The 103522-nt window shown below is 44.0% G+C and carries 99 protein-coding genes and 2 tRNA genes (1 of these 101 running past the window's edge); 52 read left to right on the forward strand and 49 right to left on the reverse strand.

Annotated elements, in window-relative coordinates:
• On the reverse strand, nt 1–724 hold the beginning of the coding sequence (locus NWE95_01040) for a PQQ-binding-like beta-propeller repeat protein (protein MCW4002487.1). The gene continues 1829 nt to the left of window position 1, outside the view; the window shows 724 of its 2553 coding nt (coding positions 1–724); it begins with the start codon at nt 722–724; the stop codon falls past the left edge of the window.
• 392 nt (nt 725–1116) lie between these two features.
• Here NWE95_01040 and NWE95_01045 point away from each other — a divergent pair, with 392 nt between their 5' ends.
• Both NWE95_01045 and NWE95_01050 read left to right on the forward strand, forming a co-directional pair.
• Complete coding sequence (locus NWE95_01045; GenBank protein MCW4002488.1) at nt 1117–1650, forward strand: hypothetical protein; 534 nt, start codon at nt 1117–1119, stop codon at nt 1648–1650.
• Complete coding sequence (locus tag NWE95_01050; protein ID MCW4002489.1) at nt 1647–1922, forward strand: winged helix-turn-helix domain-containing protein; 276 nt, start codon at nt 1647–1649, stop codon at nt 1920–1922. The genes NWE95_01045 and NWE95_01050 overlap by 4 nt, the downstream gene beginning before the upstream one ends.
• Nucleotides 1923–1998: 76 nt before the next feature.
• Here NWE95_01050 and NWE95_01055 read toward each other — a convergent pair whose 3' ends face one another.
• From NWE95_01055 to NWE95_01070, 4 genes are all read right to left on the reverse strand, one after another.
• Nucleotides 1999–2391 carry a translation initiation factor IF-5A gene (locus NWE95_01055; protein MCW4002490.1) on the reverse strand — a complete coding sequence of 131 codons (393 nt, stop codon included), beginning with the start codon at nt 2389–2391 and terminating at the stop codon, nt 1999–2001.
• A 265-nt stretch (nt 2392–2656) separates the two neighbouring features.
• A complete protein-coding gene (locus NWE95_01060) occupies nt 2657–3226 on the reverse strand; it encodes an SDR family oxidoreductase (GenBank protein ID MCW4002491.1) in 570 nt (189 codons plus the stop codon).
• Between the two features lie 38 nt (nt 3227–3264).
• The gene (locus NWE95_01065; GenBank protein ID MCW4002492.1) at nt 3265–3399 is read right to left on the reverse strand and encodes an SDR family NAD(P)-dependent oxidoreductase; all 135 of its coding nucleotides are present in this window, start codon (nt 3397–3399) and stop codon (nt 3265–3267) included.
• 162 nt (nt 3400–3561) lie between these two features.
• Entirely contained in the window at nt 3562–4191 is a 630-nt protein-coding gene (locus NWE95_01070) for a DUF4082 domain-containing protein (GenBank protein ID MCW4002493.1), read from the reverse strand.
• A gap of 417 nt (nt 4192–4608) precedes the next feature.
• On the opposite strand from NWE95_01070, the gene NWE95_01075 reads away from it, so the two are divergent.
• On the forward strand, nt 4609–5448 hold the full coding sequence (locus NWE95_01075) for an NAD(+)/NADH kinase (protein ID MCW4002494.1): 840 nt from the start codon (nt 4609–4611) through the stop codon (nt 5446–5448).
• The gene (locus NWE95_01080; GenBank protein MCW4002495.1) at nt 5445–5990 is read left to right on the forward strand and encodes a hypothetical protein; all 546 of its coding nucleotides are present in this window, start codon (nt 5445–5447) and stop codon (nt 5988–5990) included. The genes NWE95_01075 and NWE95_01080 overlap by 4 nt, the downstream gene beginning before the upstream one ends.
• A gap of 15 nt (nt 5991–6005) precedes the next feature.
• Here the strand turns inward: NWE95_01080 and NWE95_01085 are convergent, their stop codons facing one another.
• Nucleotides 6006–7826, reverse strand: a complete 1821-nt coding sequence (locus NWE95_01085) for a DUF2070 family protein (protein MCW4002496.1) — start codon at nt 7824–7826, stop codon at nt 6006–6008.
• A 306-nt stretch (nt 7827–8132) separates the two neighbouring features.
• Between NWE95_01085 and NWE95_01090 the strand changes: the two genes are divergently transcribed.
• The gene (locus NWE95_01090; GenBank protein MCW4002497.1) at nt 8133–8393 is read left to right on the forward strand and encodes a hypothetical protein; all 261 of its coding nucleotides are present in this window, start codon (nt 8133–8135) and stop codon (nt 8391–8393) included.
• A gap of 11 nt (nt 8394–8404) precedes the next feature.
• Here NWE95_01090 and NWE95_01095 read toward each other — a convergent pair whose 3' ends face one another.
• On the reverse strand, nt 8405–8569 hold the full coding sequence (locus NWE95_01095; protein MCW4002498.1) for a preprotein translocase subunit Sec61beta: 165 nt from the start codon (nt 8567–8569) through the stop codon (nt 8405–8407).
• A gap of 163 nt (nt 8570–8732) precedes the next feature.
• Between NWE95_01095 and NWE95_01100 the strand changes: the two genes are divergently transcribed.
• Nucleotides 8733–9020 (forward strand): nucleotide pyrophosphohydrolase, encoded by a 288-nt coding sequence (locus NWE95_01100; protein ID MCW4002499.1) that lies wholly within the window; start codon nt 8733–8735, stop codon nt 9018–9020.
• On the opposite strand, the gene NWE95_01105 is transcribed toward NWE95_01100, so the two are convergent.
• The 4 genes from NWE95_01105 to NWE95_01120 form a co-directional block, all read right to left on the reverse strand.
• A complete protein-coding gene (locus NWE95_01105) occupies nt 9017–9247 on the reverse strand; it encodes a winged helix-turn-helix domain-containing protein (GenBank protein MCW4002500.1) in 231 nt (76 codons plus the stop codon). The two genes, NWE95_01100 and NWE95_01105, sit on opposite strands and share 4 nt — an antisense overlap.
• Before the next feature lie 79 nt (nt 9248–9326).
• Complete coding sequence (locus NWE95_01110; protein MCW4002501.1) at nt 9327–12737, reverse strand: DNA polymerase II large subunit; 3411 nt, start codon at nt 12735–12737, stop codon at nt 9327–9329.
• Nucleotides 12738–12815: 78 nt separating this feature from the next.
• Nucleotides 12816–13565, reverse strand: a complete 750-nt coding sequence (locus NWE95_01115; protein ID MCW4002502.1) for a geranylgeranylglyceryl/heptaprenylglyceryl phosphate synthase — start codon at nt 13563–13565, stop codon at nt 12816–12818.
• Nucleotides 13566–13589: 24 nt separating this feature from the next.
• Complete coding sequence (locus tag NWE95_01120) at nt 13590–13856, reverse strand: hypothetical protein (GenBank protein ID MCW4002503.1); 267 nt, start codon at nt 13854–13856, stop codon at nt 13590–13592.
• A gap of 95 nt (nt 13857–13951) precedes the next feature.
• Between NWE95_01120 and NWE95_01125 the strand changes: the two genes are divergently transcribed.
• The 4 genes from NWE95_01125 (at nt 13952) to NWE95_01140 (ending at nt 17684) form a co-directional block, all read left to right on the forward strand.
• On the forward strand, nt 13952–14794 hold the full coding sequence (locus NWE95_01125; GenBank protein ID MCW4002504.1) for an NAD+ synthase: 843 nt from the start codon (nt 13952–13954) through the stop codon (nt 14792–14794).
• A 14-nt stretch (nt 14795–14808) separates the two neighbouring features.
• Nucleotides 14809–15642, forward strand: coding sequence for a carbon-nitrogen hydrolase family protein (locus tag NWE95_01130; protein ID MCW4002505.1), 834 nt, complete (start codon nt 14809–14811; stop codon nt 15640–15642).
• Between the two features lie 520 nt (nt 15643–16162).
• Nucleotides 16163–16642, forward strand: a complete 480-nt coding sequence (locus tag NWE95_01135) for a hypothetical protein (GenBank protein ID MCW4002506.1) — start codon at nt 16163–16165, stop codon at nt 16640–16642.
• 289 nt (nt 16643–16931) lie between these two features.
• The gene (locus NWE95_01140) at nt 16932–17684 is read left to right on the forward strand and encodes a MarR family transcriptional regulator (protein ID MCW4002507.1); all 753 of its coding nucleotides are present in this window, start codon (nt 16932–16934) and stop codon (nt 17682–17684) included.
• On the opposite strand, the gene NWE95_01145 is transcribed toward NWE95_01140, so the two are convergent.
• From NWE95_01145 to NWE95_01155, 3 genes are all read right to left on the reverse strand, one after another.
• Nucleotides 17674–19209, reverse strand: coding sequence for an ATP-binding protein (locus NWE95_01145; GenBank protein ID MCW4002508.1), 1536 nt, complete (start codon nt 19207–19209; stop codon nt 17674–17676). The two genes, NWE95_01140 and NWE95_01145, sit on opposite strands and share 11 nt — an antisense overlap.
• The gene (locus NWE95_01150; protein MCW4002509.1) at nt 19193–20239 is read right to left on the reverse strand and encodes a hypothetical protein; all 1047 of its coding nucleotides are present in this window, start codon (nt 20237–20239) and stop codon (nt 19193–19195) included. The genes NWE95_01145 and NWE95_01150 overlap by 17 nt, the downstream gene beginning before the upstream one ends.
• Before the next feature lie 70 nt (nt 20240–20309).
• Nucleotides 20310–20741: a hypothetical protein gene (locus tag NWE95_01155; protein MCW4002510.1), complete on the reverse strand. Its 432-nt coding sequence runs from the start codon at nt 20739–20741 to the stop codon at nt 20310–20312.
• Nucleotides 20742–21549: 808 nt separating this feature from the next.
• Between NWE95_01155 and NWE95_01160 the strand changes: the two genes are divergently transcribed.
• A complete protein-coding gene (locus NWE95_01160) occupies nt 21550–22782 on the forward strand; it encodes an orc1/cdc6 family replication initiation protein (GenBank protein ID MCW4002511.1) in 1233 nt (410 codons plus the stop codon).
• Here NWE95_01160 and NWE95_01165 read toward each other — a convergent pair.
• Complete coding sequence (locus NWE95_01165) at nt 22768–24351, reverse strand: DNA-directed DNA polymerase II small subunit (protein ID MCW4002512.1); 1584 nt, start codon at nt 24349–24351, stop codon at nt 22768–22770. The genes NWE95_01160 and NWE95_01165 overlap by 15 nt on opposite strands.
• A gap of 289 nt (nt 24352–24640) precedes the next feature.
• On the opposite strand from NWE95_01165, the gene NWE95_01170 reads away from it, so the two are divergent.
• The 4 genes from NWE95_01170 (at nt 24641) to NWE95_01185 (ending at nt 27810) form a co-directional block, all read left to right on the forward strand.
• Nucleotides 24641–25615, forward strand: a complete 975-nt coding sequence (locus NWE95_01170; GenBank protein MCW4002513.1) for a phosphate uptake regulator PhoU — start codon at nt 24641–24643, stop codon at nt 25613–25615.
• 59 nt (nt 25616–25674) lie between these two features.
• Entirely contained in the window at nt 25675–25830 is a 156-nt protein-coding gene (locus tag NWE95_01175; protein MCW4002514.1) for a hypothetical protein, read from the forward strand.
• 118 nt (nt 25831–25948) lie between these two features.
• Nucleotides 25949–26572 (forward strand): orotate phosphoribosyltransferase, encoded by a 624-nt coding sequence (locus NWE95_01180; GenBank protein MCW4002515.1) that lies wholly within the window; start codon nt 25949–25951, stop codon nt 26570–26572.
• 230 nt (nt 26573–26802) lie between these two features.
• Nucleotides 26803–27810, forward strand: coding sequence for a phosphotransferase (locus tag NWE95_01185; protein MCW4002516.1), 1008 nt, complete (start codon nt 26803–26805; stop codon nt 27808–27810).
• 24 nt (nt 27811–27834) lie between these two features.
• Here the strand turns inward: NWE95_01185 and NWE95_01190 are convergent, their stop codons facing one another.
• Nucleotides 27835–28701 (reverse strand): PHP domain-containing protein, encoded by an 867-nt coding sequence (locus NWE95_01190; GenBank protein ID MCW4002517.1) that lies wholly within the window; start codon nt 28699–28701, stop codon nt 27835–27837.
• A 5-nt stretch (nt 28702–28706) separates the two neighbouring features.
• On the reverse strand, nt 28707–29312 hold the full coding sequence (locus NWE95_01195; GenBank protein ID MCW4002518.1) for an ATP-binding protein: 606 nt from the start codon (nt 29310–29312) through the stop codon (nt 28707–28709).
• A 150-nt stretch (nt 29313–29462) separates the two neighbouring features.
• Between NWE95_01195 and NWE95_01200 the strand changes: the two genes are divergently transcribed.
• Together NWE95_01200 and NWE95_01205 are read left to right on the forward strand one after the other, a co-directional pair.
• Nucleotides 29463–30719: an adenosylhomocysteinase gene (locus NWE95_01200; GenBank protein MCW4002519.1), complete on the forward strand. Its 1257-nt coding sequence runs from the start codon at nt 29463–29465 to the stop codon at nt 30717–30719.
• Between the two features lie 81 nt (nt 30720–30800).
• The gene (locus tag NWE95_01205; GenBank protein ID MCW4002520.1) at nt 30801–31160 is read left to right on the forward strand and encodes a hypothetical protein; all 360 of its coding nucleotides are present in this window, start codon (nt 30801–30803) and stop codon (nt 31158–31160) included.
• Nucleotides 31161–31660: 500 nt separating this feature from the next.
• On the opposite strand, the gene NWE95_01210 is transcribed toward NWE95_01205, so the two are convergent.
• The 3 genes from NWE95_01210 to NWE95_01220 all read right to left on the reverse strand — a co-directional run bounded on the left by NWE95_01210 (nt 31661) and on the right by NWE95_01220 (nt 36518).
• The gene (locus NWE95_01210) at nt 31661–32857 is read right to left on the reverse strand and encodes a potassium channel protein (protein ID MCW4002521.1); all 1197 of its coding nucleotides are present in this window, start codon (nt 32855–32857) and stop codon (nt 31661–31663) included.
• A gap of 69 nt (nt 32858–32926) precedes the next feature.
• Nucleotides 32927–34093 carry a magnesium transporter gene (locus NWE95_01215; GenBank protein ID MCW4002522.1) on the reverse strand — a complete coding sequence of 389 codons (1167 nt, stop codon included), beginning with the start codon at nt 34091–34093 and terminating at the stop codon, nt 32927–32929.
• 328 nt (nt 34094–34421) lie between these two features.
• Entirely contained in the window at nt 34422–36518 is a 2097-nt protein-coding gene (locus NWE95_01220; GenBank protein MCW4002523.1) for a radical SAM protein, read from the reverse strand.
• 138 nt (nt 36519–36656) lie between these two features.
• Between NWE95_01220 and NWE95_01225 the strand changes: the two genes are divergently transcribed.
• A complete protein-coding gene (locus tag NWE95_01225) occupies nt 36657–36944 on the forward strand; it encodes a hypothetical protein (protein ID MCW4002524.1) in 288 nt (95 codons plus the stop codon).
• A gap of 37 nt (nt 36945–36981) precedes the next feature.
• On the opposite strand, the gene NWE95_01230 is transcribed toward NWE95_01225, so the two are convergent.
• Nucleotides 36982–40305, reverse strand: a complete 3324-nt coding sequence (locus NWE95_01230) for a PAS domain S-box protein (protein MCW4002525.1) — start codon at nt 40303–40305, stop codon at nt 36982–36984.
• Nucleotides 40306–40606: 301 nt separating this feature from the next.
• On the opposite strand from NWE95_01230, the gene NWE95_01235 reads away from it, so the two are divergent.
• Genes NWE95_01235 through NWE95_01250 form a run of 4 tightly spaced genes read left to right on the forward strand, consistent with a single transcriptional unit; the run spans nt 40607 to nt 46940 of the window.
• On the forward strand, nt 40607–42538 hold the full coding sequence (locus tag NWE95_01235) for an aconitate hydratase (protein MCW4002526.1): 1932 nt from the start codon (nt 40607–40609) through the stop codon (nt 42536–42538).
• A gap of 17 nt (nt 42539–42555) precedes the next feature.
• Nucleotides 42556–43770 carry an NADP-dependent isocitrate dehydrogenase gene (locus NWE95_01240; GenBank protein MCW4002527.1) on the forward strand — a complete coding sequence of 405 codons (1215 nt, stop codon included), beginning with the start codon at nt 42556–42558 and terminating at the stop codon, nt 43768–43770.
• 13 nt (nt 43771–43783) lie between these two features.
• Nucleotides 43784–45097, forward strand: a complete 1314-nt coding sequence (locus NWE95_01245; GenBank protein MCW4002528.1) for an ATPase — start codon at nt 43784–43786, stop codon at nt 45095–45097.
• A 1-nt stretch (nt 45098) separates the two neighbouring features.
• Nucleotides 45099–46940: an ATP citrate synthase gene (locus NWE95_01250; GenBank protein MCW4002529.1), complete on the forward strand. Its 1842-nt coding sequence runs from the start codon at nt 45099–45101 to the stop codon at nt 46938–46940.
• An 83-nt stretch (nt 46941–47023) separates the two neighbouring features.
• Here the strand turns inward: NWE95_01250 and NWE95_01255 are convergent, their stop codons facing one another.
• The 6 genes from NWE95_01255 to NWE95_01280 all read right to left on the reverse strand — a co-directional run bounded on the left by NWE95_01255 (nt 47024) and on the right by NWE95_01280 (nt 51616).
• Nucleotides 47024–47212, reverse strand: coding sequence for a hypothetical protein (locus NWE95_01255; GenBank protein MCW4002530.1), 189 nt, complete (start codon nt 47210–47212; stop codon nt 47024–47026).
• A 110-nt stretch (nt 47213–47322) separates the two neighbouring features.
• The gene (locus NWE95_01260; GenBank protein ID MCW4002531.1) at nt 47323–47904 is read right to left on the reverse strand and encodes a hypothetical protein; all 582 of its coding nucleotides are present in this window, start codon (nt 47902–47904) and stop codon (nt 47323–47325) included.
• Nucleotides 47905–48019: 115 nt separating this feature from the next.
• Nucleotides 48020–48961, reverse strand: a complete 942-nt coding sequence (locus NWE95_01265) for a hypothetical protein (protein MCW4002532.1) — start codon at nt 48959–48961, stop codon at nt 48020–48022.
• Between the two features lie 66 nt (nt 48962–49027).
• Nucleotides 49028–50059 carry a hypothetical protein gene (locus NWE95_01270; protein ID MCW4002533.1) on the reverse strand — a complete coding sequence of 344 codons (1032 nt, stop codon included), beginning with the start codon at nt 50057–50059 and terminating at the stop codon, nt 49028–49030.
• A 92-nt stretch (nt 50060–50151) separates the two neighbouring features.
• Nucleotides 50152–50745, reverse strand: coding sequence for a nucleoside 2-deoxyribosyltransferase (locus NWE95_01275; protein ID MCW4002534.1), 594 nt, complete (start codon nt 50743–50745; stop codon nt 50152–50154).
• Nucleotides 50746–50827: 82 nt separating this feature from the next.
• Complete coding sequence (locus tag NWE95_01280) at nt 50828–51616, reverse strand: hypothetical protein (protein ID MCW4002535.1); 789 nt, start codon at nt 51614–51616, stop codon at nt 50828–50830.
• 176 nt (nt 51617–51792) lie between these two features.
• Between NWE95_01280 and NWE95_01285 the strand changes: the two genes are divergently transcribed.
• Nucleotides 51793–54336 (forward strand): PQQ-binding-like beta-propeller repeat protein, encoded by a 2544-nt coding sequence (locus tag NWE95_01285; GenBank protein ID MCW4002536.1) that lies wholly within the window; start codon nt 51793–51795, stop codon nt 54334–54336.
• A gap of 302 nt (nt 54337–54638) precedes the next feature.
• On the opposite strand, the gene NWE95_01290 is transcribed toward NWE95_01285, so the two are convergent.
• Both NWE95_01290 and NWE95_01295 read right to left on the reverse strand, forming a co-directional pair.
• Nucleotides 54639–54935: a winged helix-turn-helix domain-containing protein gene (locus NWE95_01290; GenBank protein ID MCW4002537.1), complete on the reverse strand. Its 297-nt coding sequence runs from the start codon at nt 54933–54935 to the stop codon at nt 54639–54641.
• A complete protein-coding gene (locus NWE95_01295; protein ID MCW4002538.1) occupies nt 54910–55590 on the reverse strand; it encodes a hypothetical protein in 681 nt (226 codons plus the stop codon). The genes NWE95_01290 and NWE95_01295 overlap by 26 nt, the downstream gene beginning before the upstream one ends.
• A 153-nt stretch (nt 55591–55743) precedes the next feature.
• On the opposite strand from NWE95_01295, the gene NWE95_01300 reads away from it, so the two are divergent.
• Complete coding sequence (locus NWE95_01300; GenBank protein MCW4002539.1) at nt 55744–58323, forward strand: PQQ-binding-like beta-propeller repeat protein; 2580 nt, start codon at nt 55744–55746, stop codon at nt 58321–58323.
• 364 nt (nt 58324–58687) lie between these two features.
• On the opposite strand, the gene NWE95_01305 is transcribed toward NWE95_01300, so the two are convergent.
• Together NWE95_01305 and NWE95_01310 are read right to left on the reverse strand one after the other, a co-directional pair.
• Nucleotides 58688–58885 (reverse strand): hypothetical protein, encoded by a 198-nt coding sequence (locus NWE95_01305; GenBank protein MCW4002540.1) that lies wholly within the window; start codon nt 58883–58885, stop codon nt 58688–58690.
• A gap of 536 nt (nt 58886–59421) precedes the next feature.
• Nucleotides 59422–60270: an endonuclease NucS gene (locus tag NWE95_01310; GenBank protein MCW4002541.1), complete on the reverse strand. Its 849-nt coding sequence runs from the start codon at nt 60268–60270 to the stop codon at nt 59422–59424.
• 417 nt (nt 60271–60687) lie between these two features.
• Between NWE95_01310 and NWE95_01315 the strand changes: the two genes are divergently transcribed.
• The gene (locus tag NWE95_01315) at nt 60688–60993 is read left to right on the forward strand and encodes a hypothetical protein (GenBank protein ID MCW4002542.1); all 306 of its coding nucleotides are present in this window, start codon (nt 60688–60690) and stop codon (nt 60991–60993) included.
• Nucleotides 60994–61196: 203 nt separating this feature from the next.
• Here NWE95_01315 and NWE95_01320 read toward each other — a convergent pair.
• The 3 genes from NWE95_01320 to NWE95_01330 form a co-directional block, all read right to left on the reverse strand.
• Nucleotides 61197–61323 (reverse strand) — tRNA-Ser (locus NWE95_01320).
• 229 nt (nt 61324–61552) lie between these two features.
• Nucleotides 61553–62053 carry a GNAT family N-acetyltransferase gene (locus NWE95_01325; GenBank protein MCW4002543.1) on the reverse strand — a complete coding sequence of 167 codons (501 nt, stop codon included), beginning with the start codon at nt 62051–62053 and terminating at the stop codon, nt 61553–61555.
• Between the two features lie 55 nt (nt 62054–62108).
• Complete coding sequence (locus NWE95_01330; protein MCW4002544.1) at nt 62109–62858, reverse strand: ZIP family metal transporter; 750 nt, start codon at nt 62856–62858, stop codon at nt 62109–62111.
• A 101-nt stretch (nt 62859–62959) separates the two neighbouring features.
• Between NWE95_01330 and NWE95_01335 the strand changes: the two genes are divergently transcribed.
• The 4 genes from NWE95_01335 to NWE95_01350 all read left to right on the forward strand — a co-directional run bounded on the left by NWE95_01335 (nt 62960) and on the right by NWE95_01350 (nt 65562).
• Nucleotides 62960–63346, forward strand: a complete 387-nt coding sequence (locus NWE95_01335; protein ID MCW4002545.1) for a ribbon-helix-helix protein, CopG family — start codon at nt 62960–62962, stop codon at nt 63344–63346.
• 85 nt (nt 63347–63431) lie between these two features.
• On the forward strand, nt 63432–63719 hold the full coding sequence (locus NWE95_01340) for a rubrerythrin (protein ID MCW4002546.1): 288 nt from the start codon (nt 63432–63434) through the stop codon (nt 63717–63719).
• 155 nt (nt 63720–63874) lie between these two features.
• The gene (locus tag NWE95_01345) at nt 63875–64738 is read left to right on the forward strand and encodes a Coenzyme F420 hydrogenase/dehydrogenase, beta subunit C-terminal domain (GenBank protein ID MCW4002547.1); all 864 of its coding nucleotides are present in this window, start codon (nt 63875–63877) and stop codon (nt 64736–64738) included.
• A gap of 98 nt (nt 64739–64836) precedes the next feature.
• Entirely contained in the window at nt 64837–65562 is a 726-nt protein-coding gene (locus tag NWE95_01350; GenBank protein ID MCW4002548.1) for a hypothetical protein, read from the forward strand.
• Nucleotides 65563–65565: 3 nt separating this feature from the next.
• On the opposite strand, the gene NWE95_01355 is transcribed toward NWE95_01350, so the two are convergent.
• The gene (locus NWE95_01355; protein MCW4002549.1) at nt 65566–68241 is read right to left on the reverse strand and encodes a bifunctional acetate--CoA ligase family protein/GNAT family N-acetyltransferase; all 2676 of its coding nucleotides are present in this window, start codon (nt 68239–68241) and stop codon (nt 65566–65568) included.
• Between the two features lie 167 nt (nt 68242–68408).
• On the opposite strand from NWE95_01355, the gene cofE reads away from it, so the two are divergent.
• The 5 genes from cofE to NWE95_01380 all read left to right on the forward strand — a co-directional run bounded on the left by cofE (nt 68409) and on the right by NWE95_01380 (nt 73540).
• The gene (gene cofE / locus NWE95_01360) at nt 68409–69167 is read left to right on the forward strand and encodes a coenzyme F420-0:L-glutamate ligase (protein MCW4002550.1); all 759 of its coding nucleotides are present in this window, start codon (nt 68409–68411) and stop codon (nt 69165–69167) included.
• Nucleotides 69168–69233: 66 nt separating this feature from the next.
• Nucleotides 69234–69563: an SCP2 sterol-binding domain-containing protein gene (locus tag NWE95_01365; protein ID MCW4002551.1), complete on the forward strand. Its 330-nt coding sequence runs from the start codon at nt 69234–69236 to the stop codon at nt 69561–69563.
• A gap of 343 nt (nt 69564–69906) precedes the next feature.
• A complete protein-coding gene (locus NWE95_01370; protein MCW4002552.1) occupies nt 69907–71040 on the forward strand; it encodes a pyridoxal-phosphate dependent enzyme in 1134 nt (377 codons plus the stop codon).
• 5 nt (nt 71041–71045) lie between these two features.
• Nucleotides 71046–72095, forward strand: coding sequence for a DUF1611 domain-containing protein (locus tag NWE95_01375; GenBank protein ID MCW4002553.1), 1050 nt, complete (start codon nt 71046–71048; stop codon nt 72093–72095).
• A 185-nt stretch (nt 72096–72280) separates the two neighbouring features.
• The gene (locus NWE95_01380) at nt 72281–73540 is read left to right on the forward strand and encodes a hypothetical protein (GenBank protein MCW4002554.1); all 1260 of its coding nucleotides are present in this window, start codon (nt 72281–72283) and stop codon (nt 73538–73540) included.
• Here NWE95_01380 and NWE95_01385 read toward each other — a convergent pair.
• Both NWE95_01385 and NWE95_01390 read right to left on the reverse strand, forming a co-directional pair.
• Nucleotides 73524–74039, reverse strand: coding sequence for a GNAT family N-acetyltransferase (locus tag NWE95_01385; protein MCW4002555.1), 516 nt, complete (start codon nt 74037–74039; stop codon nt 73524–73526). The genes NWE95_01380 and NWE95_01385 overlap by 17 nt on opposite strands.
• Before the next feature lie 40 nt (nt 74040–74079).
• On the reverse strand, nt 74080–74895 hold the full coding sequence (locus NWE95_01390) for a hypothetical protein (protein ID MCW4002556.1): 816 nt from the start codon (nt 74893–74895) through the stop codon (nt 74080–74082).
• A gap of 164 nt (nt 74896–75059) precedes the next feature.
• On the opposite strand from NWE95_01390, the gene NWE95_01395 reads away from it, so the two are divergent.
• Entirely contained in the window at nt 75060–76025 is a 966-nt protein-coding gene (locus NWE95_01395) for a deoxyhypusine synthase (GenBank protein ID MCW4002557.1), read from the forward strand.
• A 1-nt stretch (nt 76026) separates the two neighbouring features.
• Here NWE95_01395 and NWE95_01400 read toward each other — a convergent pair whose 3' ends face one another.
• The 8 genes from NWE95_01400 to NWE95_01435 all read right to left on the reverse strand — a co-directional run bounded on the left by NWE95_01400 (nt 76027) and on the right by NWE95_01435 (nt 81911).
• The gene (locus NWE95_01400; GenBank protein ID MCW4002558.1) at nt 76027–76476 is read right to left on the reverse strand and encodes a putative toxin-antitoxin system toxin component, PIN family; all 450 of its coding nucleotides are present in this window, start codon (nt 76474–76476) and stop codon (nt 76027–76029) included.
• Nucleotides 76448–76744 carry an AbrB/MazE/SpoVT family DNA-binding domain-containing protein gene (locus NWE95_01405; protein ID MCW4002559.1) on the reverse strand — a complete coding sequence of 99 codons (297 nt, stop codon included), beginning with the start codon at nt 76742–76744 and terminating at the stop codon, nt 76448–76450. Before NWE95_01405 ends, NWE95_01400 begins: the two co-directional genes overlap by 29 nt.
• Nucleotides 76745–76851: 107 nt before the next feature.
• A complete protein-coding gene (locus NWE95_01410; GenBank protein ID MCW4002560.1) occupies nt 76852–77922 on the reverse strand; it encodes a deoxyhypusine synthase in 1071 nt (356 codons plus the stop codon).
• A 90-nt stretch (nt 77923–78012) separates the two neighbouring features.
• Nucleotides 78013–78687: a hypothetical protein gene (locus NWE95_01415; protein MCW4002561.1), complete on the reverse strand. Its 675-nt coding sequence runs from the start codon at nt 78685–78687 to the stop codon at nt 78013–78015.
• A 142-nt stretch (nt 78688–78829) separates the two neighbouring features.
• A complete protein-coding gene (locus tag NWE95_01420; protein ID MCW4002562.1) occupies nt 78830–79879 on the reverse strand; it encodes a serine O-acetyltransferase in 1050 nt (349 codons plus the stop codon).
• A gap of 75 nt (nt 79880–79954) precedes the next feature.
• Complete coding sequence (gene cysK, locus NWE95_01425) at nt 79955–80896, reverse strand: cysteine synthase A (protein ID MCW4002563.1); 942 nt, start codon at nt 80894–80896, stop codon at nt 79955–79957.
• 93 nt (nt 80897–80989) lie between these two features.
• On the reverse strand, nt 80990–81304 hold the full coding sequence (locus NWE95_01430; protein MCW4002564.1) for a helix-turn-helix domain-containing protein: 315 nt from the start codon (nt 81302–81304) through the stop codon (nt 80990–80992).
• A gap of 52 nt (nt 81305–81356) precedes the next feature.
• Nucleotides 81357–81911 (reverse strand): CBS domain-containing protein, encoded by a 555-nt coding sequence (locus NWE95_01435; GenBank protein MCW4002565.1) that lies wholly within the window; start codon nt 81909–81911, stop codon nt 81357–81359.
• Nucleotides 81912–82027: 116 nt separating this feature from the next.
• Here NWE95_01435 and NWE95_01440 point away from each other — a divergent pair, with 116 nt between their 5' ends.
• From NWE95_01440 to NWE95_01455, 4 genes are all read left to right on the forward strand, one after another.
• A complete protein-coding gene (locus NWE95_01440) occupies nt 82028–83326 on the forward strand; it encodes an O-acetylhomoserine aminocarboxypropyltransferase/cysteine synthase (GenBank protein MCW4002566.1) in 1299 nt (432 codons plus the stop codon).
• Nucleotides 83327–83334: 8 nt separating this feature from the next.
• On the forward strand, nt 83335–84477 hold the full coding sequence (locus NWE95_01445; GenBank protein ID MCW4002567.1) for a homoserine O-acetyltransferase: 1143 nt from the start codon (nt 83335–83337) through the stop codon (nt 84475–84477).
• Nucleotides 84474–85061 carry a methionine biosynthesis protein MetW gene (gene metW, locus NWE95_01450; protein ID MCW4002568.1) on the forward strand — a complete coding sequence of 196 codons (588 nt, stop codon included), beginning with the start codon at nt 84474–84476 and terminating at the stop codon, nt 85059–85061. The genes NWE95_01445 and metW overlap by 4 nt, the downstream gene beginning before the upstream one ends.
• Nucleotides 85062–85146: 85 nt before the next feature.
• Nucleotides 85147–85234: transfer RNA gene (locus NWE95_01455), tRNA-Leu, on the forward strand.
• 196 nt (nt 85235–85430) lie between these two features.
• Here the strand turns inward: NWE95_01455 and NWE95_01460 are convergent.
• Together NWE95_01460 and NWE95_01465 are read right to left on the reverse strand one after the other, a co-directional pair.
• Nucleotides 85431–86417: an MBL fold metallo-hydrolase gene (locus NWE95_01460; GenBank protein ID MCW4002569.1), complete on the reverse strand. Its 987-nt coding sequence runs from the start codon at nt 86415–86417 to the stop codon at nt 85431–85433.
• A gap of 12 nt (nt 86418–86429) precedes the next feature.
• The gene (locus NWE95_01465) at nt 86430–86999 is read right to left on the reverse strand and encodes an Lrp/AsnC family transcriptional regulator (protein ID MCW4002570.1); all 570 of its coding nucleotides are present in this window, start codon (nt 86997–86999) and stop codon (nt 86430–86432) included.
• A gap of 91 nt (nt 87000–87090) precedes the next feature.
• On the opposite strand from NWE95_01465, the gene NWE95_01470 reads away from it, so the two are divergent.
• The 13 genes from NWE95_01470 to NWE95_01530 all read left to right on the forward strand — a co-directional run bounded on the left by NWE95_01470 (nt 87091) and on the right by NWE95_01530 (nt 102233).
• On the forward strand, nt 87091–87477 hold the full coding sequence (locus tag NWE95_01470; protein ID MCW4002571.1) for a NifB/NifX family molybdenum-iron cluster-binding protein: 387 nt from the start codon (nt 87091–87093) through the stop codon (nt 87475–87477).
• A 39-nt stretch (nt 87478–87516) separates the two neighbouring features.
• Entirely contained in the window at nt 87517–88053 is a 537-nt protein-coding gene (locus tag NWE95_01475; protein ID MCW4002572.1) for a flavodoxin domain-containing protein, read from the forward strand.
• A gap of 70 nt (nt 88054–88123) precedes the next feature.
• Entirely contained in the window at nt 88124–88888 is a 765-nt protein-coding gene (locus NWE95_01480) for an AAA family ATPase (GenBank protein MCW4002573.1), read from the forward strand.
• 135 nt (nt 88889–89023) lie between these two features.
• Entirely contained in the window at nt 89024–91372 is a 2349-nt protein-coding gene (cdhA, locus tag NWE95_01485; GenBank protein ID MCW4002574.1) for a CO dehydrogenase/acetyl-CoA synthase complex subunit alpha, read from the forward strand.
• A gap of 6 nt (nt 91373–91378) precedes the next feature.
• Nucleotides 91379–91921 (forward strand): CO dehydrogenase/acetyl-CoA synthase complex subunit epsilon, encoded by a 543-nt coding sequence (gene cdhB / locus NWE95_01490; GenBank protein MCW4002575.1) that lies wholly within the window; start codon nt 91379–91381, stop codon nt 91919–91921.
• 9 nt (nt 91922–91930) lie between these two features.
• Nucleotides 91931–93331 carry a CO dehydrogenase/CO-methylating acetyl-CoA synthase complex subunit beta gene (cdhC, locus tag NWE95_01495; GenBank protein MCW4002576.1) on the forward strand — a complete coding sequence of 467 codons (1401 nt, stop codon included), beginning with the start codon at nt 91931–91933 and terminating at the stop codon, nt 93329–93331.
• A gap of 5 nt (nt 93332–93336) precedes the next feature.
• The gene (gene cdhD / locus NWE95_01500; protein MCW4002577.1) at nt 93337–94563 is read left to right on the forward strand and encodes a CO dehydrogenase/acetyl-CoA synthase subunit delta; all 1227 of its coding nucleotides are present in this window, start codon (nt 93337–93339) and stop codon (nt 94561–94563) included.
• A 17-nt stretch (nt 94564–94580) separates the two neighbouring features.
• Nucleotides 94581–96005 (forward strand): acetyl-CoA decarbonylase/synthase complex subunit gamma, encoded by a 1425-nt coding sequence (acsC, locus tag NWE95_01505; GenBank protein ID MCW4002578.1) that lies wholly within the window; start codon nt 94581–94583, stop codon nt 96003–96005.
• A 523-nt stretch (nt 96006–96528) separates the two neighbouring features.
• A complete protein-coding gene (locus NWE95_01510) occupies nt 96529–97860 on the forward strand; it encodes an amidophosphoribosyltransferase (protein MCW4002579.1) in 1332 nt (443 codons plus the stop codon).
• A 54-nt stretch (nt 97861–97914) separates the two neighbouring features.
• Complete coding sequence (locus NWE95_01515) at nt 97915–99330, forward strand: hypothetical protein (GenBank protein ID MCW4002580.1); 1416 nt, start codon at nt 97915–97917, stop codon at nt 99328–99330.
• Nucleotides 99318–100409, forward strand: a complete 1092-nt coding sequence (locus tag NWE95_01520) for an HAD hydrolase family protein (protein ID MCW4002581.1) — start codon at nt 99318–99320, stop codon at nt 100407–100409. Before NWE95_01515 ends, NWE95_01520 begins: the two co-directional genes overlap by 13 nt.
• Nucleotide 100410: 1 nt before the next feature.
• On the forward strand, nt 100411–101313 hold the full coding sequence (locus NWE95_01525; protein MCW4002582.1) for a formylmethanofuran--tetrahydromethanopterin N-formyltransferase: 903 nt from the start codon (nt 100411–100413) through the stop codon (nt 101311–101313).
• The gene (locus tag NWE95_01530; GenBank protein ID MCW4002583.1) at nt 101313–102233 is read left to right on the forward strand and encodes a carbohydrate kinase family protein; all 921 of its coding nucleotides are present in this window, start codon (nt 101313–101315) and stop codon (nt 102231–102233) included. The genes NWE95_01525 and NWE95_01530 overlap by 1 nt, the downstream gene beginning before the upstream one ends.
• Nucleotides 102234–102614: 381 nt before the next feature.
• Here the strand turns inward: NWE95_01530 and NWE95_01535 are convergent, their stop codons facing one another.
• Both NWE95_01535 and NWE95_01540 read right to left on the reverse strand, forming a co-directional pair.
• Nucleotides 102615–103022: a type II toxin-antitoxin system VapC family toxin gene (locus NWE95_01535; protein ID MCW4002584.1), complete on the reverse strand. Its 408-nt coding sequence runs from the start codon at nt 103020–103022 to the stop codon at nt 102615–102617.
• A complete protein-coding gene (locus tag NWE95_01540) occupies nt 103019–103252 on the reverse strand; it encodes a hypothetical protein (protein ID MCW4002585.1) in 234 nt (77 codons plus the stop codon). Before NWE95_01540 ends, NWE95_01535 begins: the two co-directional genes overlap by 4 nt.
• Between the last annotated feature and the right edge of the window lie 270 nt (nt 103253–103522).

Consider the following 103522-nt stretch of genomic DNA (forward strand, 5'->3'; position numbering starts at 1 on the left):
TGTTGCCTTCAATGCCGACGTTGCTACCGCCCACAACTCCTCCGTTTTGGATTGGCTTGCTCCACATGACGTGGGAGGTGCTGGGTCCTACGCCGTCTTCTGCGGACCTGAATTTTCCGTCAACCAGTTGGGGTGAACCTGTCCCTAGCCAGTGTGATGAAACTATGTACCAGTTTGAGTTTTGTCCTTCTATGGGGCGTGTCCAGTACTCTGTTGGAAGTGCATATGGTGCAAGTTGAGAGATTGGCTCTTCTTGTACTGTCAGGGTTGTTGTTTTGCTGCTGGGCAGGTAGGTGTCGCCTTGGTAGGCTCCACTCCAAGTATATACTTGTCCTGGGAAGCTGAAGTTGAGAGTATATGTTCCTGTTTGGTCGGGCGTGTATAAGGTGTATGCAGATGAAGTCGTGTCCCATACGACGCTCCAGGTTACTGTTTCTGTGGCGCCATTTGGTTTTGTTATTGTGAGTTTGTAGTCATGGAACCTAATATCGTTGGCTTCGGATGCACCTGAAATGACGTCTCCAAGCCAAACAACGATTGTTGCTTGTTGGCTGACGCCTATAGGGTTTGGTGAGACGTGAATGAAGGCGTAAGTCGGGATTTCCCATGCAGGGGTGTGCGCACTAGCAGTTGGCAATGCCATCAGTGGGATAGCCATGGATATCATTAAAAGCAATGTGATTATGCAGCATATTTTCTTTGAATTTTGTTTTTCTATATTCATTTTTATTCCCCTTAAACTCAATCAAGTTAACGAAAATGGTTATAAGACTCACTCACCTATCGTGAGACTAAAAATGTTGAATCAGATACAACATTTGATTAATTCCAGCGAACTCTTGTGACATGGTCCTGGCAAGGCGCCCCAAGGTAATGCTTAAAAAACATACTCACCTATCGTGAGTGTAAAATATTAGTAATATAGGATACATGGTTAAGAAAAAAGCATAAAAGTAGTGAATTTAAACGATGGATCCATACGCTTTCCAAACCTTCCGAATTATCTATGAAATTACTTCAGCAATCTTATACTTCATTCTTCTAAGATTCATGATTAAACCATATCAACTCACTAGGGAAACCCGATATCTTGGGTTGCCGCTCGGCTTTGGATTTTTGGGGGCAACAAGCGCCCTAGCTGCCTTTGTATTTTACCAACCATATATTTTTGGCAAAGGAACAATATATCTTCAACTCGTTCTAAGAACGTTCGCGTTTATCTTTCTAATTACAACCTATTATTTTTCAAGAAAAAATACAAACAATAGAAGTTTGTGGAATGCTACTTTAGCCATATTAATAATCGCATTTCTAACGTTGTTTCTACTCGTTACAATTCCTGATATTGCTTTACCTAACTATCAAGTTACCAGTATTTGCACCAGAGTTATCAACCTAATATTAATTTTATATATTTTTGCCCATACACTTAGAACCCACATCAAAGCGCCTGACCCAGACACAATATGGACGCCGTTAGGGTTTTTCCTTCTCGCGGTTAGTCAATATTTGTTAATAGTTTGGGCTCTCGACGAGAGTTATGCTGCGTTTTTTGGAGCTTTGGCTATTCGCTGGGCTGGTTTGGCCATATTTCTAGCAGTCTCCATTCGATCCTTCTACTGTGCCAGAAAAAAGGAGGTTGATAAATGAAACAAATTGCGCGCAGAGACCGATTGAAAATTTATGGAGACCTTTTGTCAATATTCTACGCGCAAAAAGAAGAAAAGATTGTTTTAACACGAATACAAGTACAGATGAAAGTTCCTTTTGATAGGTTGAAAACTTACATCTCAGAGCTAATTTACTTAGGGTTGATTCAAGATGAAGTTTCGTTTAAGTTGACAGAAAAGGGTAAGCAGTACCTTGTTGAGTACGAAAGAGTTCTTGATTTTATGAAGCGTATGGGTATAGCTTACAAGTAGCATGATGAAAACAGAACGGGTAAATAGCAGATAATTGGGATTAAAAGGTATTGAAGAAAGCAAAAAGACAGTTTGTTTATTTTGCTCGTACAATTTTGACTTTGCCAAGTATCTTCCAATATTCGATTTCTGCGCCTGCAGTTAGTTTAGCTTTGAGGTCTTCTTCATCTGGGAACGGCGCGTCCAAGTACTCGTAGGTTTCTAAATCCATTATTTGCACGCCGTTCGGGTTCAAGGCAAAGATTTGTCCTGGTCGTTTGTCGATTATTGGAATTTCTGCGCTTGCGTCGACTGGTTTTACGAATTGCCTTTTTTGGTTGTCGAATATTCCGATGGCTACTATTCTTGCTTTGGCGGCTCCGTGTTTGCCTGGTTTAGATTTTGCAATATCCACGATGCGGCATGGTTCGCCGTCAATCATCATGTAGCCGCCAACGCGTAAACTTCCAACATCTACTGGTCTGCTCATTTTTCGCGCGCCACTGCTTGTTTTGTTTTCAATGCAATTTCTAAGCTTCATCCATATATAGCTTAAGGTAATTGTTGGCTTATGTTGTGTATGTTTTGTGGGTGTTTTTAGTTAATATTGTTGAGTGGAAGTTTCTTGCGTATTCTTGGTACAACATCACCTATGGTGTATGATTATTTTGGGCTTTGTGCTGGTTCTGGACGGTTCGCAAGCAGGTACATTTAGAGCAAGGTTTGATTTGGGTTTTTTTAGAAGCGGGCTTTGTTTATTGGAGCGTGTATCCGCCGTCTGAGATGAGGCATTGCCCCGTGATGAAGCTTGATTGGTCGCTGGCGAGAAAAACAACCAAGTTTGCGATGTCTAAAGGCGTGCCCATTCTCCCCATCGAGATGCCTTTGATGACTTGCTGGTATAACTCTGAGCCGACGGGTAAAGCGCCGACATCTATTGGTCCTGGTGCCACAGCGTTCACGTTGATGCCATATTGCGCCATTTCAAGCGCCAAAGACTTAGTGAAGCCAGCCACTGCGGCTTTACTTGCAGAATAATGCACCAAGTTCTGGAACCCTACAATTGCACCTGCGATTGAAACGATGTTTACTATTTTGCAATATTTCTGTTGCACCATTTTTGGCAGGACTGCTTTGGTGCAGTGGAAAACGCCGTTTAGATTAACTTGTATAACGTGGTTCCATTCTTCCCGCGTCATTTCTAAAAAGGGCTTCTGCGGGTAAATTCCAGCGTTATTAACAAGAATGTCGATGCGCTCATGTTTTCTGATTATCTGTTCTTCGATATTTTGCGCCTGCTCTGGATCAGTCACGCCACACTTAATGGAAAAGGACTTTGCTCCAAGAGAATCTATTGCCTTACCTACCTCAAAAATGTCGTCAGAACATCCGTCACAACCACTTCGGCACCGTTTCGTGCAAGAGCTAAAGCAATTTCTCTACCGATGCCTTTCCCAGCACCTGTAACTATAGCGATTTTTCCTTTTAGATTAGACAACAATATCACTCCAAAATTAGCACTTAACCTATGCCTTCTTTTCTATAAGAAGGTTGTTTGTACTTATATTGCAACCAACAATCAAAAAAATCGGCAAAAGAATGCTGGAAGGGATATTTCTGTTTTGAAAGGGTAATATAGATTAAGGCTTTACTGTCAGCATTATGTATCTATTTTGGGTCGTTTTCGGAAGTACTGTATGCTGATTGCCACTGCAATAGACGATAGTAAAATCATAACTCCGATGTTAAAGCCCTCTGGAATTGGTTCAGGTGGTGGTGTACTGGCATAAGTGACGCGCATGTGTTGTGTAAAAGGTCTTGTGCCGGTAGGGGTGCCGAATGGATTTGGAAATGAACCGTAAGTCTGCTCAATGTATACATGAGCCCCATTTGGATCGCGATAAGTGTCGACGTTGTCGTCGTCGTTATTGAAGCAAAGCCAATAGGTGGTTCCAGCGGTAACTGATACTGGAGTGTTAAGCGTGAGGTTGTTCCATCCTGCGACAGCGGCGGTTGAGTTGCTGTAAGCCAAGAGGGCTCCTGGGCTGCCAGATGAATCTGCGTAGATGGCACTCATTATGTTTCCTGCAGGCGTGGCAACATTCACACTAACTTTGGTGATTGTGCCCCAATAACCTGCTGTAATGTTAGAAGCCCTCGCATAATTACCCCTCACCCCGTTACCGAGAGAGTCCATGCCTGTAGTTGATGCGTTTCCAATTTCCTGAATTACTTCTGTTTGGGCAAAACCTGGCGAAATGCACATGAAACCTATTACCAGAGTTGCCAAAACAAAAGCAACCACCATTTTCATTTTCAGATTAACAGTCTCATTTCGACCGGGGGATTTTGTTAACAAATGTAAATTTACCCTCACTCTGAATATATATAAATTCATAGATAAGCAAAGATATATAAATTTTTTCGTTGTCTCTTAATTCTGTGTGTTTTAGTTGTGAATGGTAATTTTTAAGAGGTTTTTTGTCTTGATTGAACATCAAGCTAACAATTTTCTAACTCGTTAAAGCGTGGTCGAAGTCGAATCAATAACTCGCTTCTACTGCCTTTTGATGTCGCTTCTCAAAGAAAGCCTAACTTAGTTGGCGCCTTGAAGCGAAAAAAGGGGAAAGATACGGGAAATGGAGAAGTCGCCATTGAAAGGGTTAATATAGACTAAGGTAACGCTATTTAACTGAACGGTGAGCGCGTGTTTAAAAGTGTCGGCATAGTTGCCCGCTACGACAAAAAACAAGCATTAAAGCTCACAGAGGAGCTTGCGGATTACCTAAAAAGCAAAGGGTTAGAAGTTCACATAGAAGACACGCTGTCAGGCAAAATTAAAACTGAGTACGATTTTGTTCCGCTCTCAAAAATGAAAGCAGACTTTGTAGTATCTATGGGCGGAGACGGCACAATACTACGTACAAGCATCACTCTGCCTAAGCCTGAACCGCCGATTTTAGGAATCAACATGGGTGTTAGGGGTTTCTTAACAGAGGTAGAGCCGAAAAATGCCTGCGAAGCCGTGGAGCGAATCCTCAAAGGCGAGTACAAGATAGAAAAAAGCGCTAAACTCGCTGTTTCAGCAGGCGGCGAAGCTTTACCTGATGCCCTCAACGAGGTGGTGATTTCTGCGGGGGAACCTTCTAAAATTCTTTATTCGCAGATATGCAAGGATGGAAAGCCTATTCTAAAGTGCCAAGCAGACGGCTTAATCGTGGCGACCCAAACAGGCTCAACAGGCTACAATCTTTCGGCAGGAGGCCCAGTTTTAGACCGCAATGTGGATGCTTTTGTTTTAACGCCGATTTGCTCATTAACCGTGTTTCACTCACTTGTTTTTCCAGCGAACTCGAAAATAACCTTCAATGTAATCCGTCCGAAAAACATGTTGGTTTTGATTGATGGGAACTACCGCAAACTGCTAGACACAAAAGACCCCGTGCTAGAAGTCACAAGGTCCAAGAACGTGACATCCTTCATCCGTTTTGAAACCGATTTCTACGATAGGCTACGCAACAGGTTGCTCTTTAAGGGAACAGAATGAAAAGCCCAATAAACAACCAGCACAGAAAAATTGTTGTTTTAGATACTTCCGCTTTTTTAGCCGGGTTTGACCCTTTCTCTCTCGGCGAAGAGCAAGTAACCGTGCCAGAGGTTGAAGAGGAGATTAAAAGAAACACGCTGATAAAAACACGTTTCAAAACAGCCGTGGAAAGCGGCAGGCTAAGGGTTAAAGCGCCTTCTGAAGAGTTTGTAACCCAAGCTAAAGTTTATGCTTGTAATGTTGGCGACTCGTTTAAGCTGTCTCAAGCGGATATGCAGCTGTTAGCTTTAGCGTTAGAGCTGAAAAAGCAGGGGTATTCTCCACAGCTTGTTACTGACGATTATTCTATCCAGAACGTTGCCAAGCAGATGGGCATAGAATTTGTTGCTCTCGCTACCTTCGGCATCAAACGCCTTTTAGAGTGGATAAGATACTGCCCCGCTTGCCACCGCAAGTACCCAGTAGACTGTACATTTAAAGAATGCCAAATATGCGGTACCGAACTCAAAAGAAAACCAAGTAGACCGCAAAAACCAAGGTAAACAAGCCGTTTTCCCTTAGAAAAAGGCTAAAAGCAACACCAAAAGCAACCCTTCCACCCCAAAGACGGGAACTATAATTTGTTTTGCCTTTTGAATTGCTTTGTCAACCAGCAGGGACAATGATTGTAAGCGTTCTTCCCCGATAACTCTGACTTGGGGCACAACCAGTTGCAGAAAGCCAGCCTTGGAAGCTTCAAGGTTTGCCTGCGCTTTCTTCGCGGTTTCAGTAATGTGGCGAATCAAAATGTCGTGATCCATGACTTCGCCGACAGTGTGATAACCACGCCTTCCAGTAACTAAGGCGCTGACCGCATGAGTATCGGTGGTAAAAACTTCACTCTCATCAAACCCTTGGGAGGCTAAAGCGATAATAATTTTCTCACGCAAGTTGGGAACCACGTTGTTACCGTCAATTACTACGTAGGCGGTTTTCTGCTTTTCCACTTGAACAACTATTACTGTGATTCCGCCTGTTCCCATGCCCTGCTTTAGAGTAAATTCCTCAGGAAAAGTCGTGGCGGCACCAACCAAGAAGGGTTTCCGCTCCAAGGTTATCGCTTTTTGTAGGCATTTAGAAGCAGCAATCTGCAGTGCATCAACATGTTTTTGGGTGTCAATTTCATTGTCGTTGAGACTGTTATGGGAATTAATTATCAGGGCGTTTTTTAAGCCGTATTTTTTTGCTTCTTCGCTGACGACGTGGCCCAACTCTTGAGGCAAATCTTCAGTTGTTTTAGGAGCAAGGGTAAAAGAGAGGAGAGCAGTATCGCCAAAGATTTGGCAGGAAGCAGTAGCGACGCCCTCAGTAGCTTTTACAAAAGAGGTAGCTACGCCTTCTGAGGCCTCAAACTTTGCAGAAGCGATTATGTTTGAAATTATTTTGTGATTCTGCGCTTGAGAAGTTAAATCGAGTTCGTGCCCAAGAATACCTAACGGGGTGCAGGTTTCACAGCCAAATTCTTTTTCAAAGTCTTGTTTGAGAAGCGAAGGAAGGAGACTGCTTCCGATGTTTTTGAAAGGTCCTGGATGAACGGATGGAACTATAATTGCGGCTTTTGGTTTAGCAGAGTCAAACTTTAGAAGCGATACTTCGATGTCTACGTCTTGCCCCAGGCTTTCAAGAAAACCTTCCAGAGGCGCGTTGTCGCCAGTCAGCCAGTTTAGCAGGAAAGCTCGAAACATGGGCAACGTTGGCAGGGAATAAGTTTGTCTGCCTAAACGGTCTATGACAAAGAGGAAAGAGTATACCGCAGCAAAAGCGATAATTGGCGAAACAACCAGAAAAGGAAAGACTTGCAGCAGTAACGCGCTTGAGATGCCAGTCCAAAACGCAAGAAAAGCTATGACGCTGAGAACTGGCTGAAGTAAGGTTGATACTAACTGTCGCCAAAAAGAGGAAAAAGAGGTCGCTACCAGAACCATAAACCTTAGTGTCACAACTGTGGCATATCCTAAAAGGGATAGCTTGACCCACCATGTCCAATCAAACGCAAAGCCTAGAGCAACACCGATTAGTATAAAAAATACCCAAAAAATCCAGCAAAACATTGATAGTGCAATAGTGCGCCGCAACAAAAAAACAGGGTCTTTTCTTAGAACAATTCTGCTTACCACTAAATCAGCCGCAAAGGTCAAAACAAAGAGGGAAAAACCAAGTGCCAAACTACTGAGTAATCCGATTGCGGGGAAAAAGGCAAAAGTGGAAAGGCCAATTACACCAATGCAGATTACTGCGATTGCCAGAAGGGATTTTTTGGCTGATGGAAGAAAGAACATGGAAGAGTAGTGTTTTTTCGCACTATCCATTGAGGCATTAAGTGAATTTTCAGTCGCCATCGCTATGCTTCCATCCCAAGGTCGGTTCTTAAGGAAGTGGAAGGGCTTATTAATATTTAGCGAGTTTCCTATCTTAGGACCAGCCAAGAAAAACAGATTTTTCTATACCAAACCTTAACTACAGGAAAGTTTTAACATAAATCTGTTAAAAAAATGGAGGATAAAAGAGCAATCTGCCCCGAAAGAAACCCAATTCAACATTGTTCTCGAGGCGAATGGTTTTAACTTTAGAATACTAATCATAGTAGTTTACGGTAGTTTGCAAAGTATATGTCAGATCAAGGTTTGCCCCCTTCGATATTTCATATGCTCGAACGAAATGTGGGCAAAAAAATCAGAGTCATAATAGATCCCGCTTATGGTTTCGAAGGCACTCTTGCAGCGGTAACACACGAACCAGCAGGAATCTGGCTGTCCGATGCCGAAGCCATCGTTTTAAGATCAACTATTGCGCAACCTATTCCGCAGGTGGCAAGCCGCGAAGAAAGAAGCGAACTATATCTTCACTTGAATTCAGTTCAAAGAATAGAAGTCCTACACACTACTGCACCCTCAAGAAGAGGGTAAAATAAAAGCGTTTAGAAGAAGATTTTTGCTAAAACCGAAACAACAATCAACGATACTGCCAAAGCTACTAGCAGTTCAGGTCGAACCTTGATTCCTTCGGTTTCTTCCTCAAAAAACCTTAGCAAACCTGCACTTGCGGCCGGCATTGGACCAGTATCTTTTTTCTTTTTGCTCACTAACATCCCTACTGAATTGATGTGTTATCATGCCTAATATCTGCTTGGACTAATTAATCTTGCGCCGAAAGGTTGCTTCGGCTTTCCGTATACAAAAGCATCAACAAAACACAGTTTAACCTTTAATAGCCGCCAGAACACAACACCTTGAGAGTGAAACCATATGCACATTCATGAATTCCAAGAAATGATGAAACACCTCTATTTCAAACGTGACTCGGAACGCGGAGTAGAAGGCACCTTTAACTGGTTGGTTGACGAAGTCGCTGAACTCGGCCAAGAACTAAACGGGACCAACCGTGAAGCAACCGAGAAAGAATTCGCCGATGTCATCGCTTGGCTATCGTCACTTGCCAATGTCATGGGAATTGACCTTGAAAAAGCCGCCATCAACAAATACAACAACATGTGCCCGAAATGCCAGCACTCACCATGCCAATGCACGTTCTAACCAAGCCGTTTCTGCCCTAACCCCGTTGACAACCAAACATAGCGTCCACTGCCCCTGCGTTCAACGATGCCCTCATTCTTTAGAAGCTTAAGATGATACGTCACAACACCATACGAGAGCGCAGATTGTTTGGCAACCGTGGTTGCGCTAAAAGGCTGGTCGTCTAGCAAAGACAAGATTTTTGTTCTTGCCGCAAGTCCACCACGTACATTTCGGATGTTGCTCAAGTAAGCGTTGGGGTGCCAAGAGCCCTTTATTGCAATTCACCGATACAATAAAGCGCGGTCTTTATTGAAAAGCTTTAGTCTAATTAAAATCGAAAAGTGTTGCCTGTTTTGGCTTTTTGTTATCAAACATGGAAGCTAATTCTTCCTTGATGAGGTCCATGCGCTGAGTGTAGTACTTGGGCAATCCATACTTGTCAACAAGTTGCTGCGCCGCCACCAGGTACTTCTCGATGCCGCCACGGTAAACGGTAAGTGTCAACTGGCCGCCACAGAACGGACATTTACCGCGAAGAGGCAAGCGGCGGAATTTTTTGTTGCAAGACTTGCATCTGAAGCCTTGCGTGGAAAATGCGCGCAGGTTACCAGCGATATCGCGCATAAAATGAGTGTTGAGAACTTTTAGTGCAACCTGCCTTGCATCGACAGCGTCAATTTTCTCTCCCAGTGATAGTTGCATGTTGAGTTTATCAATCATGGACTTGAACTCTTTATATGAGCTGTTAGCGTTGCCAAGATTAATGTTGGAAACAGGGGTCGTGTACTGGAACCCCTCAAACTGTGCTTCAGTCCCAAGCCGATGACTAACCACATCCATAATGGCGCTGACGGGCCGCACTTCAGCCTTCTCGAGTGTTTTCTTATAAAACTCAAGCGGATAAGACGCGGCAACATCACAATCATGCGCCTGCCGCTGCACTTCTTGAGTGTTCACAAACGGAATCAGCAAAATAGGAGCATCCATAATTCCGCCAATCTGCGCTGGTAAGTAAACCCGCGAAAAATTAAGAAGAGTATCCAATGCCAACATGATGGCGTCCTCGTCGCCGTCACAATCTCGACGTTTAGCGGAGTGCCAAACAGGATGAGCATAGATAACATTGCGGTCAGTGAAACCAACCACGCGCCCCAAGATGCAAGCGCATGTGTGCGGAGCTAAACCAAAAATCAAGTGCCCCACAAGGTCTTCAGCCTTCTTAACATTATAGAACGCAGGTAACTTGTAGACTCTTCTCAGTAAATCATCAATGAAAGCGGCAATCTGCACAAAATAGTCACCTGCACGCCAAGGAATCACAACATCCTGCAGCTTAAGCTCACAAACCTGCTCAGGATCAGTCAAGGGGGCGCCATAAGTGTCGCAGTTGTAGCCTAGCTGCCGAATCTTCTCCACTGGCACTCCGACTTCAGCAGGTGTAAAATGCGTTAAAGGCGCGTTCGTAGCGTCAAACCGAATAGTACCATCCTTATAGACAGACAGCTCGTGCTTTGCCCGCAAAATCCCCTTCTCAATAATTTCAGGGGTTTTATCCTGATTGGTTAAGCCTTTGACGCCGCGGAGAAGTTTTGGCGCCGAGTAACCAAGAGAGCCGCACGCAGCATCAATCATTTCCCTGAAATTGATGGGCTGACGCTGATACTGAATCGCCTCCACCTTACAAGCGGGGCAAGCATTATCTTTAAGTGCCCTGCCGCAACGTGGGCAGCTGTTCTCTGGCACAGTTTCACACCCGCAACTGGCGCATTTCACTTTGAAAGTGTAAGTCTTACAGTTTGGGCACTTCCTTTTTGTCACTTCAACAAAAACTGGACCTTTCTTTGCCGCCTCCATGAGGTCTCTGTGAGTCCCGCCTGCGAGGCTGACTGGGAAAAGCACGTGAACAAGAGGCCTCATCTCCCGCCGTTTAGCCTTCTCTGGGCGTCCCATGCGTCCACCCACATAAGTAGGCGCTTTATCCTTAACTTGCACTCCAGAAAGCAAACTAACCGCCGCCAAAACCGAAGGCGCATCAGACAGTTCGGGCGGGGCGGTTTTGTCGTAACCGAGACTGAACGCTAAAGCCGCGGCGTCCTCACCTGCCACCACAGCCTTGCCGTCCACAATTTTGTGCGGAACCAGAATTTTACGCAAGAAGCCAACGACGGTTTCATCAGCTTTGCCCATTATTCTGCAAACAGTTCCTTCGTTCAAGGTGACTTCACAAGTATCCAACCATTTCTTGAGCAGGGCAACTTCTTGAGACGAGGATAAGCTCGTCCAGAAGAAAGTGGCGCTCGGATGCAAAGGCACACCCAAGTTCAAACTTAGCGCGATGGCTTCTTTAACGGTTGGTTTGGTTTTGAAAGGGTCAGAGAGGAAAGCCTTTATTTTTTCTGCAGGAATTTTGGATGCTTCTGCAGCTTTTTCATAATCTGAGCTGAATCCTTGAGCAAGGGCGTTTTGCAGGTCTTTAACCCACCATTCCTCCACGTAGCCTGAAGGCGGAAGCGCCTTGTTGGTGTAGAGGAAATCGCCAAAACTAATCAGCATGTCTCCTAAGAACAAGATTTTTTGAATCTTTCCCTTGACCTTCTCAAAGTTCTCAAGAGAAACACGAACCACGGAACCATCTTTGAGCAACACGACGGGGCATTCAATCGTGTCCACTGGAACCGTAACGCCACCCTTCCCAGGCAACTCCAGACGCATCTGAGTGCCAGCAGCAAGAAAGCCCTCAACCACAAGCATGGTCGCAGGATGAATCCCAACAGCAGAAAGCCCAGTGTTTCTTGACCTGCCATACCTTAATCTGAAGCCCCCGCGACGGGATGGGAAAGCGAAGATTGGTCTGCCAGCTATGACGTCATCCATGAAGCCGCCTGACTTCTTTTCAGACTTCTTCTTAAAATCTCGAAGCCAGTCCCAGCCTTGAAAGCCTATTTTTTCCACAATCACCAAAACTTTTTGGGCACGCCCAACAATACCGTCGTTGACCACGCGGAGCGCTCCGCCTCTGACGCGGTTGGTTTCAACTCTTTGCAGGTTCCTGTATGAAGAAACTTCAACGGGGTCAGATTCCGTGCCAGTAACCTCAACAGGAAGCAAACTCAACGCTTTCCTTAACTCCTCATCAGGAATGTGATATTGAAAACGCCCCACTGACCGCTCATAAAGGCGTAGTTCTTCCACGAATCGGGCGATTTCTTCCTCAGTTGGCTTATACTTATCCAAGCCGAGTTGCCGACGAACAAAATCGCCAACGATTAAGGTTAATGCTTGGTCTGTTCCGCCTGCTGAACGGATTGGCCCTGCAAAGTATATAGCCAGATACCGTGTTCTATCGGGGTTTGTTTTTATTTTTACTTGCGCTATTCCTTGTATGGGTGCTGCTGTCAAGCCCTCAGTAAAAATGGCAAGAGCTGTTCTGATAGCTTGCTCAGCCGCTTTTTCAGGCTCCATATGCCCGAATTTACCAAGGGAAATTTCTTCCGCGACTTTGAATGCTATTTCTTCTCTTTGAATCTTTGAATTGTATTCCCTTATGCTGAGGGCTACACCTTTTGGACCAACCAAGCCTTCCACTAAGTCAGCAATGTCCTGTGCGATGATGCATTCGGTTTTCAGGGCTGGGTCTAACCCTTTAGACCTGGCGCTGTCGCTAATTGCATATAGTTCTTTTAGTTGGCTTTCCATGATTTGTACGTAGTTTTGGTAGCTCTTGCTAATGTTCAAAGCGACAGCTCACCCGCAAGATATAGAGAGACAGGTTATTTTTGGCTTTTCTAAAACTACGGAAAAAGTTGACGAACATCAGACTTTGTTCTTAATCGCCTGAATAATTTCAGAAAGCCGTTGCTTTGCATCGCTCGACTCAGTAATGTTCCCCGTTACAATTATGTCTGCTCCAGCATTAGCCGCCATCAACGCCTGCTCCTTACTGCGTATCCCTCCACCTACAATCAAGGGAATATCAATTAAATGCTTCACAGCCGCTATCATTTCAGGAGGCACAGGGGTTGCTGCGCCAGAACCGCCCTCCAGATAAATGAAACGCATCCCTAGATACTGCCCAGCTAGAGCATGAGCCGCAGCCAATTCAGGCTTGTTATAAGGCACCGATATTGCTTTACCGACTATACCAGCGGTGCCCCCTTCCCCCACGATTATGTAACCCATAGAAATTGGTTCCAAACCATACTTTTTGACAAGCGGCGCACCCAAGATTTGGGCACCAATGAGAAAATACGGATCAACTGAATTTAGAAGAGACATAAACCAAATTGCGTCTGCATGACTACTGATGCCTGTGATATTGTTGGGAAAAAGAATCGTTGGGAGTTGTACATCACTTTTAATAGCTTTTACAACATTGTCAAGATGTTCTTGTGAAACAAAAGTTGAGCCACCAATCATTATGGCAGCAGTCCCGCTGTTTTTAGCGTTCTCAGCAATCTGCGAGGCATTGGAAGCTGTGACCTTTTCTGGGTCCAAGAGGGTCATGTGGATTGTCCCTTCAGCTTTGATTTTGTCAAGCAAGTACCTTTCAATAGGTCCTAGCATAGCAGCAATCCTTCACTTCTTTGACTATTCTTCCTTTACGTTAGGTGTAGCCCTTTTTTGAACACCGTAAACACGGTCGGTTAACATACAGTAAACATCAACTTCGCCTTGCGCGGCTTTGATTTGGAATTCTTCCTTAAGGCCGCAACTGCTGCATTGTGCAATTGAACGACCGCCCTCTTCCCTGAAGATTTCCACTCGAACGGTTTCTTTCCCGCATCTAGGGCAAGAGAAGAATTTAGGCAAACGCTTCTTAGGAATATGAACAACTTTCTTCCTTCTTCGCCCCAATATAACAACCTTCTGCATTGACTGATAATGTCCATAATATTTATGCTTGTCCTTAAATACTTGCCTACTAACCATCAATAAGAGGCAATATAGCAGTGAAATTAACGCCCTCCGTGTTAGAAATCAATTTTGATGAAGCACAAAAAAGAATCTGCCGATTCATCAAAGAATATGTTGAAAATGCAGATGCCAAAGGAATTGTGCTTGGGCTGTCGGGGGGAGTAGATAGCGCAACCGTTGCGGGTCTTTCAAGTCTTGCTATCGGCGGCGAAAAAGTCTTAGGGCTTATGCTTCCTGAGAAAGAGAATTTTAACCAAAAAGACATTGACGATGCTAAAGTTATCGCAGACCAATTTCATATAGAAACGCAGGTCTGTGATATGACAGAAGCTTTAGAGGTGGTCTATAAGGCTATTCCAGTGTTTGACCACTCAGACAGGCTCTGCAAGGGGAACATCAAAGCAAGGACACGGATGATTTACCTTTACTATTACGCTAACAAGCAAAACCGCATAGTCTGCGGTAGCTCCGATAAGTCAGAAACAATGATGGGCTACTTCACCAAGTGGGGAGATGCCGCAGCGGACATAACCCCAATTATGGACCTGTACAAAACTCAAGTGCGCAAGCTTGCAATCCATTTGGGAATCCCAAAAGAATTGGCGCTAAAACCATCCACGCCAGCGCTTTGGCCAAACCAGCTTGCAGAAACAGAACTTGGCATAAAATACGAAACCTTAGACCTAATCCTATACGGGCTTGAACGTTTCATGAGCGCTCAAGAGATTGCTGAACAGCTTAACATCAAGAAGGCTATCGTCGGCAAAGTAAAAAGTCGATGGCTTGCAAACGAACACAAAAGAAAAATGCCCATAGCCCCAAAAATCGGCTACCGAACGGTCGGAAACGATTTTAGGCTTCCAAGACATACCTACTAAAAGCGGGAAAGCCCATGAAAGACAAAATCAAAATTGCCCTCTGCCAGATAAGCAGCAAACGCGAAAGCAAAAAAGAAAACATATCCAAAATCGAAAACCTAACAAGGAAAGCAAAGCAGCAAGGGGCAGACATAGCTATCTTTCCAGAACTCTCACTAACAGGGTACGTCGTGCTGGACCAAATCTACGAGTTGGCTGAACCCATCCCTGGACCCTCAACCCAACGAATCCAAGCCTTAGCAAAGGAAACAGGGATTTGCATAATTTTTGGGATGCCTGAGCTAAGCGAGAAAACAAAAGCAACAGTCTACAACACCGCCGTCATGGTTGGGCCAAAAGGCTTGATCGGCACATACCGCAAAATGTACCTGCCAACGCACAGCGTCTTTGAAGAGAAGAGATATTTCCGTCCTGGTTATGAGCCCGCCACTTTCCAAACTGAACTGGGAAACATCGGGCTTACAATCTGTTATGATGTTTTCTTTCCAGAAGTGTTTAGGCTTACACGTCTGAGGGGAGCGCAACTTATCGTTTGTATATCGGCGTCTCCAGCCATCCGCAGAGGATACTTTGAAATCCTAACAGCGGCAAGAGCTCTAGAAAATACGGCATACCTTGCGTACGTTAATCTGGCGGGTGTTGAGGATGGCTTGCAATTCTGGGGCGGAAGCAGACTCGTAAGCCCAGCAGGAGACGTTTTAGCGGTGGCAAAATATGACGAAGAAGATTTTGTAGTTTGTGAAGTGGATTATTCGGATTTGAGAACTGCTGAAACGTTTATTCCTGCTCTTCGAGACCTGCGACCCGAACTTTTTGATAAATTAAAGGAACTTTCAGAGCAAATCTAGCAAGTCACATATAAGCCGAACTCTTGGAGCTAGAAATCACAAGCGTATCACAGGGCTGTGATATCAAGTGATTTATGGAGAAAACAGCGTGATTTGACCGTGATTTGGTTGTGGGGGGTGACGTCACGACGGCTTTTTTGCTGTATCACACGTGAGTTAGAGCGTAGGGCAGTTTTTACGTTTATTATGAATTGACCAGAAAAACTGTGTTTTATTTTAGATGTTGATGTTAAAAAGGGAAAGAGCAAGTGTTTGAGGCTTTTGCAAAACTGCAATTTTTATGTAAAGTTGAGGCATACACAGATAAAAAATAATCGAGCAAATAGACGTTTATATGTTAAAAATACATAATTCAGCTTAAATACAGCAAAAAGGCGCATAAAAAACTCATTTAACAAAATAAGGAACGTTTTAGCTGTTTTTTAGTGCCACTAATACGCCTTTACACCCTCAGAAACGTTAAAAACGGGAGGCAGTATACAAAACTGTATCCATTTCAACTATGGAGGAAAACGACGATTTGAAACTAAAAGACAGTGTAACTGCATGGCTAAACGGGGCATTAAACGACCCTATTGTTCAAACACTGGCTAAAAACAGCAATTTAACAAAAATACAGCTTGAAACATACCTTATTGACGTTTTAGCTGAAAATTTATCAGGTAAACAACTTAAATATGATGAAAAAGCCAGCTTAAGGCTGACAAAGGCTAAAATAAGTCGCGGTTCGTTTAATAGGACTTTAAAACAGTCTAAAGAAAACGTCATCAAGTCAATCTACACGGTGCTGCTTTTAGGGTATTTGGGAGTGTTTGATAGTACAACTCTCGACCCGTATCTCGAAATAGCCAACAAACTGCATGAATATGTGGAAGCCCACCAAGATATACCTAACAAGGAAGAAGAACTAAAAGACCATGTAAAAGTCATAGAAATCATCCGAGAGGAGCTCGAAACAAGCCTAAAACGGCTTTCTAGTCCATCAAAAGAGCCTTTGTGACATCACAAATCACAGAAAAAATGTGTTTCTTGCATGGAAACATGAAGGAAAAGCGAGGCCTGTTTAATCATCAATTTACGCCGTATTTATTAAAATAAGGCTAAATAGAAGAGATTTTTAGAGGGGGTTAGTCCCTAAAAGGCACACAAGAAGAGCGTGATGTGTGATATCATGGAAGCATGGGAGAACAGCACCGTAAACCTTAAAAAGTCCATGGGATAACTGTGATGTGTGATGCAACCGCTTGTATCACGCCTAAATCACGGTAAATCACAGGAGAGAGAAAAGCATGGTTGACTTAGCACCAGTAGTCTTAGGCATTCTATTGGCAACAACAGCGGTAGCGTCAATTGAGTATTATCGGCAGGTGCGCAAGGCACAAAAGGAATATGAGAAAGCCAGAAACTTTGTGGAGGACCTTGTGTTAAGTTTCAACAGGGAACTTAAACGGGAAGCAGACAAGGTAGAGTTAATTTCGTTTAAGGTTGAAGGAAGTCTCTCTAAGGCTGACGCGAGCTTAGACAAGATAGACACTATAGAGAAAAGAGTAATGCCTCTTGAAGAAAAAATAGGAACTATAAACCAAACAATATCAGAAACGTTCTCTCAGAACAGCAACAGCGTCCTATCGGGACTAACGGGGTTGGAAGCTAAAATAAAAGACATCGAAACCGCTCAAGAGGACTTGAGGATAAAAATATCAGGGATAGAAGAGCAGATCCAAAAAGGCACATTGACACCCCAAGAAATCACCAGTGCCCCTGTTATACCTATCAAGCGTGACAAAGCAATGGCCGCCCTCACTGACACAGAAATTGCAGTGCTGGAAATGTTGTCAAAGGAGGGCGCGAAAACGGCGCCTGAAATTAAGGAGAGGGTTCAGCTTAGCCGAGAGCACACAGCACGGTTGATGAAGAAACTCTATGAGGAAGGCTATCTGGAGCGGGAATCGGGTAAAATTCCGTTCAGGTATAGCATCAAAAAAGAAATGGAAAACTTGATGCAGAAGACCGAGCCCCAATCACCGTCTTCTACAGGATAACTTTTTCTTGACCGTTTAACCGTTTAAGTTGCTGGTCTATCTCTGAGAGTTTTTGTGAATCTGACAGACCATAGTCAACTGGCGGGTGCTTCGCTAGATATTCTGGGTAATGTGAAACTTTTATGGGGACAGCGAATTTTATTTTTGGCTCAGAAATAAGCAAGGCTTCGCCGACGTCAAGCATCTTGATTTCGGTTTCACTGTACTCCATGTAAGGCGTGTTCTCAGTGAGGTATATGCGGTCTTTCTTTAGTTCCGTCTTCATTATTACTTTGGTCCAAAGCTCTGCGAACACATCAAAGTTGATCCGTGAGGGTCGTGGTGTCACCGCGTTGAGGCCGACCCTGTATTTGCGGTAGGTTAACGCTATGTCAGAGAAGATTGTTCGCGGCTTGTTTGGGTCCAAAAACTCGTGTGCTTCCTCAAGCGTTATCAACAGAGTGGGGAGTTTGCGCCATTCTTCAAAGTTGTTCTCCCAAGTGCGCTTGTAATATTCAGCGATTGTGGATGCGGACAAGCAAACCATGCGGTTTTGGTCTTCGGAACGCAATCCAGAGATATCGACTAGGCAGGTTATGCCTTTGCAGATGTTTTGTAGGGCGCTGTCCACGAATGTGTAGTCTGATGAAGGAAACAGCTCGCCGGATAAGGAAGAGAGTTTTTGCATTAACGCTTCAACAACGACCTTCTGCGCTCTAATCCCTACGTTGCCTTCAGTGCGGTAGAGTTCTCGGGCACTTTCAATCCAGTCAGCTCCGAAGTGCCGGTACAATGCCCAAGCTAGCCGTTTTTGTGGCGGCTGAATGTCTGGAAAGAGAGTGTCAAGTTTGCTGGGGGTTATGGTTTTTAATCCTACAGCCATTTTGCCTTGTTGGGATGAATAATATTGGACTTTAGTGTGGAATAAGGGGTGGTCTTTTAGCCCCTTCTGTGATTTTATTTCTTTGCCTTCTAAGAGTTGCCCAGCAAAATCATAAATAAGTGCCGCTGTTTTGGGACTGTTGTCGATTAATTGTGCATTTAGGATTAGTTCTGTGTTTGTTTTTCCTGAGCCCGTCATGCCAAACATGCCCATCATTCGAGGTATCGCATCAATGTTTATGCCAACAGAACTTAGCAACTGGTTTTCTGAGCGTAATCGACCAAGTTCAAGCTCGCCAGATAGTCTAAGAACTGCGCAGTCTTCGTCGGTTGCAGCGTACACTTTGTCACGGTAGTTTGGGTTGAAAGTTGGGGAACGAAGAGTTTCCGCTCTCTTTTCCAAGAACAGGACAGCCTCTACGCTTCTATAGGCGGAGTATGGTCCAAAGGCTTCTTTTCCTTCTGCCTCTCGCAGTTGCTCTATAGTCTCAAGAGTGGAACTGCTCTCGGAGTTGACGACACGCGCATAGAATTTTCGTTCTCCAGCAGAATCAATGCGAACAATTTGTCCAAACGATAAAGCAACATCTTTGTTTACTAGGAAAGAGACAGAATCTCCTTTTGTTCCACAAACAAAGCCTATTGAGTCAATATTGGTTGCCATCCCACCATTCCCTCTCAAACGCATGTTTTACTCCATGAATTTCATCTGCAAAACTGCAGGAACGCTCTTCTCGCCGTAGAAGCTCAAGCAAGCCTGCCTCATTTAGTTTCTCTTCAACGTGATCGTGATACGATAGCAACATAGAATCTGAAGGCGCTGAGAACTCATGCGCCAAATAAAGGCTAATAGGGTAACCTAAACATCGGGGGTCCTCAGAAACGCTAGTTAAGGGGGAGAGAATTTCTTCTATGTTGTGCTGTGTTAGGTAATCCATTATATCGCAGCGAAAAACATAGGGACTTTCTGCACACAACTTAACAATTCCAATATCCCCATATAGACTTTTGTCCTTATCGGCTTTTTTTACTGGGTGATAGAACCAAATGTCTTGTGTTGTCAATCCTTGAGCGAGTGCCATAAAATCTCTGCCCCGTTCATCCCGCAAGGTTGGGGAATTTTTACTTATGGCAAGAAGCCGAATATTTTCTTTTTTACATTTCTCATAGAGAGAAACTCTAAAGCGTCTCTCGCCGCCGAAGTAGCCTGCGCCATCAAGCAACAGGTAGACACTACGACCATACTGATGGTCGTAGTAAATGCCATTGTTGGGTTGGTCGTAGTAAAGGTCTTGCTTGGTTTGGAGAATGTTTAGTGCCATTTGGCTTTCTAGTTCAATTCGTGAGTCCTTGAGGTAGTTACTACGACCATAGACGTCTCCGACTGCCGTGCATATCCTTTCTTGAAAGCCCCAATCAACCGCACGGTTTCTTACTATAGTGTAAGATGCCCGCATTAAGTAGATGCCCCAGTTGTTGGCTCGTTTAAGAGTTCTTGTGGAGCAGTCAATTGCTATGAAGCTTCCAGGGTGCGTTTTAATTTTTTTGAGGGGCTTAATCAAGGAAGCATCAGGTCGTAAAGCTGTCAGAACTTCTGGTTTTGTTTGGTTATCTATAGCAACTCTGCCATTGTCACAATAGCATTTTAGTTTATGTTGCATTTCGGCGAAGTCTAGTTCAAGACTCTTGTTCAACACCATTACCTTTGCATTAAGGAAGTAATTCTTAGTTTGCAGGCGTGGTTTTATGTTTTGTGTTAAAAATCTACTTTATGCGTTGTTTTATGGTTGCTTGGGGAATGTTGGTGGCAGTCTTGTATTTGAGGTTGTTTGGTCCACCAGTCCTCAAGAGCATGCCTTTACTTGCCATCCGTGACAGGTATGTAGAGATAGTGCTCAAGCTAACTGGTTCCTTAAGCTCCTGCTCATAGACTGATTGAATATCCTTTGAAGAAAACCAGATTAAGGGAAAATTTTTCTGAATTACAGCTTGAACCTTCTCAAAACGTGAAAGAACTCTATTTGGTAAAGCAGACCCTGCGCTTACAGTTGGGCTTTCACTTGGTGCACCGCCTAGCAATTCTACAAGGTCTAAGAGGCGTAGAGCTTTATCACGGGTTACTTGACCCTCAAAAGCAATAGTATATCGATTACCATCGCTGTCGAATAGCTCCACGCGCATTTTACGAGCGGGCACTTGATTGTACACCTTAAGGTTGTTCACAGTTTTACACTTCACAACTTATAGCTGTTATGGTGAACCAAGTATTTGTGAAAAACAATTTTTAGGCTTATTTTCTCCAAATTTCCTGTATTTGGAAAGATTTTGCTATTACCACTTTCACAGTAATAGGAAACAGGTGAAAGAATTTAGTTATTGCTTGATTTGGTTTTTCCAGTAGAAGTGTAGGGGTGGCTTATTCACTTGTAAAAGACAGAAAAAGGGTAATTTCTGGGAAAAAAAGCTTGTAAAAGCGACATCATTAATGCTATTTCACATGTATTCACAATTTTGTGAACGAAATCAACAGAGAAAACTGTTAGGAAATATCAGAAAAATTCTTGAACTACACCTTTGCAAATATCTTGTTGAAAAAGCAATTTATTGTTACTAAAGACATATTTATACATGGAAAAATTTGTGTTAGGGGCACCCCTATGTTTCCTCTCGAAGTTTTAGGTGGAAAAACGTTTGTTAGAGGTTAAAAAAATTTGTCCAGAAAATTAGTCTAAATTCTTGGATAGTAATTATTAATATGGTATTTTGCTTTTTACCTATCAGAGTATATCTATATATTATTTCCTTTAATGTTTTATTCTAATTTTTCCAAATTTTTCCAGTAGAAACTTTGGGGTGCGTCTTCATTGATAGACATGACTTGTTACCTACTGTTTTTCTCTATTTTTAGAATAGTTGTGTGGTAAAACCAGTTTTTTGTACTATATCCTTTATCTGTTCCACACGAAATAACGGTTGTGCCACTGAAAAAAGAGGAGATAGCTTGATGGGGAATGTATTAGATGATGTATTCGACAGTTTCGTTAATGGAGTACACCTTTTCAAAGACAGAGAAGTTTTAAGGCATGATTATTTGCCTGAAAAATTACCTCATCGAGAAGAACAAATTCGTTTGTTAGGTGGAACAATTGCACCGGTGTTACGGAATGCTAGGTGTTCTAACATTTTTATTTATGGAAAAACAGGAACTGGAAAAACCGCTGTTACTAAGTATGTTTTAGGACATTTGGAGTCAAAAGCAAAAGAATACGGGGCATCAGTGAAATTCTGCTACATTAATTGCCGCATGACAGGTTCAGAATATCGTGTTTTTGCAAACTTGAGTCAAAGCGTCGGCTTAACTATCCCTTTTACAGGGTTATCTGTTGGAGAGGTGTTTGACAGGTTCCGCTCGGGGTTAGATTCCTCAAAAATAATCTTCATCATTGTCTTAGATGAGGTTGATGCGTTGATTAAAGACCGCGGCGACGCTTTCATGTATGAATTAACAAGAATAAACGAAACCCTAAAGAAAAGTAAAGTCGCTATAATTGGTATATCCAACGACCTGCGCTTAAAAGAGTTCTTAGACCCGCGTGTATTCAGCTCTTTAAGCGAGGAAGAGCTAGTTTTTAGACCATACGACGCTAGTGAACTGAGAAATATTTTGCTTGAACGCTCAAAACTATCTTTCCACGATGGCGTTTTATCAGAGTCTGCATTGAGTATTTGTTCAGCTTTGGCTGCTGCAGAACATGGTGATGCAAGGCGCGCACTGGATTTGTTGCGTGTTGCAGGAGAAGTTGCTGAGCGACAAGGCGCAAAAATGATTACGGAGGAACATGTCCGCCAAGCGGAAAAGCATATTGAGCATAACCGTGTAATTGAAGCTCTCAAAAACTTAACGTTGCATTCTAAGCTTGTTTTATTGAGTGTTTATCACTTAAACAAGTCTAGCGCTACAACAGGTGAAATATATGACGTTTACAATGAACTGTGCGGCGAAATGGGTGCTGGTCTTTTAACTCAAAGGCGGTTGGGTACTTTAGTTAATGAATTAGATTCGATGGGGCTGGTGAACGCAAAAGTTGTGAGCATGGGGCGCTATGGTCGCACAAAAAAAATTCGGCTTGAAATTTCAAGGAGTCTCATAAAAGATGTTTTTGCTGATGATGGCAGGTTTGGTCGCTTAGTTAGTTACTCGCCTCAAGCTTCACATAAGCGTTCAATTGAAGTCTAGAACAGTTACCTCTAGCGTTTGCAGGTTCACCACTGGCACTTTACCAGGTGTTGGCACCAAGCCTAATTTTTCCATATACTCTGTTTGTTCTTGCCACCCGCCCGAGTTCACCACCAGTACGCCTCGGTAGTTACAGTAACCGATGACGTGTACGTGGCCAGCAAGAAAGATGTCTGGAACCTTGTCAATTACAAGGTAATCTCTGTTTTCTGGGGACAGCATGGTTTTCCCACCATAAACAGGTGCTAAATGGCGACTCTGCATGAGAAGGCGCATTGATTTCTCTGGGTGCTCGTGGTCCATACCGGGGATTACTGAGACTATGTCGTCTAGACTACGACCATGGTACATAAGGACTTCTACGCCGTGAATATTAAGTAAGCACGGGCTTCCTACCGAGTGAATGTTCTTTTTTCCTTGAATTGCAGTTAAGTAACCTTCTGGTATGGCTGGTTGGGGCAGGGATTTGCGTGTAGCGTCGTGATTCCCCGGCGAGATGAAGATTTCTATGTACTCTGGGATTTTTTCGAGATATTTGGCGGCGTAATTGTATTGTTTGTGTACGTCTCGTATGGTTAGTTCTTTTTGTTGGTCGGGGTATATTCCCACGCCGTCTACTATGTCGCCTGCGATTAAGACGTATTTTACGCGGCTTGCTATTTGCCGCATTTGTTCGTTGCCGTACTTGCCTTTTAGCCAGAGTATGAAACGTTTGAATGCTTCTTTTTGAAATTTTGTGCTGCCGATATGCGTGTCTGATGTTAGTACGGCGTAGACGGGTTCTTGTGCTCTTTGCGGGGGTTTTCTGCCTACTTCTGGGAAGATTATGTCTTCAGCTAGTAATAGGTTGCTTCTTGTTTTTATTACTGCTAGGCAGATGACTTGGTCTGGTAGCAGTGTGAGTGCTTTCCTTTTGACTTCTTCAGGTGCTTTCTGCGGCACAAGTACGGTTGCGCTTCCTTGTAGGTCTTCGACTGAGAGTATGGTGTGGTTTTTTGAGTCTCTTTTTTCGGTTAGCATGCATATGATTTTTAGTTTGGTTTTTGGCGGTGATTTGAGTGCTTCTAGAATCGGTGTTGCTGCTTTAACGTCAATTCTTTGCCTCAGTAAGCGTTCGATTCTTTTGAATCGGTCTTGAAAATACAGCAAATACTCCTCTAATGTTCCGTTTGAGCTTAGTTTGCCAGTGGCGTCTTCGAGGATGCTAAAGTTTGCTGGGCTGTCTTTGGCGTATGCATAGAAAGGGGTTTTTAGTGTGTCCTTCTGCTCTTCGATGCTTGGCGTTGATGATGGTGTAACTGGCAGTTGTTGGGTGAATTGTTGCTCTTGTTGTTGTAGTTGTTGGCTACTTGCTTTTGGTTGTTGGAGTAGCGCTTCTAAGAATGCCCTTTCAATGAACATGGGTTTTTCTTGCTGTTCCTGCAATTTTTCAAGCGCTATGTTCATGATGCTGAGTGGGTCTTGGCTTTCTGAGTTTTGGCATAGATATTCGAAGGCTTCGCTGTTTAGTTGGTATCCTGCCGCGATTGTTGCTTGGATGGCTCTTTGGAGTTTTTCTTGGGTACTCATGATGTGATTGCGCGCCTTAGCCCATTGTTAAAGCTGACTTTTTATGCTTAGGCAGTTATGATTTTGAGTTATTTACTTTTTTCTTTTCTGAGAGCAATCTGGGGTTAATAATTGATTGACCGTTTTTTTACTGCGACCATACTAACGGATACCTTGCATATCCAAGTGGTCGTAGTAAACAAATTGGGTAGAGCGCGTTGATGGTATTTTTAGCTTAAAACTATTCTTAAACGTGTTAATTTATATAACTGATTGATAGTTTAAATGTGTTATATCTTGAGGAATGACTATGGGCGAATTGCGTAAAGTTCAGCAGACGCCAACAGGCACTTTTTTTGTTTGTTTGCCAAGGGATTGGGCTAAAGAGAACGGTTTACAGAAGGGCAGTCAGGTAAGTTTGGAGGTGACTGCTGATGGTAAGCTGTTGGTTGATTCTAAATATGATGTTGAGCCACAGCCTAGGACGGCTATTTTGACTGTTGGTCCATATTTGAGTCGTGAGATTGTTGGTCGGTATTTGCTTGGTTATGATGTTATTCGTATTGAGGCAAAGGACCGTATTGATTCTGCTGTTAGAAACTTGGTTAAATCGACTGCTGATTCGCTGGCTGGGCTGATGATTGTTGAGGAAACGGCTTCGATGATTTCTTTGCAATGTTTGATGCAGCAACAACCCTCGACTTCTCCGCAGAAGATTTTGCAGCGCAATCATGGCAGTGCGGCGAGAATGATTCGTGATGCTGTTGCTTCTTTTGTTAATGGTGATTTGGATTTAGCTAAGAATGTGGTTGAAAGAGATGTAGAAAATAACAAGTTCTTTTTCTTGTTAGTTAGGATTTTGCGAACGATTATTCAGAATCCACGGTTAAGTGAAAAGCTTGAACTCTCTCCTATTGAATGTTTAGATTACCGCTTGGCGGCAAGTTTAATCGAGGGTATCGGTGACGCATGCGTCCAAGTGGCTTCAAACACCATATCCCTCAAGGGAGTCAAATTATCTGATGACCTTCGCAAGCTATTGTTTGAATTACAATCTGCTTGTTATGATGCAAGTGAGCAAGCACTCAAAGCGTTCCTTACAAAAGATATCGCATCGGCAGAAAATGTGCGCAAGCTGAGAGGAAAAATTGATCAAAACTATTCAAATATCGAGCGCGCCGCAAAAGAATCGTCGGTTGATTTGATGCCGCAGATTTTGGCGGTAGTGTCTTTTTTGAGGCAGATTTATGAGCGAAGCGTAGATATGGCTGATTTGGTTGCGTGATTATCTTGGCTTTGCCGTGACCCCTATCCCCCTATAAAAAGCGGGGTGCGCTGGGGGTTGTGGCGGTTTACTACGACCATCAAAGAGTTGGCTGGCGCATCCTCGGCAGTTCTTTACCACGACCATCCATGAGGACGATGGTTGCCGTAATGGTCGTAGTAGCGGATGGTCGCAGTAAAAATCAAGATGCTACTTGCTTGAGACGCCGCCAATAGGTTCGCACAACCTACCCTCTATAGGTTTGTACATAGAACCACTAATAGGATACAAATATGGTCTTCTTTGGTAAAGGGTTAAATCTGCAATTTCCCATTCACAACAGGGAACCCTCAAATGCCAACAAACATTGATAAAGTTGCAGAAGCGCTCTATCTGTCTGGGTGTTTAAAGTTTGGAACCTTCAAAATTAAATCTGGCGCAACAAGTCCTTACTATATTGACCTTGCACGGGTGCTTTCAGCTCCAGAACACTTGTGCACCATTGCTGATGTGGCATCTGAGAAAATTAAGCAAATAATGACTACTGACAAAATAGATAAATTAGCCTCCATCGAGCTCAAAGGAGCCTTAATAGTCCCCAGTATCGCTTGCAGGCTAAATTTGCCCTGCATCATCGTTAGAAAAGAGGACAAAACTTACGGTGTCACAGGCAGAATCGCTGGTGCAGACGTAACCAACGGAGATAACGTGCTCTTTTTCGATGATGTAATAAGTGAAGGCTTGTCAAAGGTGGAGGGCATAAAGCCGCTACAGGACTTAGGTGCTAACGTTAAACATCTATTGGTCGTAGTAAATCGTGAGCACGGCGGCAAGGAAAATCTAGAAAAACTGGGTTACCACGTACATGCCTTGGCCAAAATGTCAGACATCGCTAATTCCCTCTATGATACAAAGCGCATTTCAAAAGAGGAAGCCAAAAAAGTTTTGGATTACATAAAAAGCTTTCAAAACTTCTGATTATATACTTTTATTATTTTTTCTGCAGTGCTAAGGGAATAACCTTTCCTGAGTAGTGCATTTATTAACTCTTTTTCACGTTCAGCTTTCACTTTTTATCCGCGCAAACGTGTTTTGTTAAGTTAAATATAAAGTTAACCAAAAGTGATGTGTAGACCCTTCACTGTCCAACATTATTACCCTACACATATTTATTGGAAACAGTTCACAAATACCCTAAAGGATGAAAGATGCAAACCCAGAACACCGTGGTCGAAGCGCTGTTAAAAGCTGAAACCTACCCTGAAAAAACTAGCAAGGTCGACCTTATTCAAACTCACATATCCTTCGTCTTCATCACTGACAATTTGGTCTATAAAGTAAAAAAAGCAGTAAATTTTGGCTTTCTAGACTTTTCTACCCTTGAAAAAAGGCGTGTTTTCTGCGAAAAAGAGCTAGAACTCAACAGGCGCCTCTGCCCAGACATCTACCTAGAAGTAGTGCCTATCAACAAAGCGGAAAGCATCAAGATAAAGGGCGACGGTGAAACCGTTGAATACGCACTAAAGATGAAACGCTTACCTCAAGAAAGAATCATGACAACACTCATCAAACAGAACAAGGTCACCAAACAGATAGTTGATGAAATAGCCCATATAGTCTCGCAGTTTCACTCCAAAGCACAAACAAACCCCACAATTAATGAATTCGGTTCCCTGAAAATAGTGAAAACTAACTGGGATGAGAACTTTTCTCAAACCCAAAAATACATCAATCAAACTATCACCCAAGAACAATACTGCTTTCTCCAAAACCAAATCAACCGCTTCATGGAAAACAATCAACCGCTCTTTGAGGACAGAATAACTCATAATTTCGTTCGAGACTGCCATGGCGACCTCCACTCAGGCAACATATTCATAACAGAAAAAATCTGCATATTCGATGCAATAGAATTCAACGACCGCTTCCGGTACTCAGACGTTGCCTCCGACGTTGCTTTCTTGGCAATGGACCTAGACTACCAACAAAGACCCGACCTCGCAACACACTTCATACAAAGATACATCGAATACTCCAAAGACCACAAACTAAAACAACTGTTGCCCTTCTACAAATGCTACCGCGCGTATGTACGTGGTAAAGTCATAAGCTTCAAACTCGACGACCCCAACATAACCAAACAAGAAAAAGAATCAGCTATTCAAGAGGCACAAGCATACTTCAAACTTGCCACCGACTACGCGAAAAACCTCTAATGCCCCTCCCTTTACTACGTGCAACTAGACAAACTGGTTGGCTACCCAATCTGGGATTTGAACAGTGCCCATAACAATTGGTTTCTGATGGCAATCACTACCGCCAGTCATAAGTAAGTTGTTTTGTTTCGCAAATGCTAAGTAATGGCTTGCGGTTTCAAGTGTGTGCCTTGAATGCCAACATTCAACACCGTCAATGTATGGCAACATTTTTTCTTCAATAATTGCTGTCTGTTCAGAAAGCACCTTAGTCAACGTTGCAAGCGATGTTCCATGTGGGTCATTAGGGTGGGCCAGCACCAATTTGCCGCCCGCGTCTCTGACAAGTTTTGAGGCTTCCTCCAAATAGAGAGGGTACTTGGGCACATCACATTTGACAAGGTACTTATCGAATGCTTCTTGACGCGTTTTAACGATGTTTTTTTTGACAAGATAGTCGGCTATGTGGGGTCTGCCTAATGTGCCATCCACTGACTCCTCAATCTGCCTAAAATCTTCATTTGTTAACACTGCGATGCCTTCTTTAGTAAATTCAGCGTTAAGGTTCTCTAGGATTTTAGCCGCTCTTTCCTCTCGGTACTTAGCCATCGTTTCAAGTTTGCTCTTAAGCTCAGGGTTTTCTTCGTCAAACTGGTAACCTAAAAAATCCAGCGAAACAGGCTTGCCCTCATGCAGTTTTGGGTGAGCAAAAGTTACGTTTAACTCTACACCTGTAATGTAGTTAATGCCTGCGTTTTTTGCCGTTTCAACGGCTTGGGCTTGGCAACTGATAGAATCGTGGTCCGTAATCGACAAAAAAGTGATGTTGCGGGCTTTAGCTTCCTGTATAATCTCTTCTACTGTTAGTTTGCCATCTGAACTCTTTGAGTGAATGTGTAAATCAATCTTCAAAGCGGCTACCTTTTGTCTACGGCGACAACGTACCAGCGGTCGGTTTCATCATAACAGGTGTCAACCGTCAAATGCACAATTTTCAACGAAGGATACTTCTGCTTCAAGTCGTCAATATCTACAGGTTCAAACTTGTTCTTGTTGGCAAGGTACGCTTCTTCTGTTAAGGCGTTTGATTCGTACTTCTCTTTAGTTCGCTTCTTAATTCTGGCAAGAGAAACCTCTTGGGGGCAACTGGTTTGCAGGATAACAAACGTCATGTTGTTTTTTGCTGCAATCTCAGCCGCGCGCCTGCGAAGCTCCTGAGTAACAAATGTTGCATCCAAAATTAAACCCCCCTCCTTTTTGGCTGCTTGCTCATCTGCACGACGGAATAATTCATCATAAACAGATAACCTCTTGCTCATGTTGCCTGCAACTTTGGCATCAAAAATATCTTCGTTCTTGAGCACTTCTAACCTTATCAAGTCACTTCGGAGAATAGGATACCCTTTAATTTTGGAAATTTCCTCTGAAGTTTCAGTTTTGTAACTTGCTGGCAACCCGCATGTTATCAGTAACGTTCTGGGTTCTAATTGTGTCTTTACAAAAGAGACAAAAGGTTCTTTCACGTAATATCCCCTCTAACAGTTAGCTTGCGTACAGTGTAATTTTAACTTTTCCAGCTTAGATAAGGGCTTGTCCTACTTTACACCTTATGAAAGCGAGGTAAATTCTAAATAAGGAGAACCGCCAAGAGTCAATAAAAAGAAGGAATATTCATGGAACACTTCCAAGTTAAAGACAAAAGTTTAGCACCTCAAGGACATTTACAGATTGAATGGGCATCAAAACACATGCCCGTCCTCAACATAATCAAGGAACGTTTTGAAAAAGAAAAACCACTAAAGGGGCAAACCCTAGCTGCATGCCTCCACGTTACCAAAGAAACAGCCGTCCTCATCAAAGTACTGCTTGCAGGAGGCGCCAACGTTGCCCTCTGCGGCTCTAACCCACTTTCAACCCAAGATGACGTCGCCGCAGCCCTAGCAGACAGTGGTGTACACGTTTTCGCTTGGAGAGGCCAGAACACTGAGGACTATTATAAGTGTATTGAAAAAGTCCTTGAATTTAACCCCACTTTAACAATGGATGATGGTGCAGACGTTGTCGGCATGTTACATAGTAAGCGCCAAGAGTTAATTAAAAACATCAAAGGCGGAACCGAAGAAACCACCACAGGCGTTATTCGCCTAAAAGCAATGGAACTAGATGGTAGCCTAAAGTACCCAATAGTAGCAGTAAACGACGCCTACACAAAATACCTCTTTGATAACCGCTACGGCACAGGGCAGAGCACAATCGATGGCATTCTACGCGCAACTTCGGTTCTGCTTGCAGGCAAAAACTTTGTGGTGGGCGGATACGGATGGTGCAGCAGAGGCATCGCAATGCGTGCACAAGGCATGGGCGCAAACGTCATTGTTACTGAAGTGCAACCCACCCGTGCACTGGAAGCTGTCATGAGCGGTCTCCGCGTCATGCCTATGGCTGAGGCAGCCCCAATCGGCGACATCTTCGTAACAGCCACCGGCGACATCAGCGTAATTCGCAAAGAGCACATGCAAAAAATGAAAGACGGCGCCATAATATGCAACAGCGGCCACTTCAACGTAGAAATCAACATCCCAGATTTGGAATCACTCTCCAAATCCAAGCGCACAATGCGCCCAAACATGGAAGAATACACACTCAAAGACGGCAGAAAACTCTACCTTCTAGCCGAAGGCAGACTTGTGAACCTAGCCGCCGCAGAAGGTCACCCCTCAGAAGTCATGGACATGTCCTTTGCCAACCAAGCGTTATGCTCAGAATTCATAGCAAAAGCAGGTAAACTGCAAACCAAAGTCTACTCTGTACCGAAAGAGATCGACGAGAAAATCGCTGAGCTAAAACTGCAAAGTATGGGCGTTAAAATTGATACTCTTACAGCGGAACAGAAAAAATATCTCTCAACATGGGAAGTGGGAACCACCTAATCAAACAAGCGCTCAGAAAAGCATGACAAACTTTAAATTGATTAAGAAGTACAATGGCTAATAAAGTGGTGAAATCACTAAATGGTTAGTAAAGATCAAGCAATAGGTGGAGCAATACTTGCTGTTTGCGTTATAGTTGCAGTTAGTTATATCGTTGCACTATTCGGATATTCATGGATAATAACTCAACTACCATGGCTAAAAATCGCAGAACCAGACGTTGTAGCTTATTGGCTCATAGCCGCACCAGTATTCATTGCATTCGTAGCAATACTTTTCATTGGTGCCTGGATCGGTTGGACAATGGCAACAACACCGCCTCCAAAACCAATCGAAGAAATCACAACTGAAATCGAAGACAAGAAAGAAGAACCAAAAACAGAAGAAGCAGCACCAGAAGCTCCTGCCGAAGAAAAACCAGTAAACAAGAAAAAGAAGTAATCACCTTCATTTTTCCTTATTATTCTTCTTAACAGTTTTTTCTTTTACACTTAGCGGGCATACTTACTAATTTATGAGTATTAGCGCATTCTACTTAACATGCACTCAACAATGTTCTTGCAGACAAGACACTCTTCAGGAATCTTCTCCTTCTGCCCTCTCTCACTCAAATAACCCAGATGATGCCGACACTCTGAAGACTCAGCCTTCTTAGGTGGCGCTTTCAATTCGGGCTCAGGTTTCTTTTCGATTATCAGGCGGCTTTCTTTTTTTATCGACGGGGCATCAATTTTTGTGAGACAATACGGGCAAGCGTCGTATGGTTCTGTTGCGTCCTCTTGAAGATTAAGTGTCTTAAGAGGTTTACTGAACGTTCTTTTACACGCTGGGTTCGGACAGGTAGGCACTCTTTTTCCCCGTTTTTCTTAATTTATTGTTAAACCTATAGACTTAGTTGCGGGCGCATATAGTTTTAATGAATTCAAAATTAGGATTACCACTTAATCAACCGGGCAGGCTTGCGCTGGTGAAGCAAGCTTCTTTAAGTCATCAGCTCCTTCAGCATAACCTGAAGCAACCAGTATATCTCCCTCTTTTATTCTCGAGTCAGCGCGCGGACGCAAACACATGTCATTTCTTTTTATAACTAAAACCCACATGCCTGTTTCTTCACTTACGCGGGCTTCTTTTAGTGTCTTTCCCACGAGCGGTGACCCCGCGGTAACACATGCTTGAGTAACCGTTTCTTCCGCTTCTTTAATTGCAAGCGTTAAGATAGGATGCGGCTTGATTTCTCTTAAAACAACTTCTGCCATGTCCGCGGCGGCATCAGCTATTTTTTCTGTAGCTACCCCTAATCTGATTAATCCAAGAAAGCCTGAGGCTTCTTCTTTTTTAAAATCACTTGATAGAGCAAGCAACTCAAACTCTGTATGCATTTTATCCATGCGCTCTTCAAGCTGCTCAACTTCTTCCGCAAGTTCCTTACTATTCAGCATCAAGGCAGAGTATGCCAAATCCATCATTAACTCGGAAGTATCCTTGAGTTCAACAAATCTCGAAACGATTTCCTCAAACTTGGCGCGTTTTTCGTGCTCCAAGCTTGCAAGTTCCCCTCCCGCTAAATCCTTGAATTCTTCGACCCCCACCGGCGCTCCACGAGTTATGAGAATGTCTCCTTCGAGAACTTTCTCTGTTTTCTTCGGGTCAAGTTTCCAATCGTTATTTCGGCGGATGGCCAAGATGTCTACGCCCATGCGCGCCGCTAAATTCAATTCACCAATTTGCTTATTGATTATCTCCGAGTTGGGTTTAACAGTTACTTTCATCAATCGTTCTTCTACTTTTTCGAAGATTTCACCAACTATAGGATGAATACCAATGTTCCTCGTAACTATCGCTGCTATGTCCGCGGCGGCATCTGAAATTTTATCCGTTGACGCTGCAACAGTAGAGACACCGATTAATGCTTCCGCGTCCTCTGGGCCCCTTGCCGCAACCATTATCTCAATCTCAAGCAAGTAGCCTAACGTATCTACACGACTCTCAAGTGCAAGAACGTCTTCCGCGAGGTCTTTATCGTTGTATAATGCTGCGGAATAGGCTAAATCAATCATTAATTCAGAGAGGTTCTTCATTTCAAGCAGAAGCTCTCTAACTGGGATGGGCTTATACTCTATTTTTTCAAAGTGAGGCAATATTGAAATAGCGCTCCACGGTCAAAATAAAGGCAGTTCTAGAATATTTTACTTATGCTTCTATTAGTATTAAATCGTTAGAAGCAACGCTGCAAATAGAGCCATCGTCATAAAACTATCGGCTAACGCGCTGCCAACAGGAATAACAAAATTATCAGGGTCTAAGCCTCTCTTAAATGTTAAAATCGAAATCCAATAAGATATTATGCTAATCGCAACAAACGCAATAACGTTTGAAATGGCAAACACAGGCAACAGTCTAGCAATTCCTTCCAAAGAAAGTGCTCTATTTATAATCAGAGAAAGGAAACCTAAAACGATAAAGAGCAAGAAAGACGCAGCCCAAATGCTGAAGATGTTTTTGGCATGACTTTTTATTGATGAAAAAGAGGGGTTAAGGACGCCTAAGGCAAGCTTTGTTGTGGCAGTAGCGCCAACAATCAATCCTGCGTCTCCCATAATGTCAATCATTGCAGGGTAAGCGGTAAAAATTGTTGCTTGCTCAAACGCAAGACTGTTCACTGCTAACAGGAAGGTTCCAGTAATGTTAACAAGAAAAGACACTAGAAGCATTGTCCCTAACGACTCTTTTAATGCGCCAGTAAACTCTGTTTGCCGTATGCTTCTGGGCAATATAGCTAAAACTAATGAAACGTTAACGAGGCCAAATAGTATTATCGCCCCTCTGCCCCACGCGCCAAAAAAGTAAAGGTTCAGAACCGCTATGTAAAAGAATGTTATAATTATGTTCGCCACTATGGAGACTGCTGGGTACACCGTAGTCTCTGGGTCTAAACTTCTCTTAAATGAAATAAACGCTAACTTGACAGTTGCTAACGTAATGAGTAAACTCAAAGACATTGTTGCAACTATAACTGTTAAAATAGCTGAAAAATCAGCGATTGTCAGTCCCCAAAGCAAACTTCCAAAAAAGAGTGAAATAACACTGATTGTTCCTGCCGTGGCTAAAGTTAAAACAACCATTGCTTCAATTAGCTTCTTGAAGCTTTTTGTGTTTCCAAAGAATTTGGGATAAATACTTCCAAGATGTAATGCGGTGATTAAGCGACCAGACAGTAATCCGTTGATAACCCCTCTTGCACTTAGAACAGCTGGATACAGCGCTATAGCCCACAGAGGTAGTTGCTCAAAAACGCCAAGTTGCAGAGCAATCATGTAACCTGCAAATAACCCGATTAAATCAAATATTGATGCGAATGAGGCTTCTTTAAACATTGCAAAGAAACTCTTAGAGAGGCTGGTGCGTGAAATATTTTAGGCCTCCTAACATTTAGCAAACGAAACAGAGCGCTGTTTTAATGTTGTTAAAAAGGCATTAACTTCGATATGTACCTCTCTCATTACGACCGCCTTTATCGACTTTTGGGAATCTGCAATCACGTTTTCGCCTTCCAGTTTTGGTTGGCGGTCCACAGTCAAACTAGACCCTGTGTTTTACGGACGCCAAAGCCGCTTAACTATCCTTGTTAAAGTTTTGAAAGAGGTCAATGTCTTAAATAGTTTCTGTATCAAGCTAATGGTGGCACAAAAGGCAGTTTAGCTTCTATCTGCCTTTTTCTTTTTGGTTCTTCGGTTGGTAGACGCACCACGGGTCTTCAGCCAAGTAATCACTCTTCACATCTGCAGGTTCATGGAGGTCACCGCAGTAATCAATGAAATCACTTGAAAGACCATAAGCGCGTGCTCGGCAACCGCCGCATACTGTACGGAATTCACAGGCTCCACACTTTCCCTTTAGACAGTCAGGGTTTCGTAAGTCCTTGAATACCTTTGAGTTGAACCATATGTCTTTGAAACTTGTTTCTTTGACGTTCCCAAGTTTGATGGGCAAGTAGGGACATGGTGTTACGTCACCGTTTGGATAGATACGACAGTAATGTAATCCTGCGATGCAACCGCGAATCCACTGCCTCATGTCCAAGCCCATGCCTTGAGCGATACGCATGAATTGTGGTGCACATGAGGGGCGAACGTTTAATCTGTGTTTGTGGACTTTTGCGAAGGTTTTGGTAATCATGTCCTCGTATTTTTGGGGAGAAATATCCGCGATTTTTGAGCCTCGCCCCGTTGGAACTAAAAAGAACAGGTGGAAGTTCTCTACGCCTATACTTTCAGCTAAGGACATGATATCGTCGATTTGATTATAGTTTTGTTGGGTCAACGTAGTATTGACTTGAACGAGCACATTGTTATTTCTTAGGGCTTTACATGCATTGACGGCTTTCTCCCACGCACCTGCTACCCCTCTGAATTCATCATGTTGCTCTGGAATGTGAGAATCCAAACTTATCGAAACAGTTGTTATGCCCGCTGCCTTGAGCTTTCTTGCCGCAACATCGTCAATTAGGCTTCCGTTGCTTCCTAACCCAATCTTCAAACCCTTAGACGCACCGTACTGGATAAGCTCAAAAACATCGGAGCGCAACATCGGCTCGCCGCCGCTGAGAACAAGCAGCGGTCTGCTGACTTGGTAAATCTGATCCATGAGTGCTTTGGCTTCTTTAGTGGTTAATTCATCGTCAAGTTTTTTCTCAGTTGCGTTGATGTAGCAGTGGCTACATTTCATGTTGCATTCGCGGGTAACGTTCCAAGACATTATGAGTGGGGCAAACCGTTCGGCTTTCTGAGCTTGGGGTGAATAGGCTAATTTGAGGTAATACTCGCAAATTCCCTCGTTTGCCATGAGTTTAGGCTGCCACAACGTAAAAGGAAACGGCAAAACGGTGTCGAGCATGGCTTTGGCGTGGGCAAAACAGAAATGCTTACAAAAAAGCGCTGAAACTTTGGGGTCAATGCCGTATTTTTCTTGGGCAAGCTTATGTCCACCGTATATGGGGCAGTTTAAGAACTCCATTTTTCCATCGAGTTTTTCGATGTCCATGTTCATGTTGATAAAGTGGTCGCTTAACATGACCGACTGCAGTTTTTCACGTCTCATACCAACCTTGAGGGTTACGTCAAGAGCGATGTTTACGGTTTCCTGCCCAAACTTTTCCTGAACCTGCATCATCGTAGCTTCTACTTTCTCAAAACCCGTGCTTTTTACAAGTTCATTTAATACAAGTAACCCTTTAATCGTTTCAAACTCTTGAATAAGCCGCATAAGAACAACTTGGCGTGTCCACTCCCCAAACACCTTCTCCAATGCCTCAGCCGCCTTTGGATCTTTATTAACCAAGAGGACTTCAACTTTGGCGTTCTCTTGCTTTAGTTTGCTGAAAAGGGTGATTTTTTCTTTGGAATTCAACCGTTTGGTTGCAACTATCGTGTTATAGTCGAGGTTCAGGTTCATTATGCCTTTTGTAAGTTCTTGAGCATCTGCGTAGAATTCACCATAAAGCTTGCTAAGACCTAAAGAGACATTGGGCAACTCAACATTCAATTCCTCAAGCAAAACGCGCGTTTCTGACTCCATCTTTGTAGCCATAGCCATATGATACAGCAGTGAACCAGCCATGCCGGGGTCAACTTGTTTACGACCATAAGCGCCAGAAAAGATTTCGGAAAATAATCTTTTGGCTAAATCAAAATTTTGTTCAGCTATTGCTGTTTGAGCTTGCTGTAACTTTTGTTGGCGTTCGGAAAGAAGTTGTGCCCATTTGTGGCAATGTCTGGGGTCAAAGTTTGTTAATGTATCCACACACCTTTAAGACTTAAAGACTCTTTGCTGAGGGTAAAAAAAGGTAGCGGTATTCAACGTGCTTAGGCTATAGGCTTGTTAATTAGATAAACTAATTAAGCCCAAATGGGAACATAGCCAGCTTGAAAGGTGATTAGTTTGAGTTACGATTGGATTTACGCCTTAGTCGGCTTTCTGATTATGCTAGGAATCTTGGGTGGAATAGGCATTAACAAACCAAGAGGAATGAGCGTGAAAACATGGTGTATAGGCTACTTAGCAGTCGCGTTGGGTTTTGACGCACTCGTCGTTATAGGTCTATTTGGACAGTATGCATGGCTAACTAATTTACTCTTAGGGCTCTCCGCAGGTGCTGCTACTGGTTTAGCTATTCATGTGATGCATCATATCTCGGAAGAAGGCGAACATCCAACGTTCATGGGCTAACCGCCAGCGTAGAGCATTGGTTATTTCGGTAATGTGTTTATGCAGCGGATTGTAAATTGCTTTTTCTTTTCGGTAAGCGAACAATGAACTTTGTTCCTTTCCCTGCTTGGCTCTCAAACGTTACTGTGCCGCCTAATGCTTCAGCCATGCGTTTTACCACTGCTAAACCGAAGCCTTGACCTTTTGACTTGGTGGTGAAGAGTGGTGTGAATAATTTTTCTTTAATATCTTCAGGTATACCCACTCCTGTATCTGCAACCGTTACTATAACATCGCTTCTTTCAGTGTAAGCTTCAACACTTAACCTCCCGCCTGAGGGCATGGCTTGAAGAGCGTTGTTCACCAAGTTGCTTAGGATACGTTTAACATATGATGCATCTGACATTATGATATGAGCGTCTTTTTGGACGTTGCTTTGCACTTGAATGTTCTCTGGGATACTGTGGTTATATAAGACTTCATTGATTATTTGTTCAAGGTTAGTTTGTGAAACGTTGGGTTTTAGTGGTTTGGCAAAATCTTGCAAGTCTGCAACAATCTTGTTTATGTATTCAATGTTTTTCTCAATTCCCAATAAACTTTCTTTCATTGAGGCCTTACATGTGCTGTCTGGGCATGAATCCAACTCGGTTCTAGCCAAGTACAAGTCGCAAGTGATAGCCTGCAAAGGGTTACGGATATCATGCCCAACCATGCCTGCTGTTGCGCCGATAGCAGCAAGCCTCTCTGAATCTCTCAACTGTTTGGTTTTCTCTTCAACCATTTTTTCTAGATGCTCTGAGTGGGATTTCAACAGTTTCTCATTTGCCTCTAGCTTTTCCAGTATCCTGCTATTTATTAAGGCAATAGACGCTATTTCGCCGAAAGCCGTCGCCATCTGAGCATCGTGTTCAGTGAAAGAGCCTTCTTTGTTGGCTAAGCCTATAATTCCCACAGTTTTATTGTCGATTGTCAAAGGGGCAAACAAGACATTCTTTAATTGCACGTGTCCTTTTGGCAATAACTTTGCCCATTTACTGTTGGGAAACTCGTTATCGTATACCGTCTTGCCTGTGTCGTAAGCTTTAGCTCTTAACCCGCGGATAGGCATTTCAAGCGAAGGATCAACTAAACACACCAGCCCTCCAGAATCTAAAAACAGAACATTGTTTTCTTTTTCATCATTGCTCATGAGTGCTACATACCCTGCCTTTGCTCCAAGTAGACCTTTACAGGAATCAAATATTGCTCTCGCTGCATCGCTGAATTCGTGACGAACCAAAACTGCTTTGGATGCCTCAAGAAGTGCTGAAACCTCAGACTGCCTATCTTGCGAAGCTTTTAGAGTATCAAGAAGTTCATTCTCCATTTCTTTACGACTAGTAATATCAATACAGGTGCCTACCCATTCTCTAACGCTTCCATCTTCCGTAAATACTGGAACTCCGCGCGCTAGGAAATGGCGATAAACGCCGTCACTTCTCCTGAGTCTATATTCAACGTCATATTGACTTTTTGTTGCTACTGCGTTTTTCCAAATCCTGATGGTTTTTTCAAAATCTTCAGGATGAAGAGCTTTTGACCAGCCCCACCCTTTTACTTCTTCAAAAGATTGCCCCGTGAATTTTCTAAACGCTGGAATATCCTCAACCACCTCTCCCTGAGCATTTGTGGTCCAACCTAACTCTCCAGTTACTTCGATGTAGGAACGGTATCTTTCTTCACTTTTTTTGAGGGAATCTTCAGATTTTTTACGTTCTGTTATATCTCGAGCAACATGCACTGAACCAATCATGCGTCCATGTTCATCTTTTAGAGGGGTAGTGCTTACTATGAAATCGCCACCAAGCCTATCCTCATGAACTTCCACCGTGTGTTCCTGTTCATCCGACAAGGATTCTGAGTGTGGACAGAAAATAGGTGGCTTATCTGTTCCATGCATACATTTGTAGCAGGGCAAGCCTATGCATTTTTCTGGCGTTGTACCTAATGCCTTTGCCAATGCTTTGTTAGCACGCACAATCTTATGTTTGTCGTCTAGAATAGCGATTAAGTCTGGGACACTGTTGAAGGTTCGTTCCCAATCAACCTTGGCTCTTTGGAGTGCTTCCTCAGCTTTTTTACGTTCAGTGATATCTCGGAATACCAGAACTACGCCTGTTATGTTGCCCTTTTTGTCTTTGATAGGTGCTCCACTGTCATCTATTGGGACTTCGGTTCCATCTTTCCGAACAAGGATGGTGTGGTTAGCTAAGCCAACAACTAAACCTTCCCTGATCACTCTATCAACAGGGCTTTCAATTTCTTCGCGTGTAAACGCGTTTATTATACCGAAAACTTGTTTGAGCGGCTTCTGCTGTGCGTCTTGTAACTCCCACCCAGTTATTTTTTCGGCGACACTATTCAAGAATGTGATGTTTCCCTTCACATCAGTGGCGATGACTGCGTCACCGATGCTTGACACTGTTGTAGCCCACCGTTCCTCACTTTCACGGAGCATTTTTTCTGCCTGTTTAACTTGGTCAATCTGTATTGTGTAGCTGCGAATAGACTGGCTGTGTGGAACAAGATAGAACTGCTGATGGTACCAGCGGTCACCTATTTTGTGTTCTCTGCTGAACGCTCCTTTTTTTTCGGCCTTGACTGATTTGAGAATTTCTTCCCAACCAGAGAAAAAGGGATGTTGCAAAGGGTGCTTTTGGATGTTAGGAAAAGTTGTGAGGGCTGAGGCGTTAGCATACTTTAGGTTGCCATTAGTGTCCACTTCGATAATTGGATTTGGATTCATCGCTGGGAAAGAAGCTAACTTTGCGATTTCAGCATCTGCTTTTTTGCGCCTAACACTATCTTCAATTAGACTCCATTTTTCACCTTGCTTGATTAAAGTGCCCACGTGATTACGAACAACATCTAACACGTCTGTACCGACGCAGTTCTTTAGGCAGTAAGTGCACAATGCAAGCATACGGTGCTGTCCAATTACCTTATTTATTGCTTCTTCATAATCGACAAAACTATTCCAAAGCTCCCGTTCAACCCAAAATGTGTTTCCTGTTAAACGGAGCCCTTCAAAGCCGTGCGCTAAAGCGGCTTTTTCTTTTCTCACCCATCCTTCCAAAATCATGTTTGTATCAAATTTGCCGTCAAGCAGGTACCAATTGTCATAAGATATAATCTCGATTTGTCCCTGCTTAATGTATTCATCGAGGTTAGGAATCGCCTTTTGGAGGGCAAGTTTTGCTTCTTCTACTTCTAGAGGCGGCGAGGTAATCCACATGCAAAATTCGTTACTTTTTAGGCCTTCAGCAAAATAGGGAACTAAAATATCGATTAGGTCTTGTTTTGTCTCATAGAACTGGCAAAGATGGGTCCCCCACGGAATTGAACCTACTAGGGTTATTCCAAAAAGCCTGAAGTCATCAGAATGATTGCTGGTTGACGTTCCTATCTCCTGTTGTCCTTAAGTATCAGAGCTTAAATTTAAAACTTACATAAATCAGTCAAGAAAAACGCCCTGCGCTTATTGTCCAAAAAATCGAAATTATTACTACTTTTTAAGTATTAAAGTATTAAAAAAAGTCTAATTTGTTTAGTTAACTATGGAAATCTCAAGGCTCTCTTGCAAATTGACAACATTTATATGTTCTAAAGCAAGAGAAAGTTTTCCATAGGACGAGTTATTTATGGGAAAGTCCCTTACACGAAAAATACTTGAAGAGCACCTCGTAGTAGGTAAATACGTACCCGGCACTGAAATTGGAATAAAAATTGACCAAACCCTAACTCAAGACGCTACAGGAACCATGGCGTACCTGCAGTTTGAGGCAATGGGGTTAAAACAGGTAAAAACTGAACTCTCAGTCAGCTATGTTGACCACAATACCATTCAAGTTGGTTACGAGAACGCTGACGACCACAAATATCTCCAAACAGTAGCCGCAAAGTACGGCATCATTTACTCAAAAGCAGGAAACGGCATATGCCACCAAGTTCACCTTGAACGGTTCGGCAAGCCTGGAAAAACTCTTCTCGGCTCAGACAGCCACACAACAACAGGCGGCGGCATCGGCATGATAGCGATTGGAGCAGGTGGGCTTGATGTCGCAGTTGCCATGGGTGGCGGTGAATTCTACATTACTTGCCCAAAAGTCTACAAGATAAACCTCACAGGCAAGCTTCAGCCTTGGGTCACCGCCAAAGACGTTGTCTTAAAGATGTTAGAGGTGTTCTCGGTAAAAGGCAACGTCGGGGTTATCATGGAGTATGCTGGACCAGGAGTAAAGACTCTGACGGTGCCAGAGAGAGCCACAATCACCAACATGGGCGCTGAAATGGGTGTAACCACCTCAATATTCCCCTCCGATGAGGAGACAAGAAAATTCCTCAAAGCACAAGGTAGAGAAGTAGACTGGGTTGAATTAAAGGCAGACGACGACGCCGAATATGACAAGGTCGTTGAGCTTGACCTTAGCCAAATAGAACCTCTTGCTGCGGCGCCGCACAGTCCAGGCAACATAGTTAAAGTCAGCGACATGAAGGATTTGAAAGTAGACCAAGTTATGATTGGCTCCTGCACCAATTCCTCCTACAAAGAAATTGCCACAGTTGCCAAAATAATGAAGGGCAAAAAAGTTCATCCTGACGTGTCCTTTGGCGTTGCGCCAGGCTCAAGACAAGTGTTGCAGATGACGGCAAAAGACGGTTATCTCCTTGATTTGCTTAATTCTGGTGTGAGACTGCTGGAGGCAGCATGCGGATTCTGCATCGGCAACAGCCAAAGTCCCAGATCAACAGGCGTTTCTCTTAGGACTAGTAACAGAAATTTTGAGGGCAGAAGCGGAACCGCGGATGCGCAGGTTTACCTTGTGAGCCCAGAAGTTGCAGCCGTGTCCGCAATCACAGGGAAATTAACTGACCCAAGAACAACTGGCATAGAGTATCCCAAAGTTGATATGCCAACGAGTTTCCTCATCGATGACTCCATGTTCATTTTCCCAAAGGACGCTGACAAAAACGTTGAGATTTTCCGTGGCCCCAACATTGGCACGCCGCCAGTTAACGATAAAATGCCTGAGAGCATAGTGGGCAATGTCGGAATAAAAGTCGGAGACAAAATCACAACAGACCACATCATGCCCGCAGGCGCCAGGCTCAAGTACAGGTCCAACGTGCCCAAATACTCGGAATATGTCTTTGAACCCATCGACCCAGCGTTCCCCAAACGTGCGATGGAAACCAAAAAGAAAGGACTACACACCGTGATAGTTGCCGGTGAGTCGTATGGTCAAGGAAGTTCCAGAGAGCATGCAGCGTTGTGCCCAATGTATCTCGGTGTCAAAGCAATAATTGCAAAATCAGTTGAGAGGATTCACGCGGCGAACCTTGTGAACTTTGGCATAATTTCACTGTCTTTCAAGAACATGGCTGACTACGACAAAATAGACCAAGGTGACGAAATCGAAATTCCTGACATCAAAAAGAAGTTGCAGAACAACGAGCCAGTGATATTGGTCAACAAGACCAAGAACCTAAAGATAGAACTCGGTTACAACCTTTCGCAGAGGCAAAAAGACATTCTTTATGAGGGCGGTTTGCTCTCGTACACGGTTAAGTGATATGGAGAAGGGACTGATTGAGCAAAATTAAAGTTAAGAATACAATTGTAGAGATAGACGGCGACGAAATGACTAGGGTAATGTGGAAGATGGTAAAAGAAAAGCTTCTTTTGCCCTACTTGGACATGGACCTAGCATACTATGACCTTGCACTCAAAAAGAGAGATGAGACAGACGACAAAATAACTCTGGAAGCTGCTGAGGCTATAAAGAAGTACGGTGTAGGTGTAAAATGCGCAACAATCACGCCTAACAAGGACCGCGTAAAAGAATACAACCTGAAGAAAGAGTGGAGTAGCCCCAACGGAACCATCCGCGCTGCACTTGACGGCACAGTTTTCAGGGCGCCGATACTGGTTAAGAATATTCTACCCGCAGTGAGGTCATGGAAAAAGCCCATCCATATCGGAAGGCACGCTTATGGTGATGTCTACAAGAACTGTGAGTACCGTATTCCAGAAGCTGGCAAAGCAGAATTAGTGTTTACCAACAGTGGCGGTCAAGAACTTTGGCGCGGGACCATCCAAGAGTTCAAAGGCCCAGGCATTATTCAGGGCATCCACAACACTGACAAATCCATACTTAGTTTTGCTAAGGCATGCTTCACTTATGCTTATGACCAAAAAATCCACCTGTGGTTTGGAGCAAAAGACACAATATCAAAAACATACGATGCCCAATTCAAGAAGATTTTTGAGCAGGAATTCGAAGCAAACTGGAAAACGAAATTCAAGGAAGCTGGGCTTGAGTATTTCTTTACTTTGATTGATGATGCAGTTGCTAGAATAATGAAGACTGAAGGCGGTTTGCTTTGGGCATGCAAGAACTATGACGGCGACGTTATGAGTGACATGTTAGGCTCAGCCTACGGCAGCTTAGCGATGATGACTTCCGTGCTTGTCAGTCCACAGGGCCTCTACGAATTTGAAGCTTCCCACGGTACCGTGCAAAAGCACTACTACAAACATCTCAAGGGCGAAAAAACTTCAACCAACCCCATGGCGCTAATCTTCGCTTGGACTGGCTGTCTTAAAAAACGCGGCGAACTCGACAAAACACCCGAAGTAGTGGCATTTGCTGAAAAGTTGGAAGCAGCGGCTCTTGAAACCGTTGAAAGCGGCATCATGACTGGCGATTTAATGCAGGTTGCTACACCAGCCCCAAATAATAGGTTGGTCTATACTGAGGAATTCATAGACGCCGTAGCAAAGCGGCTACACAGCAAACTTTAGTGAGGAAACATTAATGGCGCATAAGGCAATCAGAGAAGCAGACGGCAAACGCATGCTTGCCCGCTTATTCAAAGAATACTCGAATGGAAAATACACTATCCAAGACAAGATTGTCAGCGTTGGGCCAGACACTGACCTGACAAAGTTGCCCACCGAACACAAATGGCTAACCACTGAGAAGTTAGTGGTTAAACCCGACCAGTTGATAAAGCGCAGGGGAAAGAACAACCTCATTTTGCTCGGCGCAAACTACGACCAAGCCAAAGCATGGATACAAGAAAAATCTAAAGCACCGATAACCATATACGGCAAGTTTGATACTGACGGAAAACCCGCCGACAAGGGCACAGTCGGGCAACTAACCCACTTTATTATTGAGCCTATGGTACCTCACAAAGAGTCTGATGAATGCTACATTGCCATAGTCTCCACAAGAGACGGCGACGAAATCCTCTTCTACCATCAAGGCGGAATCAACGTAGGCGACGTAGACGCTAAAGCATCACGCTTGGCTGTTCCAATCGGCACACTCCCAAACCAAGAAGAAATCGAGACGAAGCTTTTGGGAAAAGTTCCAGCCAACCGCAAAAAACTTGTTTCAGGCTTCATCGAAGCGCTATTCAAGTTCTATGCCGATTTGAACTTCACCTACTTGGAGATAAACCCAGTTGTCGTAACAGAGGCTACTGTTATTCCATTAGACCTTGCGGCAAAACTTGACAGTTGCGCAGAATTTGAGAGCGGTGCAAAGTGGGGCAAAATAGAGTTTCCAGCACCGTTTGGCAGAACACTCACAAAGGAAGAAGCTTACATCGAAGAGTTAGACTCTAAGACTGGTGCGTCTCTAAAGTTAACCGTGCTTAACCCTGAAGGAAGAGTTTGGACAATGGTGGCAGGCGGCGGCGCCTCGGTCATTTATGCTGACACCATAACCGACCTTGGCTACATGAATGAACTTGCAAATTACGGGGAATATTCAGGTGACCCCAATGAAGAGTTCACTTACCTCTACGCCAAAACAATCCTTGACCTCATGACCCGAAAGAAAAATCCAAAAGGCAAGTTTTTACTTATAGGCGGCGGCATAGCAAACTTCACCGACGTTGCCAACACGTTCAAGGGTATAATCAGGGCGCTAAAAGAGTATCAAAAACAACTTCAAGAAAACAAGGTGAAAATCTACGTTCGCAGAGGCGGCCCCAACTATCAAGAAGGACTGGCGCAGATGAGGCAACTTGGAGAAAGCATAGGTGTTCCAATTGAAGTTTATGGTCCTGAAACACACATGACTAAGATTGTTTCTATAGCTCTCAAGGGAGGAGCATAGCATGGCAGAAGCTACCAAGCCTCCAATTGAGCTCTTTCATAGGAATACGCAGGCATTTATCTACAACAACCAAATCAACGCCACCCAAAGAATGCTTGACTTTGATTATGCTTGTGGCCGAGAAACGCCGTCTGTGGCTGCCATAATCAACCCAACAGGTGCTGACAGTTATGCAAAGCTCTTCTTTGGCACACGCGAAATCCTAATACCTATCTACAAGTCGCTTGAGAAAGCAGCCAAACTGCATCCAAACGCTGACGTGATGATTAACTTTGCATCGTTTAGGTCAGCGGCACCATCCACAGAAGAAGCCTTAGCCATACCACAGATAAAAACAATCGTTATAATCGCTGAAGGTGTACCTGAGCGGCGCATGAAACTGCTCACCGCCAAAGCTAAAGCTTTAGGCAAAGTCATTATAGGCCCAGCAACTGTCGGCGGCATAAAAGCTGGCTGTTTCAAGATTGGAAACGCAGGCGGCACAATAGAAAACATCATCGAATCAAAACTTCACAGGCCAGGCTCTGTTGGGTTTGTTTCAAAATCAGGAGGCTTAAGCAATGAAGCCTACAACATAATCGCTAGGAACACGGACGGCTTGTATGAGGGCATAGCCATCGGCGGCGACATGTACCCAGGCTCCACCCTGTTAGATCACCTTCTCAGATTCGAAAGCATTCCAGAAATTAAGATGCTTGTGTGCTTGGGTGAGGTGGGTGGAAGCGACGAATATGACATCGTGCGTGCACTCAAGGATAAGAAGATAACTAAGCCGTTGGTGATTTGGGTTACTGGCACCTGCACTAAAGCTTTCAAGACTGAAGTTCAGTTCGGTCACGCTGGCGCCAAAGCTGGTTCTGAAGAGGAAACGGCTGATGCAAAAAACGTTGCTCTACGCGAGGCTGGCGCCGTAGTCCCTAACTCGTATGATGATTATGACTTGAAAATAAAAGAAACCTACGAGAACTTGGTCAAAAAGGGAATCATCAAGCCAAAGCCTGAGCCACCTGTGCCAAAAATCCCAATGGACTACGCTAAAGCTCTAAAAGCAGGAATCATCCGAAAACCATCCAACTTTATCTGCACAATCTCAGACGACCGAGGCGAAGAACTCCTCTACGGCAAAATGCCTATCTCAGAGGTATTCAGGCAGGACATAGGCATCGGCGGGGTGCTGAGCATTCTATGGTTTAAACGGTTGCTTCCAGCATACGCAACTAAATTCATCGAAATGACCATAATGGTGACGGCTGACCATGGCCCTGCAGTATCAGGCGCCCACAACACAATTGTCACAGCCAGAGCGGGCAAGGACTTGATTTCCTCCATCGTTAGCGGCATGCTGACGATTGGCCCAAGGTTCGGTGGTGCCATTGATGGTGCAGCGCAGATGTTCTCTGATGCCTATGATAGGGGTTTAACTCCACAGCAGTTTGTTGATGAGATGAAGCAGAAAGGCGTTAACATTCAGGGCATCGGGCACCTGATAAAGAGCGTAAACAACCCTGACATGCGTGTCAGCATCATGAAGGAGTACGCGAAAAAGCATTTCAAAGCTACCCCGCTTCTTGATTACGCTCTCGAGGTAGAGAAGATAACGACAGCCAAGAAAGACAACCTTATCCTCAACGTTGACGGTTGTATCGGAATCTGCTTTGTTGACATGCTAAGGAACGAAATGCCAAAGAACGAAGCCGACGAATACATTCAGATGGGCGCACTAAACGGCTTGTTCGTGCTTGGCAGAACCATCGGCATGACAGGGCACTATCTAGACCAGAAGCGGCTAAAGCAAGGACTCTACCGACATCCGTGGGACGACATTACTTACATGACAGAATAGTCAAAACTGCCCTTGCGGTTTTCAACCGCCAACTTTTCTTTACTTAAAAGAGGAGTTCATGTTTTGATAGGTTCTGTTGTTGCCTAGCAGTGTTGGTTGTATGCCAAGCACCTGAGCCACTCCAAATAGTCGTTGCCTCGGAGCCACTCAACATGGGGTTTTTCTGTACTATTCAAAGGTTCATACCGCACAAAGTGGCGTCCGTCAGAAGTTTTAAACAGGATGGCTTTGAAATCGCCAAAGTCGCTGATGCCTTCAGCAATCTTTTCCATGTCTAACCCACTCAATAGAAAGTATTTGCTAGTTTCATATAAAATTAACCCGAATATCGCTCTTTTGGTGTGGCTTCTTTATAAAAAAAGAGAGGGTTGGGGGATAGTTTTTATGGTGCAACCGAGGATACGGTGGGCACTGGGAACAGCACATAGCTGCCGCGTGAATATCTCAAACCGAATAGGTATTCTGCTTTCCATTGGCCATTGTTGTATGAGCCCCAGAAGAATTCGCCATCGTAGAAGCCTGCAAAGATGCCGTTGCCATAGATGCCCCAGCAACGTTTGCCATTGTTGTCTGTTCCAGTGAATATGCCGTTGCCGTAGTATCCCCACATGATGTGGGCGCCGTCGCGTGTGTACATGAGGTATCGGTTTCTGACTGGGAGTATGCTTGCATCTGCCTCTTCGAAGGTTTTTGGGATTCTTTCCCTTAGTTTTTCCATATTATTGGCTGTGACTGGTTCTGCTTCGTCTGCATTATCGGTTTGAGTTCTAGTTTGGACATTTGCAGTAGCGGTTGGGTTAATGTTGCTTGGTGAAATTGCAGTGGCTGAGATTTCAGTCTTGATGCTGACAGCATTGCTTGCCGCTATAGGCAGGGATGTGGATGCTGCTGCTATGTTTACTGCTAAGGCTACAAGCAAAAGCAACGCAACTATTGCAGCTGAGATTTTTGCTTTGTTGTGCATTTTTTCACCAGCAAGCGTTATGTGCGCGGTTTATTTTAGGAAACCCGTGGAAACATCTGAAAGACTTATTCCAAACACTAAAAGAGGTTGATTATAGGTTAAAATGTGAAATAAGCTATTTTATTTGCTTTTTTAAATATTTATCGCGTATTAATACGATGTTTTGCCGCCTTGACTTCTTAACGTAAACTATCTCCATGCCCTCAAGCCGTCTTATCAAACGCCAAGTCGTCGTTCGCGGAAGATTTAGCAACTCAAAAAGCTCCGATTCAAAAGCTTTACCGTGATTATCAGCCAGAAAACGTACAACTTGGATTTCATCCTGCCGCAATTCCCGATTCTTACTCAAAAGTTTGTCGATGTCAACTTCGGCAACAGTTTCTTGTGCTTGAGGTTTCGTTTTGCTTTTTCTGTTTTTTAGCAACCCCCAGCCTACAAGCGAGAGCACAAGGATTAGCGATAATGATGCAACGGTTATTATCTGCCATAATTCAAGACTGTTGTTTTTTTCAGTTGTGTTTGTTTGCTCTGTGAATACAGGTTGTGCTGTGTAAGTTACCTCATTGTTACCCGGCGGCATTGTCAACGTTAAAAGGCCATCCGCGTTTTCAATCAACTCAGGAACGCAGTTGAGGCTTATTATCGAAGCATTCTTAGGCATAACAAGCACTATACTCGCAGGATAACTGGTGCTAATCGTCCAGTACTGCCCCATTTTTGTAGTCAGGTCCTGCGTAAGATAAGATATGCTGATTTTTGTTGAGCCTATATTTAGAATTTCTGCCTTGTTTCCTTTTATGGAGTACTCAAGCGGAAGGCCCTCCCCATCTGTGACAATGAGACTTTGGCGTGTTTCGCCAAGAAGAGTCGTGTTAACTGATATGGTGAATTGGCCAAGTTCGATTTTTTGCTTTACTTGGACAAAGCCATCCAAATAAGCAGTTAATACGGTGGTTTGCTGTTTTATTTCTGGGGTAGCAGAAACAGCGCTGGGCATGAAAACGAACCCTAACAGTAAGATAACGAAAATCTCAGTTGTTACTGTCCGTTTGTTCACCCATCATCACTTCAAGGAGCTAATCCGTCTTATATCTTGATGCCATTTTAGTTTTATCCACCCGAATTATGGCGTGTCTGCTTTAGTGGCTGATGCATTCAAGCTTGAAGTATTACTTTTTCTACTGCTAGTGTTTGGTGTTGCTGTCGGCGTCGCTGTTGGTGCTGGAGTAGTTACTGCATTTATACGGTCGGTAACTGTTTGCGCACTTTCTTGCACCTTTGCAAGCTCATCAATTGTTTGGCTTACCAACTGGCTATCCAGGAACAGTTTTGCATTGACCAAACTAGTTTCTGCTTTGGTTATTGCAGCAGACGCCTCGGCTTGCGCAGTAACTGAGAGCTGGTTTGACACAGAATTCAATTCTTGTTTTAGACTTGAGAGGCTTTGCTCTGCGGTATCTATGTATGCAGCTACTCTTTCAAATTTAAAGGAAACAGCTAATGAATCAAAATATGCAGTTAGTTCATCAATTAACATTTTAGCTTGGTTGTTTTTATCTTCGGCTTGAGAGAGGTTTCCTTGGTCTAGGCTAGAGGTTGCAGCATCCAAGGTCGCTTTGATTGTGCTCGTTTTTTGCTTGATTGAAGTAACGTCGGTTCCGTGTGTTGCGGTTGAGTTTGCCATGTTTTCTAGTAACTGCAAGGTTTCGTAGTTGCGCTCAATCATGTTTCTTAAGTTGATGGTTCGTTGAGTGGTTATTTCCTGTTCTGTTTGAGTCACATTGGTTGTTCCGTAAATTATGGATAGGCTGTCTTTCAATTTTTGAAGCGCCTGCACCGCTAAGTTACTAGCTTCTGAAAAGGCCCCTTCTCGAGTTTTCATTACTGATTGGTTAGCTAAAACTTGCGCTTCTTTAAGTGCTGTAATGCTTGATTGCGGGATTATAATGCCTCTTTCTCTTAGGTTTGCTATTGTTTGGGTAACGCTAGCGTTCGAGTTGTTGAATGTTGAGATGAGAAAGGCAGCTTTGTTTTTTAGTTCTTCCTCTGTTGGGTTGAGGGCTTGAATTTTAGGTAGAAGTAATCCTGCCGTAATCAGCGATAGAATGATTACTGCTGTAGTGATACTCTTGGCTTTTTTGTACTTTGGCTTCAAGGTGAACCTAACTATAGCTATAATGTATTATATATTTTAGGAAATCAGTGAAAATAAGTGAAAACAAAAATTTAGACCTAAACGATATCTAATCACCTATCATTTTTGCCAGCGCTAACTAATTCTTTGGCTGCTTTGAGGCACTTCTCAAAGCCCCCAAGATAAGTGTACAATTGGTCAGCAGGTGTTTGTTCAACCACTAACTTTTTACTGCTTGCATGGATGCAGCCATCAATCATCAAATTATCCACTAATTCTACTTCTTCAATAAACATGCCTTGAGAATCTCTTAACCTGCCGTCACTGCTACGACTAACTTGTGCGTTGAGGGCTTTCATTGTGCGCTCAGTAAAAGGCACGGCGACGTTGGTGTATGCAAACACTTTCTTTCCTAAAGCATGAGCAAACCCCATCTCATACGCTGTTCCAACATCAGCGCTTGGTCCCCGAAACGGAGTAATGTTAGCAATCACAATGTCACAACTCTTAATCAGGTTCTCATTTATGCCGCTAATGCATAAACCCACTTCTTTTGGACTTTTGCCCTTGGCGTCTACTTCGATGTCTATGGGGAACACGCCTTCAAACCCGTATTTTCTGCATAGGGCTTTTTTGTTTTCACCGATTTCCTTTGCGTTGGTGAGGAAGACTTCGGGGCCAGCAAGGTAAACGCGTATCGACGGCATAAATTATCTCAATAGAATAGCGATTGTCTTAAAGGCTATGGTGTGTTGTAGTTTAATAAACTTCATTATTGCCGTGCTTAATTCAAATGGCGGATGGAGCATTTTTTTGTGCATTAGCCCAAACATTTTCAAAATGATCTAAAAAGCTTATCAGCAAACTCGGGTGATTTGTCCACACCATCATGGGTGACTCAGAAAAAGATTTCGAAGGATAAAAACAAAAAAAGGCTTCTTTGCGGTCAAAGATCGCTGCGTTTAATTTAAGTTGATCGGCTGTCCACCTTACTTGGATGTTGGGGTGTTCCAATAACGATTTAATCTCTTCCGATAAGTTGATTTGCCCTTTAGGTTTTTCTAATACGAATTGAATCTTTACCCCTCTATCCAAGGCGTTTTTGACGTTCGGAAAAATTTCTTGTGTTATTTGAACCCATCGCTGGAGCGCAGAGCAGCAGTAAACGCAATTTTGCACGTTATCATGAATTATCCTGTGTCTTTTTAAGAGTGTTTCTTTTCCCTCGACAAAACTAATCTTAAACTCCTCTTCATCTGCTGATTTTTCTTTTGCAATATTTACTTTTAGTAAAAAGTCTTTAGTTTTTTGCAACATTTTGGCATATTCATTTGCTTTTTGATTTAGCATTATGGATAGTCCATCTTGGATTGGAACGGCTTCATACTCTTGTGGTAGGGCAATTATTCTTTCACAAATACCTTTTTCCTGTAGTTCACCCAGCGTCCTATACGTTGCTTGCCTAGGCACTTTTGCATAATTTGAGAGTGTTCTTGCATCTGTTCTGCCTAATTTTAAGAGGGCTAGATAGAGTTTTGCTTGGGTTGCGGTGAATCCTACCTGTAAGAGGAACTCGATTTCGTCATCTTGACGGAGCAGTCCATATTCCTTCTAGGAAATTTGCTTTTAACTAACGTAACCGTGGATTTAACTTTTGTCACACCAACGTGTTGTGACACGAATTTATTAGCAAATATGCTGGAGGAGTTGCAGAAGCAACAGTTTGCTTCTCAAAAACTACAGGAGATAGAAAAATGAAAATACAAACAAAGAACAACACGGCTATTGGAATCGCTTTAATTCTGATAATTGCTATGCTTTCATCATCTCTGATGATTATTCCAACAGTACAAGCATTAGAGTTAGAAATGAAACTACTGCTCAACATTAACCCCAACCCCGTCGGAGTTGGTCAAACAGTATACGTTAACGCCTTCTTCACCCATACAATGCCAACATCTACTGGTTTCTATGGTGACCGACATGAAAACATCACAATAGTAGTCGAGCGACCTAACGGAGTAAAGGACACCTATGGCCCATTCATGGCAGATTCCACTGGAGGAACATGGTGTTCATTTGTCCCAACTGAAGCTGGAAACTACACTGCACAAGCTTTCTACCCTGGACAAATCTTAACAGGCACTAACCCCCTTGCACCAACGCTTGCTCCCGGTTTTGATCCTTCGATGGGTGGCGCAGGTGGAAACCTTGAATTGATAGGTTCCCACGTGAAAGCTGCAACCAGCGAAAAAATAACGTTTGTTGTACAGGACGAACCGGTACTGCCAAAATACGTGACTCCACCGCTTCCAACCGAATACTGGTCTCGCCCCATATACTCAACCAACTACAACTGGGCTCAGCTTGGCGGGAACTGGTTCGGAGAAACCAACGTTCAACTGTATTCGCAAGCACCAAACACTGGACATATTCTCTGGACAAAACCAACACATTTCGGAGGACAAGTAGGGGAACCAATTAAAGGTGACCAAGAAAGCCAATACATGTCAACATCTTTGCTTGTAACTTACTTCACCCCCTTAGTGCTCAACGGAATACTCTTTAACAACAAGTATGCGAGCTCAAACTCAAAAGTAATCGGATGGGAAGCTATTGACTTACGCACAGGAGAAACCCTCTGGTCCAGAACCGCAGGAGAAACAGGTGCAGAAACAATGACTAGAGTTCAAGCACTAAACTGGCACACAATACAGGAATACGGATGTACCGCATACATATGGAGTTCTTCAGGAAGCAGTCTAAGGTTATATGACGCAATGACCGGCGTATACCTAGCTAACATCACAGGAGCCCAAAACCAACTCAACTTAGTAGATTACGACTGCACCGAGCAAGGAACCTTCCTAGGCTGGTATACTACTTCCAACGCTACTGGCACCTATCTCAATCTCTGGAACTCAACACGGTGCATTGCTTACCCATATGGTCAGGGACCGTACTATATGCCACAGAACGTTTCTTATCAAAGCACTATTCGCCCATCAGGCAACATCGGCTTTGATAAAGGAATAATGTGGACAGTTCGTCTCGACACAGCCGCAGGTATACCGACAAGTATTGCTCTAAAAACTCTTGACGTAATCCTGTTACGTAGCGCTCCTACCGTTGCTCTAAGAATGTCTGCCGGTTATCAGGTTACAGCAGGTTATGACGCAAAAACAGGAGAGAAACTTTGGGGACCACTAAATCAATCAATACCTATGGATGAAGACATAAACGTTGTATGTAGCGGTGATGGTGTCTACGTGTTAACAAGCAAGACATCGCATCAAGCATGGGGCTACTCTCTGAAGACAGGGCAGAAACTATGGGGACCAGTACAACTTAAAGGAAACGCTTTCAGTCACCTTTCAAATACTGGGGCATGCGCTTACGGCATGGCTTATATTTCTGACTTCGGCGGCTACGTGAATGCTATTGATCTCCAAACAGGAAAACTCAACTGGACATTCACCCGCGGGAGCTCAGGATACGACACTCCATTCGGCATCTATCCACTATGGTACTTCAGCGTCGGATCTATCGGTGACGGAAAGATATTCCTCTCAGAAGGGCACGTCTACGACCCACCGCTATTCCCAGCTGGTCAACAGCTTGCAATAAACGCAACTACTGGCGAATTGGTCTGGAGCATAATGGCATGCACAATTAAATCTACTGAAGCAATCGCAGACGGCATGATAACAACGTGGAACAGCTATGACAACCAGATATACGTTTTCAGCAAGGGTCAAACTGCCACAACAGTGTCAATACAAGATGACGTAGTCGCATATGGCGATCGCGTACTCATAAAAGGCACTGTAATGGACGAATCTCCAGGCACAAAGAACGCTGATCGTGTAGCTCGTTTTCCACACGGTGTTCCAGCAATCGCTGACGAGTTCATGTCTCCATGGATGGAGTACGTGTACATGCAGCAGACGAAACCAACCAACGCGACTGGTGTCCCCGTTACCCTTAGTGCCATTGATTCTAACGGTAACTACAGAGAAATCGGAACGACGACAACTGACATCAACGGCAACTTTAACTACGTTTGGGATCCTGACATTGAAGGCTTATACACAGTAACTGCTACATTCGGCGGTTCAGAATCTTACTGGCCATCCAACGCTCAAACAGCTTTCGTAGTAACTGCACCTGAGCCCACTGCATCACCTTACCCAGAGATTGCCTTGCCACCAACTGAAATGTATTTCATCGGAAGCACAATCGCAATCATCATTGCAATTGCCATAGTCGGTTTACTGATACTGAGAAAAAAACAGTAAAATAAACATCAAAAAACCACCTTTCCCCTTTTTTAGTCCTAAAATGCAAAGGAGAAATGTTGGGGCTGAATAGGCTCTGGTTAATGTTTCCACGGCTTGATTGCCCAATATGTCGTGGCTGTAACATTTTATTCTCCTTAAATTTGGTCCAGAGCCTCAGCAAACTACAAATGCGCTACTACTTATTTTCCCTTCCAATTATATTAACATTTAACTAACCATAAAACCAAAGACAGAACCTGCAAATACAAACCCTTGCGAGCACGGAGCCCGCTGACTGTCTTGTCCTTGGTTTTAGGAAGCTATGTTGACAGTCTAAGGCGGGGGAATTTGAGTTGCCCTACATGCTTAATTATCCACTTCACAAGCTCATCGTATGCTTCCGACCCTGCCTCAGTTAAAACTACTGAACCGTTTTCGTCAAGTATAACAAAGCCTTTTTTTGACATCCAATCCAAATATTTAACCAACTTATCATATGATAGTTCAGTAGAAAGAGCCAGCGCAGTTTTGTTTACTTTATTCTTTTTCTTCAATGACTGGATAATTCGAGCAACGACATAGAGGTCAGGTTTAGAGCTCAGCGCTCCTGAGTTCATGGCTCAACCTCCGAAGCTCCCACTGGAGTTTCTCTATTGCTCGAATTTCATTAAACCGTTTTGAAAGGTCATACTTCAAAAAGATGATAAGAGCTAGAAAAGAAAAGTGAAATGATGCGTAGCCAAGTGCACCTATTCGATGAAGAACTATGGAGGTTATGAGATTTAACACAAAACCTATTATAAAGAAGAATATGAACCCATAAGCAGCTCCCTTAACAAGACTGTACATGGCATAACCCAATCTACCCGAAGAAACTACATCGAAAGACGTATTCCAATCGATCTCTGATAAAAGTTTTAGTGCTGAAGGAAATCCCTTAGAAAGCTCCTCTTTCCACTCGCCAGTCTTTACCTCATTTATCTTTCTCTTAATAAAAAGAATACCTACTACAACTCCTACTGATGGAATAAGTACTATAGGAAAATTCAGGAAGAACCGCTCAAATTCATTAAACGCGCTTAGTAGTCCAAAGAACGAAATTAAGAGGTTGACCACCATGCAAATCACGATAGAGCCGATAACGATTATAGTAAATCTTTTGAGGTGCCTGTCGAGTACATTGTATTTCTTGATTTCGTCGAGTGTTTCCATTAGTTCGGCTACTTTCTTAACAACGTTTTCTTCTGTCATTGAACTGCTTTTTTCAGACATAATATCCAGATGTACCCCCTCAGCGAACTCTGCCCCGCAGGCTGATAAAGTAACTTTACGATGAATATAAAACATACTCTCTCGCAGAGAGTCAGTCTAATTAATTCATTTTCTCAACAAGGCATTATAAAAAATAAAGAAAAGTGAACTAAAATGAAAATCAAAACTAATCTGAAAACAAAAGCCTCTATAGCCTTGATTCTTATGTTGACTATTGCTATCCCACTTTTTTCTATACCGACAACTAATGGTCAAACATCTGCTGGGAAGACAACTACTCATCCCATGCTCACTGTTAACCCCAACCCTGTAGGCGTCGGTCAACCCGTGAATATTGTGATGTGGGTTGGCATGCTCTTGCCATCAGCATCCGTGACCAACGACATACGCTTCCACGATTACACTCTTACTATCACTAAGCCTGACGGAAAAACAGAAACAATGAAATGGGCTATCGTTCAAGACACGACATCAACACAATACACAAAGTACACGCCTGATCAAGTTGGCACATACACTTTAAACTTCAGCTATCCCGATCAAGTTTACACTTGGAATGCCACAGCCGCAATGAGAACATGGACAAACCATGTTTTTCTCGGAGCAAGCAAAACAGTCACCCTTACAGTACAGGAAGAACAACTACCTGAGCCAATAAGCAGTTACCCACTTCCAACAGAATACTGGACGCGCCCAATAGAAGGACAGAACACTGACTGGTGGGCTATTTCGTCACACTGGCTTGGCTGTGACCACCCCTTACATTATAATCTAGTAGCGGCAGACGCGATGTACCAGCCAGACGGCACAGCTCCTAACAGCCCCCATGTAATGTGGACTAAACGTATTGATGAAGGAGGCGTTGTCGGTGGCAGCTTTGCTGGCATCGAAGGAGAAATGTACTACAGCGGTTCAGCATACCAACCAAGATTTTACAATCCAATAATAATGAATGGTTTGCTCTTCTACGCGGTCCCATCCCAGAATTCTATGTCAGGAGGCGGATACATGTGCGTTGATTTACACACTGGCGAAAAAATATGGTTCAACGAAAAAATAGGCGTTGACACGAGTTGGCCTATTCCATCCTTTGGATACCTTTATTCTGCACACACCGAGAACCAACATGGCGCAATCCCCAATGGCGTCTTGTTCTCAAGCAACTTTGCCGTAGCATATGAACCATGGACAGGACAACGTCTATTCAACGTAACTAATGTACCTTCAGGCATGGCTGCAGTTGGACCACAAGGCGAGATACTACGCTACCAGATAAATATTGCAAGCAGATGGCTGGCTCAATGGAACTCTTCTCGGCTATGGTCCACCGCTTCAAGTGGCTGGGTACCTGACTGGAACACAACAAACGGCTGGGTAAACGCGAGCACAAGTGCACGTTATGACTGGAACGTATCCATACCAACAACTATACCCACAAACACCTCTCCATTTAAAGCAATTTGTGACGATATACTGCTTGGCTCTACCTCGTTTTCAGGATCTTCAGGCATCGGGACTCCAAACCCATATACCATGTGGGCTATCAGTCTGAAGCCAGAATCACGAGGACAACTGATGTGGCTAAAACAGTACGATGCGCCGCCAGACAATGTTACCCGAATGTTACGCGCAGTAGATCCAGTAAATCGCGTTATCATTATGTTAGACAAAGAAACTTTCCAATATTTAGGCTACAGCATGGACACTGGAAATTATATGTGGACAACAGCAGTACCTGCTGGCATTTCTGACTTTGCATACTTTGACTCAACTCATGGCTCAGTATTCTGCACAGTTGACCACGGTGTTCTCTATAATAGCGGTTTTGGAGGAGTACTATACGCCTACGACACAAAAGACGGTAAACTACTATGGACTTACGGTAATGGCGGCGAAGGCAACAGTACTTTCAGTGGTTTTCAAACGCCTTGGGGAAACTATCCACAATTCATATCAAACACTGCTGACGGCAAAGTCTTTTTGTTTAGTGGCGAACACTCTCCTAACACTCCTCTATACAAAGGCTTACGGGTAAGGGCGGTTAACGCTACCACAGGCGAAGAAATATGGACTCTACTCGGCTCAATGGGCTATCCTCCGCGTCAATGGTATCCTGTTGCAGACGGCTTTATTGCATACCATAACATGTACGATGGGCAGATATACTGCATTGGCAAAGGTCCCAGTGCCGTCACCGTGGACGTACCCATGACCGCAGCCGCACTTGGTCAAAGCGTTGTAATCAGAGGCACCGTTACAGACATCGCCGCAGGCACCAAACAAACGCAACAAGCCGCACGATTCCCCAACGGTGTCCCAGCAGTTTCCGATGAAAGCCAAGGCGAATGGATGGAATACGTTTACATGCAAAAGCCACGCCCGACTAACGTCACAGGAGTTCCCATTGTCATAAGCGTCCTCGATGCTAACAATAATTATAGGGAAATCGGCACAGTCACAAGCGACGCAGACGGCTTCTATAGTTTGAGCTGGAAACCAGACATCGAAGGCAAATACACAGTCTACGCTTCATTCGGCGGTAGCGAATCCTACTGGCCATCACATGCAGTAACAGCATTCACAGTTGACCCAGCACCACCAACACCAGCACCAACGCAACCAGTCCAGACCTCAATGGCTGACATATACCTGGTCCCAGGCATAGCGGCAATTATTGTTGCAATCGCAATAGTGGGCGCAATGATAATGCTCATGCTCAGAAAGCGACCATAAAAGAACCGATAAAACAACAATCTTTCCCCTTTTTTAGTTACAAATGCATCGGAGAAAAGCGGGGGCTAAATGGGCCTTGGTTTCAAGTTCCGCGATCTGCCCAGTAATTGCGGCTTAACTTTAAACTTGCATTCTTTTCTCCCTAACAGTGTCCCAGAGCCCTAGCAAACCCTGCTTACTAAAACTGAAACAAACAGGCGTATAATTAACTTTGAAAATTCGGATGAGAATGCCGTATTTGGTCCAAAATATTACAAAATTAATCGGTGTCATAAATTCGAGAATTCACTTTTTGGAGATATTCCATATCAGAAGTACTACAAAACTCTATTTAAAATTCGATACTGTTAAGTTACCCAGTTTTTCAGAGGGGTTTATCGGCAGGTTTTTTCCGCCTTCTATTATTTTTTGATTGACTGGTGGCAGAATTACTCTTTAGAAAATCTTTTGGCAAGTACTCAACAGCTTTCTTGATAAACTCTTCGTTTCCAAACTTTTTAACTAATTCGTTGACTGCGTTTTTTAGCTCTTCTTCAGGTGAAATAGCTTGTTCAAGTGTCAAAAAAACCCTTAAAGTCATGATTTGTTTGGGTTAACCTGACTGGGTGGCGCAATTCTAACAATACTTGGGGCTGGGAAGGGATTCGAACTTCAGAGAGTGGTGTCATAGCCAACCACCTAGTTTCTTCGCAGTTAATTTCTCTTTTTTATACGTTGTCTGCTTTTTTTATCAAACCCAAAAACCTTTTTTCTGTTGTAGAAATTCATGGATAACCATACCCCGCCCAAAAATAAACAGACAGTTAGAAAATGATTTATAAGAAGTCTATCGGTCGGTTTTTTCTTTATGCGTTATTTAAGTTCGCTCTCTTGCAAGCAAGGAGCTCATTATTTAGAATGTTCAGAAGATGGTCAAGATAACTGCTAATAAGATACAACTTCAAATCTATAACTTAGCTTGCAGATTATTGCCTTAAAGAAATGACAAAGGAACTTCCTATCAATCGGGCTCTAACAAATCTGGGGTTGCCTTCTTTTGTTCTTGAGCCAATTCTCATAGACCCAACAATTACGCAAGACGTATTATAACCATAATTGCTATTGAAATTTGGCTAGCGCTTTTTTGATTAATTCTAATGCTTCATTTAATTTTGTTTCGTTTTCCAAATGATAGTATCCCCATCCACCCCATTTCTCACTCCAATAATAATCTGCGTTATTAGCCTCTTCTGAAGTAAGCGGAAAATCAAGTCTTAGCCAATTTTTCTTTATGTGTAAACCACAAAGGTTCTTTTTTCCCACGAAGGCAATGTAATCTTGCGGAGAAGGATTTATTTTTATGGTGTTATCAATTGAAAGCACTTCTTTTTTGAATTTTTCATACAAAGGTCGCATATGAGAATTTGATTTGAAGTGATCGTCTTCTGACTTGGGTGGGTAGATGAAAGAATTGGTACCTACTGAAGTATCTAGTACTACAATGGGCGCAACAAGTATCTCATTGTCTTTTGGAGACTTTGTTAGTGTATAAGAAACAAGTTTTATAGATGGGCTCAGTGCCCAGCAAGCATTTTTTACTTCTTCGCTCACGCTACTCACGAGTGCCATAAGCCTAATGTCTTGGGTAACTTCTCTGAAACCTTTCTTTTCGAAAACTGAGAAAAGAAGCCTTATGTGATTTTCGTCTTTAGAAAACCAGCTGTAGTACTCCATAAGTTGGATAAGTGCATCTTTATCAAAATTCCCTATTCTCTTGCATTCAATTATTACAGGGTTATTTTCCTCGTCAATCGCCAATATGTCAATTATACCAGTGCCTATATGGAGATAGGAATCAACATACCTGAGTCCTTCTTCTATAGAATCAAGGTTCTTCTCGAATAAGTCTTGCAGCTCTTTTTCAGGAATATCCAAGTTAACGTTTTTTAGTATACTTAGTTTGACCATAAAAATGATTACCAGAACAAGTAGTATAAATTATTAACTTCTGCTCCCTATGTTGTCATTCAGCGCTAAATTGTTCCAGATTAGGATGGAGATGCAAAGAGTTAAAGTGAAGTTAGTGTTTTTTTGGTTGTGTTGAATTAAGAACCAGTAGGTTAGCAGGTTCTTTTCTTTGTTTTTGTGGTTTGGAAACCTCTTACTTATGAGCGCCCAAAAGTTGTCGTTGTGTTTTCTTTCTATGTTGTGTGCGGTTTCGTGGTAGATTATGTAGCTGATCAGGTCTTCGGGTAAAAATTTGAGGAGCGTATTTACTGTTAGGTTTTGTTTTGGCTGTGACAGGATTTTGCATCATATCCCTGCAATCGCAAAGCAATTAAAGAAAAAATTCGCTAACTAAAAAGCCAAAGGAGAAAAAGCCCAATGGGCAGGATAGATTTGGATAATTCTTGTTCTGAAGAACAAAAACAGGCTTTAATGAATATTCGTGATGAGTTAATGGAGGCAGAGAAAACTCTAACAAGGGCAATCAAGGAAGCAGAGAAGTGCTACATAATCAGCAAATCACAGATTGCTATAGATAATGAAATCGGCGGCATTCCTATTAAAGAGGCTTTCCAGAATGAGCTTGAACGCTCAATGAAGGAAAAAAGTAATCTGCAAAGTCTTATAGAAAAAGCGCTTGAACAGATGAGTAGTGCGAGAAGCAAAATAATCATACCCTTCTAGCCCTTCCATGAAAGAAGTCGACCTCTCACCTAAGTTCCATTTCCCGCTTGTAGCGCTCAGGCTTTTCGTGTATGAGTAAATTTTGCAATAGCAGACTACTGGAAACAGGGTTTTCCAACATATTCGCGACTACGAGAAGAGAAAAATCTTCAGAAAACCAAAGTAACCGCCACACGCCGGGTGTTTGTCCAAAAGTATGTTGATGGCGCCGGGGAAGGGACTCGAACCCCTGCGAGCACGAAGCCCACTGGCTATCTCGCCGTTTTTCTGGCTTAGCCCTCTTTTCTTTAGATCTCGAGGCCAGCGCGATAACCACTCCGCCACCCCGGCTCCGATGATAGATTTGGTGTTCTGGCTAAAAGAGTTTTCAGTAGTACCGCACCCATTCGCAATTATATTGTGGCGCGCTTCGGTTTCGCCAACATATTTGGAACATATTAGAAACTCATTGCAGAAACCTATAGGGGGTAGGTGCTATTGACGGTTTTCTAAGCCAAAAGCCTGTTGAAATTTAACGCTTTATATAGGAGGATAGGGTCTATCGGCAGAGCAACAAACTTTAGACAGCTAAACGTTTTGTTACTTGTTTTAGCAGGGTTTGTCTGGGCAAAAAGCCGTAACGACCATAGAAACCATACACCTGCTCGTTGCCGACCGTAACCTCAAGGACTTTTGTTTCCGCGCCGTTTTGGTTCATCCATTCCAACGCATTCCGCATTAGCTCGTCACCGATACCCATACCACGATATGTCTCACACACAAAAATTGATTCAACCGTGCCTGTCTTTTTAGAATCAAGACTGCTCACAATGTAACCAACAGTTTCGCCTGTTGCCTCATCCACTGCCAAGTCGACAAGCAGTAAACCGCAAGAAGCTTTTTCTAACAATTCAGCCTTCCTTTTTTGGAAATTCATTTCTGCAAAATGTTGCTTAAAAAAGGTTGAACGCTCATACATGCATCGGTTGAGGGCTTCCCACAGAAACTTGATTTCATCAAGGATTGTATGGTCGCCATGCATGTACTTTATTGTGATGGTTCGAGCTGCTTTCTTTGCCATGTTAACACCTAATCTGGAGACTGTTTCTTCAAGTAACAGACCTGCCAGAAATGTTTTACTCAAGCAGTAATAGTAATGCCATGGGTACGACACCTAAAACCAAAGATATGAGTTGGAACGCAGATTTTTTTGGCTCAGGTGTGTCTTTGCGAAGTTCGGGAATAAGGTCTGACCCAGCAATGTAGATGAAGTTTCCTGCGGCGAAAGGGATCAATAAAGGCACGAACCCTTCAACAGCTGTGCCCAAAATCAACGCAATTATAGCTCCTAAAACTGCTGTCAGCGCCGTTACAAAATTGAAGATGAGAGCTTTTTTCTTTTGGAACCCACCGTAAATGAGGACACCAAAATCTCCTATTTCCTGAGGTATCTCGTGAAATATCACGGCTATGGTCGTAGCTATGCCTAAGGGTATGCTTGCAATGTAGCTACCGCCCACGATTAAGCCGTCAATGAGGTTGTGGACGCCATCTCCAAACAGGTTCATGTAAGCAAAAGAATGCGGGTGTTCAGCAGAAGTCGGAACATGGCAATGTCGCCACTGCAGAAAACGCTCAACCGCAAAAGAAGAAAAAATACCTAACAAAATTACGAAGGACGCCAAGATATTAAATCCAGTTTCTTCCACCATCTCAGGGATCAGATGAAGAAACACGTCACCAAGCAAGCCTCCAGCAGCAAAACTAACCATGTACATGAAGGCTTTCTTGAGTTTCTTATCAGCGACCCAGTAAACTAGTATGCCGCATAAAGAAATCACGCTGACTAACGCAACGCTCAATATGCTTAGTGTCCATTCAAGCATTAGGATTCCTTGAACGTATAGCCCAAAACTTTTATTAAAATCTTGCTAATTTCTTAATAAAACCTTATATTTAGCCAAGCTCAATCTTAATAAGACCTGCCATGAGCATCGTTAGTCTCTCAATCCCAAAAAACTTACTTGAAAAAGTCGACAGCTACATAAAAGAACAAGGTTACGCAAACCGTTCAGAAATCGTCAGGCAAGCCCTGAGAGCCTACATGTCCGAAGGCAAAAGACTCAGTGAACTCAAGGGAAGCTTAACTGCCGTGATAACGATTATATACCAAAAAGGCGCCCGAACAGGACAGATAGTCGACGCCCAGCACAGTTACAGCAACATAGTTTTAACGTTTCTTCATACGCACATTGAACAGGGTTACTGCGTGGAAATAATAGTCGCTAAAGGAGACGCAGAGGTCATGAAAGCATTCATCGAAGCTATGAAAACAAACAAGCAGATATCAGAGGTTAAACTCACGCTGCTTTAGGTCTCCTGATTTTTTGAAACAAAAGCTTTGGCGCAAAATGTCTATATCTACGTAGCGCTGATTAAGTGTTAATGAGGGAAGGGTATTGCTATCTAAAATTCCAACACTGCTAGAGAAAGTAAGCAAAGAAAACTTGGACAAAGAAATACTAAGAGCAGCCATAATCGCCGAGTTGGACGCCATAAACCTCTACGAGCAAATGGCAGCCGTAGCCGTAAACCCAATAATAAAGACGATTCTGCTGGATATAGCTAAAGAAGAAAAAACACACGTTGGCGAATTCCAAGCCCTACTGTTGAAAAACGATGCAGAGCAAGTTAAAGAGCTTGAAGAAGGCAAAAAAGAAGTCGAAGAAATAACAAGCGAAAATTAGTTCACTTTTATCATTAAAAGAGAAAGGGTAGCGTTGCCGCTAAATTGATGAGACATGACTTCGTTAACAGCCACATGTTAACCTTCCAGATTTTTAAAACATTTATTTTGCTGGAAAACAATTACCATAAAAGGCAATAGTTTGGTTGATTTTTAATGGCTCTCAACGGCAACAACACAATGGAAAAACGGAAAAACAATACTCTAAACGAAGCAAGGATAGAACAAGAATTGCTTAAAGGAACAGTAGACAAGAACCTTGGCGTGTACTGTGCACTTTTTTCTGCTAAAAGCACGATTGAGGGACAGAACGGCGGAGTAATCACTGCTCTACTCATTAAAGGTCTTAGCGAAGGCATTTTTGACTCAACTGTAGTTGTCCGCAACAAGGATGGCTATAGCGCAGAAGCAGTAGTAGCAGAGAACGCCAATGACGTCTTGTCAGCAAAAGGAACAAAATATGTCAAAGTCAATGTTGCTGAGAAACTACGCGAACTTGTGGAGCAGGGCAAGAAAAAGATAGCAATCGTTTGTACACCATGCGAAGTTAGAGCGGCTAGAAAAATCCAGCAGACTTTACCTTCAGACTGCACAGTGACAATTATTGGCTTGTTCTGTTTTGAAGCCTTCAACGGTGCCAAGTTAAAAGAAGAAGTAGCAAAAAGGTTAGGTATTGACTTAGCGAAAGCCCAGAGAACACATATTCAGCATGGAAAATTCACTGTGAGTTTGGATGGAAATGAGTACAGTTGCAGAATAAGAGAGCTGGCGAACGCCACTGAGAAAGTATGCCAGTATTGTGATGACTTCGCTGCTAGGCTCGCTGACGTTTCGGTTGGTTCTGCAGGCAGCAAAGAAGAGTATTCAACCGTAATCGTCAGGTCACCTATAGGAGAGAAAATCTTGCAGAACCTTGAACTCGTAAAAGGAGCCGTTGATAGAGAAGAAATAATTAAATTGTGTAGCTTAAAAAAAGCTCGCGCTGAACGAAACTTCGCTGGGTTAGAAAACAAGCGATAGCCTATTTGCCTAGGAAAAACGTTGATTCTAAGGCAGCTTTGCGTATGCAAAAAGTTTTTAACCCAAACCTCTTATCCCTTTAACCGAGATGTATCTCCATGAAAATACTAAACGAGTTTGTGCCAACACGTAAATTTCTAAAGCTTGCTGAAGAACTTAAAGACCTAGTTGATGGATGGAACGTAACTGACAGTGCTGCCGGTTTTCCAGCGCCAAGCGGTGTAGTAGTAAGTTGCTTGCTCAAGTACAAGTACCCTGAAAAATATGTTTGCCCAATATTCATCCTTCACTATAAAGGACCAGTTGAAGTTGGAGGCTTAGCTTTAGCATCAGACATCATTGGATTAGATGGTTTAGCAGTCACTATGGGAGACAAGCCACGTTACGGTGAACCTATAAAGATGCTGCCATCATCTGAGGAAGCACGTGACTTCATACGCAACACAGTGAAAACAAAGAACCTCAAGCTCGGCTGCTTACTAACAGCAAGACGCTCAATTGAAGAAACGCTTCAACGCGTACGCGAGCCATGGGACTTCGTGTACTTCATGAGACTAGAAGACTCATCCTTTGAAGCGCTCAAGGCGGTCTCAGCGGAATGCAAGAAACTAAACAAGCCGCTCTTCGCATACTTCCTAGTTGGAACAGCTAAGAACGTTGAAACAGTCAAAATGATTGGCTGGCCAACCGCTGCAACCATGGAAACTGTCGAGGAGAAAGCAGCAAAACTTGTCGGGCTCGTCGACGGCATCATCGCAACTTGTGCTGGTGACGCTGAAGGCGACAAACTGATGCTGCAAAAGCTTCAGAAGTTCAGGTCTTAAGCGTTAGGAAAAGAATGTAAGAGATATTTTAGCTATCTCTTCATCCAAATTTTCCACCTTAAAGCCTTTTTTATTGCATAACTGAACCATTTTTTTGTTATCAGTCATGACGTAACCGTAAATTCTCTGCAGACGCATATCCTTTGCTATATCAAACAGCGAGCACATAAGCTTGGAACCCAAACCAAGACCTTGCCATTGGTCTCCAACTAAGATTGCAAATTCACCTTGCTTTCCATCTGGGTCAAGAATCAACCTGACGACGCCAATTATCTTTGAATCACCGTTCTCTTGTAGTTCTGCAACTATGGCGACTTCTCGGTCGTAGTCAATGTTACAGTAACGAGTCAGGGTGTCATGAGTCATTTCTTTTATAATTTGGAAGAATCTGAACCGCATCGTTTCCTTTGAAAGTGACGTGATAAGTCTGTTTAATCGGTCTTCGTCTTCAGGTTTTATAGGTCGCAATAACACAGGAATGCCATTTTTTAGTTTTTGAGTTGATACGTATTTTTTGGGGTAGGGTGCAATCACAAGGTGTTCATGGGGGCGGGCAACTTCTTGCATTATTTTACTTCTATCTAAAACTATACGTGCATCAACAGCTACCACATGGGATTCACTTGCAATTAAGGGATTAATGTCCATTGACTCTATTTCGGGGAAATCACTGATTAGTTGAGAAAACTTGACTAATATTTCCTCCACAAGACTCACATTGAACTTCCGCTTTGAAGTTGAAGAATGCTTGTAGATTGTGGTGTTCTCTATTACTCGACGAGCTAGGACTTGATTGAGTACAGGAAACCCTATGCTTATGTCTTTGAACATTTCTGCAGATGTTCCGCCTGTTCCAAAGAGGATTATTGAACCGAACTGGCGGTCTTTTCGCGCTCCAACGAACAGTTCATAGTTATTTTTGCGCACCATCGGTTGAATGGCAACGCCTTGAAACTCTGCCATGACATGGGAGTTTTTAACCTTATCAGCTAGTTCATTAAATATGGCAGGAATTTCCGAGGGCGCGCATATGTTTAGAGCAACAGCCTCAAATTCAGTTTTATGAGAAAGTTGAGGAGAAACTGCCTTAATAGCAACAGGATAGCCCAGTTCAGTTGCAAAAGCTTTAGCTTCTTCGGGCGTTTTGGCAATGAGCGTCTTTACGGTTGGAATTTTATAGGCATCTAAGAAATCTAGCGATTCTGGCAGAGTAAGCAGTGCTCGTCCTTCGCAGAAAGCACGTCTTAAAATGCCCTTTAGAAAAGTGGGGACAGATAAGCCAACGGGGACTTCCTTGGGAGTTTGATAGAGAAGTTCCAAGTTCTGCGTGTACAGCCACATATACATGAAAGTAGAAACTGCCTCTTCAGGGGTTCTAAACGCTGGAATCCCATTTTTCTGTAGGAGCGCTCGTGCTTGGCGGCAACTGTTATCTTCACCAGTTAAGGCTACTATGAGGGGTTTTTTTGCTTGTTTTGTAATGTCTATGATTACCTTGGCTAGAGCAAGAGGTTCAGTTGTACCTTGCGGTGTAAAGATAATAATGGAACCGCTGTTGCTAGGGTCTTTCAGGCAGATTTCTGATGCAGCCTTAAACCGTTCTGGGGTGGCATCCTCAAAGATGTCCAGCGGATTTCCTGCGGTACAATAGAGCGGTAAAACTTTTTTTAATGCCTCTATAGACTCAGAGCTTAAACTTGCAAGTTGTCCGCCTCTTGCAATCAAGTGGTCAGCCGCAATTATCCCCAATCCACCAGCGTTTGTGATTATGACGGGGTTAGGTCCAAGCGGGTTTGGTTGCACCATTAAGGCTTGTGCGCAGTTAAAGAGGTCACTTACGGCTTCTACCCTAACGACGCCGACACGTCTGAAAGCGGCATCGTAAACAGCATCTTGCCCACTCAAGCGACCGCTGTGAGTCAGCGTAGAAGCCATGGTCTCTTGGAAGCGGCCAGCTTTGAAAACAATAATTGGTTTGGTTCGGGCAAACCCCCGTGCGGCGCTCATAAATTTTCGGGGGTTCGCGATAGATTCTAGGTATAATACTATGCTTCTAGTCTCAGAGTCCATCCCGAAGTAATCGATTAAATCACCGATATCCACGTCAAGCATGGATCCAGTGGAAACTACCGCGCTCAAGCCAATTTGAGCTTCAGCCGCCCAGTCCAAAGCCAAGGCACATAATGCGGCACTTTGAGAAATGAAGGCTATTTTTCCAGGGAGCGCGATTTGTTTTCCGAAGGTTGCGTACAGGTTTATGCTGGGTCTTATGACTCCAAAGCTGTTTGGCCCTATTATTCTCATGCCGTAGGTTTTTTTGTACTCTATGATTTGCTTCTCAGACAGTTCACCGTTTTTTCCAACTTCTTGAAAACCTGCAGAGGTAATGATCACTGCTTTCACTTGGGCTCTGCCGCATTCTTCAAGGATTTGTGGAACCGTATGAGCTGGAGTTGCAATTATAGCAAGGTCAACTATACGTGGGACTTTTTCTATGCTGGGATAAGCTCGCATACCCTGTACTATTGAGCGGAAGGAATTTACAGGAAAAACTTCAACATCATGGGCACTTTTAAGATTGCTCAGTATCATTGCACCAAACGAGCCTTCTCTGTCGCTGGCACCTATGACGGCTACACGCTTTGGGTTAAAGATACGTCCAAGGTCTGCTATCCCCAAACGAAAATGTCACCTTTACTCTAAGAGAAGCACTCTTTAGTGTTAAGGGCAACAGATAGTTATAAAACCTTGCCAAAAAAGTTCATAAATATTTTTTTCTATGGATTTTGGTAAGCTTTAAATGAGGGCTACTGAGTAGCGAAAACTAACAAACCCAAGGGAATAACATGGACACAGTTAAAATCTTCGCTGTTGAAAACTTGCCACTAATTCGGAAAGGCGACAACTTGGGTCAACTTATCTGCGAAGCCGCAGAGAAACAAGGCACGCCCATTCAGGAAAAAGATGTGGTTGTTGTCACTCATGTTGTTGTTTCGAAGGCTGAAGGAAACGTGGTGAACCTTGACCAAGTCGTGCCATCTGATAGGGCAAAAGAGATCGCGCAAAAAACCAAAAAAGACCCAGCGATGGTTGAGGTTATTCTGCAAGAAACCAAAGAGATCGTCCGCATAGGACAAAACAGCATAATTACGGAAACTAATGGCGGTATTGTGTGCGCGAATGCTGGAATTGACCGCTCCAACGTCTCAGGTGACAGAAATGTTGTTCCATTGCCCAAAAACGCAAATGCTTCTGCACAAAACATCAGACAAGAAATCAAACAATTAACAGGAGCAAATGTTGCAGTTATTATTTCTGACACGCATGGTAGACCATTTAGGAACGGCGAGATAAACGTGGCAGTCGGCGTTGCAGGAATCAAGCCAATTAGGGATAGACGAGGCGAAAAAGACCTTTTCGGTTATGTCCTTAGAATAAAGCAGACTGCAATCGCTGACGAGCTTGCTTCAGCAGCGGAACTTGTAATTGGACAAGCAAACGAAGGCATACCAGCAGCCATAATCCGAGGATACAATTACCAAACGGACGAAAATACATCGGCAACCTTGCTTACAAGACCAAAAGAAAGAGATCTCTTCAGATAAACAGAATTTTTTTCAATAAGGTTCAAAAACTCCACTGCTATAGAATACAAAAAACAAAGTGGAATCATGGAAGCCCAAACAGCAAAAGAAGTTTTCGAAAAAGATTTGCCTTCGCGGTTTAAGTCAGAAAAAGCAGAAGGAATAGATGTTGTAGCGCAACTAAACATTTCAGGCGCTAAAGGAGGCAACTGGACAGTTCTCATCAAAGATAAGAAGCTACAAGTAAAAGAGGGAACACACCCAGAACCACAAATCACACTAAACTTTACTGATGCAGACTTCATCGATATTGTTAACAAGAAAATTAGTGCAGAGAAAGCATTCTTTTCTGGAAGAATCCAATTTAAAGGCAATATCACCACTGCGCTCAAACTTAAAGACGCAGGGCTATTCTAAAATAGGATTAATAGCCCCAAATAGCTTGCGACGCCGAGAAACAAACACATGCTAAATAGCGCAAGAATGTCTCAATTAAAACAATCAAGTTTTAGACTGACTTTTGACTTATAGCATATTCGAAGATTTTTCTGTTTATAGTTAATTTTAAATATTACAACAGTGATAATCGCCTTTCGATTATCTGGTGTCATATGGGTGTTGGTCGCGTCAGAGATCGACCGTGAAGAAAATTCGAGTTTAAGAAAGTTCTTAGTTTTAGACCCCTCAATCAAAAATGCATCCGTTAATTCTATGTTTGGACTAAATAGTCAAAGCATGTTACGTTAATGGAAGAAAAATTATGGAAGATCCCGAAGAAATTCCGCATGTCAACCATGAAAACGGCGCAAGCTTGAGGAATCACGGGCCATTCTCGCTTTTGGATGGCGCTACCCCTCAGGTGCCGTCAATAACCCCTGAACTTTATTTTGAAAGCAAGATTGCTCGAGACCACAGCCGCCCCCTTGAAGAGCGGTTGGAAAGTTTTGAGATAATCTTGGATTCGGAAGTTGGCGACACAAGCTTGACGAGGGCAAGAAACATAGAGCGGGAGGTAGGGCTCCGACAGATTTACTTGAAATTTGAAGGCGGCAACCCAACAGGGACTCAGAAAGACCGCATAGCCTTTGCACAAGCGCTCGACGCCTTACGTAGAGGATATGATGAAATAACAGTTGCCTCCTGCGGCAATTATGGTGCCGCAATAGCTTTAGCCGCTTCTTTGGCTGGATTACGTTGCCTAATTTACATCCCCGAAGATTATCATGCCAACCGCATTAAAGAAATCAAGAGCTTAGGCGCTGAATTAATTAAAACTCCAGGCGACTACGAGCAGGCGGTCCTGATTTCTCGTCAAGAGGCAGAAAAGAACGGGTACTATGATGCAAACCCCGGTGGAAGCAACACGAACATTCAATTGAAAGCGTATGGTGAGATAGCTTACGAGATTTATGACGAACTCAGAGATGCCCCAGCGGCAGTTGCTGTTCCTGCCTCTAACGGTTCAACAATAGCGGGCATTTACAGAGGCTTTCTAAGTTTATATAACAGAGGAAAAACCTCTCGCATACCGCGCTTCATTGCTGGTTCCTCGTATGGGATGAATCCTATAATAAACGCTTTTGTCAAAAATATGGCGCATTGCTGTGACTTGAAACCTGAAAAAATCAGAAACACGCAGGTTAACGAGCCCTTAATTAATTGGCGCTCAATCGACGGTGACTACGCATTGGCAGCTATCAGGCAAACTCATGGGTGGGCAGCGTACGCTACTGATAAGAGCATGACGGATTACGCACGCTTAATTAGAGAAAAAGAGGGGCTCAGTGTTCTTCCTGCGTCTACGGCTGGTTTGATTGCGCTTTTAGACAGGCATAAAAAGGAGCCTTATCCAAGCGACCGTTACGTTGTAATTCTAACGGGACGCAAAGCGTGAGCGCAATGCCTAAAGAAAAAGCATTAGTGTACTGTGACAGAGAATATCAAAACGCAAACGGGAAAACAGCCCATGGCCTCGTTCGTTATACAACACGTTATGAAATCGTCGGGATCGTGGATTCTACTGCACCTGAGGGGGACGCAGGAGAATTATTAGATGGCAAAAAAAGAAACATCCCCTTATTCCAAAATTTAGAAGAAGCTATCCAAAAAAGCAACCCTCAAACATTGGTCATCGGCGCGGTTTCTGAAGGCGGCATACTGCCCGAGGGCTATGACAAAGCAATCATTTACGCATTACAACAAGGCTTAAACATAGTTTCAGGTCTTCACCAATTCATCTCTGATGACCCAAAGTTCACTTCCATAGCCGACAAAAATGGTTGCAAAATCACCGATGTCCGCAAACTGTATCGCGATTACAAGCGGTTCTACACGGGAGAAATCAGCAAAGTCGGCTCCACACGAATTGCCACTTTAGGCACAGACTCAGCTATAGGCAAACGCACAACCGCAGTCATGATAGTTAACGAACTTCGGAAACGCAAACGCGCCGCTGACATGATTTTCACTGGCCAAACTGGGTGGATGCAGGGCTGGCCACACGGCATAGTACTCGACGCCATGATAAACGATTTTATCTCTGGCGGAATTGAAGGAGCCATAATTGACGCATGGAACGATGAGAAACCAGAGTTCGTGATTATCGAAGGACAAGGAAGCTTCGTTCACCCATTCTTCCCCGGCGGCTTTGAGATAATGGCTGCTGGGCAAATCCACGGTTTCACATTGCAAGATGCGCCAGGACGCCCCTATCTTGATGGATTTCCAGGTTACCCGATGCCTGACCCCATGCGTGTAGTAAAGATAGCGAAACTTCTTTGCGAGCGCCCGCTCGTAGGCATCAGCATCAATCATGAACGTTTATCTCTGCAGGATGCTGAGAAAGCCAAAAGCAGATACCGCGAAAGATTCAAAGTGCCAGTCGAGGACCCAGTGGTGGACGGCGTGGAGCAAATAGTTGACGCTATAGAGAAACTTCGGGATGGTTAACCCAAACGAACCTTGCATGCCTTAACCTTATCGAAATCAGCGATCCAGAAATCAAGGAAAACACTGCCAGTACACGAATAACTTGCGAAGACTTAGAGGGCAAACAAGCCAGCTTTACACTTCTTGCCAAATATGAAAACCCCCTGACCGCTGAGCACCGAGCGTTTCTGCGACTTGCGGCAGTAATGCCTGTTCTTAACTACGGTCTATTCACTAAAGAAATCAGACTTAAATATTCAGTAAGCCAAGCTGACGCATCATTACTCAAAGACCTTTTAGACATCTTTAGCAAAGACATTTTCATCAACAAACTGATCCGCAGAAAAAACCCCTACATCCTGCCAGAGTTCCGCTTAACAGAGCAAGACGCAACCGAAGAAAACGCCAAACCACTTGCAACAATAAAGCCATCTGCTGCCACAGAAGACACGGTTCTTTGTTCGGGTTTTGATGAGAACTCTTGCGGTATTCTTTCCAGCGGTGGCAAAGAGAGCCTGCTAACTTATGCGATGTTAAAGGAAATCGGCGCCAAAGTTTACCCTTTATACGTTAATGAAAGCGGAGGGCACTGGCGCACGGCACTGCCAGCGTATCGGCATCATTTAGCTGTTGAACCCAACACGGGGCGTGTGTGGCTTAACGTGGACAGGTTCTACACTTTCATGCTTGACCACCTACGGATAATTAGACCTGACCACAGACGCGTCTGGCTGGACACTTACCCGATTAGACTGTGCATATTTCCAGTTTACTTATTCTACCTGTTGCCCATATTTGCTTCTAAAAAAATCGGCAACCTCCTCATTGGAAGCGAGTTTGATGACCCCCGCCTTTCGCCCTTCTACAAAGGCATAAAACACTACTACGGCGTTTACGACCAAACACAGGACTTTGATTTGCGAATGGAGCAATGGTACAAAAAGCGGATGCCCGGCATACGCCAATGGAGCGCCGTCCGCCCCATCTCAGGCTTAATCGTTGAAAGAATCCTAACCAAACGGTATCCCAAACTTGCTAGGTTTCAGCGTTCCTGTCACAGTTGCCGCTTCCAAGGAAAAGACATCGTGCCTTGTGGTGACTGTAGCAAATGTTTAGGCATCCAATTGTTCCTTTTAGCCAACAACGTAAACCCCGTCGTAATGGGCTACAGCAAAAAAGACATTGTGCTTTTCCCAGAACGGCTTGCCAAAGGCGGTTTGAGGCTAGACGAGGATGAACGGGAACACGCTGCATTCTTAGCGAGCAAATATGACTCAGCAGTGCAGGGCAAAGAACACAATCACGTGGAAACCATCCACATCCACAAAGAAACAGGCGACTTGCAACTTGTGCCCAAACGCTACAGGACAGCCCTGCTCAACATTATAAAGCAGTACACAAAGGGTTTTACTAAATTGGAAAATGTCGTTTGGGTTCCAGCAAGTGAGCCTAATTTAGAGCTTTAACCATGCGGATTGCATGACGCGTGCCACAATGTTCAAACTTGTAATAGTTAATCAACCGCTCTTTAGCAGTATAGCCTGCTTTTTGGTAAAGCTTTATTGCAGCTTCGTTTCGCTCTGACACTTCCAGTTGCGATATTTTCATTCCTCTTTTCTTCATGTCTGCTTCAGCGGCAACCAAGAGGCTCATTCCTATGCCTTGTTTCTGAAATTGCGGGTCCACATCAATTGTTTCAATGTTCGCAATACAGCTTCCTTTGCGGTACAATACTATAATAAAACCCAAGATGTCTCCTTCCTCTGTCATCACTAGGCAAGTGCTGTTTGCTTCTAGTGCAAGATACGCAAGTCGACGCTTAGCATAGGCACGTGGGCCTTCAAAACACTTTTTTTCTATCGCGGAAATTTGGTCAATGTCGTTTGGTGTTGCCTTTCGGATATGGCGGGAGAGACTTTTGTCTTGAGGATTCATGCAGTCAGCCAAGGTTTTGTTGTGCGGCAATTCTGAAAAACCTTTTGTGCAATTGAACCTTTTTCAATGCTTAACGGACAAGCAAATACGTGATGATGGCACTCGCAATGGCAATTACGGTTCCAATTATAATCTCTTCGGTAGATTTAGAAATGTGCTCTTTTGCTTTTTCCCAGAACGTTTTGTTAAACCCTGTGTCTTTGTCAACGTCAACCCTAAAGAACTTCTTTAAGTCGTAGGCTGCTGAATTTTTTGTTTCAATATCGCCTAGGCAATCACGCGAACAGATTTTCTCGATAGCGCACAGAAAAGCATCCCCTAAGGCAGTTTCTATTTTTGTTTTACATTCATCACAGATGTAGCCGAGCGAGGTGTCGATTTTGTTATCTTTCTTGTCATAGGCGTCATCTAGGATGCAACCTCTCGCTGGAGGATGTTCGGTTATTGAACTGTCTTTTACCTGAGCACTTGCCATTTTTACTAAGGTACCTGCAACAGATTGCAAAATATACTCAAAAACTGATGGCGGCGCATAGTTCTTTTCCCACCCCTTTGTTGTTATTATTGCCTTGTTGCCCTCTACCGTCCAGAAATAATCTTCCGTATCAATCGTTACTGAAGTAATCCCGATGTAGTAATCAGCATTGTATGGGGATTTTTGTTGTGTTTCTTCAATCATTTTGGCAAAGCCGTCGAAAAGGTAGTCTCTGGCGCACATGTCTTGGTGTTTTATGTACCTTGTTCTGTCTACTGCCAATCGCATATTGTCAGGGAACTCGAATTCAAAGTAATCTTGCATTAAATTAAGCCTCAAAATTATGAACTTACAGGCGTACTCGTCTAGCTCCAGTTTTGAAAGCAAAAAGACTGCAACTTTTTTCCTCATCGATACCCCTTTATTTCTGCATTAGGGCTCAAATAGCATTTAACCCTTTTCCAGACGTTCGTTGTGATAATCGATTAAGCTTAAGCGATGCCTGATTGTCACTCAATTTTTCGACACATATTTATCTTGATGCTTCTTTACCTTTGCACGGAGCTAAGAACGTTATGTCTAAAGAAGCACATAAAGTGCCAGTGAAAGATTACGCATTAACAGAAAAAATGACTGTAAACGAGCTTGTTTTGCAAATGGATAAAGCTTGGGGTTTCACGGCAGGCAAGCTTGCCGTAGGCGTCAACATCATGGAAGCCATGATTAACACACGGGGCTGCGTGAAATTTCTCTCGTTCCCCGCGGATATCTGCGCCACAGGCACCCGAGGCGTAATTAAAGAACTCGTTAAACGCAAACTTGTGGACGTTATAATCACAACGTGTGGTACACTTGACCATGATGTAGCCCGTTGCTGGAGAGATTACTACAGGGGTAGCTTTGTCATGAATGATTCTAAACTGCACCGAGAGGGCGTAAACCGCTTAGGCAACGTTCTGGTCCCAAATGACAGCTACGGCACAATCTTGGAGCAAAAAATCCAAGCCATGTTAGCTGACCTCTACAAGGAGGGCAAACGGGAACTGTCGACAAGCGAGCTCTCACGCGAAATTGGTCTGCGTTGCTGCAATGAGAGTTCACTCCTTTACTGGGCAGCAAAAAACAACATCCCAGTTTACATTCCAGGAATAACTGATGGCGCAGTAGGCTACCAACTGTGGTTCTTTAGCCAAGACCACAAGGACTTTAGAATTAACCTGCTCAAAGACGAAGGAGAACTCAACAACATCGTGTTTGATGCAAAAAAAAGCGGAGCCCTCATCGTTGGCGGAGGAATCAGCAAGCACCATACGATTTGGTGGAATCAATTCAAGGATGGCTTAGACTATGTTGTTTACATAAGCACAGCTGATGAGTGGGACGGTAGCCTCAGCGGAGCACGACCAAGAGAAGCGGTTTCTTGGGGAAAAATCAGCGAGAAAGCCAAACGCATAATGATTGAAGGCGACGCAACAATGATTATGCCAATAATGACAAGCGCACTAATACAAAGATTAGGCAAAAAGAAGGCAACTTCTTAAGTCAACCTTTTTTAGGTTTTTTTGCAATTACGCTTGTAAATTCGTTTACGGATAATACTTGAATATTGTTGTGCTTGGCTATTTTGAGAAGATGCTTATCGCCGCTTACTACATAACTTGCTTTACCGCACAGAGCAGTGTTTAACACAACATCATCGTCTGGGTCTTCAAGCACTATTTTAGAACCAGTGTTAATTGCTACAATTGTGGCTTGGCGAACTAATATTGAAAGGTACTTTTTAATTTGATCGGCTGATACATTAAATTTGTCTCTAGAAAGGACATCAGCCAACTCAGCAAGCATCTGAGTGGATAATATCACTTTATGACTTTCCAAAAGATTTTGGACAAGATTTCTCGATTTTCCATTGTTCAAAAAAGCTGATACCAACACGTTAGTGTCGATAACGACTCGAACCATTTTATGCGCCTGTTTTGGTTCGCTTCTCAAGCCTGTAAGCCTGAATCTCTTTTAGGATTTCTTTTTCAGAGACTTTTTTGCCGCCAGTTTGCTTGTCAACTTCGTTAAAAAGGTCTTTCAACTCTCCCTTCAAAGGGGGAACCTTGAGTTTTGTTGCGACAATTTTGTCTCCTTGCCTGTAAATTATGAGCTTTGTTTTAGATGATATTTTCAACTCGTTTCTGAGACGTTGTGGGATTACTATTTGACCTTTTGTCCCGACGATTGCAATTTCAGGTTCAGTCTCTACTTGACCCATTTTTATTCAAAGTATAATTTTCATACTGGCAAATAAGTTTTTCTAAAGTTATTCTGTAACGACAAGTACATCGCTTTAGAGATAAATAAAAGAAAAAGTAAAGGCGATTATTGGACGCCTTTGAATAGCCAGCTCATATCTGGTCCTTTTCGCTTCTCTGGCATACGTTCACTTAGTGCGTGAGCTATGAGTGGCAGTGCGATTGTGGCGTCGCAGTAGCAGACCGCGCGTTTGCCGCTTTCGCTGTTGATTTTGCCCCAGCTAATCGCCTCTTCGAGCGTGCAACCAGATAAGCCCCCCCATTGGGGTGAGTCGGTGGTTATTTGTATGGCGTATTTGTGGGGGTAGTAGTATTCTTGTAGGCTCTTGCGTAAGCCACCCTTTCTGCCCTCCACGCCTTTGTCCTCGGTCATTGGTGAGACTGAAATGGCGATGAGTTGAGTCAGGTCTTTGGGGACGCCTCCGCCAATGTAGACTACGCCAACATCTTTGGTTTTGGTTCCTATGCTGACGAACTGGTCGAATTCTTTTACGCTGTCAAGCACTACGGTGTGTCCTTGATTTTTCGCCATCAGAAATGTTTCGCCATATGCGCTGTCAACCATTGCTGGACTGAAGATTGGTACACCATTGGCTGCGGCAACTGCGGAGATTGCTGGAATGTTTCTTTTGCCTAAGAATTTACCGAGCAGGTACAGGAACTCGGCTGAAGTGTAGTTGTAGTTAGTTTTTAGAGTCATGACGAATTCAGTTACGAGTTCTTCCATTTTGCGGTAATCGGTTTCTTTCCCGAAAACGTCATAGTACCTGTTTACATCTGCTTCCAGCAAGGCTTGGTCATCTACAAGGTGGCTTCCCTGCCAGTAGCCAAAGCCCATGGCGTCCACTATATCTTCTGAAACGTTCGCTCCCGTGGAAACCAGCACGTCGATAAAACGGTTTTCCATAAGCCAATTAATAATCGTCCACTGCCCTGCCGTGCTCATTGAGCCTGCAAAGCCCATGGCAATGGTTAAGTCTTTTTCTTTGAGCATATTCTCCCAAACGTCAACTGCTTCGCCAAGTTTTCTGCCTTGGTAGGCTGTTCTGCTCATTTCTTTTAGAAGCTGTGAGATAGGTTTCTGTTTTGCGACTTTGATTGGTTCAAGTTTCTTTTGAAAGTATGAGTCGTTATTCATTAATGGCACCTCGTTGTATGTTAATAGGCTTGTATATGAAATTTGTTATTGCTAATAAAATAGAAGATATTTTAGGATAGGCATAGAGGGTTAGTCGGTGATTTTTAGCCATACTCTTTTTTTAACAAAAATAAAAGAAGTAAGGCTTGTGATAAATAAAGTGCCAATTAATATGAAATTAGCCAGCGTAACCCACTGCGGATTATAATACATACCAATCGTGATAGCGACAAAAATATAGAAAGACACCGCTCCACAGACGAGTTGAATCAAAGAAATGAATCGACCAGCTTGCAAAACCTTAGCCTTCAACCAATTCAAGGCTGATTCTACGCTTGTGTGTACGTCAGGCAAATCGTCTAAAAGCAAGGTGAAACCGCCCAGAACGAAGAATCTGCCAACGTTAACGGCAACGCTTGTGTTATCCACAAAAAACAAAGTAAGCAAAGACACTGGAGTAAAGAATACAACATAGAACGCGGCGCAAACCAGAACCAGCAAGCCATACAGATAATGGTGAAACAGAAATCTGCCCGTATGCAATGCACGTCCGATTCCTGCACTTGGAAAAATATTAATGGCGGCGGCCGCGATTGCAACCCAAAATAGGGCACCACTGACCAGAAACGGAGAGAACGGTTGCCAATCATGATAATACCAGTAGTAACCTGCGAGGATTCCAATCGTGCAACCAATTGTTAAAAGTGCATTGAAGACTAAAGAAACGCTGAATATTTTCTTGGCAAGAACCCGAAAGCTTACCATGGTGCCCCATTCTTTGTTTTTTAAGTTTCAAGCGTTAAGTGCTTAAAAAATCTACCTCAAATAACAGTAGAAATTACTTCCCGCTTTTTATAGGGGGATAGGGTCTGTTGCAGAGCAACAAACTTCTTTTTTGCGTTTGCAATTATGCGGTGTGGTTTTCTTTTTTGTATTTTAGCTCTGGTGCCGCTAAGGTGATTTTTGTTCCCGAAGCAACAGGGCTAGTTATCCAAACGTTGCCGCCGATGACCACGTTATCGCCTATAACGGCGTCTGGTCCAAGCAGTGTTGCACCTGAATAGATGACGACGTTGTTGCCGATTGTCGGGTGGCGCTTGCGTCCTTTGATGATGTTGCCTTTCTCGTCTTTTGGAAAACTAAGAGCCCCCAAAGTTACGCCTTGGTAAAGTTTGACGTTGTCGCCGATTTCAGCGGTTTCGCCTATAACAACACCCGTACCGTGGTCGATGAAGAAGCTTTTGCCGATTTTTGCGCCTGGGTGAATGTCAATGCCTGTTTGTGAATGCATGTACTCGGTCATTATGCGGGGAATCAGCGGAACACCCCTTAGGTAAAGCTCATGTGCTATCCTATACGTGGCAATTGCTAAAACACATGGGTAACTCAAGATGACTTCTTCTGTGCTTACGGCTGCAGGGTCACCGCTGTAAGCTGCCTTAATGTCTTCACTTAGCATCAAACGTATCTCAGGCAATTTCTCAAGTAACTCTTTAGCCACAACGTTGGCTCGCTTTTGGCACACATCCTGCGGGCACTCGGTGATTTTTCGGCAGATGTATTTGAGGCTCTTCTCAATCTCGCCTGTCAACCTTGCATATACGGATGTCAGTGTGGTGCCTAAACGAAATTTAACGTTAGCTTTTGTGATTTCTGAATCGCCCAAATACCCTGGAAACAGAATCGTGAAAAGGTCCTTTAAAACTTCGATAACAACTTTTTTGGATGGAAGATCTCGTCCTTCAAGGTGGTCCATGCCGCCGAGTTCTCGATAACTGTTCATTACGTCGTCGACTAGGTTAGGTAAGCCTTTTTCCACCCAATCCTCATCCACATGGTCGTGGTTACGCATAAGAGCGTCAAGCATGCGGTCTGGACTCCAGCAATCAACATGCAAGTTTTTATCTTTGCATTCTTGGCATTCTTTAGGTCGAGGCTGGTCTGGTTTTTTGGACATTTCTTTTTCCCTTCCCCTCATTATGAGTGGATGGTAAATATAAGAAAAGCGTCTTTTAGCTGGGCGATTACATGTTTAGTTTATGCTCGGTGTTGGCTCTTGAAACAACGGCGTGCTCAAGTAGCGCTCTCCTGTGTCAGGAAGAACAACCACGATAAGTTTACCTTTGTTTTCTAGACGTTTGGCTACTTCTAGAGCGGCATACGTTGCTGCCCCTGCTGAAATACCGACAAGTAAGCCTTCTTTTTGCGCCAGCTGTCTTGCGGTTTTTAGAGCATCATCATCAGTTACCTTGAAAATTTCATCAACCAAGTCAAGCTTGAGTACGTCAGGTTTGAAGCCTGCTCCGATTCCTTGGATTTTGTGTGGTCCTTTCTGGCCGCCGCTGAGTACAGGTGACGCTGCAGGTTCCACTGCCACAGTTTTGAAAGTGGGTTTTAGTGGTTTTATGTATTCTGCTACGCCTGTTATGGTGCCGCCTGTGCCCACGCCTGCAACGAGGATGTCAACTTTTCCGTCTGTGTCTTCCCAAATTTCAGGTCCCGTGGTTTCCCTGTGGATTTTAGGATTGGCCAAGTTTTTGAATTGTTGGGGCATGAAGCTGTTAGGTGTACTGGCGAGGAGTTCTTCGGCTTTTTTGATGGCGCCTCCCATGCCGTCTGGGCCTGGCGTGAGGACGAGTTGTGCGCCGTAGGCTTTGAGTAGGTTGCGGCGTTCGATGCTCATTGTTTCAGGCATTGTCAGGATGAGTTTGTAGCCTTTGACGGCTATTACCATGGCTAAGCCGATGCCTGTGTTGCCGCTTGTCGGCTCGATTATGGTTGCGCCTGGCTTGAGCAAGCCTTGCTTTTCGGCTTCCACTATCATGCTGTAGCATATGCGGTCTTTGACACTTCCACCGGGGTTTCTGGATTCCAGTTTGCCAACTACGGTGGCATCTATGCCTTGGGTTAGTTTGTTTAATCGTATTAGGGGGGTTTTACCTATTGTATCTAATACGTTATTGTTTATTCGCATTTTTTCACTCTTCTTATTATAACGTTGTTATAATTTATTCCTTTAAAACCTTTACGGTGCCTAGACAAGAAACCTTTGAAAGCATGCGCTTGTTTATTTACAACAAAGGGATGAACAAAGCTTACAAAAATCAATTGTGACTTCCTCAGGGCTAATTTCTTTGTTAGCTAAGCGTTTTGCAGTTTCACTTGCCATCGCCTGAATCTTGGGCACAATGTCGTCAAATTGTTCCATGCCCCTGTTTGCTCTTTTTGAATTTACGTATTGACTTATAGCCGCTTGTGTTGTGCCAAGCCTTTGTGCTGCCTCAACTTGGGTGAGGTTATACGTGTTGATGAGTTCTTTGGCAAGCATGGACCTGAATAGGGGAACCACGTATTTTCCTATGGCTTCGCATCTAGGATTCATTTCGATTCAAAGAGTATAACACGCTTATAGTTATAAAATGGTTTTCCCAAGCCTAAAGCATTCTAAGCAAGTCAGCCTTAGTAATAATGCCCATGACGTTGCCTTTTCTGGAGATAAGCACCGCTGAATACACCTGCAAAAGACTAGATATCAAAGTTAAAGGTGCATCCTCAGCGACCTGCGGAAACGCTTCCTCCATAATATCGCCTACTGGTATGGCTGAAATCTGAGCTAAATCTTTGCCCTCTAAAATCTGGCGTAAGATTGCTTTTTCAGATATGCTGCCGACTGGTTGTTTATCGTCAAAAACTGGAAGCTGAGAGTACCCGTGGCTCTTCATTAGTTCAACGGCTTTAGCGATGGGCTCGTAACGTTGGACACTAACCACTTCGGTTTGAAACATTTTTCCCGCTTCCAACTTGGTTTTAGCTTCTAAACGGTCGAGGACTTCGAAGATTGTTTTCACTTTACTGTAGGATGAGTCAATTTTGCCTGCCTCAAGTTTAGCGATTAAGGATTGGCTTACCCTTGCCATTTTTGCAAGTTCAGCTTGTTTTAGACCCAATCGCCGTCTTTTTTGGGCTATTTCTGTAAGAGCTGGAAGCATGAATTGTATAGGTTTGTTTGGTTAATTATTCTTTTTGGAATAAAAACGGCAAAAACACCTATAACACCGTTATCTTACCCTGTTGTCAACAACAGAAAACAAGAGGCACCAAAAAAATGACAAATCGATTAGAAACAATCGCCGTCCACGCGGGACAAGAAAAACCCGACTCCGCGACAGGCGCAAGGGCTGTTCCAATCTACCAGACAGCCTCATACGTGTTTAAGAACACTGAGCATGCGGCAAACCTTTTCGCGCTCAAAGAATTAGGAAACATTTACACTCGGATGATGAACCCTACCGTTGAGGTTTTCGAGAAACGAGTTGCAGCAATCGAGGGCGGGACTGCGGCATTAGCCGTGGCATCAGGGCAAGCGGCAATTTCATTGGCGTTATTAACGATTACACAAGTTGGTGACGAAATAGTTTCCGCCAACAACCTATACGGCGGCACGTATGAACTCTTCCACTACACCTTCCCCAAGTTTGGCCGAAAAGTAGTCTTCGTTGATTCCTCCAAGCCTGAGGAATTCAAGAAAGCCATAACCCCAAAAACAAAAGCAATCTACGCTGAAACCATCGGCAACCCCAAACTTGACATACCTGACTTCGAAGCCATAGCTAAAATTGCGCACGATGCAGGGATTCCCTTCATAGTCGATAACACAGTCGGTGTCGGCTTAATCGCGCCCATCGAACACGGCGCAGACATAACGGTTCTTTCAGCCACGAAATACATCGGCGGTCACGGCTCAAGCATAGGCGGAGTCATCGTTGACGGCGGCAAGTTCAAATGGAACAACGGCAAATTCCCAGAATTCACCGAACCCGACCCAAGCTACCACGGCATAAAATACTGGGAAGCCTTCGGCAACTTTCCAGGACTTGGCAATGTTGCTTTTGCATTCAAAGCTCGAGTGCAACTTCTACGAGATGTGGGACCAGCCTTAAGCCCCTTCAATGCTTTTCTATTCATACAGGGACTGGAAACTCTTCCGCTTAGGCAGAGAAAGCACTCAGAGAACGCGCTGAAAGTCGCTAGCTTTCTAAAACAGCACCCGCTGGTTACTTGGGTAAACTATCCTGGATTAGAAGACCATCAAAGCTACAAGATTGCAGAGAAATATCTCAAAGGTAACTACGGCGGTATCGTCGGCTTCGGAATAAAGGGCGGCTTAAAAAACGGCAAACGTCTCATCGAATCCGTCAAACTCTTCTCGCACTTAGCCAACATCGGAGATACAAAAAGCCTAATCATTCACCCAGCATCAACCACGCATCAGCAGTTGACACCGCAAGAGCAGGTAGCCACAGGCGTAACTGAAGACTACATTCGGCTGTCAGTAGGTATCGAAGATGCGGAAGATATCATCGAAGACCTCGACCAAGCGCTAAAAGCAGCGGTTAAACCCTAAACAACTTTTTGGAGGCAACAAAACTAACCACAAAAATAGAAAACACGCAAATTCAACATTACACTTTCGCTTATCCACCTGACGAGTTAACCTTAGAATCAGGCGAACAACTAGGCCCAATCACGCTTGCATACGAAACCTACGGCGAACTAAACGCAGACAAATCTAACGCTATCCTCGTTTTGCACGCGCTAAGTGGTGACGCCCATGCGGCAAGCGAAGGCGGATGGTGGAGCAACTTAATCGGCGAAGGCAAAGCCATCGATACCAACAAGTACTTTGTCATGTGCAGTAATGTGCTAGGCGGTTGTAAGGGTTCCACAGGTCCCTCTTCTATCAACCCAGAAACTGGCAAACCTTACGGAATTGATTTTCCCTTAATCACAATCGGAGATATCGTGAATGCACAACGCCGCCTAATTGACCACTTGGACATCAAGAAGCTCTTTGCAGTCATCGGCGGTTCCATGGGAGGCATGCAAGTTTTGCAATGGATGGTTTCTTACCCGAATAGGATTCGCTCAGCCATTCCGATTGCCACAGCAATGAAGCACACGCCCCAGCAAATCGCATTCAATGAGGTTGGGCGGCAAGCGGTTATGGCTGATCCTGACTGGCGAAGCGGCAACTACTATGACCGTAGCATCCCAGCCAAAGGCTTAGCGATTGCAAGAATGATAGGCCATATTACGTATATGAGCGATGTTTCGATGGCTGAGAAATTCGGGCGCAAATTCCGCTCAGACAGGGCGCCGTTCAAGTTCGGTGCAGATTTCGAGGTAGAGGGTTACTTGCGTTATCGTGGTGATAACTTTGTTAAGCGTTTCGATGCAAACAGTTACCTCTACATAACAAAAGCCATAGACTACTTCAATATCCTAAACGGTCACAGCCTAAACAGCATCTTTAGGGGTTTACGAGCAAAGGTGATGGTGGTTGCTTTCAAGTCGGATTGGCTTTACCCAGCTTATCAATCGCAAGAAATCGTGAAAGCATGCAAGCTGGCAGGTGTTGATGCAAGCTACTGTGAAATAAACTCCACATATGGTCACGATGCGTTCCTATTAGAGACAGAACAGGAAGGTCAACTTATCCAAAGTTTCCTAAAAAGCGTTAATAATGGAAAACAGCAAGGAGATGAAAGTGCATGAAGGTTGAATACGAAAAATTTGCTGAATGGATTCCAAACGGTGCTTCAGTGCTGGACCTATGTTGCGGCGATGGAGACCTCTTAGCTTTCCTTATCCGCCAAAAACAAGTGCGGGCGCAAGGCGTAGAACTAAGCGAGCAAGCCATCCTTCGCTGTGTTGCGGAGGGTTTGAGCGTGTTTCAACAGGACGTTGACACGGGGCTCTCCGAGTACGCTGATAACTCTTTTGATTATGTTATTTTAAACCAGACGCTCCAACAGGTCAAAAAGCCCGATTTTGCCCTCCAAGAAGCCCTCCGCGTCGGAAAGAAAACCATTGTGGGCATCCCCAACTTTGCACACTACAAAGCCCGAGCAAGCATTTTCTTTTGGGGGCGAGTTCCGGTCACGGCGGCGTTGCCGTTTGAGTGGTATGACACACCGAACCTTCATTTCCTGAGTCTTACCGACTTTGTGGACTATTGCAAAAAGAAAGACATAACAATCGAGGGCTCATTCTTTAAGACCGATAATCGGCAAGTCAAGTTTTTGCCAAATTTGCTTGCGGAATTCGGCTACTTTTTACTAACCAAAAACAGCCCTTAAGTGCTTGTTTAAAAGTTGACCGTGAAATTTTTTATGGTAAAGCCTTTAAATGGGCTACATGTTTCTATATTTCCGCGCACGCCGAGCGGAGGTCGCCCAGCATGGCCAAAGGCGTAGGACTGAGGCTCCTATCCCGCAGGGGTTCGTGGGTTCAAATCCCACCCTCCGCACCAGTGCTTTGTTTTTCTGGTAGTTGTTATGTGTGACCCTCTTCCCATTTACAACAACAGTGGCGGGTTGTTTGAATGGTTGTGTTTTGGTTTTTGGGTTTGGTTTGAGCTTTGGGTTGATTGTGTGCGTTTTACATTCAGCAGGGCGGAAAACTATGCGTTTTTCTTTTGTTTTCTGAGGCGCTCTGCTTGGTGATGGTTATAGCGAATAGCTGTTGCCAACGCTGTTCCAAACAAAAGCCTTGGGCAATGCTTCTGCGATGGCAAACATGCCTCTCCACCCAGTACAATGCATCGGCGCAACAAGTTCAGGACTTATTTTTTGGAACTCTTTAACTGTTGGCTCGATTGCTTTTGCGTTTTCTTTGCCGGCAAGGTGAAAACCGCCCATAACCGCATAAACATCGCTGACACCTGTGATTTTTTGGGCGTACCTTACTGTGTTAATTATTCCTGCATGCGCACAACCAGAAAGAACGACTAAGCCTTTTCCTCTAACATTAACTATTATTGCACGGTCATCTAGAATCAACGGGTCTGGTTGCCAAGCACCGTTTCTTAAAACTCTGTGCCGCAGTGGACCTTTTTCAAAGCTTGTCTCTCGCGGAATCTCGCCTGTTACACATACTTTATCGTGAGCTATCAAAGAGGGTTGTTTTGTGCTGATGATGTGTGCTGGGCTGAGTTCTGTTCTTGTTGGGAATTCTGAGTATTTTCTAATTGACCCGTCAGAGGTTTCACTTCCCCTGATTTCAAACATGTTATCGTGGACAATTATTGGCAGCCCGTTTTTGCCCACGGCTTTGACGATTGATAATAATCCTCCGAAATGGTCATAGTGCCCGTGAGATAAGACAATACACTCAGCTTCTTTTAGGTTAAGTCCCATTCGCCTTGCGTTTTCAACGGCAACGTCAGGGCTCCCTCCGGTGTCAAACAAGATAGTTTCTGATTTTGCTCCGCAGAAAACTCGGATAAGCATTGAGAAACCATGTTCAGCAAGCGGAAATTGCTTGTGCACATTTAGCCCTTCTTGGCCGTGGCGTTCTTTTGCCCATTGCCCAAAAGGCTTAACCTGCTTATGAGTTATAGTTGATAGAAAGTCGACACAGTTATCCACTAAACTGATTACTTCTACGCCGTCAATTTCTTTGGGTACGCCGCCGTTTTGCTTGATTTCTCTCAAGTTTTTTCCTCCTTATAGAGAGCCTTTGTATTGGCTTGTGGTTGGGCATCCTACGCATTTTTGAGTTTCAAATCGGTTGCACGGGTCACATTCAACGTTGCAAGGCGTGACTTTTTTTTCTTTGTGGGCTAGGTTTTCTCTTATCTGAAGGAACGGTGAAAAGTATGTTTCGCTCACGGGATAAAACTCTGAGCGGCGAATACCCCTACTGCATCGAAGGGAACATTTCTCCATGGATATGCTCTCTAGGGTTTCTTGAGTTTCCGCAATGACAAGCGCTATTAGATTGTAACCGCCCACTGTCTTGAAAATCTGAACCACTCTAGGACACTGTTCAAATCTGTTGAGTAGTTCCTGCATTGCCTCAGCGCTTTCCATTTCAAGCATAACTATCGCAGGGTGAAGTTTAAGGGCGCCGGGGTTTACTAAAGCAGAGACTTTGATGACTCCTTTTTTTATGAGTCGTTCTAGTCTTTTCTTTGTTCCCATGCTTGTGAAGCCTGTGATTTTTGCTAAATCTTCAAGGGTTGTTCTTCCGTCAGCTTGAAGTTGGCTGATTATTTTTCGGTCAACATCATCCATTATTTCACATTCTTTAGTTTACTTTCTAAACATAAAGTATTAATATGGTTTACGGATTAAACAATGCGCAATAATACAGAAAGGTGATATTATGACAAAAATAGTTGCAATCCCAGTTGAAGATGCCTCTGGTTTAGAGGCAAAAGTGGCACAGCATTTTGGTCAAGCACCTTACTTTGCCTCAGTAAAATTAAACGAGCAAGGGCAAATTGTAAACGTTGAAAGCCATAGAAACACTGGTGAACACATGGGAGGAACAGGGCATCCGCACGAGAACCTGCTATCTCTTAAACCAAATGTAATAATTGCGTACGCAATGGGTCCTGGCGGCCTGGCAAGTTTCAAAAACGCAGGAACTATGGTGCTTAAAGCGGAGGGAAAAACGGTCAAAGAAGTGATTGATAATTTCAATAGTGGTAAACTGCAAGAGTTGACTGGTGGTTGTCCACATGCGCATGAGCATCATCACTCACATTAAATAGAAGAGACCTGGTTTGAAGTAATTGGGTTTCAAGAAATGAAAACTGCGTTGATAATCTACTGGTCAAAAACAGGTAACACAGAGAAAGTTGCCAACGCCATAAAGCAAGGCTTAGAAGAAGCAAACCTGCAAGTAACGGTCAAGAAACCTGAGGAAGCAGAGGCGCTGGATTACTTTGATTACGATTTAGTCTGCGTAGGTTGTCCCTCGTATTCTTGGCATCCGCCTGAACCGATGACTAATTTTCTGAAGAAAAAATTTGCTGAGTACCGAGCAAACGGAAAAATCAAGCCTTCAGCCCCAAAGGTTCAGGGAAAGAACGCTTTAGTCTTCGTGACTTATTCAGGACCGCATACAGGAATCGATGAGGCGACCCCCGTTGGCAAGGACATACGGCAATATTTTGAACACATAGGCTTTACTGTCCTTGACGAATGGTATGTTCTAAGCGAATTTCACGGCTCACTAGAGAACAGCACTTTAGGCAGATTAGGCGATATAAGGGGCAAACCAACTGCTGAGCAATTGCAAGTTATCAAAGATGATTCAAGACGTATCGGCAAAATCATCTAAACACACCACAGACAATATATGCGAGCTTTTGCTAAAGAAAACAGCAATAACGCTTTGAGGTTTAATTGATATGAAGATTCTTGTTACGATTGGTCGTGGTGGAACAGGAAAATCAAGCTTCACCGCTCTCATGGCAAAATGCTTCATTGAAGCTGGACACGCACCTTTACTTTTAGTTGACGCTGACCCAGACCAGAACCTAGCCGAAATGCTTGGAATAGACCTCAAAGAAGCAGGAAAATCCACCATCGCCGAACTTCTAGTTAGCACATTTATCGAGCAAGGCGGAACCACTGTGGGTGTTCCCCCCACCCAACGCATCGAAAGCCGCATTTGGGAAAAAGGACTCTACGAAAGCACAAACTTTGACTTTCTTGCAGTCGGCACCAAATGGGTTGAAGGTTGCTACTGCATGCCAAACTCCGCTCTCAAAGGGGCGCTAGAATCGTTAACTAAAAACTACAAGTACATTCTTGTTGACTCGCCAGCTGGGCTTGAGAATCTTAATCGAAGAATCACCTCAAATGTTGATGATGTTTTTGATATTCTCGACCACTCGAAAAAGTCAATGGATCATGTCAAGAGAGCTTACAAAATAGCTAAAGAAGTTGACATGAAATTCAAGAATTTTTACTTAATAGGCGGCTACCGTTTTCCAGCAGAACTCGGCAAAACAGCTGAGGCAGAATTGAAATTCAAGTATTTGGGCAAAATCGCCGCGGATGAGCAGTTGGATGATTATGTTTTGTCTGGAAAGTCCCTGCTTGACTTGCCAAAAGATAACCAAGCGTACCTTTCAGTGCAAAAAATCCTCAAAACTCTAGGCTATTTGTAGGCACACCTTTTTACATTATTTTTGGGAAAGCTTGCATTTCTATAGATAGAACGTGACTTTTGCCTAGAAAATCTGGAAAGGTTTAAAAAGATTGTAATGTAGCCTAGAGATAAACCTTTACAGAGGTTTTCCGATTTGACTACTAAAAACGTCCACGTAAAAGTTGATGAAATGAAGACCAACGCTGGTCTCATAAAAAATCTTGAATTATCCATAGGCAAAGTTATCAAAGACAATTATACTGAGCCAATGGGTCCAACCCCGAAGCCCTCCATAACCACCCTGCGAGATTGGGACATGAAACTCCTCAACAAGTACAAGCCCTTCTACATGCCCGACTGCGACTCTTGCTGTCTGTGTACTTTTGGAAAATGTGATTTGACAGCTGGAAAACGCGGAGCATGCGGCTTAGACATAGCAGCCCAATCTTCACGTATTGTTATGATTGCTTGCGCAATTGGAGCAGCATGCCACACAGCACACTCACGTCACCTAGTAAACCACTTAATTGAAAAATATGGCCGCAGATACCCCTTAGACGTCGGCGGTCTAAACGTGAAGGTTGAAGCACCAGTTAGTCGCCTTGTCACTGGTGTAAAGCCTGAAACACTCGGCGACTTGGATGATATTTTAACATATACAGAAGAAGAAATTACCCAGATTCTTGCAACTGCACACACAGGTCAAGAAGCCAGCCCATTAGACTTTGAATCCAAAGCATTCCACATCGGTATGGTTGACCACGTAGGCATGGAAGTAGGAGACATCGCGCAAATTTCCGTTTTTGGCTATCCAAAAGCAGACCCTGAAGCACCACTAGTTAAACTCGGCATCGGCAGCGTAGACCGAACAAAACCAGTTATCATGTGCATCGGTCACAACGTTGTTCCATCCGTTGGCATAATCGACTACGCAAAAGATACTAAAGTCGACGAGAAAATCGAAGTAGTCGGCTTATGTTGCACCGCTCATGACATGACACGATATTACAATCGTGCCAGAGTTGTCGGTCCAATCAGCTGGGAGCTAAGGTTTATCCGCGCTGGTCTGGCCGACGTGATAGTGTTAGATGAGCAATGTATCCGAACAGATGTTGCTGATGAAGCGGCAAAAGTTAATGCTCCAGTAATTGCGGCGTCAGAAAAGAACTGTGTCGGTTTTAAGAACCGTACAAATGACCCAGCAGACGAAATAGTTAATGACCTCGTAAGCGGCAAAGTCAAAGGCGTGCTAATTCTTGACCCAGAAAAAGTCGGCGAAGTCGCAGTCCGCGTAGCACAAAAAGTTGCTCCTATCCGCAAGAGAAAGAATGTTCTCCCAAGCATAGAGGAACTCATACAAATCGCAAAGACCTGCACGCAATGCAAGCAATGTCAACGCAACTGTCCACAGGACTACGCCATTCCAGCAGCCATGAAAGCGGCAGCAGCAGGTGACTTATCACTTTTAACCGACCTCTACGAGATGTGTATCGGGTGCGGAAGATGCGAAGAAGCATGCCCACAGAAAATCATGATACACAGCCTCATCGTTAAAGCAGGCGAAAAATCCATGGAATGCGAAGACAACCTGTGCCGCTCTGGCAGAGGCGCAGTCTCAGACGTTGAAATCCGCAATGTCGGTAGCCCAATCGTTCTCGGAGAAATTCCAGGCATCGTCGCCATAGTCGGTTGCAGTAACTATCCAAAAGGCGGCAAAGATGTCTACGACATCGCCCGCGAATTCGCCCTTAGACGATACATCGTTGCGCTCTCAGGTTGCTCAGCCATGTCCGCTGGCAGCTACCGCAACAGCGAAGGCAAAACCCTCTATGAAGAATTCCCAGGCGAATTCACCGCTGGAGGAGTCCTCAATGTCGGCTCATGCGTTGCAAACAGCCACATTGCAGGTGCAGCCATCAAAGTAGCAAACATCTTTGCAAAGCGTCCACTCAGAGGTAATTACGAAGAAATTGCAGACTACATCCACAACCGCCTTGGCGCAGTCGGCTTGGCTTGGGGTGCATACTCACAGAAAGCCGCCGCAATCGGCGCAGGATTCTGGCGCTTAGGCATACCCGTTCTCGTCGGTCCACACGGCAGCAAATATCGTCGCATGCTCCTTGGCAGAAAAGAAGACCCATCAAACTGGGAAGTTCTCGATGCACGTACAGGTAACAAAGTTAACGTTGGTCCAGCACCAGAACACCTTTTTAACGTAGTCGAAACCAAAGAAGAATGTATGGTTGCCATCGCAAAACTCTGCATCAGACCAAACGACACTTGGAAAGGACGCAGCATAAAACTAAGCCACTACGTAGACCTGAGCAAACGCTACTTAGGCGTCATGCCAAATGACCTGCACCTGTACGTGAGAACAATGGCTGATGTCCCAATGACTATGAAAGACGAATTCGTCAAGATACTGGAAGCAAACAACTGGAAAGAAACAGTAATTCCGGACCCGACCCTGCTTCCAAGAATGGTCCGAACAATGAAGGAGTGATATGACATGTCTTGTGAACCATGGCAATGTGCAGAAATAGCCACATCTAAAAAAGCAAACCCAATCCAAAAACCCGAGATAGCTGTAGCAATGATTAAAAAAGCTTCCCGCCCTCTCCTTATTGTGGGAAGCAACGTTACTGAACGTTGGATGGAAGGCAAACAAGCAATCGAATACATCATCGATTTGGCAAAGGCATCTAAAGTTCCAGTTGTCGCAACAGCTCACATGGTCGGCGAATTCCTCAAACGCGGATACGAACCAGCAGCATTCATGAATGCAATGGAAATCGGTCAACGCGTCGGTGACCCCTCATGGCAGGGGGTTGACGGTAAAGGTCACCCAGACCTTGTTATGATGGTTGGCATGCCCTATTACATGCAAGCGCTAATCCTTGCAGGGCTCAAACACTTTGCACCAGACCTCAAAACCATGACGCTTGACAACCTGTTTCATGTGCATGCAAGCTGGTCTTTCCCAAATGCCACACTTGAAGAGTGGGCAAACAATCTCAAAGTCATGACTTCAAAATTTGAAGGAGGACAATAAAAAATGTCAATGTTTAAAGATATCCCAGTTGAAGTTGGCGTAATCTTCGAAGGCGAACGCATCAGAAGAAACGACATGCAAGTAGAACTCGGCGGTCCAACAGTCAAAGAAAAGTTTGAACTCGCCAAAGTAAAACCCATGAACGAAATCGAAGACGGAAAAATCACCATAATTGGTCCAGACATTAAGGACATGAAAGAAGGCGGCGCTTACCCCCTCGGTATCCTCGTTGAAGCGGCAGGCGAAAAGCTTGACCAAGGACTCGAAGGAGTCATTGAAAGACGCATCCACGGCTACCTAAACTACATTGAGGGCTTTATGCACCTAAACCAACGCTATGACATCTGGATACGCTTGGGCAAAAAATCATTCCAAAAAGGATTAAACAGTTTTGAACCAATCGGCAAAGTACTCTACCGCCTATTCAAAACCGAATTACCAATCATCGAAAAAGTACAAATCACCTTCATAACCGACCCCGCAAAACTATCTGAACTCTACCCTGAAGCAGTACAAGCATACGAAGCACGCGATGCAAAAGCCAGAGGCCTCAAAGACGACGAAGTTGACAAATTCTACGGCTGTGCACTGTGCCAATCATTCGCACCAAGCCACGTCTGCGTCATCACACCACAACGATACAGCAACTGCGGAGCCATCAGCTGGTTTGACGGAAAAGCCTCAGCAAGTATAGACCCCAAAGGTCCAGTGTTTGCAATTGAACGCGGAGAACTCATAAACGCAGAAAAAGGCGAATTCAGCGGCGTTAACGAAATGGCAAAGAAACGCAGCATGGGCGAAGTCACCAAAGTCTGGCTCTACACAGCGTTTGATCACCCGCACACCTCCTGCGGATGCTTCGAAGCAGTAGCCTTCTACATCCCAGAAGTTGATGGATTAGGCGTAGTTCACAGAAGCTTCAAAGGCCAAACTGTAAACGGTCTACCCTTCAGCACACTAGCAGACTCAGCAGCAGGCGGACGACAGATCGACGGATTCCACGGAATGAGTATCGAATACATGCGAAGCAAGAAATTCTTCGCTGCAGACGGCGGATGGAACCGAGTTGTTTGGGTACCTAAAGAAGTCAAAGAAAAAGTCAAAGACTTCATCCCAGCAGAACTCGTTGACAAAGTAGCAACAGAAGAAGATGCGAAAACCGTGGATGAACTCAAAGCTTTCCTAAAGGCAAAGAATCACCCAGTTGTAGCAAGATGGACAGCAGAAGAGGCACCAGCAGAACAAGCTGAAGCAGTCCAAGTCACAGAAGAAGCAGCAGGCACCATGATGCCAGTTGCAACAGCTGGAACGTTGCCAATAATGGCTGGCGGATTCAAAATCATACTCAAAGACGCAAAAATCTACGCTAACAAAGTCATAATTCAAACCCTTGAAAAAGACAAACGGTGATTTTTTTGACTCACCATGACAAAGACAAAAAGAAAGACGATGAGGGGCTACAGCTAAGCAACGAGCTGATGGAAGCGCTCGCAAGATTCAAGAAAATCGAGCTTGAAGATTTCGAGATGGATGTCAAAGACTTAGAAATCATCTTTGAGCCCGGCATGGCAGGGCAAATCATGCCTAAACTCAAGCTTCCAGCAGCAGTAGCAGGCGGCAAACCCGTCAGCATGTTGCAAGCAGCTTTCCTGCCTCCAATCGAAACCTACCCCAACGCAATTACTGAAGTAAAACTTGGCGCAACCAAAAAAGAAGGCGGCACACGAGGGCGCACTCTAACCATAGGCGGAGAAGTTTCTCCCGCTTTCTACACTTTTGAAAAACCACTAACCCACAAACCAGTAGTCACCCTTGACGTTTTCGACATGGAAGTCCCATTAAGCAAAGCCGTTAAAATGCACGTTAAAGACGTGGTTGGCGACCCAGCAGCATGGGCAAAACTCGCAGTTGAAAAATTCGGCGCAGACATGGTTACAGTTCACTTAATCAGCATTGACCCCTTACTCAAAGATGCTAAGCCACAAGAAGCAGTCAAAACCGTGGAGAAAATTCTGCAAGCCGTTGACGTACCGCTCGTAATTGGCGGATGCGGTGACCCAGTTAAAGACGCAGATGTTTTCGAAGCAATCTGTGAAGCTTTCCCAGGCGAACGTTTCCTTATCAGTTCAGTTACACGTGACATGGATGTTGAACGCTGTGCTAAATTCATCAAAAAAGCAGGACACGCAGTGCTATCCTTTACTCCGATGGACCTGAACTTGGCACGTGAACTAAACAGGCGCCTATACGATTACCTCGGCAGGGAAGACATCGTTATGGACTTAACCACTGCAGCATTAGGCTACGGCTTAGACTACGCATTCACAAACATGGAACGCGCACGCTTAGGTGGCTTAATGGGCGACCTAGAATTGGCACACCCCATGTCTTCAGGCACAACGAACGCTTGGGCGGCCCGTGAAGCTTGGCTGAAAATGTCCGCTGAATGGGAACCACGCGAACTCAGAGGCCCACTTTGGGAAGTAACCACAGCCCTAACGCTTCTGCTTGCTGGCGTTGACTTATTCATGATGATGCACCCTGCAGCCGTCAAGACCCTAAAAGACGTAACTAACTACTTGACAAGCGGCAAAAAGGCTGACCCAGCCAAATATGCTGATTGGCTTAAGGTAAAAGCATAAAGGAGCATGGAAAAGAGATGAGCGAGAAAAAGAAAGCTGGACTAAAAGAACTAAGCCCCATAGACATCTACAAGCTTCTTCCAAAAATTAACTGTAAAGAATGCGGCGTAGACAACTGCATGGCTTTTGCCGCAAAAATTGTCAACCGCGAAATGACTGTTGACCAATGTCCGCCGCTTCTCAAAAAAGAAAATGAGAAATCATACGCTAAACTAAAAGAACTCTTAAAGCCAGCCGTCAAAGAAGTCATCGTCGGTGTTGGTGACAAAGCAAAGAAACTCGGCGGCAAACTTGTCATGTACCGCCACGAATTCACTTACACGAACCCCACAGCCATAGCAATCGATGTAAACGATGAAATGACAGAACAAGAAATTGTCTCCCGAGTACAAAAAACAGAGAACTTTAGCTTCGAATACATCGGCAACACACTAAAACTCGATATGGTAGCGGTAAGATGCACTTCAGAAGACGCTGACAAATTCAAGGCAGCCGTAAAGAAAGTTTCAGAAACAACCACCCTGCCAATGATATTGTGCACCACAAGCCCAGTAATTGCTGAAGCAGGCTTAATGGCAGCACCAAAAGCAAGACCACTCCTCTACGCAGCCAACACAACCAACTGGAAAGACATGGCAGAACTAGCCCTAATGTACAACTGCCCACTAGTTGCTTCTGCACCAAACGACCTAAACGCGCTTGTGTCTTTGGCAAAAACCCTGATGGCTTACGGCGTCTCAGACATCGTTTTAGACCCAGGCACATTCGTAGGCGACGGCTTGAGCGACACAATCAACAACTTTACTATGTTACGTCGAGCAGCCACAAAAGGCGGCGAAGAACTCGCAGGCTTACCCCTGATGGGTGTCCCGATGGTTGCTTGGGTAGACAAAGGCGACACAGCAGACGACCTCATAAAATGGCGAGAAGCCTACATCGCTTCAATGCTTGTAGTCCGATATGCTGACGTGCTTGTCATGCATAGTGACAGCGGATGGTCCCTGCTTCCTACAACCGTGCTTCGCCAAAACATCTACACTGATCCACGCAAACCAGTCGCAGTCGCACCAGGACTCAAGGTGTTCGGAACTCCGGATGAGAATTCACCAGTGTTCTTCACATCAAACTTTGCCCTGACCTACTATACAGTCGCCTCAGACATTGAAAGCAACAAACTAAACGCCTACCTAATTGTCGTCGAAACAGAAGGCTCAGCCATCGACAGCGGAGTCGCAGGACGCAAACTCACAGCTGAACGCGTAGCAGACGCAATCAAACAAAGCGGCATCGAAAGCAAAGTTAAGCACCGCAAAATCATCATCCCAGGCAAAGCTTCACGCATCAGCGGCGAAATCGAAGAACTCAGCGGTTGGAAAGTCCAAGTTGGACCACGCGACAGCAGCGAGATACCAAAGTATATCATAGAGAAATGGCAACCATAAATTAACCTCTTTCTTTTTTGTAAGCCTTTTATCGTTTTTGTTGCTAACAGTTTTTTTGTATAAAGCAAAAGCAGCGCTATGGTGTATAAGCGATAACTTGCCGTTCCCTTTTACTTACGGGGTGTAAGTTACTTACGGAATGTTAAGTTCGATGTTTTCCATGCCCCTATAAATTCTCAAACCCTTTTTAGGGCAGGATGCAGAAGGCCTGAACACTTCTTCGTTTTAAGAGCTAATTAGAGCCCTCCCCCTTTTTTCATCCTTTTCAAGCATATTTATGTTAAATCATCATGCTTTTTAATTAAATATGTACTAAAAGCTGATAAAGCAGTGTTTTCACTACATCAACATTGAGGTTTGAGAAGGGACCAATATAGGCTGCGGTATCTTTGGCGCAATAAACTTTGAACAACAACCTGTCTTTCCATATATTTACTGGGGGTTACGTGCTCAAAACCACCGAGGGCACCAATCACACGGCTTCCTCACATACAACAACAAACAATTCTTTGTTGAAAAAAAATTGGACCTAGTTCCACGACTAAAAAGCAAAGCCATACAGGAATGGTTCGCGCGTCTACCAGGCTCAATCGGAATCGGCAACGTCAGGTACACAACCTCAGGCAAATGCGACGACACATCCATACTGCAGGGAACTCAGCCAGTCACTGCCTCCTCAGACGGCATAAAACTCGCGCTCTCCTTCAACGGCAACATCGTCAACACTTTGCCGCTGAAAAAAGAAATGACCCAAAACTTCCCAGACTTCCTCTACAACTGCGACTCCGACATTGTGTGCCACAAAATGTTGCTCGCCTTAAAACAGGGCAAAGACTTAGCTTCTGCTGCACGCATAGTGATGGAAAGTTTAGACGGAGCTTTTTCAGTAACAGGCATAACAGGCGACGATGAATTTTTTGCTTTCAAAGACGCCCATGGAATAAAACCCCTCTGTGCTGGGCATGACCCGCAGGGGGCAACCTACGCTTTCTCCTCTGAAACCGTGAGCCTTGACATGAATGGGTTTGAGCGCGACTTCGAGCTCAAGCCAGGCGAACTCGTAACTGTTTCGCAAGACGGTTTCAAACGTATTCAAATCATCGAAAATCCCCGCGAAGCTTTTTGTGCTTTTGAATACGCTTATTTTGCCCGACCTGACTCAAGATTTAACGGTAAGTACGTTTATGAAATTCGAGAAGATTATGGACGAAATCTAGTCAAAGAGTACCCTGACGTGGTCAAGGAATGTGACATAATTTTATCGGTTCCTGAGACTGGGGATGACCCAGCCATGGGGGTACACGAAGCATCGGGTTTACGGTGGGAACGCGCCTCCCGGCGTCACCGTTACGTAACAGAACGAGCTTTCATACTGTTAAACATGGAGCGCTACTCTACTATTGATAAGAAAATTAACATTTTAGGCTCCAAAGTAAAAGGCAAAAACGTCATAGTGACTGAGGATAGCGTTGTCCGTGGAGACACAACAAAAGTTATAATCGAAAAGATGCGCAAGGCAGGTGCCAAAAAAGTCTACCTATTCGTCACTTTCCCTCGCATCATCGGACCATGCTTCTATGGTATTGACATGTCTACTTACGGGCAGCTTGTCGGCTCAAAACATTCGCCTGAAGAAATCGCCGAAATTATTGGTGCAGACGGCGTTTGTTATCAATCTGTCGAAGGGCTGGTTAGTGCTTCAGGTCAAACAAAAGACCAGCTTTGCTTAGCTTGCGTTACAGGTGAGTACCCGACGCCGTGTGCTCAAAAAATGGCTGACGCCATGAAGAAACGGTTCCTTGACGGCTATGAAGAAACAACCCGAATATACGAGTCCGAAGACGTTCAGCCGTAATTGCTATTAAGAGTTCCCTCACAAATAGTCTTTCAGTACAGGGTGTATCTTGGGATGGAAAAGATAGGTGTACTGCTGGTTTCTTACGGTGCAAGAGAAGTCGCCATGGCTGATGCACTTTTGAGAAGCAAAAACTATCAAGTTGAACTTTACGTCGCCGACAAGCAATGCAACCCTTTCAACGCAAAACACGCAACCAAACACTTTGTCACTCCAAGCCTAGACGTGACGGAAATTTGCAAGTTCGCAGAGCAAAATAAGGATAAACTTGATTTTGTCTTGGTCGGTTCAGAGAAACCTATCATCGAGGGCATCCGAGATTTAATCGAAAAAAAAGTTGGCATACCCGTTATCTGTCCAAAGAAAGAGTACGCCATCGAAGAGAGCAAGGTTGCCCAGCGCGTGCTTTTCGAAGAGATTGCGCCTGAAGCAAACCCGCGCTTCAAAGTTTTTCGTCCAGAAGATTACAAAACAGAAGCCGATGTAAAGGCGGCAGTTTATAAGTGGCTTGATGAGTTGGATAATCAAGCTGTGGTAAAGCCAGATAAGCCTGCTTTGGGAAAGGGTGTTGGGGTTTGGGGCGACCACTTCTCTACTCGTGAGCAACTCTTTGAACACTTCCTCTCCAACTTCAAATACAGCTCCGTAATCATAGAAGAAAAAATCGATGGTGAAGAGTCAAGTTGCATGGGCTTTTGCGATGGTAAACACTTCATCCCGCTTCCTGACACACGCGATTACAAACGCGCTTTTGTTGGCGATAAAGGACCCAACACTGGCGGCATGGGCTCCTATAAGGATGCCGTTGATTGGTTGCCTTTTTTGACTGAGTCAGACCGCGAGCGGGAACTTGCGTTGGTTGATAAGGTTTTCAAGGGTTGGAAAGCTAAAATCACTGACGATTCGGCTCTTCGTGGAGTTCCACTTTATCTCGCGTTTATGCACACTGGCAGGGGTATCAAGATTCTGGAAATTAACAGTAGACCCGGCGACCCAGAAATCATAAACCTTCTCCCACTCATAAAGGATGACTTTGTTGATGTGTGCCTCGATATGGTGGAGGGAATCTTGACTAAGGTTCGGCTGGATAAGTTTGCTACGGTTTTGACCTACAAGGTTCCGCCCGACTACGGTGGCTATGCTGATGTTCACCCAAAACTGGTTAACAAAGCCCATGTTAACACGCCTGTTGACCTCACTAAAGCAGAAGCATTAACTAAAAAATACGGAAGCAGAATCCGCATCTATCCGGGCTCTATGGAAATAAGAGATGGTAAGAACTATGCGCTCAAATCTCGAGCCGTCGGCGTCCTCGGTATTGGTGAAACGATTGAGGCGGCGCGTCAAATTAGTCAGGAAGGCGCTAAAGCCATTAAAGGCGGCGCTCTGTGGTATCGGACTGATGTTGCTGCAAAACATCATATAGCTAAAAGTATTAGTCATATGGAGAATTTAAGATGCAAAGCGTAAAGAAAATAGTTATTTCCGACTGTGAAGGGCCAATCTCAAAAAATGACAACGCGTATGAACTCTCAGTGCACTTCATCCCCAATGGAGACAAGTTGTTTGCTAACATAAGCAAGTATGATGATGTGTTGGCGGATGTTTTTCATAAACCCAACTATTCTGCGGGCAGTACTCTGCGCATGATTTTGCCTTTCTTTAAAGCGTATGATGTGACAGATAAGCAAATGGAAGATTTTTCTGCCCAAAACATTCTCTTAATCCCTAACACTCCAGTTACTCTTAATTATATACGGGCTAATGCTGAAGTCTTTATCGTTAGTACCAGCTACGAGCATTATATCAAGGCGCTCTGTAAGGCGCTCAACTTCCCGTATGAAAACACTTACTGCACAAAAGTAAGTCTAGACAAGTATGATGTAAGTCAAGAAGAGAAGGCGCGCCTCAAAGAGATAGCTCAAGAAATCGCAAAAATGCGTTTAATCGACATTCCCTCAGATGCGTTTGCGATGGCAGATTTCTCACAAGCAGATCAAGATGCAATTCGGCGTTTGGACGACATCTTTTGGAATGAAATTCCGAAAATGAGCGTTGGCAAACTACTTACTGATGTGGTTACTGTTGGCGGCGAACAAAAGGCTGAGGCGGTGCGTAACGCTGTAAAACGTTTAGGCACACGTATGTCTAATGTGATGTATGTTGGTGACAGCATAACTGACGTGGAAGCCTTCAAACTTGTCCGTGAAAGCGGCGGTTTAGCTGTCTCCTTCAACGGCAACGGTTATGCTGTACGGAACGCTGATGTTGCAGTGTTATCTGAAAGCAATCTGGTGACTGCGGCTGTCGCTGATTTGTTCTGCAGGTTAGGAAAAGAACCCGCTTTGAAAATTATCATGTTTTGGTGCAGAGCCGCTGTGAAGGAAAGCGGAGTAAATTCTGCTTTACTAAAAGACCTCTTTACAGTGTATCCTGGCGCGTTGCCCCGCGTTCAAATAGTTAACACTAAAAATATGGAAGCGCTCGTCAAAGAAAGCAGCGAATTTAGGGAAAAAGTTAGAGGAGTAGCCATAGGGCGGCTCGGGTAAATTGGACGAAAAAATCGAGGACACTTTTATTGAAGCCTTCGCTGGGATTTACTGCCGTGTAATTGTTACTGCTGACGATGTGGAAACGCTCTGCAAAGCCGCCTCGGATTCCACTGCCACTCCGTCTGTTGTTATTGGCAGGACTGAGGGTGGCGTAGAGAGATACCTGAGCGGAGATGAAACTCCTGATAAACGTGTGGGGGCAGTCTTGCAGTTCTGGGGAGAAATCAACCCCAAAAGAACATTCCAAGAATCTCTAAAAAAGTTTGAAACAGAACTCTCCTACCGCATCCGCCAAGACATCCTTGTAAAGCCGTTTACCGCGGTTTTTGATGCACTGCCAAACTCTGAGGGCAAGTTGGACATGATTGAGCGTGTGGGACACTGCGGCGATGGCTACGAGTGGGTTGAGCAGCGTTATGGCAGAGAAGTTATCGTTGTTCCCTTGATGGTTCCTGACTTTGTTATTGAGCGGTATGTGGGCTACTCGCGCGGCGTTATGGGCGGCAACTTTTGGGTCATGTGCAAAACCAAGCAAGCTCTAAGAGAAGCAGGCGAAAAAGCACTATCAGCAATTCATCATGTACGTGGTGTGGTCACGCCGTTTGATGTTTGCTCGGCAGGTTCCAAACCAGAGAGCCATTTCCCGCAGATTGGCCCAACGACCAACCACCTTTACTGCCCCTCGCTTAAGAAGCGCTTGGGCAAAGAATCAAAGGTTCCAGAAGGCGTGGGCTACATTGCCGAAATAGTGTACAACGGCGTCTCCTTGGATGCAGTTAAAGAAGCCACGAAGGCGGGAGTCCAAGCCGTTTTGGATGTTGATGGTGTCGTGAAAATTTCTGCTGGTAACTACGGCGGCAAACTAGGCGAGCACAAAATTCCCTTGCGGGAGCTGTTTTAATGACTCGCTTTGACGTCATCGGCTTTGGCGCATTAAACGTTGACACTCTACTCAAGGTTGACAAGATAGCAGGCGCTGAGGAAGAGAGCTTCATCAAAGATTACACTGAAGCGTGCGGTGGCTCAGCCGCAAACACTATGGTTGGGTTGGCAAGGCTTGGCTGTAAAGTTGGTTTCATCGGCAAAGTTGCCAATGACCGTGAAGGCAAAATGCAAATTGACTGCTTCAAAAAGGAAGGCGTGGACACAGGCGGTATAATCCAAGCCAAGAAGGGCACAAGTGGCAAGGTGCTTGGGTTTGTGGACCGCAAAGGTGCGCGGGCTCTGTACGTTAATTCTGGCGTAAACCAGTTCATTGAGCCACGGGAAATCAAGTGGGAATACGTTTCTCAGACGCAATACTTGCACCTATCTAGTTTTGTCGGTGAAAAATCGTTTCGCACTCAAAAGAAACTAGTGGGCAGCTTGCCCAGCAGCATCAAAATCAGCTTCGACCCAGGCTCAGTTTATGCTCAGAAGGGGTTTGCAGCCATAGAGCCGCTGATTAGAAGCTCCTTTGTTATGATGCCTAACGCTTTGGAGCTTCAACTCTTAACTGGAGAAAGCGAAGTGCCAAAGGGAGCCGCGGTGCTTCTTGATGCTGGCGTCAAAATAGTCGCTGTCAAACTTGGGGCAAAAGGCTGCTACGTCACTAACGAACAAGAAAAACAAACCATACCCGCCTTCAAAGTCCAAGTAATCGACACGACAGGGGCAGGTGACGCATTCAACGCAGGCTTCCTCTACGGATTACTACACGACAAAACCCTTGCCGAATGCGGTCGACTGGGGAATTTTGTGGCTTCCCGCTGTGTTATGAAGATGGGTGCCCGCGACGGCTTACCCTATGAAAAAGATTTAATTCAAAAAGGGCAATTTTAATGGATTTCCTGATTGGGTTTGTTCAACATAGTGGAACTTTTGTTTTATATGTAAACAAATTGGGCTGGTGTGTTGGATGTAACCGCCTTTTGTTGTCTGTGGCATTCAGCTAATCGGACTTGAGTTTTGTTTAGCAAAATTGTTTCAGGTATTTGTTGTATAGTGCCCTTGTTGATGGTTGTTAGACCGAATAGAACACGATAGTACCCCCGATACGGATTCAGTTGCCATTCCGTTCAACGATTCTTGTGGAGAAATAAGTAAAACGGTGCATACACTCACAATCACAACTTTGCGCACTCAACATGGAGCTATGTTGGGCGTGTGGAGAAAAACACTGGATTAAAATGGAGCTGATAGACAAAACATGGAGAAGGGCAGTTACTTGCAGTTTTGTTGAGCGTAATCTAGCGTTGAAGCCTTTATTGTCGGCGTTGTCTTTTTCATTAGGCGTGTATCCTCGGTTATGAGGTGCAAGTCTTTTTCTTTGGCAAGATAGGCGTATGCTGCATCGTAGAATGTGATTTTATTTTGGATTGCTGTGCACAAGATTTCTTCTTCACTGCCAGCTATGTCCAGCACGTTCATTATGGCTAGAGTGTGCTTGATTATTTTTGTCAATGCTTTTGCTTCTTGCTCTGAAATTTTTGCTTGCAGGGCACAGTCTTTCCAAATGATGTTTCCCAATTCGTACCTTGCCAGTTCCAACGTAAAGTTTCCCGTCAAGACCTCAATCTTGTTTTCTTTTATGGCTCTAAAAATCGCTGAGGCATCAAAGAGGCACTTCATCGGCTGTCACGGTCTTCTCTTATGCTTTTCACTGCATCTTGTAGGCTCATTTTTTCAAGGGTCGGCTTTAGCTTGTTTATTTCTTCTTTTAGCTCTTGGACTTCTCTTTTTTTCACTTCTTCCTCGAGGGCTTTCCGCAAAATTTTGGATGGCTTAATCTTGAGGCGCAAAATTTTCTCTTTGAGCTGCTTTGGAATTTTCGTGGAAACCGTGACAGATTCCTGCACCAATCTTTTCTCACCAAAAAGTAATACAAAAAAGTAAGATAAAAAAGTTGCCCCAAAAAACACAACTCAAAGACAGATGTGAAAAACAAAAACAAACCCGACATACACTCACAATCACAACCTGTCCGCTTCAACATTGAGTCATGTTGGAGTTGTGAAAGAAACCGCATATCCCACAACCTAACAGTCGCAGAAAACGGCTCCAAAAACAAAATACAGCCGCCCTCTCAAGCAGACTTGTGACAGGATTAAAACAAAATTTCTCACACAAAG

Source organism: Candidatus Bathyarchaeota archaeon (assembly GCA_026014725.1).
In the GTDB taxonomy this organism is placed as follows: domain Archaea; phylum Thermoproteota; class Bathyarchaeia; order Bathyarchaeales; family Bathycorpusculaceae; genus Bathycorpusculum.

Excerpts from the sequence above, each read along its gene's own strand:
- NWE95_01050 (MCW4002489.1), top strand. The coding sequence starts at position 1,647 with ATGAAACAAATTGCGCGCAGAGACCGATTGAAAATTTATGGAGACCTT.
- NWE95_01055 (MCW4002490.1), bottom strand. The coding sequence starts at position 2,391 with ATGAGCAGACCAGTAGATGTTGGAAGTTTACGCGTTGGCGGCTACATG.
- NWE95_01080 (MCW4002495.1), top strand. The coding sequence starts at position 5,445 with ATGAAAAGCCCAATAAACAACCAGCACAGAAAAATTGTTGTTTTAGAT.
- NWE95_01085 (MCW4002496.1), bottom strand. The coding sequence starts at position 7,826 with ATGGCGACTGAAAATTCACTTAATGCCTCAATGGATAGTGCGAAAAAA.
- NWE95_01090 (MCW4002497.1), top strand. The coding sequence starts at position 8,133 with ATGCTCGAACGAAATGTGGGCAAAAAAATCAGAGTCATAATAGATCCC.
- NWE95_01100 (MCW4002499.1), top strand. The coding sequence starts at position 8,733 with ATGCACATTCATGAATTCCAAGAAATGATGAAACACCTCTATTTCAAA.
- NWE95_01115 (MCW4002502.1), bottom strand. The coding sequence starts at position 13,565 with ATGCTAGGACCTATTGAAAGGTACTTGCTTGACAAAATCAAAGCTGAA.
- NWE95_01130 (MCW4002505.1), top strand. The coding sequence starts at position 14,809 with ATGAAAGACAAAATCAAAATTGCCCTCTGCCAGATAAGCAGCAAACGC.
- NWE95_01140 (MCW4002507.1), top strand. The coding sequence starts at position 16,932 with ATGGTTGACTTAGCACCAGTAGTCTTAGGCATTCTATTGGCAACAACA.
- NWE95_01145 (MCW4002508.1), bottom strand. The coding sequence starts at position 19,209 with ATGGCAACCAATATTGACTCAATAGGCTTTGTTTGTGGAACAAAAGGA.
- NWE95_01160 (MCW4002511.1), top strand. The coding sequence starts at position 21,550 with ATGGGGAATGTATTAGATGATGTATTCGACAGTTTCGTTAATGGAGTA.
- NWE95_01165 (MCW4002512.1), bottom strand. The coding sequence starts at position 24,351 with ATGAGTACCCAAGAAAAACTCCAAAGAGCCATCCAAGCAACAATCGCG.
- NWE95_01170 (MCW4002513.1), top strand. The coding sequence starts at position 24,641 with ATGGGCGAATTGCGTAAAGTTCAGCAGACGCCAACAGGCACTTTTTTT.
- NWE95_01180 (MCW4002515.1), top strand. The coding sequence starts at position 25,949 with ATGCCAACAAACATTGATAAAGTTGCAGAAGCGCTCTATCTGTCTGGG.
- NWE95_01185 (MCW4002516.1), top strand. The coding sequence starts at position 26,803 with ATGCAAACCCAGAACACCGTGGTCGAAGCGCTGTTAAAAGCTGAAACC.
- NWE95_01200 (MCW4002519.1), top strand. The coding sequence starts at position 29,463 with ATGGAACACTTCCAAGTTAAAGACAAAAGTTTAGCACCTCAAGGACAT.
- NWE95_01205 (MCW4002520.1), top strand. The coding sequence starts at position 30,801 with ATGGTTAGTAAAGATCAAGCAATAGGTGGAGCAATACTTGCTGTTTGC.
- NWE95_01215 (MCW4002522.1), bottom strand. The coding sequence starts at position 34,093 with ATGTTTAAAGAAGCCTCATTCGCATCAATATTTGATTTAATCGGGTTA.
- NWE95_01235 (MCW4002526.1), top strand. The coding sequence starts at position 40,607 with ATGGGAAAGTCCCTTACACGAAAAATACTTGAAGAGCACCTCGTAGTA.
- NWE95_01245 (MCW4002528.1), top strand. The coding sequence starts at position 43,784 with ATGGCGCATAAGGCAATCAGAGAAGCAGACGGCAAACGCATGCTTGCC.
- NWE95_01250 (MCW4002529.1), top strand. The coding sequence starts at position 45,099 with ATGGCAGAAGCTACCAAGCCTCCAATTGAGCTCTTTCATAGGAATACG.
- NWE95_01255 (MCW4002530.1), bottom strand. The coding sequence starts at position 47,212 with ATGGAAAAGATTGCTGAAGGCATCAGCGACTTTGGCGATTTCAAAGCC.
- NWE95_01260 (MCW4002531.1), bottom strand. The coding sequence starts at position 47,904 with ATGCACAACAAAGCAAAAATCTCAGCTGCAATAGTTGCGTTGCTTTTG.
- NWE95_01275 (MCW4002534.1), bottom strand. The coding sequence starts at position 50,745 with ATGCCGTCGATACGCGTTTACCTTGCTGGCCCCGAAGTCTTCCTCACC.
- NWE95_01285 (MCW4002536.1), top strand. The coding sequence starts at position 51,793 with ATGAAAATACAAACAAAGAACAACACGGCTATTGGAATCGCTTTAATT.
- NWE95_01290 (MCW4002537.1), bottom strand. The coding sequence starts at position 54,935 with ATGAACTCAGGAGCGCTGAGCTCTAAACCTGACCTCTATGTCGTTGCT.
- NWE95_01295 (MCW4002538.1), bottom strand. The coding sequence starts at position 55,590 with ATGTCTGAAAAAAGCAGTTCAATGACAGAAGAAAACGTTGTTAAGAAA.
- NWE95_01300 (MCW4002539.1), top strand. The coding sequence starts at position 55,744 with ATGAAAATCAAAACTAATCTGAAAACAAAAGCCTCTATAGCCTTGATT.
- NWE95_01310 (MCW4002541.1), bottom strand. The coding sequence starts at position 60,270 with ATGGTCAAACTAAGTATACTAAAAAACGTTAACTTGGATATTCCTGAA.
- NWE95_01315 (MCW4002542.1), top strand. The coding sequence starts at position 60,688 with ATGGGCAGGATAGATTTGGATAATTCTTGTTCTGAAGAACAAAAACAG.
- NWE95_01325 (MCW4002543.1), bottom strand. The coding sequence starts at position 62,053 with ATGGCAAAGAAAGCAGCTCGAACCATCACAATAAAGTACATGCATGGC.
- NWE95_01330 (MCW4002544.1), bottom strand. The coding sequence starts at position 62,858 with ATGCTTGAATGGACACTAAGCATATTGAGCGTTGCGTTAGTCAGCGTG.
- NWE95_01335 (MCW4002545.1), top strand. The coding sequence starts at position 62,960 with ATGAGCATCGTTAGTCTCTCAATCCCAAAAAACTTACTTGAAAAAGTC.
- NWE95_01345 (MCW4002547.1), top strand. The coding sequence starts at position 63,875 with ATGGCTCTCAACGGCAACAACACAATGGAAAAACGGAAAAACAATACT.
- NWE95_01350 (MCW4002548.1), top strand. The coding sequence starts at position 64,837 with ATGAAAATACTAAACGAGTTTGTGCCAACACGTAAATTTCTAAAGCTT.
- cofE (MCW4002550.1), top strand. The coding sequence starts at position 68,409 with ATGGACACAGTTAAAATCTTCGCTGTTGAAAACTTGCCACTAATTCGG.
- NWE95_01365 (MCW4002551.1), top strand. The coding sequence starts at position 69,234 with ATGGAAGCCCAAACAGCAAAAGAAGTTTTCGAAAAAGATTTGCCTTCG.
- NWE95_01370 (MCW4002552.1), top strand. The coding sequence starts at position 69,907 with ATGGAAGATCCCGAAGAAATTCCGCATGTCAACCATGAAAACGGCGCA.
- NWE95_01375 (MCW4002553.1), top strand. The coding sequence starts at position 71,046 with ATGCCTAAAGAAAAAGCATTAGTGTACTGTGACAGAGAATATCAAAAC.
- NWE95_01380 (MCW4002554.1), top strand. The coding sequence starts at position 72,281 with ATGCCTGTTCTTAACTACGGTCTATTCACTAAAGAAATCAGACTTAAA.
- NWE95_01390 (MCW4002556.1), bottom strand. The coding sequence starts at position 74,895 with ATGAGGAAAAAAGTTGCAGTCTTTTTGCTTTCAAAACTGGAGCTAGAC.
- NWE95_01395 (MCW4002557.1), top strand. The coding sequence starts at position 75,060 with ATGTCTAAAGAAGCACATAAAGTGCCAGTGAAAGATTACGCATTAACA.
- NWE95_01405 (MCW4002559.1), bottom strand. The coding sequence starts at position 76,744 with ATGGGTCAAGTAGAGACTGAACCTGAAATTGCAATCGTCGGGACAAAA.
- NWE95_01410 (MCW4002560.1), bottom strand. The coding sequence starts at position 77,922 with ATGAATAACGACTCATACTTTCAAAAGAAACTTGAACCAATCAAAGTC.
- NWE95_01415 (MCW4002561.1), bottom strand. The coding sequence starts at position 78,687 with ATGGTAAGCTTTCGGGTTCTTGCCAAGAAAATATTCAGCGTTTCTTTA.
- NWE95_01420 (MCW4002562.1), bottom strand. The coding sequence starts at position 79,879 with ATGTCCAAAAAACCAGACCAGCCTCGACCTAAAGAATGCCAAGAATGC.
- cysK (MCW4002563.1), bottom strand. The coding sequence starts at position 80,896 with ATGCGAATAAACAATAACGTATTAGATACAATAGGTAAAACCCCCCTA.
- NWE95_01430 (MCW4002564.1), bottom strand. The coding sequence starts at position 81,304 with ATGAATCCTAGATGCGAAGCCATAGGAAAATACGTGGTTCCCCTATTC.
- NWE95_01435 (MCW4002565.1), bottom strand. The coding sequence starts at position 81,911 with ATGCTTCCAGCTCTTACAGAAATAGCCCAAAAAAGACGGCGATTGGGT.
- NWE95_01440 (MCW4002566.1), top strand. The coding sequence starts at position 82,028 with ATGACAAATCGATTAGAAACAATCGCCGTCCACGCGGGACAAGAAAAA.
- metW (MCW4002568.1), top strand. The coding sequence starts at position 84,474 with ATGAAGGTTGAATACGAAAAATTTGCTGAATGGATTCCAAACGGTGCT.
- NWE95_01465 (MCW4002570.1), bottom strand. The coding sequence starts at position 86,999 with ATGGATGATGTTGACCGAAAAATAATCAGCCAACTTCAAGCTGACGGA.
- NWE95_01470 (MCW4002571.1), top strand. The coding sequence starts at position 87,091 with ATGACAAAAATAGTTGCAATCCCAGTTGAAGATGCCTCTGGTTTAGAG.
- NWE95_01475 (MCW4002572.1), top strand. The coding sequence starts at position 87,517 with ATGAAAACTGCGTTGATAATCTACTGGTCAAAAACAGGTAACACAGAG.
- NWE95_01480 (MCW4002573.1), top strand. The coding sequence starts at position 88,124 with ATGAAGATTCTTGTTACGATTGGTCGTGGTGGAACAGGAAAATCAAGC.
- cdhB (MCW4002575.1), top strand. The coding sequence starts at position 91,379 with ATGTCTTGTGAACCATGGCAATGTGCAGAAATAGCCACATCTAAAAAA.
- cdhC (MCW4002576.1), top strand. The coding sequence starts at position 91,931 with ATGTTTAAAGATATCCCAGTTGAAGTTGGCGTAATCTTCGAAGGCGAA.
- acsC (MCW4002578.1), top strand. The coding sequence starts at position 94,581 with ATGAGCGAGAAAAAGAAAGCTGGACTAAAAGAACTAAGCCCCATAGAC.
- NWE95_01515 (MCW4002580.1), top strand. The coding sequence starts at position 97,915 with ATGGAAAAGATAGGTGTACTGCTGGTTTCTTACGGTGCAAGAGAAGTC.
- NWE95_01520 (MCW4002581.1), top strand. The coding sequence starts at position 99,318 with ATGCAAAGCGTAAAGAAAATAGTTATTTCCGACTGTGAAGGGCCAATC.
- NWE95_01530 (MCW4002583.1), top strand. The coding sequence starts at position 101,313 with ATGACTCGCTTTGACGTCATCGGCTTTGGCGCATTAAACGTTGACACT.
- NWE95_01535 (MCW4002584.1), bottom strand. The coding sequence starts at position 103,022 with ATGAAGTGCCTCTTTGATGCCTCAGCGATTTTTAGAGCCATAAAAGAA.